At 50.9% G+C, this 105,448-nt stretch carries 90 protein-coding genes, 3 tRNA genes and 2 pseudogenes (1 of these 95 running past the window's edge); 26 read left to right on the forward strand and 69 right to left on the reverse strand.

What is annotated here, in order from left to right; genetic code table 11:
- The 15 genes from J2S20_RS04385 to J2S20_RS04455 form a co-directional block, all read right to left on the reverse strand.
- A protein-coding gene (locus J2S20_RS04385; RefSeq protein WP_307253597.1) for an alpha-amylase crosses the window boundary here: on the reverse strand, positions 1-284 show its 5' portion. The gene continues 1,804 nt to the left of window position 1, outside the view; the window shows 284 of its 2,088 coding nt (coding positions 1-284); its start codon is at positions 282-284; its stop codon lies beyond the left edge, outside the window.
- Between the two features lie 63 nt (positions 285-347).
- Complete coding sequence (locus J2S20_RS04390) at positions 348-1,106, reverse strand: exodeoxyribonuclease III (RefSeq protein WP_334307391.1); 759 nt, start codon at positions 1,104-1,106, stop codon at positions 348-350.
- Between the two features lie 52 nt (positions 1,107-1,158).
- The gene (locus J2S20_RS04395; RefSeq protein WP_106611179.1) at positions 1,159-2,796 is read right to left on the reverse strand and encodes an ABC-F family ATP-binding cassette domain-containing protein; all 1,638 of its coding nucleotides are present in this window, start codon (positions 2,794-2,796) and stop codon (positions 1,159-1,161) included.
- Positions 2,797-2,908: 112 nt separating this feature from the next.
- A complete protein-coding gene (locus J2S20_RS04400; protein WP_307253605.1) occupies positions 2,909-4,255 on the reverse strand; it encodes a dihydroorotase in 1,347 nt (448 codons plus the stop codon).
- Entirely contained in the window at positions 4,252-5,052 is an 801-nt protein-coding gene (locus tag J2S20_RS04405; protein WP_307253608.1) for an MBL fold metallo-hydrolase, read from the reverse strand. The genes J2S20_RS04400 and J2S20_RS04405 overlap by 4 nt, the downstream gene beginning before the upstream one ends.
- Before the next feature lie 52 nt (positions 5,053-5,104).
- A complete protein-coding gene (locus J2S20_RS04410; RefSeq protein ID WP_307253611.1) occupies positions 5,105-7,984 on the reverse strand; it encodes an AAA family ATPase in 2,880 nt (959 codons plus the stop codon).
- The gene (locus J2S20_RS04415) at positions 7,981-9,228 is read right to left on the reverse strand and encodes an exonuclease SbcCD subunit D (RefSeq protein WP_307253613.1); all 1,248 of its coding nucleotides are present in this window, start codon (positions 9,226-9,228) and stop codon (positions 7,981-7,983) included. Before J2S20_RS04415 ends, J2S20_RS04410 begins: the two co-directional genes overlap by 4 nt.
- An 80-nt stretch (positions 9,229-9,308) precedes the next feature.
- On the reverse strand, positions 9,309-9,770 hold the full coding sequence (gene rpiB / locus J2S20_RS04420; protein ID WP_106611174.1) for a ribose 5-phosphate isomerase B: 462 nt from the start codon (positions 9,768-9,770) through the stop codon (positions 9,309-9,311).
- A gap of 12 nt (positions 9,771-9,782) precedes the next feature.
- On the reverse strand, positions 9,783-11,126 hold the full coding sequence (locus J2S20_RS04425) for a glucose-6-phosphate isomerase (protein WP_307253617.1): 1,344 nt from the start codon (positions 11,124-11,126) through the stop codon (positions 9,783-9,785).
- Between the two features lie 145 nt (positions 11,127-11,271).
- Positions 11,272-12,420, reverse strand: coding sequence for an amidohydrolase family protein (locus tag J2S20_RS04430; RefSeq protein WP_307253620.1), 1,149 nt, complete (start codon positions 12,418-12,420; stop codon positions 11,272-11,274).
- Between the two features lie 76 nt (positions 12,421-12,496).
- Positions 12,497-14,023 carry a tripartite tricarboxylate transporter permease gene (locus tag J2S20_RS04435; RefSeq protein ID WP_307253622.1) on the reverse strand — a complete coding sequence of 509 codons (1,527 nt, stop codon included), beginning with the start codon at positions 14,021-14,023 and terminating at the stop codon, positions 12,497-12,499.
- Positions 14,024-14,042: 19 nt separating this feature from the next.
- Positions 14,043-14,513 (reverse strand): tripartite tricarboxylate transporter TctB family protein, encoded by a 471-nt coding sequence (locus J2S20_RS04440; RefSeq protein ID WP_307253625.1) that lies wholly within the window; start codon positions 14,511-14,513, stop codon positions 14,043-14,045.
- Between the two features lie 73 nt (positions 14,514-14,586).
- Positions 14,587-15,630 carry a tripartite tricarboxylate transporter substrate binding protein gene (locus J2S20_RS04445; protein ID WP_307253629.1) on the reverse strand — a complete coding sequence of 348 codons (1,044 nt, stop codon included), beginning with the start codon at positions 15,628-15,630 and terminating at the stop codon, positions 14,587-14,589.
- 173 nt (positions 15,631-15,803) lie between these two features.
- Positions 15,804-16,775 carry a 2-hydroxyacid dehydrogenase gene (locus J2S20_RS04450; protein WP_307253632.1) on the reverse strand — a complete coding sequence of 324 codons (972 nt, stop codon included), beginning with the start codon at positions 16,773-16,775 and terminating at the stop codon, positions 15,804-15,806.
- Between the two features lie 45 nt (positions 16,776-16,820).
- Positions 16,821-17,864 carry a beta/alpha barrel domain-containing protein gene (locus J2S20_RS04455; RefSeq protein WP_330692754.1) on the reverse strand — a complete coding sequence of 348 codons (1,044 nt, stop codon included), beginning with the start codon at positions 17,862-17,864 and terminating at the stop codon, positions 16,821-16,823.
- Between the two features lie 100 nt (positions 17,865-17,964).
- On the opposite strand from J2S20_RS04455, the gene J2S20_RS04460 reads away from it, so the two are divergent.
- Positions 17,965-18,945, forward strand: a complete 981-nt coding sequence (locus J2S20_RS04460) for a LysR family transcriptional regulator (protein WP_307253636.1) — start codon at positions 17,965-17,967, stop codon at positions 18,943-18,945.
- Between the two features lie 97 nt (positions 18,946-19,042).
- Here J2S20_RS04460 and J2S20_RS04465 read toward each other — a convergent pair whose 3' ends face one another.
- The 13 genes and pseudogenes from J2S20_RS04465 to dpaL all read right to left on the reverse strand — a co-directional run bounded on the left by J2S20_RS04465 (position 19,043) and on the right by dpaL (position 39,684).
- Positions 19,043-20,071 carry a hydroxyacid dehydrogenase gene (locus tag J2S20_RS04465; protein ID WP_307253638.1) on the reverse strand — a complete coding sequence of 343 codons (1,029 nt, stop codon included), beginning with the start codon at positions 20,069-20,071 and terminating at the stop codon, positions 19,043-19,045.
- A gap of 82 nt (positions 20,072-20,153) precedes the next feature.
- A complete protein-coding gene (locus J2S20_RS04470) occupies positions 20,154-20,855 on the reverse strand; it encodes an RraA family protein (RefSeq protein ID WP_307253640.1) in 702 nt (233 codons plus the stop codon).
- A 233-nt stretch (positions 20,856-21,088) separates the two neighbouring features.
- Entirely contained in the window at positions 21,089-22,834 is a 1,746-nt protein-coding gene (gene ilvD / locus J2S20_RS04475; RefSeq protein ID WP_307253643.1) for a dihydroxy-acid dehydratase, read from the reverse strand.
- A 2-nt stretch (positions 22,835-22,836) separates the two neighbouring features.
- Positions 22,837-23,610, reverse strand: coding sequence for a FadR/GntR family transcriptional regulator (locus tag J2S20_RS04480; RefSeq protein WP_106611171.1), 774 nt, complete (start codon positions 23,608-23,610; stop codon positions 22,837-22,839).
- 63 nt (positions 23,611-23,673) lie between these two features.
- Positions 23,674-24,954: a TRAP transporter large permease gene (locus J2S20_RS04485; RefSeq protein ID WP_106611170.1), complete on the reverse strand. Its 1,281-nt coding sequence runs from the start codon at positions 24,952-24,954 to the stop codon at positions 23,674-23,676.
- Positions 24,954-25,469, reverse strand: coding sequence for a TRAP transporter small permease (locus J2S20_RS04490; RefSeq protein WP_106611169.1), 516 nt, complete (start codon positions 25,467-25,469; stop codon positions 24,954-24,956). Before J2S20_RS04490 ends, J2S20_RS04485 begins: the two co-directional genes overlap by 1 nt.
- A gap of 86 nt (positions 25,470-25,555) precedes the next feature.
- Positions 25,556-26,650: a TRAP transporter substrate-binding protein gene (locus J2S20_RS04495; protein ID WP_106611168.1), complete on the reverse strand. Its 1,095-nt coding sequence runs from the start codon at positions 26,648-26,650 to the stop codon at positions 25,556-25,558.
- A gap of 329 nt (positions 26,651-26,979) precedes the next feature.
- The gene (locus J2S20_RS04500) at positions 26,980-33,024 is read right to left on the reverse strand and encodes a S8 family serine peptidase (RefSeq protein WP_106611167.1); all 6,045 of its coding nucleotides are present in this window, start codon (positions 33,022-33,024) and stop codon (positions 26,980-26,982) included.
- A 259-nt stretch (positions 33,025-33,283) separates the two neighbouring features.
- Positions 33,284-34,287, reverse strand: a pseudogene (locus J2S20_RS12315) (DUF6282 family protein).
- 59 nt (positions 34,288-34,346) lie between these two features.
- A complete protein-coding gene (locus tag J2S20_RS04515; protein WP_106611166.1) occupies positions 34,347-35,681 on the reverse strand; it encodes a YgeY family selenium metabolism-linked hydrolase in 1,335 nt (444 codons plus the stop codon).
- Positions 35,682-35,763: 82 nt separating this feature from the next.
- The gene (locus tag J2S20_RS04520; protein ID WP_106611165.1) at positions 35,764-36,960 is read right to left on the reverse strand and encodes a YgeY family selenium metabolism-linked hydrolase; all 1,197 of its coding nucleotides are present in this window, start codon (positions 36,958-36,960) and stop codon (positions 35,764-35,766) included.
- 43 nt (positions 36,961-37,003) lie between these two features.
- Entirely contained in the window at positions 37,004-38,419 is a 1,416-nt protein-coding gene (locus tag J2S20_RS04525; RefSeq protein ID WP_106611164.1) for a YfcC family protein, read from the reverse strand.
- Positions 38,420-38,478: 59 nt separating this feature from the next.
- Positions 38,479-39,684, reverse strand: coding sequence for a diaminopropionate ammonia-lyase (dpaL, locus tag J2S20_RS04530; RefSeq protein WP_106611163.1), 1,206 nt, complete (start codon positions 39,682-39,684; stop codon positions 38,479-38,481).
- 317 nt (positions 39,685-40,001) lie between these two features.
- On the opposite strand from dpaL, the gene J2S20_RS04535 reads away from it, so the two are divergent.
- Positions 40,002-40,721: a GntR family transcriptional regulator gene (locus tag J2S20_RS04535; protein ID WP_170065334.1), complete on the forward strand. Its 720-nt coding sequence runs from the start codon at positions 40,002-40,004 to the stop codon at positions 40,719-40,721.
- Here J2S20_RS04535 and J2S20_RS04540 read toward each other — a convergent pair.
- The 6 genes and pseudogenes from J2S20_RS04540 to J2S20_RS04570 all read right to left on the reverse strand — a co-directional run bounded on the left by J2S20_RS04540 (position 40,713) and on the right by J2S20_RS04570 (position 45,782).
- On the reverse strand, positions 40,713-40,925 hold the full coding sequence (locus J2S20_RS04540) for a transposase domain-containing protein (protein WP_307253781.1): 213 nt from the start codon (positions 40,923-40,925) through the stop codon (positions 40,713-40,715). The two genes, J2S20_RS04535 and J2S20_RS04540, sit on opposite strands and share 9 nt — an antisense overlap.
- Positions 40,914-42,391: pseudogene (gene tnpC, locus J2S20_RS12320) on the reverse strand (IS66 family transposase); the annotation flags it as partial. The gene J2S20_RS04540 and the pseudogene tnpC, both read right to left, overlap by 12 nt.
- Positions 42,392-42,514: 123 nt before the next feature.
- A complete protein-coding gene (tnpB, locus tag J2S20_RS04555; RefSeq protein WP_106611159.1) occupies positions 42,515-42,844 on the reverse strand; it encodes an IS66 family insertion sequence element accessory protein TnpB in 330 nt (109 codons plus the stop codon).
- Between the two features lie 34 nt (positions 42,845-42,878).
- Complete coding sequence (tnpA, locus tag J2S20_RS04560; RefSeq protein ID WP_146137110.1) at positions 42,879-43,286, reverse strand: IS66 family insertion sequence element accessory protein TnpA; 408 nt, start codon at positions 43,284-43,286, stop codon at positions 42,879-42,881.
- A gap of 377 nt (positions 43,287-43,663) precedes the next feature.
- Positions 43,664-44,593 carry a MurR/RpiR family transcriptional regulator gene (locus J2S20_RS04565; RefSeq protein ID WP_170065332.1) on the reverse strand — a complete coding sequence of 310 codons (930 nt, stop codon included), beginning with the start codon at positions 44,591-44,593 and terminating at the stop codon, positions 43,664-43,666.
- Between the two features lie 205 nt (positions 44,594-44,798).
- Positions 44,799-45,782 carry an SGNH/GDSL hydrolase family protein gene (locus J2S20_RS04570; RefSeq protein ID WP_307253670.1) on the reverse strand — a complete coding sequence of 328 codons (984 nt, stop codon included), beginning with the start codon at positions 45,780-45,782 and terminating at the stop codon, positions 44,799-44,801.
- A 216-nt stretch (positions 45,783-45,998) separates the two neighbouring features.
- On the opposite strand from J2S20_RS04570, the gene J2S20_RS04575 reads away from it, so the two are divergent.
- Positions 45,999-46,607 (forward strand): shikimate kinase, encoded by a 609-nt coding sequence (locus J2S20_RS04575; protein WP_106611155.1) that lies wholly within the window; start codon positions 45,999-46,001, stop codon positions 46,605-46,607.
- On the opposite strand, the gene J2S20_RS04580 is transcribed toward J2S20_RS04575, so the two are convergent.
- The 8 genes from J2S20_RS04580 to J2S20_RS04615 all read right to left on the reverse strand — a co-directional run bounded on the left by J2S20_RS04580 (position 46,597) and on the right by J2S20_RS04615 (position 53,934).
- On the reverse strand, positions 46,597-47,244 hold the full coding sequence (locus tag J2S20_RS04580) for a potassium channel family protein (RefSeq protein WP_307253675.1): 648 nt from the start codon (positions 47,242-47,244) through the stop codon (positions 46,597-46,599). The genes J2S20_RS04575 and J2S20_RS04580 overlap by 11 nt on opposite strands.
- A 113-nt stretch (positions 47,245-47,357) precedes the next feature.
- Positions 47,358-48,698, reverse strand: a complete 1,341-nt coding sequence (locus J2S20_RS04585) for a TrkH family potassium uptake protein (RefSeq protein ID WP_211292105.1) — start codon at positions 48,696-48,698, stop codon at positions 47,358-47,360.
- A gap of 27 nt (positions 48,699-48,725) precedes the next feature.
- A complete protein-coding gene (gene hflC, locus J2S20_RS04590) occupies positions 48,726-49,586 on the reverse strand; it encodes a protease modulator HflC (protein ID WP_416388993.1) in 861 nt (286 codons plus the stop codon).
- 22 nt (positions 49,587-49,608) lie between these two features.
- On the reverse strand, positions 49,609-50,679 hold the full coding sequence (gene hflK, locus J2S20_RS04595; protein ID WP_242934020.1) for an FtsH protease activity modulator HflK: 1,071 nt from the start codon (positions 50,677-50,679) through the stop codon (positions 49,609-49,611).
- A 59-nt stretch (positions 50,680-50,738) separates the two neighbouring features.
- Positions 50,739-51,866, reverse strand: a complete 1,128-nt coding sequence (locus J2S20_RS04600) for a DUF4317 domain-containing protein (RefSeq protein ID WP_106611153.1) — start codon at positions 51,864-51,866, stop codon at positions 50,739-50,741.
- Positions 51,867-51,943: 77 nt separating this feature from the next.
- Positions 51,944-52,666, reverse strand: coding sequence for a hypothetical protein (locus J2S20_RS04605; RefSeq protein ID WP_106611152.1), 723 nt, complete (start codon positions 52,664-52,666; stop codon positions 51,944-51,946).
- Positions 52,663-53,226 (reverse strand): RNA polymerase sigma factor, encoded by a 564-nt coding sequence (locus J2S20_RS04610; RefSeq protein ID WP_106611151.1) that lies wholly within the window; start codon positions 53,224-53,226, stop codon positions 52,663-52,665. The genes J2S20_RS04605 and J2S20_RS04610 overlap by 4 nt, the downstream gene beginning before the upstream one ends.
- A 42-nt stretch (positions 53,227-53,268) precedes the next feature.
- Complete coding sequence (locus J2S20_RS04615) at positions 53,269-53,934, reverse strand: endonuclease III domain-containing protein (RefSeq protein ID WP_307253687.1); 666 nt, start codon at positions 53,932-53,934, stop codon at positions 53,269-53,271.
- Between the two features lie 361 nt (positions 53,935-54,295).
- On the opposite strand from J2S20_RS04615, the gene J2S20_RS04620 reads away from it, so the two are divergent.
- Positions 54,296-54,688 (forward strand): hypothetical protein, encoded by a 393-nt coding sequence (locus J2S20_RS04620; protein ID WP_146137108.1) that lies wholly within the window; start codon positions 54,296-54,298, stop codon positions 54,686-54,688.
- 107 nt (positions 54,689-54,795) lie between these two features.
- Here J2S20_RS04620 and J2S20_RS04625 read toward each other — a convergent pair whose 3' ends face one another.
- The 5 genes from J2S20_RS04625 to trmB form a co-directional block, all read right to left on the reverse strand.
- Positions 54,796-56,043, reverse strand: coding sequence for an enolase C-terminal domain-like protein (locus J2S20_RS04625; protein ID WP_307253691.1), 1,248 nt, complete (start codon positions 56,041-56,043; stop codon positions 54,796-54,798).
- 124 nt (positions 56,044-56,167) lie between these two features.
- Positions 56,168-56,240 (reverse strand) — tRNA-Lys (locus J2S20_RS04630).
- Between the two features lie 88 nt (positions 56,241-56,328).
- Positions 56,329-56,401, reverse strand: a tRNA-Lys gene (locus J2S20_RS04635).
- Positions 56,402-56,495: 94 nt separating this feature from the next.
- A complete protein-coding gene (gene trxA, locus J2S20_RS04640) occupies positions 56,496-56,810 on the reverse strand; it encodes a thioredoxin (protein WP_330692756.1) in 315 nt (104 codons plus the stop codon).
- A complete protein-coding gene (gene trmB, locus J2S20_RS04645) occupies positions 56,791-57,501 on the reverse strand; it encodes a tRNA (guanosine(46)-N7)-methyltransferase TrmB (protein WP_307253696.1) in 711 nt (236 codons plus the stop codon). The genes trxA and trmB overlap by 20 nt, the downstream gene beginning before the upstream one ends.
- Positions 57,502-57,724: 223 nt before the next feature.
- On the opposite strand from trmB, the gene J2S20_RS04650 reads away from it, so the two are divergent.
- The 11 genes from J2S20_RS04650 (at position 57,725) to J2S20_RS04700 (ending at position 68,818) form a co-directional block, all read left to right on the forward strand.
- Positions 57,725-58,555 carry an SH3 domain-containing protein gene (locus J2S20_RS04650; RefSeq protein ID WP_307253699.1) on the forward strand — a complete coding sequence of 277 codons (831 nt, stop codon included), beginning with the start codon at positions 57,725-57,727 and terminating at the stop codon, positions 58,553-58,555.
- Positions 58,556-58,668: 113 nt separating this feature from the next.
- The gene (locus J2S20_RS04655; RefSeq protein WP_307253701.1) at positions 58,669-58,980 is read left to right on the forward strand and encodes a hypothetical protein; all 312 of its coding nucleotides are present in this window, start codon (positions 58,669-58,671) and stop codon (positions 58,978-58,980) included.
- A gap of 4 nt (positions 58,981-58,984) precedes the next feature.
- Entirely contained in the window at positions 58,985-60,049 is a 1,065-nt protein-coding gene (locus J2S20_RS04660) for a V-type ATPase subunit (protein ID WP_106611144.1), read from the forward strand.
- Positions 60,046-61,977 carry a V-type ATP synthase subunit I gene (locus tag J2S20_RS04665; protein ID WP_307253705.1) on the forward strand — a complete coding sequence of 644 codons (1,932 nt, stop codon included), beginning with the start codon at positions 60,046-60,048 and terminating at the stop codon, positions 61,975-61,977. The genes J2S20_RS04660 and J2S20_RS04665 overlap by 4 nt, the downstream gene beginning before the upstream one ends.
- Before the next feature lie 75 nt (positions 61,978-62,052).
- Positions 62,053-62,490, forward strand: a complete 438-nt coding sequence (locus tag J2S20_RS04670; protein WP_307253707.1) for an ATP synthase subunit C — start codon at positions 62,053-62,055, stop codon at positions 62,488-62,490.
- A 16-nt stretch (positions 62,491-62,506) separates the two neighbouring features.
- The gene (locus J2S20_RS04675) at positions 62,507-62,815 is read left to right on the forward strand and encodes a V-type ATP synthase subunit F (RefSeq protein ID WP_307253709.1); all 309 of its coding nucleotides are present in this window, start codon (positions 62,507-62,509) and stop codon (positions 62,813-62,815) included.
- 19 nt (positions 62,816-62,834) lie between these two features.
- The gene (locus tag J2S20_RS04680) at positions 62,835-63,440 is read left to right on the forward strand and encodes a V-type ATP synthase subunit E (RefSeq protein WP_106611140.1); all 606 of its coding nucleotides are present in this window, start codon (positions 62,835-62,837) and stop codon (positions 63,438-63,440) included.
- Positions 63,433-65,199: a V-type ATP synthase subunit A gene (locus J2S20_RS04685; protein WP_307253716.1), complete on the forward strand. Its 1,767-nt coding sequence runs from the start codon at positions 63,433-63,435 to the stop codon at positions 65,197-65,199. Before J2S20_RS04680 ends, J2S20_RS04685 begins: the two co-directional genes overlap by 8 nt.
- A 14-nt stretch (positions 65,200-65,213) precedes the next feature.
- Positions 65,214-66,644: a V-type ATP synthase subunit B gene (locus J2S20_RS04690; RefSeq protein WP_106611138.1), complete on the forward strand. Its 1,431-nt coding sequence runs from the start codon at positions 65,214-65,216 to the stop codon at positions 66,642-66,644.
- Positions 66,645-66,648: 4 nt separating this feature from the next.
- Positions 66,649-67,266 (forward strand): V-type ATP synthase subunit D, encoded by a 618-nt coding sequence (locus J2S20_RS04695; protein ID WP_106611137.1) that lies wholly within the window; start codon positions 66,649-66,651, stop codon positions 67,264-67,266.
- Between the two features lie 88 nt (positions 67,267-67,354).
- Positions 67,355-68,818, forward strand: coding sequence for a D-alanyl-D-alanine carboxypeptidase family protein (locus tag J2S20_RS04700; RefSeq protein WP_307253720.1), 1,464 nt, complete (start codon positions 67,355-67,357; stop codon positions 68,816-68,818).
- A 104-nt stretch (positions 68,819-68,922) separates the two neighbouring features.
- Here J2S20_RS04700 and J2S20_RS04705 read toward each other — a convergent pair whose 3' ends face one another.
- From J2S20_RS04705 to J2S20_RS04720, 4 genes are read right to left on the reverse strand one after another with little or no spacing between them, the layout of a single operon-like run.
- On the reverse strand, positions 68,923-69,972 hold the full coding sequence (locus tag J2S20_RS04705; protein ID WP_307253721.1) for a 3'-5' exonuclease: 1,050 nt from the start codon (positions 69,970-69,972) through the stop codon (positions 68,923-68,925).
- The gene (gene spoVG, locus J2S20_RS04710) at positions 69,969-70,244 is read right to left on the reverse strand and encodes a septation regulator SpoVG (protein ID WP_106611134.1); all 276 of its coding nucleotides are present in this window, start codon (positions 70,242-70,244) and stop codon (positions 69,969-69,971) included. Before spoVG ends, J2S20_RS04705 begins: the two co-directional genes overlap by 4 nt.
- Before the next feature lie 42 nt (positions 70,245-70,286).
- A complete protein-coding gene (gene glgD, locus J2S20_RS04715) occupies positions 70,287-71,408 on the reverse strand; it encodes a glucose-1-phosphate adenylyltransferase subunit GlgD (RefSeq protein WP_307253724.1) in 1,122 nt (373 codons plus the stop codon).
- Positions 71,405-72,679 (reverse strand): glucose-1-phosphate adenylyltransferase, encoded by a 1,275-nt coding sequence (locus tag J2S20_RS04720; protein WP_307253727.1) that lies wholly within the window; start codon positions 72,677-72,679, stop codon positions 71,405-71,407. Before J2S20_RS04720 ends, glgD begins: the two co-directional genes overlap by 4 nt.
- 272 nt (positions 72,680-72,951) lie before the next feature.
- On the opposite strand from J2S20_RS04720, the gene asnS reads away from it, so the two are divergent.
- Genes asnS through J2S20_RS04735 form a run of 3 tightly spaced genes read left to right on the forward strand, consistent with a single transcriptional unit; the run spans position 72,952 to position 77,329 of the window.
- Positions 72,952-74,343: an asparagine--tRNA ligase gene (gene asnS, locus J2S20_RS04725; protein WP_106611131.1), complete on the forward strand. Its 1,392-nt coding sequence runs from the start codon at positions 72,952-72,954 to the stop codon at positions 74,341-74,343.
- Positions 74,344-74,363: 20 nt separating this feature from the next.
- Entirely contained in the window at positions 74,364-75,443 is a 1,080-nt protein-coding gene (locus tag J2S20_RS04730) for a metallophosphoesterase family protein (RefSeq protein ID WP_307253730.1), read from the forward strand.
- Positions 75,440-77,329 carry an ATP-binding protein gene (locus J2S20_RS04735; RefSeq protein WP_307253733.1) on the forward strand — a complete coding sequence of 630 codons (1,890 nt, stop codon included), beginning with the start codon at positions 75,440-75,442 and terminating at the stop codon, positions 77,327-77,329. Before J2S20_RS04730 ends, J2S20_RS04735 begins: the two co-directional genes overlap by 4 nt.
- 38 nt (positions 77,330-77,367) lie before the next feature.
- On the opposite strand, the gene J2S20_RS04740 is transcribed toward J2S20_RS04735, so the two are convergent.
- From J2S20_RS04740 to rpmH, 18 genes are all read right to left on the reverse strand, one after another.
- Positions 77,368-78,384, reverse strand: coding sequence for a hypothetical protein (locus J2S20_RS04740; RefSeq protein WP_307253734.1), 1,017 nt, complete (start codon positions 78,382-78,384; stop codon positions 77,368-77,370).
- Positions 78,371-79,654: an RNA polymerase sigma factor gene (locus J2S20_RS04745; protein ID WP_307253736.1), complete on the reverse strand. Its 1,284-nt coding sequence runs from the start codon at positions 79,652-79,654 to the stop codon at positions 78,371-78,373. The genes J2S20_RS04740 and J2S20_RS04745 overlap by 14 nt, the downstream gene beginning before the upstream one ends.
- Positions 79,639-81,801, reverse strand: a complete 2,163-nt coding sequence (locus J2S20_RS04750) for an MSCRAMM family protein (RefSeq protein ID WP_307253738.1) — start codon at positions 81,799-81,801, stop codon at positions 79,639-79,641. The genes J2S20_RS04745 and J2S20_RS04750 overlap by 16 nt, the downstream gene beginning before the upstream one ends.
- A gap of 439 nt (positions 81,802-82,240) precedes the next feature.
- The gene (locus tag J2S20_RS04755; protein ID WP_106611125.1) at positions 82,241-82,681 is read right to left on the reverse strand and encodes a hypothetical protein; all 441 of its coding nucleotides are present in this window, start codon (positions 82,679-82,681) and stop codon (positions 82,241-82,243) included.
- Between the two features lie 243 nt (positions 82,682-82,924).
- On the reverse strand, positions 82,925-83,527 hold the full coding sequence (locus tag J2S20_RS04760) for a response regulator (RefSeq protein ID WP_307253742.1): 603 nt from the start codon (positions 83,525-83,527) through the stop codon (positions 82,925-82,927).
- A complete protein-coding gene (locus J2S20_RS04765; RefSeq protein WP_307253745.1) occupies positions 83,520-84,890 on the reverse strand; it encodes a sensor histidine kinase in 1,371 nt (456 codons plus the stop codon). Before J2S20_RS04765 ends, J2S20_RS04760 begins: the two co-directional genes overlap by 8 nt.
- Before the next feature lie 79 nt (positions 84,891-84,969).
- On the reverse strand, positions 84,970-85,446 hold the full coding sequence (locus tag J2S20_RS04770) for a DUF4446 family protein (protein ID WP_106611122.1): 477 nt from the start codon (positions 85,444-85,446) through the stop codon (positions 84,970-84,972).
- 17 nt (positions 85,447-85,463) lie between these two features.
- Entirely contained in the window at positions 85,464-86,432 is a 969-nt protein-coding gene (locus J2S20_RS04775; protein WP_307253749.1) for a ParB/RepB/Spo0J family partition protein, read from the reverse strand.
- The gene (locus J2S20_RS04780) at positions 86,429-87,199 is read right to left on the reverse strand and encodes a ParA family protein (RefSeq protein ID WP_307253751.1); all 771 of its coding nucleotides are present in this window, start codon (positions 87,197-87,199) and stop codon (positions 86,429-86,431) included. Before J2S20_RS04780 ends, J2S20_RS04775 begins: the two co-directional genes overlap by 4 nt.
- A gap of 588 nt (positions 87,200-87,787) precedes the next feature.
- Positions 87,788-88,495: a 16S rRNA (guanine(527)-N(7))-methyltransferase RsmG gene (rsmG, locus tag J2S20_RS04785; protein WP_307253783.1), complete on the reverse strand. Its 708-nt coding sequence runs from the start codon at positions 88,493-88,495 to the stop codon at positions 87,788-87,790.
- 40 nt (positions 88,496-88,535) lie between these two features.
- On the reverse strand, positions 88,536-90,464 hold the full coding sequence (mnmG, locus tag J2S20_RS04790; RefSeq protein WP_307253753.1) for a tRNA uridine-5-carboxymethylaminomethyl(34) synthesis enzyme MnmG: 1,929 nt from the start codon (positions 90,462-90,464) through the stop codon (positions 88,536-88,538).
- Between the two features lie 9 nt (positions 90,465-90,473).
- The gene (gene mnmE / locus J2S20_RS04795; RefSeq protein WP_307253755.1) at positions 90,474-91,847 is read right to left on the reverse strand and encodes a tRNA uridine-5-carboxymethylaminomethyl(34) synthesis GTPase MnmE; all 1,374 of its coding nucleotides are present in this window, start codon (positions 91,845-91,847) and stop codon (positions 90,474-90,476) included.
- The gene (locus J2S20_RS04800) at positions 91,844-92,020 is read right to left on the reverse strand and encodes a hypothetical protein (protein ID WP_170065331.1); all 177 of its coding nucleotides are present in this window, start codon (positions 92,018-92,020) and stop codon (positions 91,844-91,846) included. Before J2S20_RS04800 ends, mnmE begins: the two co-directional genes overlap by 4 nt.
- A 60-nt stretch (positions 92,021-92,080) precedes the next feature.
- Complete coding sequence (jag, locus tag J2S20_RS04805; RefSeq protein ID WP_307253757.1) at positions 92,081-93,106, reverse strand: RNA-binding cell elongation regulator Jag/EloR; 1,026 nt, start codon at positions 93,104-93,106, stop codon at positions 92,081-92,083.
- Complete coding sequence (locus J2S20_RS04810; protein ID WP_307253759.1) at positions 93,099-94,403, reverse strand: YidC/Oxa1 family membrane protein insertase; 1,305 nt, start codon at positions 94,401-94,403, stop codon at positions 93,099-93,101. Before J2S20_RS04810 ends, jag begins: the two co-directional genes overlap by 8 nt.
- A 57-nt stretch (positions 94,404-94,460) precedes the next feature.
- Positions 94,461-94,688 carry a membrane protein insertion efficiency factor YidD gene (gene yidD, locus J2S20_RS04815; RefSeq protein ID WP_106611115.1) on the reverse strand — a complete coding sequence of 76 codons (228 nt, stop codon included), beginning with the start codon at positions 94,686-94,688 and terminating at the stop codon, positions 94,461-94,463.
- Positions 94,689-94,694: 6 nt separating this feature from the next.
- The gene (gene rnpA, locus J2S20_RS04820) at positions 94,695-95,069 is read right to left on the reverse strand and encodes a ribonuclease P protein component (RefSeq protein ID WP_307253761.1); all 375 of its coding nucleotides are present in this window, start codon (positions 95,067-95,069) and stop codon (positions 94,695-94,697) included.
- A gap of 240 nt (positions 95,070-95,309) precedes the next feature.
- Positions 95,310-95,453 carry a 50S ribosomal protein L34 gene (rpmH, locus tag J2S20_RS04825; protein ID WP_102904772.1) on the reverse strand — a complete coding sequence of 48 codons (144 nt, stop codon included), beginning with the start codon at positions 95,451-95,453 and terminating at the stop codon, positions 95,310-95,312.
- A gap of 644 nt (positions 95,454-96,097) precedes the next feature.
- Here rpmH and dnaA point away from each other — a divergent pair.
- The 8 genes from dnaA (at position 96,098) to J2S20_RS04865 (ending at position 105,268) form a co-directional block, all read left to right on the forward strand.
- The gene (gene dnaA, locus J2S20_RS04830) at positions 96,098-97,516 is read left to right on the forward strand and encodes a chromosomal replication initiator protein DnaA (protein ID WP_106611113.1); all 1,419 of its coding nucleotides are present in this window, start codon (positions 96,098-96,100) and stop codon (positions 97,514-97,516) included.
- A 151-nt stretch (positions 97,517-97,667) separates the two neighbouring features.
- Positions 97,668-98,777 carry a DNA polymerase III subunit beta gene (gene dnaN, locus J2S20_RS04835; RefSeq protein WP_106611112.1) on the forward strand — a complete coding sequence of 370 codons (1,110 nt, stop codon included), beginning with the start codon at positions 97,668-97,670 and terminating at the stop codon, positions 98,775-98,777.
- 407 nt (positions 98,778-99,184) lie between these two features.
- Positions 99,185-99,397 (forward strand): RNA-binding S4 domain-containing protein, encoded by a 213-nt coding sequence (locus tag J2S20_RS04840; protein WP_106611111.1) that lies wholly within the window; start codon positions 99,185-99,187, stop codon positions 99,395-99,397.
- Positions 99,372-100,490, forward strand: coding sequence for a DNA replication/repair protein RecF (gene recF, locus J2S20_RS04845; protein ID WP_106611110.1), 1,119 nt, complete (start codon positions 99,372-99,374; stop codon positions 100,488-100,490). Before J2S20_RS04840 ends, recF begins: the two co-directional genes overlap by 26 nt.
- A 23-nt stretch (positions 100,491-100,513) precedes the next feature.
- Positions 100,514-102,427: a DNA topoisomerase (ATP-hydrolyzing) subunit B gene (gyrB, locus tag J2S20_RS04850; RefSeq protein ID WP_106611109.1), complete on the forward strand. Its 1,914-nt coding sequence runs from the start codon at positions 100,514-100,516 to the stop codon at positions 102,425-102,427.
- Between the two features lie 16 nt (positions 102,428-102,443).
- Positions 102,444-104,912: a DNA gyrase subunit A gene (gyrA, locus tag J2S20_RS04855; RefSeq protein ID WP_307253770.1), complete on the forward strand. Its 2,469-nt coding sequence runs from the start codon at positions 102,444-102,446 to the stop codon at positions 104,910-104,912.
- Positions 104,893-105,111, forward strand: coding sequence for a hypothetical protein (locus tag J2S20_RS04860; protein WP_307253771.1), 219 nt, complete (start codon positions 104,893-104,895; stop codon positions 105,109-105,111). The genes gyrA and J2S20_RS04860 overlap by 20 nt, the downstream gene beginning before the upstream one ends.
- Before the next feature lie 67 nt (positions 105,112-105,178).
- Positions 105,179-105,268: transfer RNA gene (locus J2S20_RS04865), tRNA-Ser, on the forward strand.
- The last annotated feature ends 180 nt before the right edge of the window (positions 105,269-105,448 follow it).

Here is a 105,448-nt window from a genome sequence, read left to right on the forward strand (position 1 = left end):
GTCTCCTCCGTAAAACCGATTGCAAAAAGCTCTGAAAAGGAGAGGAACATACTCCAGACCAAACCCTGACGCTCTGCCCCGGAAAACGGGATTTTTATAAGCGGCGCCGCCTCATTTCTCCTGTAGAGAAGCAGCGCCGGATGATCTCCGGCAGATACAAGACTCAGATGAATGCCCCGGTCTGTAACAGTAAGTCCCATGGGAAAGATACTTCTTCCGTCAGCAGCTGAATCTGTCTGACTGTCTGGCTGTACCGTGCTGTCGCTCATTGTTCTGTCCTCCAAACTGCCATCCCTCTTCTCCCTGCCGCATGGGCGCAGTATCTGTTGTCCGGCTCCGCGCTCTGCTCAGAGCTCAATCTGAAGCTCCACCGGGCAGTGGTCACTTCCCGGAATCTCCGCATGAATCACGGAATCCCGTATTCTGTCCCGCAGCACATCCGACACGATGAAGTAGTCGATGCGCCAGCCTACGTTCCGCTCCCTCGCCTTCATCCGATAGGACCACCAGGAGTAGGCCTCTGTCCTGTCCGGATAGAGATAGCGGAAGCTGTCTGTAAAACCAGAGGAGAGCACTTTGCTCATTTTCTCTCTCTCCTCGTCTGTAAATCCCGCATTTTTATGATTGGTGGCAGGATTTTTCAAATCGATCTCCTGATGCGCGACATTCAGATCTCCGCAGTAGATGAGGGGCTTCCGCTCCGCGAGCTTATGGATATAACGCAGAAAATCCTCCTCCCAGCGCATTCTGTAGTCAAGACGCTTCAGCTCATTCTGGGAGTTCGGCGTATAGCAGGTCAGAACATAGTAGTCTTCAAATTCTGCCGTGATCACACGCCCTTCGTGATCGTGCTCCTCCACCCCGATCCCGTAGCTCACGGAGAGAGGCTTTTCCTTCGTCCACATGGCGACTCCGGAGTAGCCCTTTTTCTCCGCGTAGTTCCAGTAGTCATAGTAACCCGGGAAATCCAGCTCGATCTGCCCCTCCTGGAGCTTTGACTCCTGAATGCAGAAGATGTCTGCATCCAGCTCATGAAACACATCGAGAAAATTCTTGCCTGCGCATGCACGCAGTCCGTTCACATTCCATGAAACAAATTTTTTTATCATATCCTTCCTTTCGGGGCGGCCGGATGCGTCGCAATCCCTCGACCATGGCTCAGTCGTCCGACTCGTCAGAATCGCTCACTGTGTAGGTGAAGCGCTTACGGGCCATCTCATCGCTCTCCAGATAGGCGTCGTAGGTTGTAATCTTATCGATGAGCTTTCCGTTCACGATTTCCATGATGCGGTTGGCCGTCGTCTCAACAATCTGGTGGTCACGCGAGGAGAAGATGAGTACGCCCGGGAACTTCATAAGACCGGTGTTCAGCGCTGTGATGGACTCCATGTCCAGGTGGTCCGTCGGCTCATCCAGCATAAGGACATTGGCCGCGCTGATCATAAGCTTTGAGAGCATCACGCGCACCTTCTCTCCTCCCGACAGGACATTCACCTTCTTCACGCCATCATCACCCGCGAAAAGCATGCGGCCCAGAAAGCCGCGCACATAGGTTGCGTCTTTGATCTCAGAGAACTGGGTCAGCCACTCGACGATGGTCTCATCTCCCGCAAAGATCTTTGTATTATCCTTCGGAAAATAGGACTGGGTAGTGGTAATGCCCCACTTGTAGCTTCCCTCATCCGGCTCCAGCTCTCCCGCAAGGATCCTGAACAGCACATTTTTTGCGCGCTCATTCGGTCCGACCAGTGCCACCTTGTCCGTGCGGTTCAGCGTGAAGCTAATGTGATCCAGAACCTTCACCCCCTCAACGGTCTTGGTGAGATTCTCCACCGTGAGAACCTCGTTCCCGATCTCCCGCGCCGGGCGGAAGTCAATGAAGGGATACTTTCTGCTGGAGGGACGCATCTCGTCGAGCTCTATCTTCTCCAGCGCACGCTTACGGCTGGTCGCCTGCTTTGACTTGGAGGCATTTGCCGCGAAGCGCTGGATAAATTCCTTCAGCTCCTTGATCTTCTCCTCCTTCTTCCGGTTTGCCTCCTTCATCTGTCTCACAATGAGCTGGCTGGACTCATACCAGAAGTCGTAGTTTCCGGTGTACAGCTGTATCTTGCCATAATCGATATCGGCAATCATGGTACATACCTTGTTCAGGAAGTAGCGGTCGTGGGAGACCACGATCACAGTGTTCTCAAAATTGATGAGAAATTCTTCAAGCCATCCGATGGCATCCAGATCCAAGTGGTTCGTCGGCTCATCCAGAAGCAGAATATCCGGATTTCCGAAGAGCGCGCGTGCAAGCAGCACCTTGACCTTCAGCGCACCGTTCAGATCCTGCATGAGGGAGTAGTGGTGATCCGCCTCGACGCCGAGACCATTTAAGAGATTTGCGGCATCACTCTCCGCGTCCCAGCCGTTCATGTTGCCGAACTCCGTCTCGAGCTCCGCCGCCTTGATGCCATCCTCGTCCGTGAAGTCCTCCTTCGCGTAGAGGGCCTCCTTCTCCTTCATGATATCGTAGAGGCGCTGATTGCCCATGATGACCGTGTCGATGACGGTAAAAGCATCGTACTTGAAGTGATCCTGCTCCAGAAAGGAGAGGCGCTGTCCGGGCGTTATGACGATGCTGCCGTTCGTCGATTCCAGCTGCCCGGAAAGAATCTTCAAAAAGGTGGATTTTCCGGTTCCGTTCGCTCCGATAAGTCCGTAGCAGTTGCCCTCTGTAAACTGAATGTTGACGTCCTCAAAAAGAGCCTTCTTTCCGACCCGGAACGTTATGCCGTTTGCGCTGATCATAGCTGAATATCCTTTCTTTTTTTCGGCGGAGACTCCGCCTGTGTGCTGCGTCCTCTGAGGCCGCTTATTCTGCCGGGAAATCCCGTCTGTATGCTGAAGCTGCTCTTCCGCCTCAGATATGCTTCATCTTCGCCCCGGCGGGGAGCTTTCTCGCCCGAAAGGCCTGTGTATCTTCATATGCAACGCTGCCGCCGCAGAGGGTCAGCACAATCTTTCCCTTCAGGGACTTGCCGAGCCACGGTGAATTTGTGGACTTGCTCTGAGGCGCCAGATACGCCCAGCTTCGCTCCGGATCAAAGAGCATGAGATCCGCAGGGCCGTCTTCCTTCAGCCCCCCGCCATCCAGCGCATAGAGCTTTGCAGGCTCCGTGCTCATTCTGGCAATCAGCTGAAGCAGGGTCAGATGCCCCGGCTCCACAAGGTTCATGAGCCCCAGTGAAAACGCTGTCTCCAGCCCGATGATGCCGCTCGGCGTCTCCGCAAAGGGTCTGTCCTTCTCGTCCTTTGCGTGCGGTGCATGGTCTGTCGCAATCACCTCTATGGTTCCGTCCTTCAGCCCCTCGATGATCGCCAGACGATCCGCCTCTGTGCGGAGCGGAGGGTTCATCTTCGCATTGCTTCCATAGAGACTCACCGCGTCCTCTGTAAGTGTGAAATGATGCGGTGTCGCCTCTGCAAAGACCCGGGCGCCTCCCCGCTTTGCCTTTCGCACCAGCTCCACGCTCTCCGCGGCGCTGATATGCTGAATCACAACTGTGGCTCCTGTCTCACGCGCCAGACGGCAGTCGCGGCTCACCATGCTGATCTCAGCCTGACGATCTGCCCCCGTGAGCCCCAGCCGCTCCGCAGCAGGGCCGCGGTTCACTCCCGGATCAGTGACAAATGTCGGATCCTCTTCATGAAAGGAGAGCGGAAGCTTTAAGCGCCGCGCGGTGAGCATCGCCTCCTTCACCAGAGCTTCATCCATGATGGGACGTCCATCGTCCGTGAAGCCGACTGCTCCGCACTCCTTCATGAGCTTCATATTGACGAGCTCCGCGCCTTCCATCCCCTTTGTTACGGTGGAGCAGGCGTAGACATGGATCGCTGTCTTTCTACCCTTCCGGATGACAGAGACTATCGTCTCCTCACTGTCAATTGCAGGCTTCGTGTTGGCCATGCATATGACAGAGGTATATCCTCCGGCGGCAGCCGCCCGTGCGCCGGTCTCAATATCCTCCTTCCAGGTCTGCCCGGGATCCCGGAAGTGCACATGGCTGTCCACAAGTCCCGGCGCGGCACAGAGTCCGCGGCAGTCAATGACCTGCAAGAGCTCTCCCTTGGCCTCCGCGATCATGCGGGCATCCAGCTCCAGTGCCTCTCCGATCTTTATGATTTTCCCCTCCGCGATCAGAATATCGCAGACTGTATCTGTGCGTGAGGCAGGATCCAGAAGCCTCACCTCTCTCAGCATCATCATATGATAAATTCCTCTCCTTCCGTCCCCGTGCCGAGGATGCGTTCCGCATAATCCACCGCGCAGGGAAGTTCCCGCATTTTCTGAATCACGGCGGGATCCCCAAACAGATGCATCGGGAAAATATGCTGTGCCCCCACCTGTTTCATATATTCATCCAGTCCCATCCAGAAAAAGCGCCCGTCTCCAAGCCGCGCATCCAGCGGGACAAAGGCCGCATCCGGAATGTGTCCGTCCCGTCCGATGAGCTCCGCCATCGCGCAGAGCTCTGTCTCATAGCCCCGGCGCTGCGCCTCATTCCACGGAGTGTCCTCCTCATCCCAGTGCCAGTCGTTCAGATCTCCGGCATGGTAGATGCGCCTTCCTCCTGCATCGACCATATACGCGACACCCTCATCTGTGGACCGGAAGCTGCGAATACAGATCTCATTGCTTTTCCCGCCTGGAACCGGCATTTCCCGCGTCACCGGAAGCTGCATAATCTCCCCTGCCTCCTCATGGCGCGGCAGTCTGAAACAAAGCTGCTCCCGCGGTCCCATAAAAGAAACTCTGCTTCGCAGCTCCTCCGGAACATCACGCTGCGGCACATCGTCCGAGATCACATAGCGAATCCGCTGCACCCGCTGACTGAGCGCAAAAATCCGCGGAGAAAAGTGATCCGCGTGTGCATGGCTCACAAACACAAGCAGCGGCTTTTCGGGTTCCGGCTCCGGAAGCGGTCCCCGGTAGTAATCAAACAGGAGATTCAGCTCCGGAAGCTCCAGGTAAAAGCCGCTGTGTGCGACAAATCTGATTTTCATCTCTCTCCTCAGAAAAATATAATTTATCTTTATTATGATAGCATAGGAAGCGCTATGCCTCAATGCGCACAGTGCTCCCGCCGCTGCGATTTTTTGTGACGATGAGCTTCTTCTCGATCCTGTCCTTCAGCTCACTGACGTGGGAGATGATGCCGACGAGCCGCTGTCCCTCCGCGAGATCTGCGAGCGCACGTATGGAAAGCTCCAGTGCATCCTCATCCAGCGAGCCGAAGCCCTCGTCTATAAACATGGAATCCAGCTGAATGCCACCCGCCTCCGACTGCACCTCATCCGAGAGCCCGAGCGCCAGCGCCAGCGAGGCCTGAAAGGATTCCCCGCCGGAGAGCGTCTTCACGCTGCGCGTGCTTCCGTTGTAATGGTCGATCACCTCGAGCTCCAGCCCGCTCTGGGAGCGGTTATTCTCCGCCGCTGCACTCCGCCTGAGCTCGTACTGCCCTCCGGACATCCGCATGAAGCGCACATTTGCCCTGCGTATCATGCGGTCAAAATAGCTCATCTGAACGTAGGTCTCCAGCATGATCTTCTCCTTGCCGCTCAGCATGCCATTGGCTGTGTCCGAGAGCAGCTTCCATCTCCGATATTCCCGCTCCGCCTCTGCAAGTGCGCTCTCTGCCCTACGGATTCCGGCGAGCGCCTCCGTGTTGCTGCTGAGACGTATGCTGTATGCAGTCTCCTGCTCACGCAGCGCGGCGATGTGTCCGCGCTGCTCTGTAAGCACCCGCTGCAATGCTGTGATCCTTTGATCTGCCCGGCCTGCAGGTGGATTTTTGTCGTCGGGCTTTTCCCCCGATTCCAATGCTTCTGCGTCTGCCGCTGCCTCCGGCAAAGTCTGTGCCGCCTCCTCCTCTGTACTTTCTGCTTCCAGCTCCTGCTCCGCTCTGCATGCCGCCGCACGCAGCTCTGCTACCGAGCCCTCCCGCTGATCCTGCACAGTCTTCTTTTCCTGATAATGATGCTGCGCTTCTGTGTACTCCCGCTCTGTCTTCGCAATGCACTGCCTCAGCTCCCGCTCCCGGTGATCCGCCTCCGCCGCTGTCGCGTAGGGGAGATTTTTCAGAAACAGGGCTGCCGTGCGCTCTGCTTCCGCAAGCGCCTCCGCGCCACCCTTCTCCTTTTCCGCAAGTGCCGCACATACGGCGTCAAGGCGGTTCTTCTCCTCCTCCGCCTTCGGAAGCAGCGCCGTAAGCTCCTGGCGCCGCTTTTCCCTCAGCTCCTCCAGATGCTGCTCCTGCATGGCTTCCCGGCACTGAAGCTCCGTCTCCGCCTGCTCCTGCTCCGTGTGCTTTTTCAGATCCCGGAACGGGATCCCCTCAAAATAGCGCGCTGCGCTCTCGAGAAGCGCTTTCTGCTCGGCACCAAGACGCCCGCCCAGCGCACTCGCGGCACGCGCTCTCTGCTCTGCACGATCCGCCGCTGCCTTCCATATCTGCTCCTGCCTCCGCAGCTCTGCCTCTGCGGGCGCCTCCGCCGAGAGTTCTGCCGGCCGTGGATGATGCAGCGCCCCGCAGACCGGACAGGGCATATTTTCTTTCAACCCCTGCGCAAGTATCCCCGCCTGCTCGCTCAGAAAGGCGAGCTTCATTCTCTCGTACTGTTCCTTTTCTGCCTGTGCCGCGGATTCCGCTGAGAGTCGCTCCGTCTCGGCACTGCGAAAGCTGAGAAAGAGCTCCACATAGGCCTCGATTCCCTCCTTCAGCGTCCGCAGCTCCTGCCGCCTCTTTACCAGTTCCTCTGTGCGGTGCTTCAAAATCTCAAGCCGCACGCCCGCGTCACGAAGCTGCTCTGCCTCCTCCCTCAGCGCAGTGAGCCTGTGCTGCAGTTCTCCAAGCTCAGCTTTTCTCCGCTCCTGTTCCTTCAAAAGCTGCTCCTGCTCTGCGCGCCTCTCTGATATACGCTTCTGCTTTTCCTTAAGCTCAGCATAGCGCGGACGCAGCGCCACCAGCGCACCGAGCTCCGTCTTTAGGGGCTCCGCTTCCTTTGCCCCTCTCTCCGCTGCTCTCAGCTTCTCCTGCGCTTTGAGAACTTCTGTCTGAATCGCCTGCAGCGCTGACTCGGTCTCCCACAGCGCCTCCTGCTTAAGCTTCAGCTCCTCTGCGCGGCCGAGCTTCCGCTGCAACAGAGACACAGCTTCCTCTGCCTGACTGTACTCCTGCCGCAGCAAAACAACGGCACTCCGATCCGCCTCGATCTGCTGCTCTGCCAGAGCTATAATCTCCGGAACCGGCATCTTCCGCTCCCGCGCCGCCCGAAAGCGCTCCTCCGTATCGCCCTTCAGCAGTCCGATGTCGTGCAGCTCGCTCTGCTCCAGCTCACGGCAGCTCCCATAACTCGCAGCAGTGCTTTCCTTGAGCCTCCGCTGCAGCAGTTCAAAGCGCTCTGTCCGGAAGATACGCTGAAAGATACGTTTTCTCTCCTCTGTCGTCGCGAGCAGAAGCTTCAGAAAATCCCCCTGCGCGATCATCGCAATCTGAAGAAACTGCTCCCTGTCTATCCCAAGTATTTCCCGAATTCCGGCAGTCACATCCTTTGTCTTTGTCACCACAGAGCAATCCGGAAGAAAGAGCGACGCATCTGCCCGCTGCAGCGTCTCCCCCCCTCCGCGCTTTGCCGGACGCAGATACTCCGGATTCCTGACCACCCTGTACTCCGCTCCACGGCAGGAAAAGAGAAGCTCTGCCTCGGTCGCAGTCTCCGGCGACGCATATTTCGAGCGCAGCATATCCGACGCCCGGAAACCACCGCTTGCCTCCCCATAGAGCGCAAAGACAATCGCATCAAAAATTGTTGTCTTTCCTGCCCCGGTATCTCCCGTAATGAGATAGAGCCCATGATCTCCCAGCTCTGTAAAATCAATTTCTGTCACTCCGGCATAGGGCCCGAAGGCAGAAAGCCTAAGCTTCAATGGTTTCACAGCTCTGCCTCCTCTTCCCAGACCGATGCGATCAGTGACTCCATTAATCGGCGCTCTTCTGCATCCAGTTTCGCATTGTTCTGCTTCTCATAAAACTCCGCAAAGAGCGTGAGCGGCGACTTCCGCTCTGCCTCCGCATCGGCACTGATCTCCTGATTGCTGCGGGTGCGGCAGTTATCATAATCCAGCTTCATAAGATTGTGATAGATCGTCCTGAGTTTATCCACCGCATTCGGAATATCCTCTTCATCTGTCAGAGTCACGTGGATATAGTCCTCCCGGTTTATCCCGCTGTAGTAATCCCGCGCCGTGAGCTCCATATAGCTTCCGCGAAGCTCCCGCATATCGTGAAGCGGTCCCAGCGGAAGTGTGCGTATCTTAAGCTCCGCGCGCCTGTTTCCCCGTGGATCTGAGGCTTCACCGGGGCCTACAACGCCCGCTGTCTTTCCTGCCGCACTCCGTACTACAGTCTCTTCTCCGGGCAGGGCACCGAGCTCCACCACTGTGATACTCTTCTCCTGTCCCGCCTCGGAAAAAGAATATTTCAGCGGCGTCCCGCAGTAGCGTATCCGCGGCGAGCCGATATTCTGCGGGCTGTGAATATGCCCCAGCGCCACATAATCAAAGGCAGAAAATACCGCTGCGTCTACATTGTCCATGCCGCCGACCGATATCTCCTCCGACTCCGAGCGCGCTGCGCCGGTCACAAACTGGTGTGCCAGCAGCACGCGGCGTCTCTGCTGCCCGGAGCTCTCTTCCCTCAATGCGCGCTCTACCACCAGCCGCAGCGCCTCCGTGTAGCTCTCTATTTTCTCCTCCGGGAAAAAGGGACGAACTGCTGCCGGCTTCAAAAAGGGCAGCAGATAAAAATCCACCTCTCCGAAGGCATCCGTAAGAGTCACCCGACGCAGCCTGCCACTGTAGACAGGCGACACAAAGACCCGGCTCTCCGCCATCAGTCTGGCACCAAAGGCAATGCGCTCCGCGGAATCATGGTTTCCGCTGATCGCGAGCACGGTACCGCCAAGTGCCTGCAGCTCAGACAGAAACCAGTCCATGCAGCGCACGGCTTCCGCGGATGGCACAGGCTTATCATAGAGATCTCCTGAGAGCAGCACGGCATCCGGCCGCTCTGCCTCCGCAAAGCGCAGTATCTCCTTCAGAATATGGCGCTGATCCTCCAGCATGGGATACTCATTGACACGCTTTCCGATATGCAGATCCGATAGATGAAAAAGCTTCAAGCTTGCCTCCTGTCAATACAGCAAAGAGACGCCCTGAAAGAACGTCTCTCTGCACTCTGTCTCTGAATTGCCGCGAAGATTCACTCTGCTTCCTTCAGCGCACCGGTCTCCTCAATCTCCGTGATCAGCGCGACTCTCTCCGCGTGACGACCGCCGAGAAATTCCGCATCGAGCCAGGTATCCACAATCATCTTCGCGAGATCTATCCCTACGACACGCGCGCCGAAAGCAATAATATTCGCGTTGTTGTGCTCCTTCGCCATCTTTGCGCTGTAGGGCTCGCTGCACACCGCGGCGCGGATGCCCTTCACCTTATTCGCCGCAAGGGAGATCCCGATGCCGGTTCCGCAGATCAGCACGCCGCCATCCACCTCTCCGGCTGCGACGAGCTTCGCTACCTTGTAGCCGGCAACCGGGTAATTATAGCGCTCTGCTGTGTCCGTGCCGACATTAACTACTTCAACGCCCCGCTCCTCCAGATGCTTTTTGATCTCCTGCTTCAGCTCCACCGCTGCATGATCATTTCCGATTGCTATCTTCATCTGCGCCTCCGATCACTCGCCAAGCAGCTGCTTTCTTGCCTCTTCGTAGCCCGGCTTTCCAAGCAGTGCAAACATATTGGACTTATAGCTCTCAACACCCGGCTGATTAAAGGGATTCACGCCCAGCATATAGCCGCTGATGCCGACTGCGAATTCAAAGAAATAGAACAGCGCGCCGAGAGAGCGCTCATCCTGCGCGGGGATATTCAGCTTCAGCACCGGAACGCCTCCGGAGACATGCGCGAGTATGGTTCCCTCCATGGCGCTTCTGCACACAAAGCTCATATCTCTGCCCGCGAGGTAGTTGAGGCCGTCCAGATCCTCTGCCTCTGCCTCGATCACAAGCTGGTTCTTCGGCTTCTCCACATTCAGCACCGTTTCCAGCATGATGCGGGAGCCATCCTGTATGAACTGTCCCATGGAGTGCAGGTCTGTGGTGAGATTTACGGAGTGCGGGAGCAGTCCCTTTCCGTCCTTGCCCTCACTCTCGCCATAGAGCTGCTTCCACCACTCGGAGATCATCGCGAGACTCGGCTCATAGTTCGCAAGAATCTCAACAGACTTTCCCCTGCGATGAAGTATATTTCTGACCGCCGCATAGAGCATGGAGGCATTCTGCTCATACTCCAGATTCAGCGCCTTCTCTCTCTGCTCCGCTGCGCCTGCCATCAGCGCATCAATATCTGCGCCGCTGACCGCAATCGGAAGAAGGCCCACCGCCGTAAGCACAGAGAAGCGGCCGCCAATATCGTCCGGAATCACAAAGCACTCGTAGCCCTCCTGATCCGCAAGCTTCTTCAGCGCACCTCTCGCCTTGTCTGTCGTCGCAAATATCCTCTTTGCGGCCTCTGCTTTGCCATACTTCTGCTCCAAAAGCTTCTTAAAGACGCGGAAGCTGATTGCAGTCTCTGTCGTGGTTCCGGACTTGGAGATCACGTTTACAGAAAAATCTCTGTCTCCGATCACATCAATCAGCGCATTCATATACTGACCGCTCATATTGTTGCCGACAAAGTAGATCTCCGGTGTCTTTCTGAGCCCTCCGGCAATATTGTTATAAAAGCCGTGGCGGAGGAAATCGATCGCGGCGCGCGCACCCAGATAGGAGCCGCCGATGCCCGCAACTACCAGCACCTCCGAATTTTTCTGAATTCGCTCCGCTGCTGCCTTGATGCGCTGGAACTCATCTTTATCGTAATTCACCGGGAGATCCAGCCAGCCGTGAAAATCATTTCCCGCGCCGACGTGATTCACCAGCTGATCGTATGCTGTCTCAGCTGCTGCCTTCATCAGCTCAATCTCACCCTCGTTCATAAACCCAAGTGCCTTGGAATAATCAAATGTAATACCGCTCATCGATACACGCTCCTTTTTCCGGACAATTCTGCCCAATAAGCCCGACGGACATCTTCCGTCGGGCTTATTGTAGCATATTATTTCCGCTATGGCTAAAGCAATATGAACTGTTACCGAAGCAATGATTCAAAAAATTCTATACAAATCAAAACCCCATATCCCGATACACCATTTCTCCATTCTTTACCGTGAGCATAGGCCGATACAGCTTATGTCCTGTGAATACCTGCTGATCCTTATCTCCATAGGGCCTGTCTCCGTGAACTGTGTCGCAATCTACAGGTCTAAACACCGTAATATCCGCAGGATGTCCAACAGTCAAGGAACCAGCCCTGTCTAAAAGGCCCAGCTCTCTTGCCGGATTCACGGTAACGCATTCCACCACTTTATCAAAGGGTATTCCCAGCGCCGCATATTTTGATATCTGCATGGCAAGATTAAAAGCGGTTGGCCGCAGATACATACTGAGCCTTGTCAGATCTGTGGCGATAAAATCCGGATAGAAGCCCTGCGCAATCGCCGCCCGCGCGACCGGAAGTCCAAAGTGCGCGCGCGCATCTGCCGCCTCAAAATATACTCCCCTTGCTCGCGCAAGGTATGCAGCCTCCAAAATCTTCTCCTTCTCATCTATAAGAGATGATCCAATGTTCATGTACATATGGGTGATTGTATCTCCGGGTCTAAGGATATTCAGAAGCTCACTCAGCGGTCCCGGAGGATTCGTGCAGTGCACCATGACAGGAACTCCAAGCTCTTCTGCCAACTCCACTGTGGCTTCCAGCGGCTCATAGCCCAGCTTTCCCACGATGGGCGCACTGGTACGGAGCTTCAATCCTGCCAGAATGTCTCCAAAGCTGCGGAAGCACTCCCGTATTCCCTCTCTGTCCCAGTGGGCAGGATCCACATCCTCCAGACAGCCGGGAAGAGTATCCAGTCCGGTGGTTGTCACATTCAAATAGGCTCTCACGGAAAGGCGCATCTGCTCAACCGCTCCGTGGTGCGCAATAAAATTTGCACAGCCCGTGCTGCCTGCATCAACCGCCGTGGTGACACCTGAAGCAAAACAGACCGCCTCTGACGGAATACCGATTCGTGCGAGCGGCGCGAGGTGCGCATGATGATCGATCAGACCCGGCAAAACATAGCAGCCCTCTGCATCAATCACACGATCCTTTTCCCCCGGCTGCATTGCTTTCTCAACGCTTACGATCTGTTTTCCCTCTATTGCAAGATCACAAACAGCATCCACATGATTCAGAGGATCTATTACACGTCCATTCCTGATAATCAGCATATTTCTACTCTTCTTTCCGTATATACCAGCGACCAGCCCCAGAAAGGGCCGGTCGCCAATGAAAGATCCGATAAAATCAGCCTTCCTCTTCTTCCGTATCAAAGATCTGGCCTGCAGCTTCTGCTTTTTTCTTATCCTGTATATTCTTTCGCACTGTCATAGTGCAAGATATAACAGTAATGATTAAAAATGCCATGGCGATCGGACGCCCAAGGAACACAGACCAGCTTCCATGCCCTGCCTGAAGCGCCTGGCGCAGATTCTCTTCGAACATGCTCCCCACGATAAAGCCGATAATCAGCGGCGTGCTCGGTATCTTCAGCAGTTTAAACAGAAGCCCCAGCAGACCAAAGAAAAGAATGCACTGTACATCAAACACACGACTATTCGCAGAATATCCGCCAACACAGCACATGACAAAAATACAGGGCAGTAAAATGTGCTTTGGGATATCGAGCAGCTTTACAAAAACAGGAAGACCGAGCCGCTCAAAAATCAGCATGAATACGGACGCAATCAGCAACGCGAGATAGATACCATACACGTACTGGCCGGATTTATTGAAGATAAGCGGCCCAGGACTGATCGCATGTACCTGAAGACCACCAAGAAAAATGGCAGACACAGTATTGCCCGGGATCCCCATGCATAACAGCGGAATCATGGAACCTCCGATGACTGCATTGTTGGAGCACTCTGAGGCAATAATTCCATCAATGATTCCAGTTCCAAACTTCTCCGGATACTTAGAACGGTTTTTAACCGCTGTATATGAGATCAGACCTGCAGTGGATCCTCCGATACCCGGCAGAATACCAATGCCTATTCCGATTAAAGCGGAAATAATCGTGTTCGGAATCTGCTGAAAGAACTCCTTGACAGAAAGTCCGTATCCTCTCAGCTGATACTTCTTTGTCTGTCGCTTATCGGCAAGATGCTGTCTCTCAAAGCCAGAGAGGATGATATCTGTCACTGCGAAGACGCCGATTAACAGAACTGTGATATCAAAACCGGACATCAACTGATAATTTCCAAAGGTGAATCGCACCGCCGCATCAATCGGGGCCATTCCAATCATGGACAGCGCAATGCCAATCAATCCTGCAATCATTCCATTCAGCATATCCTTGCCGGAGAGAGAAGCAATAATAGAAAGTGCAAATACTGCAACCGCAAAGTAATCGGCAGCGCTGAAGAGAAGACAGACGCGCGCCAGCAGCGGGGAGATAAACATCAGAGCCAGAATTCCGATCACTGAACCAAGAAAAGAATAAAGTATGCCAACGCCAAGCGCTCTTCCGGCCTCACCTTTTTCCGCCATAGGTCCGCCATCAAAAACTGTCGAAATGGAGGAGGGCGTCCCCGGGATCTTAAGCAGGATCGCAGAAATCAATCCTCCGGAAATACCTCCCATATAAAGCCCCACCAGCAGCGCAAGTCCCTGTGTGGCTTCCATGCCAAAAGTCAGAGGCAGGAACAGAACCACTGCCATAGTGGCCGAGAGGCCTGGTATGGAGCCAAAGATAATGCCTATCATCGTACCAAACCAGATGAGGAACAGGCACATCGGGTTAAACGTATTAATCATTGCTTGAGCAAACATAATTGATGTACCTCCTCTTTCAGAATCCGAAGACGCCCTTGGGCAGCGGCATCTTGATCGCATAAACAAACAGCGCATCTATTGCGATCGGCAGCATAATCGAAATAATTGCAAACAAAATAGGTTTTCTGTTCTCGCTGTTACTGAACCAGGTGATCTGTGCAAACAGGTAAACCGCACTGGAAAGCACAAAACCTATCGGCTCGAAACAGAACATATAGAGCGCCATCATAGCTATGGTTACGACACCACCGAGCCAATCAGAATCCTTCTTTTCTTTTACCTCATCTGCCGGACTTTTCCCCGTTACAGTAAGGATCAACTTCGCTACAGATACGATGATGAGGCATATTGCAATAAATGCCGGAACATAGCCGGATCCCACATCACTCTCAATCTTATGCTTGACGCCCAGTGCCTGAACCAGCATGAACGCGCCAAAGAGCAAAAATATTATTGAGGTCGTAAGATTACGCCGCCTGTTAGTCATACTCTCTTCTCCTTAACCCAAAGTACAGAAATGCCGCCCCGACCCAAAGTCTGGGCGGCAACTCCTCATTTAATTACTCGAGTCCCTTTTTCAGCTCCTCGACTTCAGCCGGATCCTCTGTATTCATCGTTGCCGCATCACGGAACAGCGGCTCAGCATAGTAGGTTTTCAACACCTCTGCAAACTCCGGATCCTCTGTAACTTCTTTACAGGCTGCCGCCAGCTTATCGACAATTGCCTGATCCACGCCCTTCGGGAACTTCACCTCGTACTTCTTCGCGTTGACGACATCAAATCCCTGCTCCTTGAAGGTCGGGAAATCGATTCCGCCCACTTTCTCCTCCGCCATAATGCCAAGGCAGATCAGATCTCCGGCCTGAATATAGTCAGCCACATTCATGTAATTATTCGCACAGAGCTCAACCTGTCCGCCAAGCAGCGCCGCGAGGCGATCTCCGGTAGAGGTTCCCACGTCGATATTATCAAACTGAATTCCTGCCTGCTTCTCCAACTGCTTTCCTACATACTCTGTGGTGGAACCAAATACTGTGGAGTAACGGATCACACCCGGATTTGCCTTCGCATCCTCGATCATGCCGTTCAGATCCGTCCAGCCGCGGCTGTACTGCTTGTACTTACCGGTAGGAGAAACCGCACAGAGTGCATAGGTCTGATCCAGCGCAACTGTGGCTACATTCGTGAAATCATCCGTATAAGAAAATTCTGCAGTTCCGGTAGCCTCCTGTACAAGTGCTGCACCGGTGTGGCAGAACAAAATGGTATTTCCATCCGGCTTCTTCCCCATAACATCCATGGCCGCAACCATGCCGGAGCCTCCGGTCAAATTGGTGACAACAAAGGTCTGCCCCAGCTTCTTGCCGACGCGATCAAACAGTGCGCGGCAATAGGTATCGGTATCTCCGCCTGCATTGTACGGCACCGTGACATTGACTGTCCCGGTCGGCCAGTCGGTCTCTGCACTGCCAGCAGCTGCTGCGCTTGTATCCGCAGAGGTATTCTCGGATGCTGCTGTGGTCGCCGTTGATCCGCTGCCTCCACAGGCCGCAAGAGATGCCGTCATAACAGTCGCAAGAACCACTGAAATAAGCTTTTTCATAAAAAACTCCTTTCCATACACTTAAATATTTACTCCCTTTTGTAATTTGTTTCTTATTTATCTTTTGACACTTACCACTATTTACATATTAAGCCTTATTGTAATTTGTTTCAAGTATTTTCATTATCTTTGTATCATTGCACATTTTTTTGTGAGGATTTTTGTGCAGTTTTTTATTTTGACGCAAGCTGCTTCCGATTTACAATATGGATCACATCGCGGCCCTCACAAAAATCTTTAATATCCTGCACCAGCATAGGGACAATCACATCTCCGATATCCGCCGTTCCACCGCCCACATGCGGTGTAACAATGATATTCGGATTCTGCAGGAGTTCATCCTCCGGCATAAGTGGCTCGCGCTCCACACCGTCCAGACCTGCCCCCGCAAGCTTTCCGCTCTCTACCGCCCGATACAGTGCACTGTCATCAATCAGTCCGCCCCGCGCAGTATTAATCACAATTGTCCCCTGCTTCATCATTGCAAGCTGCTTCTCTCCTATCATGTGCTGCGTCGTCTCAAGCAGGGGCACATGGAGGGTAATAATATCGGACGCGCAGAGCAATTCCTCCAACGGAACATATTTCATCCGAAAGCGCTGTTCCATCTCCTCTGAGAGACGAAATGGATCGTAATAAACAGTCTCTGCACCAAAAGCGTGAACCTTCTCCGCTACCTGCCGTCCGATATTTCCCCCGCCGATGATGCCCACAGTCTTTCCAAACAGACTGAACGAGCTGTTCAGATAAGTATTTTTACTCCACACGCCCTCACGCAGACTCTTTGCATGGCAGAAAAGCTTTCGTCCTACTGCAAGCATCAGAAGCACTGCGAGCTCTGAGACTGCATTGGCATTGGCTCCCGGCGTGTTCGTGACAAGGATGCCTCTCTCCCCCGCGGCCTCAATATCCACAGAATCGAATCCTGCGCCCCAGCGCATGATCATCTTGAGCCTCGGATTTCTTTCTATGATCTCACGCGGCGCCTTAAAAATGCGCAGTATCATAATCTCTGCGTCCGTCATCTCCGCGTATTTCTCAGCTGTATCCACGGCAATCAGCTGAAACTCCTGCTCAGGGAGGGCTGCCCGAAGTTTTTCAAAGGTGTATGCGGGATATGTACCCGCAAGAATGATTCTGTGCATTGGCAATTTCCTCTTTTCATCCTGTAAAATGCAACTTTTTTGGTATTACCCTCTCATCTCCTCCGCGACCTCCCGCATCAGCTTCTCCGAGGGGCTCTTCTGGTCCCGCTTCGAGACCTCTGCAATCAGACGGAACAGATTCACATTTTCTTCTGACGCAATTTCTCTGAACTTCTTCACAAAGCTCGAGTGGCAACCGGAAAAGCCCAGAGTCAGATCAAGCGGCGTGACAGGGTTGTGATAGCTGTGCTTTGCCATCGCAGGCTGTAATCTGCTGTCAACGAAGTCCAGAAGTCCAAAAAGGTCCAGCTCCTGCATCTCCCCGCAGCGCTGCATCATGGCTATACAGAGCTCCGTTGCCAGATTTCCGGCGCTTCGCGCCATCCCCATCAGACCACAATCCAGAATATCCGCTCCGTTCTGGTATGCCGCCAGTGCATTTGCCGCAGAAAGACCAAGGTTATTGTGCCCGTGAAAGGCCACCGGTATCTTCACGGCTTGTTTCAGCTTTCGCGTGTATTCCGCCGTCTGTTCCGGCATCATAGTTCCGGCAGAATCCATAATTGTGATCTCATCGAGCCCCGCCTCCTCAAGCCGTCTTGCCTCTTCAGCAAGCTCATCAGGGCTTAAGATATAAGCCTTCATCAACGAATAGAAACACTTAAGACCCGCCGCCTTGATATCCTTCACAGTCTGGATTGCAATGCCTGCATCTCCCGCATCTGCTCCTACGCGAAGAAATGCGAGTCCGCTCTCTTTTGCAAGAGCAACATTCTTCTCGCGATAGCGCTTTGCATTGAGGAACATCCCGAGCATGGATCCTCGGTCCAGGTACTTCCGGGCAAGCTCAAGATATCTCACATCCGTCTCCGCTGCAGTAAAACCCGCCACCTCGTAAGCACCGATTCCTCCGGCATTTCCAAACTCAATGATCGGAACTCCTGCTGCTGTCAGGCCATCCAGTACCATATCTGTAATCTCTGCGTCAAAACCCTTTCCGACTACATTTGCTCCGTCCCGAAGCGTACAGTCCATCAGGCGTATCCCCATTGCCTGCTCCTCCTTCCAAAGGCCTTTCCCACTCTGCATTTCTTTTTTATACGCCTTATGCTATCATCGCCTTATAACAAAATCTAACAGTATATTTTTCTATTTCTGACAATATAAATATTGTGGATTGGAGCGCAGAATGAATCTGAAAAGCATAGAATATTTTCTGGTCGTCGCGGAAGAGCTGAAGGTAACCAGGGCTGCTGAACGTCTTCACATCAGCCAGCAGGCATTGAGCAGTCATATCCGGCGGCTCGAGGACGAATACGGCGTGGCACTTTTTGAACGAAAACCTGTGTTCCGTCTCACCGTCGCGGGAGATCAGCTTGTATTCTACGGAAGACAGTTTCTGAACACGGAGGGTAATATGCGCGCCGCTTTCTCTGATATCAGCGAAAACGCCCGCGCTACACTCCGCGTCGGCATCTCCCGCCTGCGTGCTGAGGTCTTTTTCCCGCTGATATGGCGCTTTTACCACCCGCATCATGAGAACATTTCTATTGAGCTGATCGACGGTAACAGTGCAAGCATGATCGAGCAGCTGGCTCTCGGAGAGCTTGATCTGTACATCGGGGTGGATATCCCACGGAATGTCAATCAGAAGGCGATTGCGCTCTCCACAGAGCGTATGCAGTGTGGTTTCACAGAAACACTGCTGAAGACTTGCTATCCCCTCAGCTGGATGGAACTCCTGGAAGATTTTTCAAAAAATGGGGTCGATCTGCGAAAGATATCCCGTCTTCCCTTCATTGCCCTGCGGCAGAGCAATCGCCTGCGAACTACTGTGGACAGTGCGCTTCCCGGCGATCTGAAGCTTCGATATATTTTTGAATGCAATCAGCAGGAGCTGATCTACCAGCTCGCCCGCGCCGGGGACGGAGCCGGACTCATCTCCCCCGTCATGCTATATCAGCATCACCGGGATGAGGATGCCGCGGGCCATGACTTCCGGGTATTTCCGCTCTCCGAAACCATTCCTGCAAACATATGCTCTCTCGTATATCGCAGCGACCATATGCTTCCCGCCTATGCCAGAGACTTCATTCAGGACAGCTGCATGGTCTTTCGCAGCTATACCCGCACGGTTGAAAAGCGCTTCCAGCTGAAGAAACAAGTATAAATTAATATGCCAAAATACCGCCGGCTGATCTCTCAGCCGGCGGCACCGTTTCCTTACTTTCTGATGGCCTTCCAGCCGAAAGTGCTGTCTTTGTTCTTTAAAAATCAAACATCCCGGCCGGCTGCTTGTCCGGTTTTTTGGTGTCCATGTAGGTCTTCGCGGTCTCATAATCTACATCATTGATGGGCCAGGTCGGCCGCTTGCCCTCATAGACCTCCTGAACTCCCATCGCGGAGAAATAAGACGCTCTGTGTGCAGCTTCGACAGTATTGCCGCCAATGTGCGGATACATGATGACATTATCCAAGGTGAGAAGCGGGTTCTTCGGATCTACCGGCTCCTGACGAATTGCGTCCAGCCCGGCTCCTGCAATGACGCCGTTCTTGCAGGCCTCGTAGAGATCCTCCTCCACAACCAGCCCGCCTCTCGCAGTATTGATGAGAAACGCAGTCGGCTTCATTGTGGCAAGGCGCTCCTTATTCACCATGTTTTTGGTGACAGGCGTGCTCGGTGCATGCAGAGAAACATAGTCGCACTCCTTGAAGATGCGATCCAGATCACGCACAACCTCGACACCGTCCGGGAAGTCTGCTGCGGGCTTATAGGGATCATAAGCCAGGACATTCATCTCCAGCGCCAGAGCCCGCGTCGCGACGCGACTGCCGATATTTCCGCAGCCAACAAGTCCGAGTGTCTTTCCGTTCAGCGTGTTCTTTCTTACCTTCAGCTTTGCTGTATAAAAATCGTTCACCCAGGTCTTATGAAGTACGGTCACATTTCTGCTGCACTCGAACATCAACAGCAGCGCTGTCTCCGCGACGGAGGTGCTGTTTGCAACCGGCGCGTACAGGGTCTGCACATTGTTATCGCGGCAGGCCTTCAGATCCACTGTATCAAAGCCAGCGCCGTGACGGACGATCACCTTCAGGTTCGGATTTGCCTCGATGACCTCTCTCGTGATCGGTGTAATGCGAACGATCATAGCATCCGGCTGATGCTTCTTCATGTCCTCCAGCACATCCTCGGTCTCAAAGCCGTGCCCCATGATCAGCTCATGCCCCGCATCCTCAAGAAGCTTTCTTCCCTCAGACATAATCTCCTGCGGCAGTAAAATTTTCCAGGCCATACACTCTCCCTCTCCGGCACATCTGCCGGTCTCTCTGTAATGGGTTTCAGTTTCTCGTCATTTCCTCTGCTGCTTCTACAGCTCAGACGCGATACAGATCATCGATGATCTCAAATTCCTTGCTCTCCAGATTCTTCATAACCCAGTCGCGGTTAATGGTTCCGAGCCGCGTCTTCTCCAGCTTGCCCTCGTCTGCCGCCTTAAATTTCTTTGCATCCTCGAGGATCACAGCCGCATCATTTCTCGGAATTACAATCACACCGTCCGGATCCGCCAGGATGATATCGCCCGGCTCCACACTCACGCCTCCGCATGAGATCGGAACATTGACCTCTCCCGGTCCCTCCTTGTAAGGGCCGCCCGGTGTGGTTCCGGTCGCATAGACCGGAAAATCCCACTTGCCGATCTCGTCGATATCTCTGATCGGGCCGTCCAGAACAATGCCGGCCACTTTTTTCTGAAGGTAGAGGTATGCCATCATAATCTCTCCCATGAGTGCGCGGGTATTGTCTTCCTCATTTGATACAACAAGCACATCTCCTTCACTGCAATAATTCAGTGCTGCGTGAAGCGCAAGGTTATCGCCCGCACGGCACTTTACAGTAAACGCCGGTCCGACCATCATCTGTGCCTTGGGACTGCTCACCAGGTGAATTCTCGGATTCATGGCACAGTTTCTTCCCATGACATCCGCCGTATTGGATGCAGGAATCTCCTTAAACTGCTTTATGATCTCCGGATCAGGTAAATTTCTCTTCAGATAGATTCTCTTTCCTACTGCCATACTGCCACCTCCGACTCTCTGAATTTTCTGTGTCTCCGGCTTCCGCCACCTTATTTTTTCTATCTGATGGCATCATACACCCTTATGTAACTTGTTTCAAGTATAATTATAATATTTTGCAACATTGTACAAATCTTCATTTTGTTTTTGTGCAGGATTACAGACAGAACAAATAACAGCTGCCATGCAGATTCGCATGACAGCTGTCCATAAACTTCTCTGTTCTGTTTTATTTAATCAAACTTCAGGTACGCGCCCTCCATGGGACTGGCCGCGTGCTCACTGAACATCCGCAGCACACCGCTCTTATACTTCAGCGGACGCGGCTTCCAGTTCTTTCTTCTCTCTTCCAGCACTGCAGCGATCTCCTCTGCACTGCGCCGCTCCCCGGCGATGCCCACAATATTCAGGCGCCGCTCCATGATATTGATCTCAATCAGATCGTCCTGCTCCACCAGCGCGATGGGGCCGCCAGCTGCCGCCTCCGGGCTGCAGTGCCCGATCACCGGTCCTGTCGATGCGCCCGAGAAGCGTCCATCCGTGATGAGGGCAATGCTTCTGCCGAGCTCAGGATCCGAGCTGATCGCCTCGGAGGTGTAGAACATCTCCGGCATTCCGCTGCCCTTGGGCCCCTCATAGCGGATAAAGACTGCATCTCCCTTCTGTACCCTGTGATGCAGCACCGCATCGAGACACTCCTCCTCACTGTCGAAGGGGCGCGCTTTCAAAAGTGCTGTAAACATCTCCTGCGGGCAGGCCGTATGCTTGATCACCGCCCCCTCCGGCGCAAGGTTTCCGTAGAGAACCGCAATGCTTCCGTCTGTTCCGAGCGCCCGCTCTGCCGGACGGATGATGTCCCCTCTGACCAGCTTCAGTCCATACTTCTCATTCGCCTTGTCCAGCCAGCGCTGACACTTCTCGTAAAAGCCCTCGCGTTTCAGCGCATCAAGATTCTCTCCCAGTGTCTTGCCCGTCACAGTCATAACATCCAGATGCAGCACATCCCGTATCTCTTCCATAATTGCAGGAACCCCGCCCGCATAGTAGAAGAACTCTGCCGGCCACTTTCCGGAGGGGCGCACATCCAGCAGATACCTTGCTCCGCGGTGCAGACGGTCAAAGGTCTCTCCATTAATCTCTATGCCGTACTCGTGTGCGATCGCCGGGATATGCAGCAGCGCATTGGTGCTGCCGGAGATTGCCGCATGCACCAGAATGGCATTCTCAAAGCTCTTCATGGTCACGATATCTCTGGGCTTTAGTCCCATCTTAGCAAGTGCTACAGCCTGCACGCCCGCGCGGTGGGCATACTCCTTCAGATCCGGGCTGGTTGCCGGAAGCAGGGCGCTCCCCGGAAGGCTCAGCCCCAGCGCCTCCGCCATGATCTGCATGGTGCTCGCAGTACCGATAAAGCTGCAGGCACCACAGCTCGGACAGGCATTACACTTCGCCCAGTTCAGCTTCTTCTCATCGATCTCACCGCGCTCGAACTTTGCGCTGTACATGCCGAGCTGCTCCAGCGTGAGCAGCTCCGGTCCGGCACTCATGGTTCCGCCCGTCACCATGAGGGAGGGGATATTGACACGCGCCATTCCGATCAGATTGCCTGGCATGCCCTTGTCACAGCTCGATATAAAGATCCCGCCGTCAAAGGGCGTCGCATTTTCATGAATCTCTATCATGTTTGCGATCATCTCCCGACTGGCAAGACTGTAATTGATGCCATCGGTACCCTGACTCTCACCGTCGCAGATATCGGTACAGAAGTACTTCGCGCCCTTGCCGCCTGCCTCCTGCACGCCGCGCTTCGCCTCCTCCACAAGGGAGATCAGATGGCCGCTTCCCGGGTGACTGTCGCCGTAGGTGCTCTCTATCATAATCTGGGGGAGGGCAAGCTCCTCCTCCTTCCAGCCGGTTCCGATCCGCAGCGGATCCAGCTCCGGCGCCAACGTTCTCATTTTCTGACTGACCAAATCCATACTTACTGCCTCTTTTCTTTCTCTGTGACACGGAGCAGGGCATTGGCCGGGAGAGAAGCATCCAGGGTCTCTCTCTCTGCCATTCCGTCAAAAATACGGCTGGACTGCTCCTCATCTCTGCCGTGCTCCAGCATCAGAGTTCTGGCGCGATCCGCATTGTGCCGGCTGATCGCGTCGGTAATCATCGCGTGAAAATAAATTCCACCCATATATCCAAACTTGTCATTTACAAAGAGCTGCATCTCCCGCATATTGAGAAGCGACTCCAGGCACTGCATAATGAGCTTATTCCCCAGAAATTCAGCCAGCGCCATATGGTACTCCTTATCCTTCTGAATAAAGAGCTCCTGCTGCCCGATGAGCTGCTCCTGCTCCCGGTTGATGCGCTTCAGCTTCCGCACAAGCTCCGGTGTCGCAGCCTCCGCCACATAATAGGCGATCTCCGGCTCGATCACGTTTCTCGCCTGACGCCACTCCCGGAAGGTTTCCTTTGTCATTTCGTCTGTCTGACTCAGCGCATTCAGGCGCAGCTCCTTCGGTCCGGGAATATAGACCTTGTCCGAGCGGACAAAGGTCCCTCTGCCGTGCTGACTCTCAAGTATGCCCAGTACATTAAAGCGCTGCAGTGCCGCCCGGACACTCGTTCTGCTCACACCGAGCAGCCTGCAGAGCTCATTCTCCGAGGGGATTCTGCTGTCCAGCGGCCACTCTCCGCCGGCAATCTGCTCCTTAATGTATTGCATCACCTGTTCCGTTACCTGAGAAGCCTTGTGCATCCTGAAGCCGCCTTTCCATCATCAAACTGGTGTTACAACTTTATTTAAACAGAATTTTCCAGCTTATGCAACCAGCGCAGGAAGGGTCGTGCTGAGCGGCGGGAAGTAAGCGACCAGCATCATCACGATGAAGAAGAGCAGAATCAGCGGCCACATATCCTTAACCAGCTTTGAGAGCGGAATATCTCCCACCGAGCTTGCGATAAAGAGCGTCGCGCCGACAGGGGGGGTAATACCTCCGAAGATAAAGGTTAACACCATGACCATGCCGAAATGGATGGAATCAAAGCCCAGTGCCGCCGCCAGCGGCTGAAAGATCGGCACCATGATGATTGCAGCCGGAGTTGTGTCCATAAAGCAGCCGATGATCATCATTGCAAGTATCATCAGGAAGAGGATCAGGTAAACATTGGTCGTGAGTCCTGTAATCCAGGCGCTCAGCTTGTTCGGAAGCTTCAGAATCGCAACACAGTAGCTGAAGATCGAGGTCGCCGCAAAGATGAGAGAGCTCTGTCCCACGGTGAATGCTGTCGATTTCAGAGTTTCATACATATCCACAACACGGAATTCTCTGTAATAAAAGACACCGACCAGAATACCATAGAGTCCTGCAACCGCACCGGCCTCTGTCGCCGTGAAAACGCCGCTTAGCGTTCCTCCGATAATGATACCGGGCATAATCATCGCCGGAATTGCATCCTTTGCCGCAAAGAGAAGACGCTTTCCATTGAACTTCGGACGATAGTTTCCGTCGCAGTTCACCGGATCACGCTTCGCCTTATAGAAGCAGAAGGCCATCTGGGAGAGGCAAACCATGAGTCCCGGAACCATACCTGCGACAAAAAGCTTTCCGCAGGAAATTCCTGTGATGGAGGAATAAAGCACCATCAGGATGGAGGGCGGAATGATAGAGCCTATCGTCGCAGAAGCACAGGTGATCGCCGTCGAATAGGACCTGGAATATCCGGCCTCCTCCATTCCTGCAATCTCCATGACGCCCAAAGAGGCGACATCTGCAGAGGTCGATCCGGAGATGCCGGCAAACATCGTGGATGCGAGGACATTCACCAGTGCCAGACCGCCGGGCAAAAAGCCCACGATTTCCGATGCAAAATTAAAGATACGCCTTGTGATTCCGCAGCGGTTCATGATCTCTCCCGCAAAAATATAGAGCGGAATCGCCATCAGTGTGAAATTGTCCGCTCCGGCAAACATACGCTGCGGTATTGTGAGCAGATCAGCTCCGCGGCTCAGAAGATAGAGCGTGGAGGAAATTCCCATCACTGCCGCTACCGGAATGCCAAACATTAAAAGTGCAAAAAAAGCCACCAGTAAAATCGCCATTACAACAGTTCCTCCGCTTCCTCTTCGCCGCGTTTCTTTGTCTTGATGCCCAGCTGATACTCAACAACATTGAGCAGTGATTCCAGGCATATTCCAACGCTGCCCACAAACATGATTCCGTACGGAACCGCCATCGGGATCTGCATCGCAGAGGATCTTACCGCTACGTTTGCAATTGTCATGCGGAAGGTCTCATAGCTCAGGAGACCGAAGAACAGAGTCATCAGGACACGCCCCGACTGCTCCGCGATAAAGCGAAGCTTCGGAGACATCATCCCAAGAAGAAAGTCGACCTGAATATGCCTGTCCTCTCTCGTCGTAATAATGGCGCCGAGAAAGATAATCGATACGAAGCAGTAGCGCCCCATCTCAACAGAAAAACTGATCGGCTTATTTAAAAAGTAACGCATCAAAACATTTAGATTGGTGATGCCAAACATCAGGAGAAAGAGCACCACAATGAGATAGGTGACTGCCTTCTGCGTGAAATTCTGAAAACCTTTAAAGCCCTTCATCTCTGCCTCCAAAGTCGGTGAGTGTAATCATGGTCGAACAGAAAGGCCGGGTGAGCGAGCACCCACCCGGCCAAAGTACAGCTCTCTTACTTATTTGCCTGAACCAGCTCGAACAGCTTCTTTGCTTCCTCAGACTGCATGAAATCGTAGTTGGTGTAATCGATCTTTGCTCTCATGGACTCGATATCGGTCTCGACAAAGGTCATGCCCTTCTCCTTCAGCGTCTCACGGTTTGCCTCGTCGGAAGCCTTGGTGCTCTCAAGACCGAAGTGGGAGGTATCAAGACCTGCCTCGATCAGGATCTGCTGCTCATCCTCATTCAGCGCGGAGAAGACCTTGTCCGACATGGAGATGGTGGTCGGGGCATTCAGGTGGTTGGTCATGTTGAAGTACGGAGCCACCTCGAAGAAGGAGTTGTGCAGGCAGGTATCCGGTGTATTCTCCATGCCGTCTACGACGCCTGTATCAATTGCGGTATAAACCTCACCCATCGCAAGCGGAGTCGGTGCAGCGCCGAGCATCTTGAAGGTATTCACATACAGAGTGGACTCCGGAACGCGGATCTTGAGTCCGGCAAGATCATCTGCGGTCTCGATCGGCTTTGTCATGTACATATTGCGGAACGCCATCACATAGTAGCCGAGGTTCTTTACCTTCGCCACATCGAGAAGCTGCTGGTTTGCATACTGCCCTGCCTCGCTCTCAAGAACCTTCTCGACCTGATCATAGTCCTCATATACATAGGGAAGAATGAGCGCGCCAAGCTGCGGGATAGAGTTCGTATAGAACTCAACTGCAATAATAGCCATATCCAGAGTCCCCGCGGTCAATGCCTCAAGGTTCTGCGCCTCGGAACCCAGAGAAGACCCCTCGAATACATCGACGGTCATCTTTCCGCCGGACAGCTCGGAAACCTTGTCTGCAAAATGATGTGCGACATCTGCCAGTGCGCTTCCAGCAGTCGCAGTGGTCGAAAGGGAGAAGGTATGCTCCCCGATATTGTCCAGGTTTACGCTGCTCGCCGCCTCCGTTGCTGCGCCCTCCGCCGCTGCGCTAGTCTCTGCTGCGGTGCTCTCCGCCGGTGCCGCCGTGGTCGGTGCGGACACAGAGCTGCCCAAACATCCGGTCAGAGTGGTAACGGTCATTGCTGCTGTCAGAAATGCTGCCAATGCTTTTTTCATTTGTTTCTCCCTCTCTTGGAAAAATTTGTACTACAGGTTTCGTCAAAACATTAACTTGTATTACATCTATGGAGATTATAATTTTTGCTCAGCGCTCTGTCAATACAAACCGTTCCCGAATCATAATTTTCTATATTTTATCTATTTTTACGCCCGATGTTTGTGCGTTTTTACAGAAGCACTTTTTTACAGAAGGGTTGATCCTTCCTTGGGATAGTTTTTAATCTGAAAGCTGCACTGCGCTCCAATTTTCACAAAAACAGCGGCCTTCCGTTTTTTCGAAAAGCCGCTGTCTATCACTCATTACTTCTTGGGCAGGTCAACAGCCCTTAATTCATCCACGCTCCAAAAGCTCCGACTCTATAGCCGTCCGGCGTCCAGGTATCCTGTAACATATCTCCACTTTCAGAAAGATAATACCACTGATCTCCGTCCTTGATCCACCCAGTTGCCATCGTACCATCCGGATTAAAATAATACCATTTTCCGTTAATAAAGCTCCAGTTTGTTTTCATCCGTCCATTCTGCTCCAGATAGTACCAGCGCTCCCCGCTGTACTGCCAGCCGGTGCACATATGTCCTGCTTTATCAAAGCAATACCAGTATCCCTGCACTTTTCTCCATTCTGCGCAGACATTGCTTTCATCATTTTTCCTCAATTTCCAGCCCTGTCTGTCCTTCGTCCAGCGTGAAACCGTCCACATCAGCGCTGCCCGGCGAAATGCGGAATGTATTCCGCTGCCTCCCGAAGATCTTCTGGTCTCTATATCTTCTTTATTCCCGGACTGAATGTCCTGCTTGTCCTTCGGCACAGCATCTGGTTGTTTGCCTGTGTTTGTCTTTCCCCCTGTATTCGGAAGCTCTTCCTGTTTTGCATCGGAGGGGGTTGCATTAGACGAAGACGCCTTAGATCCATCGTCCTCCCCATCCAGTTTATCTCCGGAGACTTCCTTATCCTTCAGCACCGCCCGCAGCACTACAGCGTGCGCCGGCATAATGAAGCGCATACCCTCCAGCTTGCTTCCATCCAGCAGAAGCTCCTGCAGTTCCTTCCTGCTGTCTGTGATCTCCGCAAACACCTGAATTTCTGTGCCCTCTGCCGCCTCGTCTGCCGGAATGGTGCTAAGCATAACGCCGTCTGTCTCCTCAAGCCTGATCTCATAGCTCTTCGGCTTTTCCCTTTCCGTCAGCAATGCATAATAACTGAAGTGATCCACGGTCGTGCAGAAGCAGCGCTTCGTCTGATCCATTTCTCCGGCGAGCCTTCCTGCGCGATTCGCCTGCCCGGAGAGATAGAAGAATGCCAGTCTTTCTGCCTGCTCCTGCTGCTCCTGATTCAACTGCAGACTGAGCTCCAGACGCTCTCCACGGGGAATCGGAACCTGCTCATGCTTCTCATTTTCGAGATGGATTTCATACAGAACCGCTTCGCCCTCCGGCAGAGAAGCCATTGCCTTTCTGAGCTTCTCCGGCACTTCCTCCACCTTTTCCGCGATGAGCTTCACCTCCTGCCCGGCAAGGCGAGAGCTTGCCGGAATTCTGATACTCACATCTCCGTCTTCATTCTGCAGTTCCCTTTCCACTGCCTGCGGGAATGCAGTCTTTCCATAGCGAAGCTCTATTGTCTGGGTCTTACGGTCAATCTGAATGATCTGTACAGGACGATCTACAAAATAACCTTCCTTTCCGCTGAGATCTGCCGTCAGCCGATAGCGCCCATAGGGAATTCCCGAAAGAACAAGCGGGTCAAAATACGGATCCGGCAGTTCAAAAAGAAGTTCCTCCGATTCATGATCCAGCGCTTTCAGGCGGAATACATAAGGCTTTTGACCATAGGGCCCAAACGCAAATTTTGCTCCGTAATCATCTCCCCAATTCAGTCGGATACGGATACTCCCACTCTTTTCGCTGCTCTCCAGCTTCTTCCAGCCAAAGCGAATATCCGCCGTTCTGTTATCAGGTCCAAGATGCACGACAATCTCCGGTCTTTCCGGTATGTACTCCGCACTGTCATATTTCGGGCGCACTCTCCACTTTCCATAGCTCAGCTTTTCGCCGCTTTCATACGTCTCGCCCTGAAGATTGACAAAGATATAGTCTGTGACAAAGTTCTCTGCTCCCTCCGCCATCGTGGTCACATGAATACTGCCAAAATCCTCCGCACCTTTTTTATAAATATGGAAATCCGGTGTCACAGTCTCACCAGAGGCATCGCGCAGATCGACTCGCTTGCTTTCCGGTACACTATAGTATCCTTCCGGAAGCACCGGGCGCAGCTGGTAAACCGCTGCCGGAAGTATGCTGAAATCAGTGAACTTCATTCCATCCCAGGAATGCTTTTTCTCTGCCCCCTCTTCTGCCTCCGCGTCAAAGACAGCCTCATAGCTGATCTGATCCAGCGTAAGCTCTTCCGTATGCAGTACAGACTTCGGATACATGGCACCGGTCTCCGGACCAGCGAGCAAAATCGGATGCTCCTTGCTTCCCAGATCCCTGACCACACCTACCTCGCGACCATACTGCGTCTGCGCTTCAATCTCAATGACAGGTTTTTCCGGAATCAACTTCCAGGCTCCCGCAGCATTTCTAAGGCGCAGGGTCCATCTCCCCCTGCTGAGCTTGACAGATCCATACGGAAGTCCACTGAGGCTTGCCAGCTGCTTTGTCCCCCCGAAGCTCATGCTTGCCTTTGCAGGCACCTCCGTCCCGTTTTCATCTGTCAGGACCACCTCCGGTCTGAAGCCTGACGGCAGCCTTCCATCCGCCGTAGACACCTGAAGCATAATGTCACGAACCTCCAGCGGCTTCTGCGAAACCAAAAGGAAGGTGAGCTCTGCCTCCGGATGCTCTGCACTGATCTCAAAGCTCTGCTCGAGCTCTTCTCCCTTGAAGAGCAGCGTCCGCAGCTTCAGCTTTGCCGTATAACTTCCGTAGCACAGCTGCTCAGGATTCAAAACAATATGTCCATCCCTCGCATCCGTGACCGTCACACTGTAATCATCCGCTGAAAGCTTCTCAGGATCAATTTCAAGAGTGTTTCCTGTCTCTTCATTCTTTTCCATAATCTTTATCTTCAGCGAGCCAGTCTGCCCCTCCGCCATCAGCGTAGCAAGCTCCTGAAGATATTCATTTCCCGCATAGTCGCGAATACAAAGGTTGACACCTGCGCTCTCCTCTGTGGACAGCACCAGCCTTCCGTCTGCCGGCGGTACGATCCTCTTTATCTCCGTCACATTTCCGCTTCCATCGACCTTCTTCAGCGAAATTTCCGCAACTCCACTCCCGTTCTCTGTTACCTTAAGCGCGAGCTGCTTTTTCCCGGCATCTATCTGTACGTCCGAAACAGCAGGCCTTGTGTTGTCCACAATCACATCGTACGCATAGATCTGCAGCGCGGCATTCTCCGCAACAGGCATCACTTCAAAGATATAGCGGTATATGCCTTCCTCCGCCGTCTCTTCTCCTTTGGTTCCATTCCACCTGTATTTCTCAGATTCAGAGTACAGCATACCAGCAGAGGCATTCTGCGCCGCTGCATAGTTCTTCCTTCCGACCGCTATATTTCCGTTGCTGTCTGCCTTTCCGCTGTAGTTTTCCTCACCGGAATATACTGTTTCGCCCTGTGCGTCCTTCACAGTGATTCTGTCGTGATAGTAGGGAGCAATAAACACGCCGCGGAATTGCACATAGTCGTTTCGTCCATCTCCGTTCGGGGAGATGGCGATCCGCTTTCCATCAAAGCTTCGCTTTGCGCCGGCATCCTCAGAGAGCTTTTCTCCCAGCACAATCTCTTCGTGATCTGCCTCAGAGGTCAGGCAGGTAAAGGCATTCCTTGCATCGCTGTTCTGCGCGTGGAAATATTTCGGAGCCTCTCCCGCAGCTCCGACCGGCTGCGCATAATTGTAAATTGCACTTTCCAATACCGGTGTGTCTGTGAAGGCCTTATTCTCCGGATGGCGGAATGCAATGTAGGGCACGCCGATATCATTTTGCCCCTCCGTCAGGCTCCGGAGGCGCACGAAGCCCTCTACAAAATAGCCGTTGCGGAAGCACTTTTTCAGGCGTTCATCCTCCGATGCAAAGCTGACCGGAACAGAGACCTCCACGCTTCCCATAGCCGGAACTATGTAAACTTCGTTCCCGCTCTTCGGAGAAAGAATCTCCTGCACCCCCGCCGGTTTGATGAGCTTTGGATTTTTCCCGTCCAGCTGATCTGTCTGTACGGTCAGCTCCGACAGCTGAAACCGGAGTTCCCTGCTTTTACTTGCATTATGCAGTGTAAACTTCAGGCTGAAGTCCGTATTGATCGCGCCGAGGTTTATTTTCGCCGTCGGCTCCGCATTCAGTCTGTCCGGCTGCTTCGCTGTAATATAGGCATAGGAACGCAGGGTATTCCGTTTATTCATGACGCCTGCTCCCTGCTTCCGCGGAGAGGTATAGTGCCCCTCTCCATCCCTGTGCGGCACGGCATTGCTCATCAGCATATTTTTCATAAACATGTACTGCGTATTTTTGTCCGTTCCGCCGGCCTCCGGCAGCTTTAAGTCTCCGTCCTTCCGTATCCTCTCGGCAAGAAGCGCCGCGAGAGAGGATACCTGCGGTGCCGCCATGGAGGTTCCACTCTTATCCGCAAAGCCTCCTCCGGGCTGCGCCGCCCAGACATGTCCCCCTACTGCGGCGATTTCCGGCTTGAGATCAAATTCCGGGGTGGGGCCCCAGCTTGAAAAATAGGAGAGATCCCCGGCACTGTCAATTTTGAAGCCTGCGATCTCGCGGTGAAGAACTATCTTTTTCCCATCCATGCCCTTCAGAAGAAGACCATCCCTTTTTCGGATGAATACCGCCGGAATCGCCGGATCATGGATGCCCATGTTGATCCAGTCCCCGGATTCCTGATCGTCGTAAATAATGGCAAGACGCGCGCCGAGATTGGCGACGCTCGCAACCTTTTCATCAAAGCGGCGTTCTCCTCGCTCGATCAGCACCGCCTTTCCCCGCAGCGCTCCCTCCGGAAGAGCTGCCAGTTCCTCAATTTTGGCCTTCCCTGCCTCCGTATACAGCGGAAGCTCCAGCCCGTATGCGCTGCTGGCCGCCTCATCTGTCGTGGGATAGTACGCAATCCTTTCTCCTTCCACCTCCAGATATGGCAGAGATACTGTTTCGCTGTCGATCGAAGCGACGGCTATGACATCCCCTGCAAGTGCAGGGGCCGAAATCGTGCCATAGTTCGGCTGATCCGCAGTCGGAGGCATGAAATCTGCATCCGTCAGACTTTCATTTCCGGCTGAGGCATTGATTGTGACTCCCATTTTTTTTGCGGCAGCTATGGCACGCAGCAATTCACTCCCCACGCTCTTCAGTGTTGCAGCCGGCACACCGAAGCTCAGATTGATGACATCCGCTCCCAGAAGCAGGCTGTCCTCGATCGCACGCGCATATTTCGCGGGCTCGGAATAATCGCTCTCTCCCGCAAGCACACGCATCGCAATCAGCTGTGCCTGCTTTGCATCGCTCCGCACGACAGAGGCAGCAATTCCTGCGACGTGTGTTCCGTGAGAATTGCCGTCTTCATTGATCTCTCTGCTGTTATTGGCATAATTATAGCCATATGCATACTTGTTGCTGAACCACTTTCCCTTCAGAAGTTCTGTTCCCGCAGTTGAATTGATCTGTGCAATTCGCTCTTCCATGCTCTTTGCATCAGGATATTTTGCGCCTTCCGTATCCTTCATGTCGAAATCCGGATGTGAAACGCTGAAGCCAGTATCAATCACCGCAATCACAGTTCCACGACCACTCAGTTCATCGGGTTGAAAGGCTGCACGCTCATGCACATCCAGCGCACGCCTGCGACGGATACGTCTCCCGGGTCTGCTCTGCCAGGCTTCTTCTCCCTCCAGGCTCCCTACGTCAATCGCAGCAAAGTTCGGAGAGATGCGCAGAATTTCACTCATGGGCGCCAGCGCTTCCAGCTCTGCTGCTGTGAGCTCTGTCGCAAGGGTATTTCCAAGGACATAGGTGACTCCCTCATAACAGAACTCATGTCCCAGCCGTGCCTCTGCGCGCATCGCAAAGTGCTTCTGTTTTTCCACTGCCCCTCCAAGCTGACGGAGTATATCCTTTGAGAAATCACCTTCGTCGCTGCCATCTCCCAGCGCTATGATGACCGGAATTTTTCCCTCATAGCTGTCAAGCGACTCTCCTTGTTTCAGAGCGCCCTGCTCCTTCATCCGCTGCTCCAACGCTTCCAGCTTCGGCTCAGATGCAGCAGCCTGCGTCTCCGCATGCACCGTAAACGACTGCGGCCACTGCATTGCTGAAGTCATCGAAACAATCATCAGCGCTGCAAACAGCCGTTTGACCATCCTTTTCATACCCCTGCCCCCTGCTTTGAATGTATTTTTTCTGCTCGCGCATCAACAAAATACATATTAGTTTGCCTTGACTAATTTGTCAATTCAAACTCTTATCACACAGGGCGTTCTGTAACAAATGAGAACGGCTATCTCCAGCTTGTACTATTTCCTGACACAGAACCCCGCCTGAAATACCTGACAGTCCGTATTACCGACAATGGTATTGGCAATTATAATTCCAAAATCTGACAGAACAGAATCTGCTGAAAATTCTCCTTCAAAGGCCCAGAAGCAGCTCCGGAATCCGCCGAAACATCATCTGCAACTCCTCTTCCGTGAAACCCTGCGCGAGCAGCAGCTTTGCATATTCCAAAAGTCCCTCATCAAAATAAGGGGACTTCGGCTGTCCAAAATCAGTTGAGAGATATACATGCTCACACCCCACGGCGCGTATCTGTGCGGCGATTTCCTCAATCGAGGTTCGCCCATAATAGCTTGTGAAATAGCAGTGCTCCACATAAGCTCCCAGCGCGACAGCCTCCTTCTGCTGCTCCAGGCTGTAGCAGTCTGCCGGATTGTCCGCGTGTGTCAGCACTGCTTCACAGCCCTGTGCACGTGCCGCACGCACCAGTGCCATTCCTTCCTCTGCGCTCATGTGTCCCGTCGCGACCACCATGGAATACCGCCGCGCCGCTTCCAGAACCTCTGCCACCTCCGGAATCAGCTCTTCCTGCACATCCAGAATATAGATGCACTTTTGCAGATCTGCCTTCTTTCCGTTTTTTTCTGAAATTCCTGATACTTCAGCGCATCCATGGTCGGAAACCAGACAAAGCGTCCGCCGAGTTTTCCACAGGCTTCCACCGCTGAGGCGTTGATTCCGCCGACTGCCCGGTTTAAGGTAATCCCTCCCGCAAGCTTCAGCTCCGGGCAGAGCTCCCTGAGCAACGCCGCTCTCCCTGCCGTCTCCCCGTAGTGATACTTGATCAGGGCGCCGCCCAGCCCTGCTGTCCGAAGGCGCTCCATAAGCTCTATATCCGTACACTTTCTGGAAGATACGTCCGGCGCCGTATGTACATGCATTTCTATTGCATCCCTCATAAAATCATACTTCATTGTTTTCTCTCCTCTCTGAAACACAGCAAAACTCCGCACCCCCTTATCAATGCTATTGTAATTTGACTCATGAATGTGTCCCCCTTCGGCATACTTACGTTGTAAGCACTCAGTGTGAAGGCTTACCTTGCACCGGTTAGAAACGTGCGCCATCAGGCGCACCATAAAAGTATCGCCCGCAAGGAATGCGGGCGGCACACAAACTGACGATCAAATCTAATTTTTTATAGATTATTGCAATAATAGCTTCCATATGCAGCATAAAACGAAGCGCACACCACTAAATCTTGCTTCCATGTGATTTCATTCGGAGCATGCGCCTGTGCCTCCGCACCTGGCCCAAATCCGATCACCGGTATATTATTTCGTCCCATGATGGAAACGCCATTCGTTGAGAACGTCCATTTATCGACTAAAGGACGTTTTTCTCTCTCTTGAATTGTGCTTGCTGTTCCAAGACGTTTATCTCCATAAAGTGCCTCATATGCCTTAACAGCCGCCTGACAAACTGGATGCTGCTCTGGTAATACCCATGTAGGGAAATAGCAGTCTGTCGGATATGATAAGCCTGTATAAGAAGGCGCATCATATGTATACATGCTTACCTTGACATCCTCACCATATCTCTGAACTGCTGGCAAATTCTTAATTTCTTCGATGCAAGATTGCCATGTTTCGCCAGCTGTCATGCGCCGGTCAAGAGAAATAGCGCAAGCATCTGCCACTGCGCATCGTGAAGGAGAGGAGAAGAATATCTGCGAAACAGTAACGCTTCCCCTGCCAAGGAATCTGGCCTCTTCCCACTCCTTATTATATTTCGGATCCAGCATTCTAGAAAGCCCACGTATGTCCGTAGATTCATCGTATCCATTATTATTTAATGCTCGAATATCCTGGATAATATCGGCCATCTTATAAATCGCGTTATCTCCTCTTTCAGGAGCCGATCCATGGCAGGAAACGCCTTTGACATCCACGCGAATTTCCATTCGGCCTCTCTGTCCACGACAAATACCACCATCTGTAGGTTCAGTAGAAATCACCAGATCTGGAACAACCTTGTCTTCCTTGCAAATATACTCCCAGTTATTTCCTTCACAGTCTTCTTCCTGTACCGAACCAACCACCATCACTTTATACTTTTCATTGAGAAGGTTAAGATCTTTCATTATCTTCGCAGCATATACTGAAGATACGATACCTCCAAGCTGGTCAGATACTCCTCTACCTCCGATTTCCTCGTCATTCTCATAACCTTCATAAGGATCAAATATCCAGTTATCTCTATTTCCGACACCAACAGTATCAATATGACTGTCGAATGCAATCAGTTTCTCACCACTACCCATGTAGCCAATAACATTGCCCTGTGGATCTAATTCCGCTTGATCAAATCCAAGTTTTTTCATCTCTGCAAGGATCGTTTCAGCGTGTTCTTTCTCTGTTCTGGATTCGCCAGGATTTTTAACAATTGCACGCAAAAAGCTTGTCATATCCGGAAGATATTCTTTAGCTGCCTTCTTAATACTTTCGAGGTCTTTCTGCTCCAATATACTCATATTCTCACCTTTCTAATAGAAATGCCGCGGTATATATTCTGTACCGTGGCAAATGCCAGACTTATACGGTATTGCCTTTAATTTAGCTGAAATTGTGACAGATATCTGCATACATTAATGCTGCATCTACCATCATCTGAATATCACAGTACTCGTCCGTAGCATGTGCTTGCTCCATATTACCTGGTCCAAAAATAATCGTAGGAATATGCAGCAATCCTGCCGTAACAACAGCATTTGTACTTGCTCCCATCTGATATAACACTGGATCCTGCTCTTTAATTTCTTTAAACGCACTTATTGCACCCTTAACGAGAGAATGATCCGATGAAATATTCCAAGCTGGTAAAAATGAATGGAACATAAAGTCTGTTTCAGTCCAGCTCTTTCCTGGTATATCCATAAATTTCCAGGATCCCTCTGTTCCTTCCAGTAATCTATTCATTTCCAGGCTGATACTTTCTTCCGATTCTCCATTAGCCAGTCTACGGTCAAGAACGATTGTCGCGTCATTAGGTACAGAATTGTTGGAAGCAGTATTGCAATAAATATTTGTAAGTGCCACCGATCCATTATCTTGACCATCCTGATAATCCAGATCATCCGAAAGTTTCATAATATTACGAATAATATCCGTCATCAAATAAACAGGATTGACTCCATTATTTGGATTACTTGCATGACATGGTGTGCCCTTAACATTGATTTCAATCGAGGTCCTTCCTCTATGGCCAGTTGCTATTTTCAGGCTCGTCGGTTCACAGATGATAACTGCATCTGGTCGAAGATTGTGTTCCTTCAGCATTAACCGAACAGCCTCTCCATCATAATCTTCTTCCATGCAAGATGCAGACACAAGCACTGTAACATCATCTGGAATGCCGATCTCTTTCGCAATATATCCGCCATAAACAGATGCTGCCAGTGCGCACTTCATATCGCATGCGCCTCTACCATAAATCCTGCCATTTTCGATAGCCGCACCAAACGGATCGTGTTCCCACTCGTTTAAATTGTTGACTGTCACCGTATCCATATGCGAATCGAACATCAGAATCTTCGCACCGTTTCCTATACGTCCAAGAACGTTTCCAACACTGTCCACCGTCACTTCATCGTAGCCTAGATCCTTCATCTTCTCTTCAACGAGAAAAGCAACTTCTCTTTCTTGACAAGTAAGGCTCTTTGTCTGAACCAGCTTCTGCGCGAACTTAATGAAATCATCATGAACAGAAGTTTCAATGTTCTTTAAACTCTTTGATATATCTTCATTACTCATTATCATCCTTCCTTTCGGAAACTAAAACATTCCAAACTTCGGATTAGAATGGACCCCACTGAATTACCTGCGCAATAATCATGAATGCTGCAGCAACACATGTCCAGATACCGAATAACGGCAGCATCTTTTTAATCCACTTTTCATATGGCACATGTCCAAGTGCAAGAGTTGCCATAAAATATCCAGAAACCGGATAGAAAATATTAGAGAAGCCATCACCGTACTGCAATGCTAAAACTGCAGTCTGTCTAGTAACACCAACAAGATCTGCTAAAGGAGCCATGATCGGCATCGTAACAACGGTCTGGCCAGATCCTGAAGGGATTAGGAAGTTCATCAGTGTCTGAACGATCAGCATACCAACTGCCGTTACTGCAGAAGGAAGATTCTGCAGAACCATTGCAAGAGAATGAATAATAGTATCTGTTATCTTCGCATCATTCATAATGACAGATACACCTCTTGAAAGACCAACAATAAGTGCGCCTAATAATACCTGCTGACAGCCTTCCATAAACGCGTCACAAATTTCATTACCAGTCATTCCGGCAACAAGGCCGCAGAAAATAGCCATCATGATAAATGTTGCGCCAATTTCCGGCATGTCCCATCCCCAAAGGAATACACCTACAATCATAAGTGCAAACAGAACAAGGAAAATGACTCCGGATAATTTCTGACGAGGAGTCAGATGAACCTCCTTATTAATGGTTTCAGCCATATCTTCACGTAGTTTCAGATCGCTTTCATACACAATAGAAGACTTTGGGTCCTTCTGGACTTTTTTCGCATAAAGCATCACGTATGAAATTCCGCAAATACCCACAACAAGCATCGAGCATAGACGGAATTGCCATCCAGATAAAAGTGGCAGGCCTGCAATCTTCTGTCCGATAATAGTTGTAAACGGGTTTGCAAGGGCAGATGTGAAACCGATACAGGAGCCACAAAGTGCAGTTGCACAGGCCGTCATAGAGTCGAATCCTAATGCAAGCATTAAAGGCAAAATAATCGGCACATATACCATGCAAAGCTCGCACATTCCAATAAAGCAGTCGATTAATGCGAATGTGATCATCAGAATAGGAATGATAATAATTCCTCTCCCTTTCATTTTCTTCGCAATGGCCTGAATAACGCCAGCTACAATTCCACTCTTATTAACAACATAAAATCCACCGCAGACACAAAAAGTTAATACAACAACATATCCAGCTTCTACAAAGCCTTTCGGGAAGGCTTCAAAAAATTCCATAATGGATGTAGGGGTAGAAGCGATTACCTGATAGGAATTAGGATCAATAATCTCTCGCCCTGTAACTGCATCAGCGATACGGGTATATTCTCCTGCAGGAATAATATAACTGAGAACAGCCATAACCAGAATAATTGCGTACAGGATAATAAATATGTGCGGCATTTGAAATTTCTGTTTACTAAGTTTCTTCTCTCCCATCTTTCTATCCTCCAATCAAACTAAAAAGTAACACTTAAATATCGGTGCTATAACAACACTTAAAAGCCTGGATAAAGTCCATCCCAGACAATACGCTTGTAATTAGCTTTATCTGTATCTCCTTCTGTAGAGAAACAAAGAATTTTTGACGTTTCGTCAATTCCTAATTTCTTCTTGAGCTCCCAGAGACTCGGATTACGAAGGAGTTCTGCGACAAATCCTAAAGTAGATGCGCCACTTTCTCCTGAAATCACCCTAGGGTCTCCTGTCAACGGCGCGCCAAGAATTCGCATTCCCTCTGCTGCAACATAATCTGGCATGGAAACGAAATAATCTGCATGATCGCGAAGGACTTCCCATCCTAATGTACATGGCTCACCGCAGCAAAGGCCTGCCATGATAGAATCCATATCGCCTTTTACAAAATGAAGATTGCCATCATCAGCTTCGGCTGTCCGGAAAATGCAATCCGCTTTATTTGGCTCTACAATTGTAATCACTGGACGTTCTTCATCACCATAGAGGTCAGCGAAAAATCCAGTTATACCACCACTCATTGCCCCCACACCCGCCTGAAGGAAAATATGTGTAGGTTTATTATCGCCAAGCTGCTGGATAGCCTCATAAGCCATGGTAGTATAGCCTTGCATAATCCATCTCGGGATTTTTTCATATCCCTCCCATGCAGTATCCTGGACCATCACCCAGCCATACTCATCTGCATTTTTCTTTGCTAAACGAACAGCATCATCGTAATTAAACTCTGTAATTGAGGCATCAGCACCAAGCAACTGAATATTATGAAGTCGCTCTTCAGCACTTCCCTTCGGCATATAAACAACACTCTTCTGATTCAGGCGATTAGCCGTCCAGGCAATACCTCTACCATGATTTCCATCCGTAGCTGTGACAAAAGTGATATTCCCTACTTTTTCTTTTACTTCTGGAGATGTAATTCTCTCAAACGGCATCTCACTTATATCCACTCCGAGCTGATCCGCAATATAACTGCCTATACAATAACTACCGCCCAGAACCTTAAAAGCATTCAGCCCGAAACGATAGCTCTCATCCTTAACATAAATGCTGTTAACACCTAAATCTGCTGCAAGTCCCTTTAAATCCACAAGTGGCGTTGGCTCATACTCAGGAAAGCTTTGATGATACTTAATAACCTTCCTTGCATTCTCCACTCCAAAATCCTTAACAGAAGAAAGGTTATTTAAGCGTCTTTCCTTATGAAAATACTTAATAGACTCCTGCATTATAAATTCCTCCTACATATTTCCACACATTTAGGATACTAGTTGACCGATAAACAGGTCCCTCGGTAACCGGCGGTGGTTTTTCAGTTCTTATTATTCCCTTTTTCATAAGAAAACCTCCAACGAATTAAAATCATTCACGCTTCACGATATCCAGTAGGCAATATATTGCATACTTATTAATACAAGTATATAGGTTTGACTATTTTTTTGCAATATAGAATTAATCAATTATTTATTTTGCACAACGCCAATAATATGATACCATATATGCGATATATCGGATGAAAGGACCATTAATTACTTGGAGGGAAAATATGCCAATTCCAAAAAAAGTATATTCTGCGCCAAAAAGCGCAAAACAAATGATTTATGAATCTCTGAGAGATTGGATTATAGATGGAACACTTGCGCCAGGAGAAAAAATCCTCGATAGTGAAGTAGCAGAACATTTTTCTGTCAGTCGTACTCCTGTACGAGAAGCAATGCAGGTTCTAGCTGATCAGAAACTAATTTCGATTAGCCCAGGACGGGAAAGCCGAGTTACTAATATCGGCGATGTGGATATCATACAAGTTTACAGACTTCTGGCAAATCTACATTCTCTTGCTGTAGATTTCTCATATTCAAAGATAGATAAAGACACGATTCTGCATCTAAAAGAGATTAATAGACAGCTTAGTAATGCAATTCAAGCGAAAGACAATGCCATGAGCCGTGCATCTGACACTGCATTTCACAATATTTTTCTAAATCTTGCTGATAATGATTTCTTATCACGTTTTACAAGCACATTAAGTGCACATGTTGCTCGTGTTGAAAATGTTTATTTCGGCAACATAAGCGACACGAAAGATTCAGTCAAAGAGCATATGAAAATCATCGAAATGTTAGAGCAGCATGATCTCGCAGGGACCAGAGCTGCAATGGAGTATAACTGGTTACACACTGTTGAAATTTATAAGCAAGTTCAAAAGGAATCTACTGAAAATCGTAAGCGCTCAGTGTTAGCTGAGTGCACTAACTTACTATCGTGAGATCTTTGGATTTCCATCCTTGTCTTCGATAGTTGCCTTCGTGTCTATTGCACAGAGTTTCTTCATCTTATCTGACCATGGCATCAGTTCCTCGATGCCCTCGGGCTCATGAACGTAGTCCGGCATGTAAAGGAGCACCGCCTGCAGATATTTGAAGACGCTCAGATTGTTAAGTTTCGCTGTCTGCGCCAGACTGTAGATGATGGCACTGGCTTCGGCACCAGCAGGTGTATCGTGAAAGTAGAAGTTTTTCCGTCCCACTGCATACGGTCTTGCGCCACAGCTCTCGGTGAAGTTGTTTGAAATCGGAATACTGCCGTCCAGGAAATAGTTCTCCATGTACGGTTTCTGATTCTGGGCATACGTCACCGCTTTCCCCAGCAGGCTGGTTTTGCTTGCTGAGATTCGATCTAAGGCATCCCAGATCTGTTTCCAGATCTCGTGCTCCTTAGATGCTTCTCGTCTGATTTTGCGTTCATCCGCGCTTAGATTGATAAACTCACGCTCGATCTCAAACAGCTTCGAGCAGAGATTTACGACCTTTGCGGCAGGTGACCTGGACTTACCACTCTTGCGGTCCTCTGACGGTATTGCGTCATAGAACTTACGCCGGAAATGTGCCAGGCAGCCACATCGGAGGACGCCCTTCGGCAGATGATTGTATCCCTGATACCCATCTGCCCGGAAGTACTTGCCGCTGAACGACTTGTAGAAGTTCTGCGGTACCGCTCCTGCCCGTGAAGAATTGTACTCATAGAGCATGATCGGCGGCAGACCATCGAGATTCGCTGAGCAGTGGATCCACATGTAGGATTTCTGCTGAGCTTTACGGCCATCTTCCTTGAGTACCTGGCACGGAGTTTCATCTGCGCAGGTGACCTCTCGTTCGAGGAGGTGCTCGCCAGTGCGTCATAGAGTGGCTTCATATAATTCTTGCCACAGTAGATGCACCAGTTCGCCAGCGTTGCGTGCTGGATCGACACGCCCATCTGTTTCCATTCCTTTTCCTGCCGGTACAGAGGCATGGAGTTGATGTACTTCTGGTACATCACATACGCAACGGTCGTCGGCGATGCCGGGCTGTGAGGAATCAGTGGAGATGGAACCACGGCACGGGCAAATCCCGCGTATCCAGTCTCTTCGTAGCATTTCTGGCAGCGAACCGTCTCCTGATAGATATTCACGAGACGGATCTGCGCCGGAATGACCTCCAGTTCGGTACGGACTTTCTCCCAGCCAACGCGCTCCATGGTGCTGCCGCATTGTGGGCAGATCTTCGCATCCGGAGCAAGGTGGCACAGAAGGTCTCTCGATGGAAGCTTGTCATAAAGCTCCTTATAAGACGCCTTCTTCTTTTTCTCGCCTTCCTGCTTGCGGATGCAGCCCTTGACGATAGTCTCCTCTGTAGGTTCTTCAGCGTTCGGATCCGCTGCCAGCTCCGCTTCGTTGAAAAGGTCCATCAGCGTCAGCTGCTCAGGGTTATCATAACCAACGTGCTTCTTTTCGGATCGTGAGGCAAAGATCATCCGTTTAAACTCTTCGATGGTCTCCTTGGCCTCAGCAAGTTCCTGACGGAGCTGAGCTGTCTCACGTTCCGTGGCGTTGTGCTCGTCTATGAGGTATTCGATTATTTCGTCTTTGCTTTTATCGCCGAAATCCATAATGCTCATGGTATACGTCCTTTCAAAACTGCTCTGATTATACCGCCGAAAGCACGTATTTTCTAGGGTGCGTGGGCCTTCCCGGAGGATAGCTTTATGCAATTTTTGAAAGTTTGTGCAACATTACCAAGCTCAGAAGTCGTGCTTCTCCCGACTCGGCTGAATGGCATTCGGCTGATCGATGGAAAGGCCATCGAGTAACCAGCGGAACTCCCGTTTCGTAAGGTTGCGAACTTCGGATGCGTGGCGCGGCCACTGAAACCGGAAGTTGTCATTCGCGCCTTTCTCAAGCCGCTTATACAAAAGGCAGAACCCATCCTTTTCGTAATGGAGCGCCTTGATGCGATCGGCACGTCTTCCGCAGAAGAGGGATACAGCATTACTGTACGGATCCAGCTCATAGGTGTCGCGTACGATCGCCATCAGACCATCAATGCTCTTTCTCATATCTATAAGCCACAAACCAGGTAGATGCGGTTTGCGCTGGAGATATCGCCTAGCATCGGCTGTTCAGCATGCTCAGGATACTGGCAACCAGTGCAGTATCTGCCTGGTTGGTCAACTCCAGCGTGCCGCCTTCAAGTGTGATGCGCATCGTCGCTTCAAACGAAGCTGGCAATGGTTCATCGACCATGTGCAAATCCGGATGCATCCGATCCTCTTTGCTGATCGGGAGCTCCGATATATTTATCGGAACAACCTCCTGCTTGTACTTGGGCCTTTCAGCTCTCGCCTGGATCTCACAGGCATGCAGACGTAATCGAGCCAGTGCCCTGTAAAAGGTGCTGCGCGGGATGCCGTTAGATCTGCAGTATTCAAAATCGTTCAAGCCGGATGATCTGGCTGCAAGTATGATTTGATGCCACTCTTCATCAGAGCGGGGATGTGCACGTTTACTCTTCATCAGAGCGGGGATGTGCACGTTTACTCATCATGGGACTTCCTCTCTTCTTAAGTAGAGTAAAATAGTCCCATCGTGGGAAGTGGCAGTGTAGTGAAATGATCCACTACTGTGAATGCCAGCAGGAAGACTGAGACTAAAATACTCTCGTTTTCCACGATTATGGCACATTCAAAAGTGTTAAACTAGCCGCACTGACACTGAGCGCTTACCTTACGTTTTGAGATACATTCATATTACATTTATTTGTATTATATTTTAAGCTTATTTGTATTTTTTGTTCTTTGTTACAATATATATCAATCCTTTTTATGCACCGTGCACAGATCCCTCCTCCACGTGGATTGAAGCAGCTGTGCTCTGCTTTTGTCAATCTGCCTTCAGCTTTCCTCCACCTGTCGTATCTTTGCGATGCGAAGCTCCTTCTGTCTCAGCTCATAGCGGTCCAGATCGCTCAGGGCGAGCTGCTGCTTGCTGCGCTTCACGAAGCGATCATAATACTTTGTCACTGTACAGAGCATCAGTACCTGCAGCACGCCCAGCTGGCACAGCGCAGTCGCAGTAATATTCATTGCATTTCCGCCCGTGCGCGCAGGCGTATATAAAATACAGTCCGCATAGCGCCCCATCAGGGACTCCCGCATAGACGTAATCAGAATGACAGCCGCGCCGCCCTGTCTGGCCAGCATCACGGAATCTGCGCTGCTTTTTGCCTGTCCGTCATAGCTGATCACGATCAGCACATCCTTTTTCCCCAGCGTCGCCGCTGTCCGAAGCTGCAGCAGTCCATCCGAGACAACAAAAGCGTTAAAGCCCATGGACATGAGCAGTCCCACCCCTGCCTGCACAATGCCCCCCGCACTTCCGTTTCCGCACAGCATGATGCGATCCGCATTTCCCATGAGCTCCACTGCGCGTTCCAATGCCTCATTGTCCATGTCCATGAGGCAGCGGTGCAGAGAGTTTTCACTGAACTGCAGGGCCTTCTGCTTGATCACATTGATGCTGTCATTGCGGGTGATGCCGATGTCCTGGCTCAGCGAGACCGCCTGCTGCTGCATATGAAACTTCATATCAGCAAGTCCCTCATAGCCGATCAGCTGGCAAAAGCGCGTCACTGTAGCGACACTCGTCCCGATCTTCTCCGCCATCTCATAGATACTCATCTCCGTCACTGCGCGCTCATCATTCAGAAGAAATTCCGCGATCCGCGACTGCGACGCGTTGAATTTCATCCGGTACATCGCGATGCGGGAGGCGAGCTCGCTCTGTCCCTCAATAATAGCCCTGTCTTCCTGCCGCTCTCTCATGCTTTCTCCGCCCCTTTCTGCTCTTTCAGAATCAGGAATGTACATCCGGTTTTCCCATAAAACCAGACAGAGATCCGGGAAAGCTCCCGAATCTCTCAGCTCAATCCTATTTTATTATTATACAGAAACACCTGCCTCTGTGAAACCGTGTTTTCTTACATTGTTTCACTATTTTTTTGTGTTATATTTCCAACGCAAGTTCTGCTCACCGCTCCGGCAGCTCCTGAAGTCTTTGGTAAACCAGCTTTCCCAGCAGCTCATATCCTCTGCTGTTGAAGTGCAGACCGTCATACAGAAGACTCTCCGGCATCCTGCCCTTCTGCATATCCGCGCAATCCGCCTCCGTCGGTTCCATCTCAGCATCTGCAAGTCCCTGCGTGCTCATATAGGCACGCAGATTCACAAAATGCGCTCCAAAGCGCTCCTGAAACTGCTCCTCTGCCTCCCGCATCTCCGCTGCCGACCCGAGATGCAGCCCCAGAATGAGGTAGCGCCCCGCCGGATCCCTGTAGAAGCGCCTCAGCGTCTCGTGCTGAAGCAGCAGCTCCTCCAGCGTCTCGTACTGCCCGTTCGCCCCCATCAGAATCACCGGAATATAGTCCCTGTAAGCCCAGGCTGCCCGCGGAATGAGCTGCGTCCCTGCCGGAAAATACAGCGGAGCCTCCGCGTCGCTGCCCTCAGAGGACGCGGGTAATGCTGCCGTCCCACCGCTCTCTACCCGTCCGTCGGCCTTTTCCCGTCTCTCCATCGCCGCTCTCACCCGCTCCAGCCGAAAGCAGAGCCGCTCCCCGAAGAAGTATCCTCCCTCACGGCTGAGACTTCCCTCTGCGACGCGTCCGTCTTCCGCCGTAAGCCGCACGCGCTCCAGTCCGGCATTCCCATAGACCAGAGGGCAGATCTCAGGCGTTATCGGAGAGTGAAGCTTAAGCTCCGCCGGATAGCCGTCCTGCCGCAGGATAAGCGACTCTGACAGACAAAAGGGCAGAGCTCCCGTGCGCCCCAGTATCGTGATGCTGTCCTCTCCGTTGACTCCGAGATTCACAACCTCTGTCAGTGAATCTCCCCCAGTCCGCAGACAGGATTCCAGTACCTTCGGATAGCTGCTGCCGCCCCCGCCAAAGCCCGCGGTGAGACTGTCTCCGATGCAGACGATCCCCCTACAGTTTTCAATCTGAGACCGTTCTCCCATCTGTGCCTCCATCTCTGCCGAGCCCTGTTCTCTGACCCGGATCAGCCAAACACCAAAAAGCAGCTCTTCTGTATTCTCGCTGCCCCTCCCTGACCCACGGTTTCTTCGGGAGTAGTGCCTCTGCACGCACTTGCCGCGCCTTCCCGGCTGTGCTAAAATTCACGAAACGGAAATCGCTCCGCCGCAACCCGGCACCTTTTCAGAATCGAGGCAGCAATGCAGAACAGGCTTCAAAACACAAGGGGCTCTGCCCCGGATACAGCGCTCTCAAAACAGCACATCTTCCTCATCGGCTTCATGGCTGTCGGCAAGACCACCCTCGCAGCAGAGCTTTCCTCCCGGCTGAACCGTCCCCGCGTCGACACTGACGAGCTGGTGGTTCAGAATGCCGGCATGGATATCCCCAATATTTTCAGACATTTTGGCGAGGCACACTTTCGCAGACTGGAGCACAGTGCGCTCGCCGCGCTGGCAAAAGCCACCCCCTCTGTGGTCTCCTGCGGCGGCGGCATAGTCCTGCTGCCTGAAAATGTGGCGCTGATGCGCAGTCTTGGCATCGTGGTGAGACTCACAGCGACAGCAGAAACCATCTGGAAACGCAGCTGCGAAAGCTCTGACCGTCCCCTGCTGCCCGCTTCCACCGGAGTTGAGCGTCTCGCCTCCATCAAAACCATGCTTGCGGAGCGGGAAGAGCAATATCGTGCCGCCGCAGAGCTTGCGATCACCACCGATGACCGCAGCGCCGGGGACATCTGTGCAGAGATCCTCTCACGCTGCACAGAGCTGACCGTGCAAAAGGCAAGCTCTTCTCAGCTCAAAGCTTGAAGTATTCCCGTATTCCCTCTCTCCGGCCGAGCACCAGAACAGTCTCTCCCTCAGAAAAGACTGTATCCGGGCTGATCTCCATGCTGAGCGCCCCGTCCTGCTTCCGCGCCAGTATATTCAGCTTCAGGTTCTTTCGTATATTCAGCTCTCCAATGCTTCTTCCGATCCAGCTCTCCGGAACCTCCACTTCAAAAATCGCGTAGTCCTGATCTACCGGAATATAATCAAAAATATGATCCGCGCTGTAGCGGACGGCGGTCCAGTTCGCGAGCTGCTCCTCCGGGAAGACCACCTCATCCGCGCCGTTCCTCTTCAGAAACTTCGCGTGCACTGCACTGGCCGCCCGGGACACAACCTGCTTCGCTCCGAGCTCCTTTAAGAGCGAGGTCGCCTCCAGTGAATTCTGAAAGTCGTCCCCGATGCTGACAATACAGAGATCAAAGTTCGGAATCCCCAGTGATTCCAGAAAATTGCGGTTGGTACAGTCCCCAATCTGTCCGTTTGTCGCGCAGTGCATTGCTGCATCCACGCGCTCCTCAACCTTATCCACCACCATGATCTGGTGACCCATCTCCCGAAGCTTCTCTGCGACCCGCGCTCCAAAGCGCCCCAGGCCGATTACAAGCACAGATTTCATCCCGTTTTCCTTCCCCGGCCTGAGGCCGTTTGTTTTCTCTGCTGATTTTTATCTGTGGCAGATATTCCCGCCCCATGCAGCGCAGGCTCTGCTCCATGGCGGGGCTCTTTCCCTTACCCGACCGGAATCGCCTCCTCTGGCATACGGCCGCTTCCGTTCCTCTGCCTGGCAACCGTCGCGAAGATCAGCGTGAGCCCTCCTACCCGCCCCATGTACATCAGCACGATGAGTATCACCCGTGAGGTCGCAGAGAGCGTCGGCGTGAGCCCCATGCTGAGCCCGACTGTGCCGATGGCGGAGGCCGTCTCAAACATACATAGCTTTAAGGGGACCGCCTCAATTCCACACAGCAGAAAAGAGCCGCAGAGAAAGAGAAAGAGATACATCAGCAGCAGCGCAGCCGCATCGCGTACACCTGCGTCTGAAACGCGCCGCCCGTAGAGCACCGTATCCTTCCTCTGCCGGAATACAGAGAGCGCTGAAGAGATGAGTACGATCAGCGTCGTCACCTTCATACCGCCCGCTGTGGAGCCCGGCGCGCCGCCGATCAGCATGAGACATATCGTCAGCGCCACTCCTGTGTCGCTCATCGCGCTGTAGTCTGCGGTATTAAAGCCTGCCGTGCGCGGCGTCACCGCCTGAAAGGCGGAGAGCAGCAGACGGGCGCGAAGCGGAAGCCCCCGAAATTCCACAAGGAAGAAGTAGCAAAAGGGCAAAAGAAGCAGCAGCGCAGTGGTACTGAGTATCGCCTTGCTCTGAAGGCGATACTCCCGGAAGCGCAGCCTGTGCTCTGCGATATCCTTCCATGTGAGGAAACCCAGTCCGCCTATGACGATCATCAGCATCACAGCCGCATTCAGCATGAGATCCTCAGAAAAATAAGTGAGGGAGGAGAACTGCTCTCTCACTCCCATGAGATCGAAGCCCGCATTGCAGAAACCGGAGACTGCGTGAAAGAACGCATACCAGCTGCCGCGCGCCGCTCCGAACACGGCCGCAAAGGAGGGCAGCATGAGCAGCGCTCCGATGAGCTCCAGAAGCAGCGTGCTGCACAAAATGAAGCGTGTCAGACGGATAATCCCCTGCACATGGGGCGCCGCAATGGAATCCTGCATGACGCTTCGCTGCATAAGACCGATCTTTTTTCCTGAGATCAGCGCAAGAAGCACCGCAATTGTGACAACACCGAGACCGCCGATCTGGATCAGCAAAAGAATGACCCCCTGCCCGAAGGCTGTCCAGCAGGACGCTGTGTCGTAGACAACCAGCCCCGTCACGCAGGTGGCGGAGGTCGCTGTGAAGAGTGCATCCAGAAAGCTCACCGAATACGGCTCCCGGGATGCAACCGGCAGCATAAGGAGCAGCGCCCCCGTCAGTATCATCGCAGCAAAACCGAGCAGTATGAGCTGTGCCGACTGAAGGCGCTGCAATTTCTGTAGTAAAAACCTGTGCATGAATCCTGCCTCCCTAGCTGTGTATTCTTATTCTCCGTAAAACACCTTCACGAGAGGCGAATCCTTGTCCAGAATCAAAGTTTTGTTGCCGTTCTTCATCGAAGTCTTAGCCGCATCCAGCGCGCGCACAAAGCTGTAGAATTCCGCGCGCCCGGCATCATTGTAAGCGCCGGAAAGGATCTGCATATACTGCGCCTCTCCCTCCGCATGAAGGATTTCTGCCTTCTTCTGTGCCTCAGACCTCATGACAGAGACCTCACGATCCGTATTGTTCCGGATCTTCTGCGCCTCAGAATTGCCCTGTGCCGTGTAGGAGGCTGCAATATTATTCCGCTCGGATATCATGCGGTCGTAGACAGCCTGTTTATTGTCGTCCGGCATATCAAGGGACTTCGTCTCCACCGCCAGCACCTCAATGCCATATCCCTCCAGAGAGTTTCCGAGATTCTGCGTGATATCCTGCGCGAGCTTCCCGTTGCGGTTCTCGATGATCGCCGCCTGATCCATATTGGAGATCACGCCCTTCAGGGAGGAGAAGACAGAGGCTGCGATTCTGGACTGTGCCTGCGCAAGCTGGCCATTCAGATAGCGGGTGAATTTCACCGGATCACTGATATGCCATATGACAAAGGCATCTGCAATCATCGTCTTCTTATCCTTGGTGATGACATCCGACTTCGGGATATCGTAGAGCTGAATCGCCTTCGGCAGCGCATCCGCCGTCTGAATAAAAGGAAGCTTGAAGGAGACACCGGGAGTCTCGTCCACACGGACAATCTCCCCGAACTGCCGGATCATCTTATACTCGTTCGGATAGGTCACAACAACAGAGCCCGCCGCTGCAAAGAGCAGAAGAAAAGAAAACAGCAGAACTGTCGTTTTTTTCATATTTTTCATCTTTCCGCTCCTCTCACTGTCCTGACTCTGCACTGCCCGCGTTACTTCCTTTTGCCGCTTCTCCCGACGCCTCTGCCGCCACTCCCATGGGTGCGGAGAAGCTGTCCAGCGGAAGCATGGTCGTCGCACCGCCATCCGTCACATAGACTCTGAGCTCCGGAAGGATATCCTCCATCGCCTCATAAAACATGCGTTGTCTCGTGATCAGCGGATATTTCTGATACTCCGCATACATCTGTTCAAAACGAGCCGCCTGTCCCTCCGCCTCATTGATGCGGGCGAGCTTCTCCGCCTCTGCCTTTTTGATGATCTGGTCACAGCTGGCCTCTGCCTGCGGAATCTTCTCGTTTCTGTCCTTATTCGCGTTATTGACCGCGGTCTCCTTGCCCTGCTTTGCGTTCTCCACGTTCTTAAAAGCGCTCAGCACCTCCTCTGTCGGGGGGAAGGCATCCTGAATTGTGATATTGACCACTGCGAGGCCGATATCCTCCCCAATCATGCGGTTTGTGAGCTTCTCCTTGATCTCCGACTGGATCGCAGCCTTGCCGGTGGTGATGACATCATCCACATTGTAGATTCCCACGGTATCACGGATATAGGACTGCGCAAGCATCTTTAGAGTAGACTCCGGATCCTCCGCAGCGTAGAGATACTTCACCGGATCGCTGACCATGTATTCCAGATAAAAGTCCGTATTGACAAAATTGAAATCCTTGGTGATCATGATCGCTTCCTCGGAGATGGCCTGACTGGTCTCCGGAACATAGCCGATCGGCATTCCCTTGATCACCTTGGACACCTTCCTGAGCTGCTGTACCAGCGGAAGCTTGAAGTGCAGTCCCGCCTGGGTCACTGCCGTCGGGCTTCCGAGTGTCGTGATAACCGCGTAGTTGTCCTCCTCCAGGAGATACCAGCAGCTGTTTGCAAGCGAGAGCGCCAGAGCGATCAGCGCCACGGGCAGAAGGCGCTTAATCCCCGGAAGCTTTAGCTTCTGCCGCTCCTTCATGGGTTCCGGGTTGATGTTCCCGGTATCCATCCCCTGATGCCGCCCTCTCTGCTGGGCCTCTCTGATTGTCTGCTCCATCCTGTCCAAAAACGGGTTTCTCAAAGGCTCTCCCTTCCGCCGCTGTTTCCGGCCTCCTGTTATTTTGCTCTCAGCCTGATGCCGTTCACCGTCACATTGTCCGTGACCGGAATCAGAAAATATTCTCTTCCCTCGATCACACGGGTCTCAATGAGCTCCGCAGATTCCGGCTTCACATCCAGCTTCAGATGATCCGACTGGATCGTGAGCTTCTTCGACTCAGCGATATTGTCTGCGAGCAGCGGCTGTGTGTCCTCTCCGATCAGCTCCTCATATGCCTCGTCAAAGCGCTCTATCGTCTCCTCATCCGCTCCGTTGTCGTAAAGAATGCGGCGTATGTCGTGCTTCTCAATAAGCGCCGGCTCCCCGGCCTCCTTCCCCGCCTCCGCAAGCTGATTCACCGCCTCGTTGACACGCTTCACATTCTCGAAATCACAGTTTTCACCGAGCGATATCTCTATAACCTCGCGGAACACATCCTTCTCCGCGCTCTCCGGCCGGGGGAGCTCCATCCCCAGAAGCTCCTCCGCCAGCTCATCGTGACGGCTCTTTTCATTCTTCGCATACCAGAGTGCCGCGTGAAGATCCGTACTTCTGTCATTGAAGGCCGGATACAGAAGTCCGACCTCCGGCTTCTGGACTCCCCAGTCCTCCGTCCGGCTGAAAAAGGCCTGCTCCGCCGCGTCATAGCAGAGCCCGTCGCGCAGCAGCTCCACCGGACACACAGACAGCTCCAGAAAACTGTATACATCCTCCGAGCCGTCGTCCAAGCCCATATTGTCCGAGGTTCTCCCCGGAATATCGTAGACACCGTGCACCAGAAGAATGAGGTACTTCTCCGCGCTCCGGTAACTGTCGATGATGCGCTGGAAGAGCTCTTCCACCAGCGCCTCGTCCTTCAGCCCGCTTCGAAGCAGAGCAAGCAGCGCAGTCTGATGCCCCCCCTCCCGCTCCTCCGCGAGCGGAAATTCCATATTGAACAGCGTTCTGCCGATACGCCCGGAAATAGCTTTCTTAAAAAGCTCACAGTACTTAAAGAGCTCCTCGTCCTGCAAGCTGTGAAAGCTGTCCTTCAGCTCAGCGATCCGCTGCTTCTTCTCATCCACATAGCAGCCGTACATCCGATCTACGCGGCAGTCGTTCTTATCGAACAGTCGCCGGATCTCATTGACACCCTTTTTATCCATAATGATTTCTCCTCAGAACCTATCATAGCAACTGCGCGAAATCCGCACAAGGGAAGAAATCTTTAAGAACGGAGGGCTCACCGGATCTGCGTAATGAGTGAGAGCAGCTCCTGTTCACTGAGTTCTGCCATCTCTGTCGTCAGAGCAAAGCTGTGTGCCCCGTCCGTCCAGCCTGCCACATAAGAACGGCCTTCTTCGCCCCGCAGTGTGAGCTGCCTGCCGTCTTGAGAGAGCTCCCTCACCGTTCCATATTCGTTATAGTCTCCGCTGACATCCTCCGACCCTCTGCCCTTCCGGATACGATAGCCCTCTTTTCCTTCTGCGTCGCTGTAGATCACCTCGATCAGTTCATCTGGTATCGCGCGATAGGAAATAGCCGCATACGCGGGTAATGCTGGGGGCAGCAAAAGAGAGAAGCCTGCCAGCTGCTCCGCCTCCGCAAGCGTCCCGCAGTCCGTAAAGGGATCCGGAAGCTGTACACACTCCTCCGATGCCGCAGCCCGCATCTCCGGCGCCTCTGCCGCAGCGTCAGCAGCGCGCTCCTTGGCTGCTCCCGCCGCATTTGGAGCAGCAGCCGCTCCGGCTGCTGCCTCTGTTCCGGGCCGCTGCTCCGAATACACAGCAACCGGGGCTTTGGCTCCCATTTGAAGCCGCGGCAGAAGGGCAAGCGCCAGTACTGCTGCCGCAGCAAACGTCCCCGCCGCCATCATCGGAAAACGTTTCCTCCTCCCCGGTGCGGCCTCCTCAATATACTGTTCGTCAACATCACCCAGCTCTTTTAGAAGCTCCTGCTCTGTCACAGTACGATTCCCTCCTCTTCCAGCATTTCCCTGAGCCGCCCGCGCATCCTTAAAAGACTCATCTTTACCCGGCTCTGCCCGCAGCCAAGCTCTGCGGCGATCTCCTTCACCGGGCAGAAATACCAGTAGCGCTGAAGAAACATCACCCGCTCCTCCTTCCTTAGCTCTGAGAGGAAACGCTGCAGTGTATCGTGAAATACCATGCGTTCCTCCGCATCCGCAGGGCTGCCGTCCGCGATCAGCTCCGAGAGCTCCGAGAGGGCAAGCGTCATCTGTGCCCTTGCTCCGCCGCGCTTTTCTGCATGGATATGCTCAAAGACATTCAGCGCGAGGTTTCGCGTGATCCTCCCGAAAAAAGCCCGGAGTATCGTGGGGCGCTGCGGCGGCATGGCCCCCCACGCGTGGAGCCAGGTGTCGCTGACACATTCCTCCGTATCCTCCCGGTTTCGCAGTATGCGCTCCGCAATCGTCCGGCAGTAAGCGCCGTATTTTAACTGGCTCTCCTGTATCGCTTCCTCTCTGCGCGCCCAGTAGAGCCGGATGATCTCACTGTCCTGCATATTGCTCCTCCTATAATAAGAGACAGGAAATAAGCGCTGCGGTCACTGTGTCTTTCCGTAGCGGCAGATATCCTTCAGGCAGCACCGGCTGCACTGCGGTCTACGGGCGATGCAGACCTTCCGCCCATGATCCACCAGCCTGTGACAGAGCTGATTGCCCTCCTCCGGAGGGATGATCTTCCAGAGCAGCTTCTCTACCTTGCCCGGCTCCTTCACATCGTCCACAAAACCGATGAGATTGCTGAGCCGTATGCAGTGAGTGTCCGTCACAATCGCAGGCTTTCCAAAGACATCTCCCATCACCAGATTGGCGCTCTTTCTCCCGACGCCGGGAAGCTTTAAGAGCTCCTCAAAGCTCTCCGGTACCCGGTCGTCGTACTGCTCATGCAGCATCTTCATGCATTTTGAAATATCCCTCGCCTTGCTCGGACCAAGGCCGCAGGGCCGGACTATCTCCTCTATCTCCTCCACCGGTGCCTCCGCGAGTGCCTGTACTGTCGGGAACTTTGCATATAGCTTCGGTGTCACCTGATCCACACGGAGATCTGTGCACTGTGCGGCGAGCCTCACACTCACCAGAAGCTGCCAGGCATCCTCGTAGTTCAGTGTGCAGTGCGTATCCGGATACTCCCGCTTAAGCCGTGCGATCACCTCCAGTGCCAGAGCGGCACGCGCCGCAGTATCCTGATCCTGACTGTTTGTCTTCATCTGTTCTCTTCCTCCGAATACTCTGTTCTGCTGTGGATATTTTTTCATTATCTCATAAAGTACCGATTTTTGCTGATTTTTCCATCATGCGTCTCACACGAGAGTTCCAAAAATTAAAACATCACTTTTGTAAAACGTATTGCTGCCTGCTGTGCGTCGAATTCTTGACAAAAACAATATACAATTCACTTCTCCGTAAAAATGCGCTATACTACTGCTGACAGACGCAAAGTGCAGCTGTAGCTGTGACCGCGCCCGAAAATATATAGAGAAAGAAGGAAAGATTATGGCACGCTGGGGATACCGGGCAATGGAATCTGACACCGGACTGGATATTTTACAATATATAGGGAGCAACTGTATGAAAGAAGGGAAGGAGCTCTCTCTCCGGGACACACTGAAGGCGCTGCAGGACGCCGGGATGCTGGACTCTCCCGACTGTAAGAATACCGAGCCCTTTGACGAGGCCTGCGTGGCCCTCACAGAGCTCTGTGTTCACTGGGCAGAGACCGCTGAGCTCTGCTCCTATCACAACAGCCGCCACGCTCTCACAGAGCTCGCCGGACTGAAGCGCTTCCACATGGAAGCCGATGCGCTGGGCTTTCTCCGCCGCCGCATGGAAGAGATTCAGGACGATATCGACTGCTGCGAGCGCGAATACGCAGCCTTCTGGTTTGAGGCGGCGGATTACTACGACTGGACCTGCTACATCGACCGCATCACCTCAAAGCTTGCCGCACTTCCGGAAGCGTAAACACTGCAGAGGAGGCGAAGCAGCATAAACGCTGTTTCCGTCTCCTCTGTTCTAATTCTCATATTTTAATTATTTCACTAAGTAACCACCATCTACCGGATATGTTGTTACGGAGTCTGAAGCGCACCATCCCGTCTTCTGGTCTGCGTCCAGGTCGTCACTGTCACTTCGCAGGGGTACTTCGCAGCTTCCCGCTCATCAATATCTACACCAAGGCCAGGCTTATCGTTCGCATATACATAGCCCTGCTTAAATTCCAAACAACCCGGAAACACCTCGAGCAAGGCTCCATGAGGTCCCTTCAGCTCCTGAATGACAAAATTCGGTGGCTCTATGCCTGACCACTCCTGTACGCCGAAATTTCTCGCGGCAAGATCAATATGAATATTGGCCGCGTGAGCCAGCGGACTCATATCTCCCGGCCCGTGCCATGCAGTGCGCACCCCGTACTGTTCTGCAAAAATCTGAAGCTTTCGCGCCGGGGTGATGCCTCCAATCTGCGTAATATGTACCCGGATATAATCGATCAGCTGTTCAGAAATGATCCGGCGCCACTCATAGACATTATTGAAGAGCTCTCCCTGTGCAATCGGTGTCACTGTCTTCTCCCGGAGCTTCCTGAGCCATGAGAGCTCCTCCAGAGGAACCGGATCCTCAAGAAAGAAGAGATGATAGGGCTCCAGCTCCCGCGCGAGGCGTATGGCCTCAATCGGCGCGATGCGCTCATGCACATCGTGTATCAGCTCTATCTCATCCCCGAGCCTCTCCCTTATTCCTGCAAACAGAGCTACGGTATCGCGAATATATTTTCCAGAATCCAGATAGATGCCATCCCGCGCGCAAAGCGGCGCGCTCGCCGGAGCTGTACCGTACCCCCCTCCTCCGTAACCTCCGCATTGACAGCGGATATGTGTGAGCCCCATCTCCCGGAAGCGCTCTATATTTTCACAGAGCTCCTCCAGATTCTTTCCGTCCGCATGGCGATAGACCGGAATTCCCTCTCTGCATTTTCCGCCGAAGAGCTGATACAGCGGCATACCAGCCATCTTTCCTTTAATATCCCAGAGCGCCATATCAATGCCGGATATCGCATTGTTTTCGATCGGTCCGTTACGCCAGTATGCATTCTGGTGCATCAGCTGCCAGAGCTCCTCGATATCCTCAACGTCTCTTCCCCTGAGAAGCGGTGTCAGATATTCCTCGATGAGATGCTTCACAGCGAGATGCCGGTAGGCAAAGGTCGCGCAACCCAGACCATAGAGCCCCGGCTGGTTTGTAATGAGCTTTACAACCACCAGGTTGATGCCTTCCGGCGCGGTACGGATGACCCTGATATCTTCTATTTTTACAGACATAGATCCTCCTTTTGATATGTCATAATAAACACTCGTTTCCTCTTCATCTGATATCCACAATTATATTCCAATCACATATCATGAAAAAGACCGCTTCAGACAATAATCCGAAGCGGCCTCAGTGTGCGCCTTCAGGGACTCGAACCCTGGACAAATAGATTAAGAGTCTACTGCTCTACCAGCTGAGCTAAAGGCGCAATGTGAAATTATAAAGCACAGAAACATATCTCAGAAAACGAAAGCTCCGTCCCAGCAGCTCGCAGTCTGCCAAGTCAGAGCTTCAACTGCGCCTTCAGGGACTCGAACCCTGGACAAATAGATTAAGAGTCTACTGCTCTACCAACTGAGCTAAAGGCGCTTTTTAAGGGCATTTCTGTGACACGAACAGTATTTTAACCGCACAGCCCGCTTTTGTCAACCGGGCTATGCGATTTTTTCAAGAAAATCTTTTCTCACAGGGCCTTTTCAATCAGGGCCTTCAGCGCATCGAGATTCTGTGCTCCAATGGCGCGCGTCACAACCTCTCCATTCTTAAATACTACAAGATTCGGGATCGTCATGACCTGATACTTCGCCGCAAGATTCTGATTTTCATCCACATTGATCTTCACAAAGCTGACATTATCCACCATCTCCGCAAGCTTATCCAGCACCGGAGCTGTCATCTTGCAGGGACCGCACCAATCCGCATAGAAATCCACGAGCACCGGCTTCTCGCTCTTCAGTACCTCTGTCTCAAAATTCGCTTCAGAAAGCTGCTTTACCATCATGATCCTCCTTATTATATGCCTTCCGGCTCTTCCGTACCGCGATCAGCTTACAGATCTTCTGACCCTTCGCGGAAAATTTCTCCTCATATTCTGTCATGACATTGTCCGCTGCCTCCGGCTCCGCATGGAGATCATGCGTCACATAGCGCAGCTCCCAACCGGCCTCCGGAATGGCTTCAAGCGACCACGCAAAGAGCGCCTGATTGTCGGTCTTGAACTCCACCTGTCCCGCTGCCGCCAGCACGATATCATACAGCTTCATGAATGCAGGCGAAGTAAGCCGTCGCGGCGCATGAGAGGCCTTCGGCCAGGGATCCGAGAAATTCAGATAAAGCTTTGATATCTCTCCCTCAGAAAAAAGCTCCGGCAGACGCCTTGCATCCTCACAGAGAAAGTAGAGATTCCTCCGGCGCAGATACTCCGGAAGCTCTGCCTCTTCCCGTTCCTTTCGCTGAATCGCCTTCATCAGCACTGTCTCATAGCGCTCCAACCCCAGAAAGTTTACCTCCGGCCGACGCCGGGAGAGCTCTCTGATGAACTGTCCCTTTCCCATGCCGATCTCAAGCTCAATGGGATGTGTATTACCAAAGAACTGACTCCATCTTCCCTGATACTGCTCCGGACTGTGAACCACGCTCGTACTGCCCGCAACAAAATCCTCGCAGCCCGGGATATGCCTTAAACGCATACAGTGCTCCTTATCTCCTGCTTTCCGGGGCGGAGGCAAAGAGCACAGAGCTCTCTTAGCGCCGGTATATCTCATCTGTACACCAGCTGCACCAGCCCTCCGGATGGTCACATCATAGCAGTTTTCCTCCCGAAACACAAGGATGAAGCCGGAGACATAAAACGGCTGGAAATTCACGTCATATCTAGTATAATATACACAGTAGCTATGGAAGGAGGCAGCGATGGCAGAAGAAAGAAAGACAGTGAGAGAGCTCATCGAGGAGGGTCTCCGCGACACTGAGCGCCTCATTTCCCAGAAGCAATACAACCTGTCCATGATTCGCTCCCGGCAGACACTGGAGTATATCGTAAAAAGTCAGTGCAGGCGCAGCAATATTCCCGATGGTGATCTGATGGTCATGATCGACGAGCTCTACCGCAAGGGAATCATTTCCCGTGATTCCTGTACAAGCTACCACAAAATCCGTATTTTAGGAAACAAAGCAGCACATGAGGGGGATAATAACGCCTATAACGCAAATAACTCCTACCAGCTGCTCAGCAAGGAGGTCTACTCCTACCACAGTGCGAGACCAGCACGAAGCAGCTCCACCTCCGGGCGCAGACCGAAGAGGCGGCGTCCCCGCTTTGAGCTCGCTGACCTGCTGAAGCTCCTCATCCCTGTTCTCGTGATCATTCTGGTGATTTCGATCATCCGCCTGTTCCATCCGGCGGACAGCGCAAAAAAAATGAGCAGCAGCGCAGCAGAGACCACACTCGCAGAGGAGAGCTCCGCGCCGGAAACCAGTGAGGCTGCTCCGGAATCAGTGATGATCTACACCACCACCAGTGCCCTGAATGTGCGCTCTGCTCCGACAACGGACGGTGAGCTTCTCACGACTCTGCCGGCCGGCACGGTACTTGACTATGTCGGCGCACACAGCGACCAGTGGGCCATCATCAATTATAACGGCGGTCAGGCCTATGTCGCCTCGCAGTATATCAGCGCTGCTGAGGTACCGGCAGACACGACTCCCACGGACAACAGTGCGGAGGCGGAGCCCGCGGTATAAGCCGACAGCTGTGATTTCAGTATCAGTCTGACGAGAAGCGTTTCTGTCGCTCATCTGTACCGACACCTTCACTTCGCCGAGTGAGTGTCGGTTTTTCTATGGAGGACATAAATATGGACAATATTATCGAACAGCTGAATGATATTGAACACCGCGCCGCTGCAATTATGGAGGCTGCGATCCGGGGAAAAAAAGCTCTGACAGAGCGCTATGCCGCGGAGAGTGCCGACTGGGATGCGAAGCTTGCTGCCGACAGCGAGGCACAGATCGCCGCATTGCGAAAAAAAGCCGCAGAGAACACCGAGGCACTGCTCTCTGCGGAGCGAGAGTCCATCGACAGAGAGCGCAGGAAAATACTCGCTTCTTATGAGCAGAATCACGCGCTCTATACTGATCGTCTGTTTGAGAGCATGACACAGGAGTGACAGCATGGGGAACCTATATCGCTACAGCGCAATATCCACCAAGCTTCGTGCCATGCGCCGGCAGCTCATTCCGGACAGCGCATTCCGCGAGCTGGCTCACTGCGGAACAGTTCCGGATATTATCCGCAGTCTGGAGGAATATCCGCAGTATCAGGAAATCTTCTTAAGTGTTGATCCCGAGACTCTGCACCGCGATGAGCTGGAGCGACTGCTCCTGACCGATCAGTACGCAGATTTTCTTCGTCTCTACCGCTTTGCAGACGGCGCACAGCGAAAATGCCTCGATCTGGAGCTGATGCGCTTTGAGACGGTGCTCTTAAAGCGCTGCCTCCGCTGCCTCTTTGGACAGCTCCCGGCACTGGATCTCTCCCACTTTCACGACTTCTTTCTGCGGCACGGAAACATCGATTTTTCCCGGGTGACTGCCGCAAAGAGCTTTGATGAATTTACGGAAGCTCTGCATGGGAGTCGCTACGCCACTGCTTTTCAGGCACTTTCCGGAAACACTAAGGTGCAGCTTCTGGACTGCGAGACTGCCCTGGACATCTGGCATTTTCGCACTGTCTGGCATATCGCACAGCAGGGATTGTCCAAAGAGGATGCCGCATTCTTCTGTCAGATGAAGGGCGCGCAGATTGATCTTCTGAACCTGCAGTGGATACGTCGCGCAAAGCTCTACTACCACATGACAGCAGAACAAATACGTCCGCTGCTCATCCCGCTCCGCGGAAGATTAAGACGGGGGGAGCTGGAACACTTCCTCAGCACAGATACGGAGGCCGCCTTCCTGTCCGCACTCCACGACAGCGCCTACAGGCGCGAGGCAGCCGCCCTCTCCTCCGATATCCCGGATATGGAGGTTCTCTGCAATACCGTACTGGATCACCTCTGCCGTCTCGCCATAAAAAAAGAGCCCTACTCCTGTGCAGTCATCTTTGAATATCTGCGCGCAAGAGAGGAAGAAATAAAGCGCATCATAAGTGTGACTGAGGCCGTTCGCTACGGACTCTCTCCGGAAGAAACCGTTTCTGATATACTGAAGCTGGATCACAGGAGGTCATTTGCATGATTGAAGCTATGTATTTTGTCACTGTCACCGGCCCCAAGGAGGATCTGGAGCGCGTGACAGATCAGTATCTCAGCCAGTATTCCATCCAGCTGGAGAATGCACTGACTGTTCTTCGAAATAACGCAAAACTCGTCCCTCTGACGGACAAGGATCCGTACCGGGAGATCTATGCGCAGTCGGAGAATATGCGCCCCGCCTTTGGCGACCTGCGGACTGCGAAACTTCACACTCTCTCCGCCGATCGCGCGGTAGAGATCGTTCATGAGCTCTCTGACGCGATGGACGGCCCAAACCGGGAGCTGACAGCGCTCCGGGAAGAGAAGCAGGCCCTGGAGGAGCGTCTCTCTCTGATGGAGCAGTTCATCGGCCTGAACTACGACCTTGACACCATCCTCCATTTCAAGTATCTCCGCTACCGCTTCGGCCGTATCTCCAAGGAATATTACGCGGAGATGATGGAATATGTCATCTCCCGCGGCGATTCTATCTTCACCACCTGCCGTAGCTATGATGACTATGTCTGGGGCGTCTATTTCGTTCCCGAAGCGATCAGTGCCCGTGTCGATTCCGTCTACGCCTCCCTGCACTTCGAGCGCTTCTTCCTCCCGGACGAATATACCGGCACCCCGCAAGAGGCAAGCCGGGCTCTGCAGGAAAAAATCGCAGACACTGACCAGAAAATTGCAGCCGTGAGCCAGAAGCTCTCCGCAATGCTGGAGGAGTGGAAGTCCGACTTTCTCTCTGCCAATCGCCTTCTGGAACAGAAATCCCGCTTCTTCGGAGTCCGCCGGCTCGCAGCCTTCTCAAAGCACGACGGCGGAACCTACTACATTCTCTGCGGCTGGATGCGGAAGAAAGAGGCGCTCTCCCTGAAACGGGAGCTGGATCCGGATCCGCTGACTTACTGCGTCGTAGAGAAGGACAGACCGGATGTGGTAAAGCCCCCTCCCACTCTGCTGAAAAACGGACCGCTGACGCGCCCCTTTGAGCTTTTCGTGGAGATGTACGGACTGCCGAACTACCGCGAGCTGGATCCGACCTCTCTGATTGCGTTCTCCTACTCCTTCTTTTTCGGCTTTATGTTCGGAGATCTGGGACAGGGACTCTGCCTCGCGCTGATCGGCGCCATCATCGCCAGAAGAAAGAACTCCCGGCTCGGCGCCATCATTGCCCGCTGCGGTATCTTCTCCGCGGTCTTCGGCGTACTCTTCGGCTCCGTCTTCGGCCTTGAGGATATGATCCCGGCGCTCTGGCTCCGCCCCGCCGAGGCACTGATGCAGCTTCCGGGCATAGGAAAGCTGAACGCCGTCTTCATCATAGCGATCTTGATCGGCATGTGTATGATCCTTCTGATGATGGGCTTCAGTGTGGTCAATCATCTGAGACTCCGCGAGCCCGGAGAGGCATATTTCGACACAAATGGGCTCGCCGGAATGGTCTTCTACTTGAGCCTCCTGTCTGTGGTGCTGCTCGCCCTCACTGGCCGCAGCATTCCGGGACATCAGCTCATGGCGCTGCTCTTTGCGCTGCCGCTTCTTCTGATTTTCTTAAAGGAGCCGCTCTCCGCAAGGCTGCTTGGCCAAAAGCACGAGGAGAAGGAGGATCCGGTTATGTTCATCGTACAGGGCTTCTTTGAGCTCTTCGAGGTGCTGCTCAGCTACTTCTCGAACACGCTCTCCTTTGTCCGTGTGGGTGCCTTCGCAGTGAGCCACGCCTCCATGATGGGAGTGGTGCTGATGCTCTCCGGAGCCGGAAGCGGCCAGATCGGGTGGCCCGGCATCGTCCTCGGAAATATCTTTGTCTGCTGTATGGAGGGACTGATCGTCGGGATTCAGGTGCTCCGGCTGGAATATTACGAGCTGTTCAGCCGCTTCTATCGCGGCGACGGACGCCCCTTCAAGCCCTATAATCTGAAGCAGTCTGTGTAGACTGTACGCACGGAACGGAGTGACCTGCACCTTGGCAGATTTTCTGAATTATCTTAAAAAGACAGGAGAAAAATCATGACTACACTTGTAAAGCTTACGCTCGCCGCTGCACTGATCTTAAGCATCGTTGTTCCTTTTGCCGCATTTTCCGCAGGTGCCAGAACAAAGGGACGCTATAAAACTGCTCTCGCAATGAACCTCTTCGCCTTCTTCGGCATTCTCTGCCTCACGACTGTGCTGCTCTTAAATGGCAATGCCTATGCCGCAGAGACAGCAAAAGAAACGGGCAGTGCTCTGAGCAGCGCGGGTCTTGGCTACATCGCCGCGGCGCTCTCTGTGGGCCTCGCCTGCATCGGCGGCGGCATCGCCGTCTCCTCTGCCGCAAGCGCCGCTCTCGGCGCCATCAGTGAGGACTCCTCCGTCCTCGGTAAGTCCCTGATCTTCGTGGGACTTGCAGAGGGCGTATGCCTCTACGGCCTCATCATCGCTTTTATGATCCTCGGCCAGCTGTAAGTATGCGAGGCAGGCCATGAAACTATATCTCATCAGTGACAGTCTGGACTCCCTCACCGGAATGCGACTCGCAGGCGTTGAGGGCTGTCTGGTACACACCGAGGCGGAACTCTTAGAGGCGCTGACCAGAGCGGTGAATGATCCCTCTGTGGGTATCGTCCTCCTCACCGAGCACTTCAGCCGGGAATACCCTGCGCTTGTCGCAGAGTTCAAGCTGAACCGCCACCTTCCGCTGTTTGTGGACATTCCCAACCGCAGCGGTACGGGAAGAAGCGCCGATTTTATCACGGCATATGTCAGCGACGCCATCGGACTGAAGCTGTAGGGCGCACAGGGAGACAGCAATGAATACAGAAGAAAAACTGAAGCACTTTAAGGAAATCTGTGAGTCGGACGTCCGCATTCGGGCGGAAAAGCTCCTGTCCGAGCAGCGGGAGACACTGGAAAGCCGTTTTGCCGCACACAGGGAGGCGGCGCTCCATCACCAGAGCATGCAGCTCCAGCTCGAGGAGGAGCGCATTGCCCGGGAGCAGAACAAGGAATATTCTCTGAAGCTCACAGAGCTGCGGCGCGAGATCGGCGAGCTGCGACGTGAGCTGAAGGATCAGCTTTTTGTAGAGCTTCGGGACCGCCTCGCCAACTTTATGGAGACGCCGGCCTACCTGACTCTTCTGAAAAAGCAGATTAGTGCCGCAAAGGAATTCGCAGGAGAGGATGAGATCCGCATCTATCTTGATCCCGCCGATGAACCTCTCCTGAAAAAGCTCTCACTTGCACTCAGCACGGAGCTCACCCTGAGCCGCTACTCCTTCCTGGGCGGTACCAGAGCGGTGATTCCCGCCAAAAATATTCTGATTGACAATTCCTTTGAGACAAAGCTCGAGGATGCCCGTGCATCCTTCCGCTTTACGCTGGAGAGCGAACACGGAGGTGAGGCACAGGATGAATAAGACCGGAGTTATTTTTTCAATCAACGGGCCCATCGTAAAGACCCGCGGCGACAGCGGCTTCACGCTGCACGAGATGGTCTATGTCGGACCGGAGCGTCTGGTCGGTGAGATCATCGGTCTCGACACAGAGAGCACCACTGTCGAGGTATATGAGGAGACAAGCGGACTGAAGCCCGGACAGACAGTCTCGGGAACCGGGGCGCCGGTCTCCGTCACGCTCGCCCCCGGCATCCTGCACAACATTTTCGACGGCATCGAACGCCCGCTTACAGAGATCGGCAGACGCAGCGGCTGTTTTATTGCAAGAGGCGTCTCCGTATCCAGCCTTGATGAGGAGAAGCTGTGGCACGCACATCTCACCGTATCCGAAGGCGATACCGTGCGCGGCGGCGAGGTGATCGCGGAGGTACAGGAGACCGCCGCAATTCTCCACAAAGTTATGCTGTCCCCGCTGCTCTCCGGGCGTGTGAGCTCCGTCGTTCCGGACGGCAACTACCGCATCTGCGATACGCTCTTCACGCTCACAGAGGATGATGGCACGGAGCACCCCGTCACCATGACGCAGCACTGGCCCATACGCCTCGCCCGCCCGGTCTCACGGCGCTACTCCGCCACAGAACCGCTGGTCACGGGACAGCGTATCCTCGATACCGTATTTCCCATCGCGAAGGGTGGCACGGCAGCGATTCCGGGCGGCTTCGGAACGGGAAAGACCATGACGCAGCATCAGATCGCCAAGTGGGCCAATGCCGACATCATCATCTACATTGGCTGCGGCGAGCGGGGAAATGAGATGACACAGGTACTGGAGGAGTTCTCAGAGCTCATGGATCCCCGCAGCGGGAATCCGCTTCTGGATCGCACCGTACTCATCGCGAATACCAGCAATATGCCGGTCGCAGCCCGTGAGGCGAGCCTTTACTCCGGTCTGACTCTGGCAGAATACTACAGAGATATGGGCTACGACGTCGCCATCATGGCGGACTCCACCTCGCGCTGGGCAGAGGCGCTGCGCGAGCTCTCCGGCCGTCTGGAGGAGATGCCCGCGGAGGAGGGCTTTCCCTCCTATCTCGCGAGTCGCCTCTCCGGCTTCTATGAGCGCGCCGGAGCCATGCGTAATCTGAATGGAAGCGAGGGCTCTGTCTCTATCATCGGCGCAGTTTCACCGCAGGGCGGTGATTTCTCCGAACCGGTGACACAGAATACCCGCCGCTTCGTGCGCTGCTTCTGGGGGCTCGACAAAAACCTCGCCTACGCCAGACATTTTCCCGCGATTCAGTGGATGGGCAGCTACTCTGAGTATCTGAGTGACCTTGCGCCCTGGTACAGCGCCCATGTGGACAAGCGCTTCATGGATTACCGCAATCAGCTGGTGCGCATACTCACAAAGGAAGCCTCTCTGATGGAAATCGTAAAGCTGATCGGCTCTGATGTGCTGCCGGATGACCAGCGCCTCACGCTGGAGATCGCCCGGGTGATACGCCTCGGCTTTTTGCAGCAGAACGCCTTTCATGCGGAGGATACCTGTGTTCCCCTGAAAAAGCAGTTCCTCATGATGGATACGATTCTGTATCTCTATCGCCGCTCTGCGGAGCTGATTCGCATGGGTATGCCGATGTCCGTTTTGAAGGCACAGGGCATCTATGATAAAGTGATCGCTATCAAATATGACGTGCCGAACGCGCACCCGGAGCTCTTTGATGACTATAAAAAAGACATTGACCGCTTCTATGATGCTGTCGTCGAAAAGAATGCATAAAGGAGGCTGATGCTATGGCAATCGAATATCTCGGCTTGAGCTCGGTCAACGGGCCCCTCGCAGTACTGAAGGGTGTCCGCAATGCAGCCTACGACGAAATCGTGGAGATGAAGATGAATGACAGCGAGCGGAAGCTGGGCCGCATCATAGAAATCCATGATGATACGGCTGTCATTCAGGTCTACGAGGGCACGGAGGGCATGGCGCTGAAGAACACGCACACGCGCCTCACCGGCCATCCCATGATGCTTGGAGTCTCCGAGGATATGCTGGGCCGCAGCTTCAACGGAATTGGGGAGCCCATTGATGATCTGGGCCCCATCCGCACTGAGAAGCTTCTGGATGTGAACGGTCAGCCCCTGAATCCTGTGATGCGTGAGTACCCGCGGAACTATATCCGTACCGGGATCTCTGCAATCGACGGACTGATGACGCTGATCCGCGGGCAAAAGCTCCCCATCTTCTCCGGCAACGGGTTGCCGCACGATCAGCTCGCGGCGCAGCTGGTGCGTCAGTCCTCTCTCGGCGACAGCGCCGGGGAGAGCGACAAATTTGCAGTGATCTTTGCCGCCATGGGAGTGAAGCACGACGAGGCAGCGTATTTCCGCCGCACCTTCGAGGAGAGCGGCGTCTCCTCTCACGTCGCTTCCTTTATCAATCTGGCAAATGATCCCGTCGTCGAGCGTCTCATCACGCCGAAGGTCGCCCTGACGCTCGCGGAATATCTCGCCTTTGAGCGGCATATGCATATTCTCGTTATTATGACAGATATGACAAGCTACGCCGAGGCCCTGCGTGAGGTCTCCTCCTCCAAGGGAGAGATCCCCTCGAGAAAGGGCTTTCCGGGCTATCTCTACTCGGATCTCGCGACCATCTACGAGCGCGCCGGTATTGTGAGCGGGGTGGAGGGCTCTGTCACCCAGATTCCGATACTCACCATGCCAAACGACGACATTACCCATCCTGTCCCGGACCTCACGGGTTATATCACAGAGGGGCAGATCGTGCTGGATCGCGAGCTGCATGGGCAGAGCATATATCCGCCGATCGCAGTACTGCCAAGCCTCTCCCGTCTCATGAAGGATGGTATCGGAGAGGGCTATACCCGCGCAGATCATCAGGATGTCGCAAATCAGCTATTCTCCTGCTACGCAAAAGTGGGGGATGCGCGCGCACTGGCCAGTGTCATCGGCGAGGATGAGCTGTCCCCCGGCGACCGGCAGTACTTAAGCTTCGGCGAACAGTTTGAGCAGCGCTTCCTTCAGCAGCGCCCCGATGAAAACCGAACCATACTTACAACCCTTGAGATCGGCTGGAAGCTGCTGGGACTGCTGCCGCGCACGGAGCTGGACCGCATTGACACCAAGGTGCTGGATCAGCACTACAGGCCCACCGCTCTGGACGAATTCGGCGAGCTGAACTATACTCAGGGAGACGGAGATTGATGTTATGAATCTGAACGCAATCCCTACCAAGGGCAATCTGATTAACGCCAAAAATACGCTCTCTCTGGCCCGCATGGGCTACTCCCTCATGGACCAGAAGCGCAATATTCTGATTCGAGAGCTCATGGCGCTTATTGAAGAAGCCAAGGACATACAGTCAAGAATAGACCGCAGCTTTACAGAGGCCTACCATGCGCTGCAGCGCGCCAATATTGAGCACGGCGTGGACTTTATCCAGAGTGCTGCAAGCTCCGTGCCACCGGACAACGGCGTCCGGATCAAGGTTCGCAGCGTCATGGGCACAGAAATACCCCTTGTGGAGCACGAGAGCCTGCCGCCGCAACTCAGCTATTCCTTTATGTCCACCCGCGAAAGCGTCGATCTTGCCCGGCAGAAGTTCGAGCAGGTGAAGGAGCTCACGGTACAGCTCTCCATGATTGAGAACTCAGCCTATCGTCTGGCTTCCAATATCAAGAAGACACAGAAGCGGGAGAATGCCCTGAAAAACATCACAATTCCGCGGCTCACAGCCCTCACAGCCAGTATGTCCAATGCGCTTGAGGAGAAGGAGCGCGAGGAGTTCACCCGCCTGAAGGTCATAAAGCGGCGGAAAACAGACTGAGACCCGTATGATATCTACCCGATCGGAGGTATTTATTTTGCTGATATCCCATACCCGACGCAGAGCGGCGGCATTCTGTCTCGTCCTGATGCTACTGTTCACAGCTCTCTCTTCGGGCAGAGCACTGGCAGCCCCTGCCTGGCCCTCCAATCTCCTGATTCAGGCAGATGGCGGCATTCTGATGGATGCGGACTCCTCCTGCGTCATCTATGGAAAAAATATTCACCAGCGCTACTACCCGGCCAGTATCACAAAGATCCTCACCGCTCTAATTGTAATAGAGCGCTGCGATCTGGATGAAACCCTGACCTTTTCCTATGGCGCTGTCCACAACGTGGAGAGCGGCTCCAGCAGCGCGGGCTACGATACCGGTGATCAGATCACCGTCCGTCAGGCACTCTACGCCATGCTCCTGAAGTCTGCAAATGAGGTAGCCAATGCGCTCGCCGAGCACTGCGCCGGCAGTATCGAGGCCTTCGCCGGGCTGATGAACGAAAAGGCTGCTGCCCTAGGCTGTACAGATTCTCATTTTGTGAATCCCTCCGGCCTGAACGATGAAAATCACTACACCACACCCTACGACTTTGCCCTGATTGCACAGGCAGCCTTTGAAAATCCGACTTTTGTCGAATTTGATTCCACCACCTACTATGAGCTGCCTCCAAACGCGACCAATCCGGAATCCTTTATGGTCTACTGCGGGCACAAGATGCTGAAAAAAAGCTCCGGCCAGTACTACAGCGGTATCATCGGCGGAAAGACAGGCTACACCCTGCTCGCCGGAAATACGCTTGTCACCTGTGCCGAGCGCGATGGTCTGAAGCTGATCACTGTCGTTCTGAACGGACACCAGACGCACTACAGTGACACCAAGACCCTGCTGGACTTTGGCTTTGAGAACTTTAAAAACGTAAATATCCAGGCGAACGACAGCCGCTACAGCGCAGCGGAGACAGATATCAATCTGACCGGGGAGCACACGCCCCTGCTCACTTTGGACGACATGCGCTCCGTGACGCTGCCGAAAACTGCGCAGTTCTCCGATACGCGCAGCGAGCTGAAATACAAACCCTCTGACTCAGCTCCCCCGGGGGCAGTTGCCGAGCTGAGTTATTACTATGAGGACCGCTTTATCGGAAACAGCTGGCTCTGCTCTGCTGAGACAGCCGGCGCCGAAATTAAGAGTGATGACAACAGCGCACACGCCGACTCCGCAAGTCTGCTTCACAGGCTCTCCACATCTGTCTCTGCACTTCAGGCAAAGACGCCGCTGCGCAGAGCTTCCTTCGCAGCGCTGATCGCTCTCATGGCGGCTCTTCTGGTTCTCCTGATCCTCATTATCTTCCTGGTTCAGAACTTTCTCCGCAGTGCACGCAGGAGTAAGACTGTGGAGCTCTCCAGAGCTGTACCCAGATCCCGGAACACAGATCCCCTGCTTCAGCAGGAGAAGGGAACTTCCGACACCCCTCTCTCCATAAACCGATACCCACAGAGCTTACGTCCGCGTTCCCGCAGGCGCCGGCCGCGGCGCAATTGGTTCAGAAAGGGATGAGTTAATTCTTATACTGGGACTGCCGCACTAATTCCTTAGTGCGGCAGTCTTTTATACGAAATATCATGGCTATTATCAAATCAAACTTCCTCTTTCCATGGAAATCATAATTCCGGCTGATGACCCGGTCTGTTTTTTCTCCTCTTCTGCCGCGCCTTTTTTCTGCGCTTCCCCAGTACCGCCTCCTTCTTTCCGAGCAAGGCCTTTACACCATCATCATCCGTGAGCTTGATCGTCTTCAGGCAGTAGATCTCTCCCTCTGCCGTACGCCGCATACGAATCTTTCCTCTGGCAAATCCATGCTCCGGACACCACGCAAGGCAGTAATAATTTCTCTGGTTTGCAGTGAACCAGCGCACCCGCTTTTTTAAGAGACGCTTACATCTGTAGCAGAGCATATCCGTAACTGTCTTATCTGCTATCGCTTCCTCCCTGCTCTGAAATCTTCGGGATACATATTTTGAGTAATCCGGAAAGACCAGATAGATCTCCTCCTCGCTGCTCTCAGGAAGCTTGTAATAGTCCAGCGAGAGATACGCCCGCACCGCCTCAAATTCCATATTTTGCAGGATCTCAGCAGTATAGCGCGCATCGTCCAGCGCCCTGTGAAACTGCCCGGCGGCTGGAAGCCCCATCTCCTGTACGGCCCGATCCAGCGGAAGCTTGTCCTTGCTGTTCTGCTTGTACAACAGATTATAGAGCTTCTGCACATCATAATAGAGCAGCGGATAGGGGAAGGGATTTTCCATCCCATAATATGCCATATTTCTCTGGAGCTCCGTGAGATCCATATTTCCCCAAGTACAGAATACCGGCTGCCGCGCCTCTCCCTCCCGACACCAGGACAAAAAAGCCTCCATTACCTCCGGAAAAGGCTCACCTCTATTTCTGAGCTCCTCCATCCCGACCCGCATGATCTCAAGCACCTTAAAGTGCAGTTTTTTATAGACGGTCGGACAGATAAAGCGGGAGAACTCCCCGATCTTATGAAATGTTTCATCCAGCTTCACTGCGCCCAGCTCTATAATTTCAAACGGAAGGCCGGGCATCTCCCCGGCCTTTCCCTCTGTACTCTGGTTCCACTCAAGATCAAAAACAATGTAGCGCGTGCTGTCAATGCAGTCCGCTGCAACTTCCGAAAGCTGAATGCTCATATCTTCTTATCCTCTGCCTGCAGCAGAGCTTCATACTCCTTAAGAATCGCACGCTGCATCATCTCTCTGACTGCGGAATTGATGGGATGCGCGATATCTCTGTACCCTCCGTCCCCTGCCTGACGGCTTGGCATCGCAATAAAAAGTCCCCTCTCTCCCTGTATTACCTTCAAATCATGAATCACAAACTCATTATCCAGGGTGATGGAGGCAACTGCCTTCATTGACCCCGGCTTCTCAATGCGTCTGATGCGGACATCTGTAATCTGCATGGCGCCTCCTTCGGCACAACGCGGACTCCATAGGGCTGTGCCTTAAATCGTGTACCTCTCATTTTTCTCAATTACGATTTTCAGATCATCGGGCTTGCCAATATAGGTCGTATTTGCCCGGATCGTGTCCCGGCTCTCCACAATGCAATTTTCTATTACCGTATTATCTCCGATATAGACATCATTCAGAATGATAGAATTTTTGATCACACAGTTGTTTCCCACATAGACCTTACGGAACAGTACGGAATTCTCCACTGTCCCATTCAGTATGCAGCCACTGGATACCAGTGAATTTCTCACCTCTGAGCCCGGATTATATTTTGCGGGCGGAAGGTCATCCACCTTGGTATATACCTCCGGATAGCTGCGGAAGAAGTAATCCCGTATATCCTTTTTCAGGAAATCCATGTTGGTCTTAAAATAACTGTCCACGCTGGCAATATTACTCCAGTAGGAATTTAATTTATATGCATAGATCCGCTTCAGGTTTTTATAGCGCACCAAAATGTCCCGCACAAAATCATAGCGATCCTCTGCCGCACAGCGCTCAATCAGCTCAATCAGCTGACGTCTCCGCACGACGTAGATGCCGCAGGAAATCACATTCGACTCCGCCACCATGGGCTTCTCATCAAACTGCGTGATCCGCCCGTCTTCATTCAGCTCCAGAACCCCGAAGCGTGTGATATCCTCCTCCTCGGAGGCCTCCTTGCAGACCACGGTGATATCGGCCTTCTTCTCGATATGATATTCCAACACCTTATTATAATCGAGCTTATAGATGCCATCCCCGGCTGCAATCACGACATAGGGCTCATGACTGTTCTTCAAAAAGCTCAGATTCTGATACAGTGCATCTGCTGTTCCCCGATACCAGTCACTCGACTTCGCTGTGATGGTGGGCGTGAACACGTACATTCCACCATGCTTTCTTCCGAAATCCCACCACTTTGAGGAGCTCAGATGCTCATTCAGAGAGCGGGAATTGTACTGCGTAAACACCGCCACCTTCTGGATGTGTGAATTTGACATATTGCTCAGCACAAAATCAATACTCCGATAGCTTCCCGCAATCGGCATGGCTGCGATTGCTCTCTTATTAGAGAGTTCCCTCATCCTCTTGGAGTTTCCCCCTGCTAAAACGATTCCGACAGCTCTCATCTCAGACCACCTGCCTTTACTATCGCTCCGCCGCTGTTCAGCACTCCGTCGGGATAATCCTCCGCGTTCGTGTTGCCCCAGATCGCAGTATTCTTGCCGATCTGAACCCCATCCGGAATCACGGATTTCTCCCCGACAGTTACAAGGTCCGAATTGTAGACCCGGGTATCATAGCAGCTGTCATGATACTCACCCACGCCCAGCACGCAGTTCGCGCCGATCTCGACGCTCTGCGCAAGTATGGCCTTATTGATCTTCGCGCCCGCCTTGATAACAGATTCTCTCATGATGATAGAATCTCTCACCTCTGCCCCCTCCTCGATGATGACGCCTGCGCCGATCACCGAATTGTAGACAGAGCCATAGATCTCGCAACCCTCACCGAGGATGCTTCTCTCTATGTGCGCATGCTCCGCAATATACTGCGGCGGTATAATATCGCTCTTCGTGAAAATTCTCCAGTACTCCTCATAGAGATTAAATTCGGGGATGATGTCGATCAGCTCCATATTGGCCTCCCAGTAGGAGGAAAGTGTTCCGACATCTTTCCAGTACCCCGTAAACTCGTAAGCAAAGAGACGCTGCCCTTTGTCGCGACAATAAGGGATGACATGCTTGCCGAAATCGCACTCCGGTACCTCGCGGAGCTTTAACAGCGCATCCTTCAGAACCGGCCAGGAGAAGATGTATATCCCCATGGATGCCAGATTGCTTCGCGGAACTGCCGGCTTTTCCTCAAAGTCCGTGATGCGGTTCATCTCATCTGTAATCATGATACCGAAGCGGCTCGCCTCCTCAATCGGAACCGGCATAACCGCAATGGTAACATCCGCCCTATTTGCCTTGTGGTAATCCAGCATCACCTCATAATCCATCTTGTAAATATGATCCCCGGAGAGGATCAGGACATAATCCGGATTATAGGAATCAATATACTCTATATTCTGATAGATCGCATTGGCCGTTCCGCTGTACCAGTCACTCCCCTTTGCACTCTCATAGGGTGCGAGCAGCGTGACACCTCCCACATTGCGATCCAGATCCCACGGAATTCCAATTCCGATATGTGCATTGAGGCGGAGCGGCTGATACTGGGTGAGCACACCGACAGTATCCACACCTGAATTAATGCAATTACTCAAAGGAAAGTCGATGATACGGTACTTTCCTCCGAAAGATACGGCCGGCTTTGCAACCTTCTGTGTGAGAACGCCAAGCCGACTGCCCTGACCTCCGGCAAGAAGCATGGCAATCATTTCTTTTTTAATCACGGTATCACCTCGCAACTGAATTTCAGCCTTTCACTGCCTGTTTCCTTAATCTCAGTTTCTATATTTAGTATAGCACATTTTGTACTAAAGTATACAAAAAATACCCCTGCTTTTCCAAAAATCATGTCCACATTTTACATTCGCCTTCAAATATAATTCTTCCTCGCGCACATTGCGATTCCGCCTGTTATTTTTATTGAAAATGGGGTAGAATAGAACTAATCAGGCGCTTTTGCGCCTTCTCATATTTCAAAAAGAAGGGACGTATCCAAATGAAATTTACTACAGTCCGGGATATTCAGAAAGACAAGGAGCGCTACCTCGGCAGAGAGATCACCATCGGCGGATGGGTGCGCTCCAACAGAGACTCAAAGACCTTTGGCTTTCTGATGATCAGTGACGGAACCTGGTTCGATCAGCTTCAGGTCGTATACCATGACAGCATGGAAAATTTTGCTGAAATCCGCAAGGTAAATGTCGGCGCTGCGCTCATCATCCGCGGCACGCTGGTTGCGACGCCGGAGGCAAAGCAGCCCTTTGAAATCCAGGCAGAGGAGATCTCCATCGAGGGAAGCTCTGCCGCCGACTACCCCCTGCAGAAGAAGCGCCACTCCGCAGAATTTCTCCGCACGATTCCGCATCTCAGGCCGCGCACCAATCTCTTTCAGGCGACCTTCCGTGTCCGCTCCCTGATCGCCTATGCGATTCACAGCTTCTTTCAGGAGCAGGGCTTCGTCTACGTGCACACACCGCTCATCACCTCCAGTGACGCTGAGGGGGCCGGGGAGATGTTCCACGTCACAACGCTGGATCTGAATCATGTTCCGAAGAACGAGGACGGCTCTGTAAACTTCAGTGAGGATTTCTTCGGCAAGGAGACCAATCTCACCGTCAGCGGACAGCTAAATGCTGAGACCTTTGCCCAGGCCTTCCGGAACATCTATACCTTCGGACCGACCTTCCGCGCCGAAAATTCCAACACAACCCGCCATGCGGCGGAATTCTGGATGATTGAGCCGGAGATCGCCTTCGCAGAGCTCTCCGACAACATGGAGCTCGCCGAGGCGATGCTGAAATATGTCATCCGCTATGTTCTTCAGAACGCTCCGGAAGAGATGAATTTTTTCAATACCTTTGTGGACAAGGGCCTTCTGGAGCGCCTGAATCACGTCGTAAATTCCGATTTTGGCCGCGTGAGCTATACAGAGGCGGTCGAAATTCTGGAAAAGCACAACGATGAGTTTGACTACAAGGTCAGCTGGGGCTGCGACCTGCAGACCGAGCACGAGCGCTATCTCACGGAGCAGATCTACAAACGCCCTATCTTTGTCACCGACTATCCGAAGGAGATCAAGGCCTTCTACATGAAGCTGAATCCGGATGGAAAGACCGTCGCAGCGATGGACTGTCTGGTTCCCGGTATCGGAGAGATCATCGGGGGCAGTCAGAGAGAGGACGACTATGAGAAGCTCCTCTCCCGCATCGAGGAACTCGGCATGAATAAGGAGACCTATGACTTCTATCTGGATCTCCGCAAGTACGGAACCACCCGCCACGCAGGCTTCGGACTCGGCTTCGAGCGCTGCGTCATGTACCTGACCGGCGTCGGAAATATCCGCGACGTACTGCCCTTCCCGCGCACGGTCGGCAACTGCGAGCTGTAAATACAGGCAAGGAGTGCGGTATGAAATTTGTTCACACCGGCGATATTCACTACGGAATGTGCCCGGACTCGGATAAGCCCTGGGCCAGAGAACGCGAGCAGGCTGTAAAAGCCTCGCTCGCTTCGATTGTTGCGACTGTAAAAACAGAGCAGGCAGAACTGCTTCTGATCGCGGGGGATCTCTTTCACCGCCAGCCGACACTCCGAGAGCTGAAAGAGGTCAATTATCTCTTTTCTGTGATCCCTGCGGTGCAGATTGTCATCATTGCCGGAAATCACGACTATATTCGGGAGAGCTCTGCTCTCCTCTCCTTTACCTGGGCGGAAAATGTCCACTATATCACAACTGCAGAGCTTGACAGTATAGCTCTTCCCAAGCTGCACACGGAGGTCTATGGTTTCTCCTACCATCAGAAGGAAATCACAGAGGATCTGCTCGCTTCGCTTCATATTCCCGAAAACGAGAGCATCCGCATCCTTCTCTGCCATGGCGGCGACGCTAGACATCTCCCTCTGAACCCCAGTACACTTGCCGCTGCCGGCTTTAGCTACTGTGCCCTGGGTCATATTCATAAGCCTCAGGCTCTTTGTTCAGACAGAGTCGTTTGGTGCGGCTCCCCGGAACCTCTGGATCTCACGGAAACCGGTGCGCATGGATGCTATGTCGGCGAAATAGACGACAGCACGCGACAGCTCTCTTCGCTCCGCTTCATTCCCCTCTCAAAGCTTCAGTACATCTCACTGAAAATCCAGGTCACGCCCGAATCTACCAATGAGGAGCTGCTCATGAATGTAGAGGAGGAGATCCGCCGCCGGGGTGCTCACAACATCTACAGACTGAAAATTCAAGGGATGCGCGACCCGGATATTCTGTTTGAGGCCGATCGCCTGAAGGATCGCTATCGCATCGCAGAGCTGATCGACGAATCCGAACCAAGGTATGATTTTCCGCGTCTCTTCGCGGAACATCCCTCCGACATGATCGGCTTTTTCATCCAGGAGCTCGATCGTCCGGATATGAGTGAGCTCGATCGCAAGGCGCTCTACTACGGCGTCAACGCCCTGCTTCGCACAACCGATGAAAGGAGCTCAGGCACATGATTCTGAAGGAGCTTACGATTCGGGGTTTTGGAAAAATACATCATTATCACATCGCTTTCGGCGATCATCTCAATATCATTTACGGGGGAAATGAAGCCGGAAAGTCCACACTGCACGCTTTTCTCCGCGCGATGCTCTACGGCCTGGAGCGGGCGCGCGGAAGGGCCGCCCGGAACGATCTCTTCTCCCGTTATGAGCCCTGGTTTGGGGATGGCGCTTACGGGGGCAGTCTCAGGCTTGAGGCTCAGGGACAGCTGTACCGCATTGAACGGGATTTCAGAAAAAATCCGCTGGATCTCTCTGTCACAAACGAAAGCAGCGGAACCCCGGTTGAGAATCCACAGCTTTTCATGCAGCAGCTGCTCGGAAATCTCAGTGAGACCGCCTACGCCAATACAGTGAGCATACAGCAACTGAAGAGCGCCACAGACGACGGCATGGTCAGCGAGCTGAAAAATTATATTGCCAATATGAATACGAGCGGAAACCGTGCGCTCAACATCTCAAAGGCCAGCGCCTTCTTAAAAGAACAGAGGAAAGGCTTTGAAAAACAACTCCTGCCGGATGTCACCAAAAAATATACGGCCACGCTCTCTGAAATACGAAAAATAGAAGACTTCATCTCTGCACCTGAGAATAAAAATCAGATCAGAGCCCTCACCAGCTCCCGGGATGAGACAAAAAAGCTGCAGAGCGAGCTTCAGGGAAAAAAGGAAGCGCTGCTTCAGCGACTCTCCGCGGAGCAGCAGACACTTCTTGACAAGCACTTTTCCGGTCGCGAAGATATCCTCGCCTTTCGTGAGCGGCTGGATGCGGCCTTTCAGCAATATCAAAGTGCTGCGCAGCGCTCCGCCGCAGCCGGATTCCGGATCGGAGCCATTTCCTTTGCGCTCACTGCTCTGCTTCTAGTGATCGCAGCTCTCCTTGCCTCAAAAAACAATACTATCCTGTATACGCCGCTCGCTCTGCCGCTCAGTGCACTGCTCGATGCTGCAGCGGCAATCTCCGCCCTGATCGCCCTGCTCCTCTACTGCACAGACAAGCAGAGAAAGAAATATTGCAGCGCTGCTCACGGCGCATTGCAGACGCTCATACAGGAGCACTTCCATCTTGCTTCAGAAACTGCCACGGACACAAGCCCTGCATCAGAGCCGGAGAAAGCAGAGACAATACGCGATACCCTGAACGCGCAGATTGACAGCCTGCTGCAGAGCTGTGCGCAGACAGAACAGCATGAAAAGACAGTCACACAGATAAGCGAGCGCCTTGCACAGCTGAGTAAACTGCAAAACCAGACCGACGCCGCGATCAGTGGACAGCAGAAAAACCAATGGCTCCTGGAGCAACAGCTGGAGCTCCTGTCTCAGCGAAGGGCAGAAGCTGCGGGGCTCAAAAATCTCGTCGCAGAGAATGAGCGCCTGCGCGGAGAAATTGAAGCGATCACGCTGGCTCAGGACACGATGACCCGCCTCTCTACCACCATACGGGATTCCTTCGGACTGTATCTGAACCAGCGAAGCTCTGAGCTGATCCGCGGTGTAACCGGGGGCATCTACAGCTCTCTAAGCATAGACCAGAATCTGAATGTCTATCTCAACACCAGCGAGAAGCTGATTCCTCTGGAGCAGGTCAGTGCCGGAACTATGGATCAGGTCTACCTCGCGCTGCGCCTCGCTGCTGCCGAACTCATGCAGAAGGGGAGCTTCCATCTCCCGCTGCTCTTTGATGACAGCTTTGTAAACTACGATGAGGAACGACTGCGCACGGTTTTAAACTGGCTGCCTGATGCTTTTCCTGATATGCAGGTGCTAATCTTCACCTGTCACCGCAGAGAAGCGCAGCTCCTCAGTTCCTCCATGACAGAGTATCAGCTGATTGAACTCTGAACCATTCCGGAAAACCAGAATTCTGGTTTTCCGGTCTTTTAATTTTTGTCACCTGCACTCTGTTTCGAAATCGCAGAAAAGCTGCGCTGCCGCTCCGCACGCCGGAGTGCTCTGCGTGTACAGATTCTCTCTGATATTGCAAAGCTGAAGAGCGCGATCAGCAGTGATACGAAGATCATACGCACTCTTGCAGCGCCTCCACTCTGATTCTTTTCATACAGTGAGAGAAAGTGCAGCTTCCTGTGCCCTTCCTCTCCGCTCTGCGCTGTAAACAGCGCAGGTCTTCTCCGGCTGCTCTTCCCATAGGCACTTTTTTCAAGCCCCGCCAGAGACCCTATGAGCATCAGCTCCTGCATTGGAACTTTTCCTGACTGCATCAGATTAATCACCAGTATTCCGCTGCGCCTCAGCTGTACAGCCCGCTCTCTCAATGGAATATCAAATAACTCCCGGTTTGAATGCTCCAAACCATAGCCGCGCAGAATCAGTGAGATCTCCATCTCCTCCGCAGCGCTGAGCTCCCCGTCCTGCACTTCGACTCCCTCTGCTCCGACAGTATTTTCTATTTGCTTCTCTGCACGGACAGCACCTCCTCTCTTTGCCCTGCCCGCCGCCGTCACTCTACAGATTGCCTGAATCGGAAAATCTGAGACGAACAGCTTCATGCAGCTTTGATCCTGCTCCAGATTCAGCCTGACATCTGTTTCCCCTGCCTCTGTGAGCTCGCAGCTATCAAAACGCAGCACTCCGGTTTCCGGGAAGCAGACGCAAAGCTCCGTCTCCGGAATCACCATATCACTCTGATTCGTGACTGTATAACTCAGGCGGAAGCTCTCCTGTTTCTCATCCAGCCAGGAGAATTCCGGCTCCACACAGACCTCGCCCTCTGCCTCTGTCAGTTCTGTGACTGAAAGCTGTTCCGGTATAATCTCCGTCAAATCCTCTGTCTGATCAGCTGCTACCGTTTTCATATCTGCAAGGGCCTCTGTACCAATTACGGCAGAAAATGTACAAAGGCAGAGAAGGAACAGGAACTGTCTCTTATATCTCTTCATCCGCTGCCTCCTCATCCTCAAAATATTCTATCGTGTTGCGCTGCAATGCATAAACACTGTAGTTCCCGGCCATATCCTCGACCTGAATCTCCAGCGGAAAACAGTCCGCCGGAAACAAAACTTCGCCCTTTTGTCTGTCAATCGCTGTCGCCTGAATCTGCTCTCCATCCACATTTCTGAATTCTGTCCGCTCCCAATTGATGCCGGACAGCGCGTCCTGAAAGCGCAGCCGCATATGGCTGCCGTGCTCTTCTCTGTACGTGCAGTAAATCGGTGCCTCAGAGTCAATATTTGTGATCTCCAGCGGCTGCTCTGCCCTCTGCCCTGCCACATCTGTCACAGTAAGCATATAGCTGCCATTTTCCGGGATATTCACCCTGTACAGTCCATTTTCTTCTTCAATCCTCCAGCTCCTCCCCTCAATGCAAACTTCCTTAATCGGCAATACACTGCTCACAGTCCACTCCACGGTCTGTTCGTTGACATAGTGCGTATCGCCATAGTAGTAAAGCTCCTGTATGGACGGTCCCTGCATCACTACAGCTGCCGCAATTCCCGCCGTCACCCCGGTCGCAAGCGCTCCTCTCTTCCACAGTGCTGCCGGTACTGCGGCCTCTGCGCAGCCCAATGCCCTGCGGCACTGCTTTGCTGCAGAATGACGAAGAAAGAAATACGGAAATACAGAATACATACCGGTGAGCTTTCCGGACAGCTGTTTTTTGGCAATCATCAGGCGCCGTTTTACTGTACCAAGCGGCACATCCATGATCTCGGCGATCTCTCTCTCCTTCAGATCATTAAAAAAACGAAGCAGCACAGTGGTGCGCAGCATTGGATTCAGCTGATCCACTGCACTCATAACCACATTATGCCGTTCTGTCGCAAGAATCTGTTCTCCGGCATCAGAGATCTGCTCCTCCAGCTCATCTGTCTCCAGCAGCGCATCCAGATCGCAACCGGCTGTGCTGTTCATGCGCCTTGATTTCAAATAATCTATGGTGCTGTGCCAGGCGATGCGATTGATCCATTTTTTGAAGCTCTGCGGTTCTTTCAACTTCTTCAGGTTCTGATATACTGCTACGAAGACCTCCTGTGTGATGTCCTGTGCCTCGTACTGATCTCGCACCATTTTTAAAACAAAATAATATATTCCTGGATAGCTCAGAGAATAAATTTTATTATAGGCTTCCAGATCTCCAGACTGATAGCTCTGAACCAGCCCCACGACATACTGCTCCTGTGCACTGAGTCCTCTCAGCTCCTTCTGCATTTCTTCTCTCCTCTCCCCTTTCCCAGCCTGTCCCGCAACGCTGTAGTCAGCAGGTACAGAAACACTGCAACAGCCCAGATCAGCGCCAGCCTCAGCATGGGATTTCCTGCCTCTTCTCCCATCTCAGGGACACGGGCACGCACTCTGCGGACTGCATCCTGCCCTTCTACTTCCCCTATTCTTCCATAGGGCAGTCCCACAAGCCGCTTTATAATACGATGCTCCTGCGGCTCCGGCCTTGGGGCTCCCGGATGTTCCGGCAGCTCTGAGACAGGCGGCTGCTCCGGAGGCACCGGGCCATGTGGCTCTGTTGATCCTCCCGGACGTTCCGGCTTTTTCGGCCTGCCCGGTTCTGTCGGCTTCTCCGGCTCAGTCGGTTCATCTGGTTTATACGGCTTCTCCGGCTCTGTGGGCTCATCCGGCCTTTCCGGTTTTCTCCTGTTCAGGACCAGAAACATGGCATTTCCCTGGCTGTCCAGACGTCCTTCGCTGTACTCGGCTGACCAGCCTTCCGGAGTATCTACCTCCTCAACCCGTATACCGAGAATCAGATCGTCCAGAACCATTCCATCCAGAAGTACACCATCCTCATCGTAAAGTCTGGCATTGGATGGGGAGGCATTGCTGTCACTGCCCTTGCCTGCCCCCGGCTTCAGGGCGTCGGAGCTCGTTCCGACGAGTTCGCGCCTGATCTCCCTGAAACTCCACTCCGCCGTCCAGCCATTCTGCATCTCTGCTTCTTTTGTCTTCCCGACGACACGCGTGCTTCTGTCTCCGAGAATCAGCAGCAAACGAAATAGAGCTCTCGCCGGGTGATGCTCCTGACTCCATATCTTCTTTACACGCACCTGCTTCAGACGCTCAATCGAAAGTGGCTTCGGCTCATCCTTTCCCGGTGGCGTATTCTGCTTTGGCTCATTGACCTGCCGAACAACCGTAAACCGGGACGGATCTGTCTGCTCATAGACAAAATGCGCCTCGATACGGAGATTCCCAAAATCCTCATCCATCCCTTTTTCCGTCAGAATTTGATTCAGCGCTGCTCTGAGCTCCCCGGCGCTGTGGTATACTCCGAGCTCTGCGCTGCCTGCATAGAGTCTAAGCTCTGTCCCACTTCCTTCACTGTAACCCGTTCCGGGATTCAGCTCGCCCTTCAAGTTCTGTATGCCCTCTCCGCCGTTTCGGATAAAGCAATCGACACCGAGCGCTTCCGCGCGAAGAAGCCTCGTACTGCCGCTCTTCATTCGCATGATATGCTTCGTATGTGTATGTCCCGCTGCGTCCTTCTCTTTTATGCTGTCCCACTGCGGCTGAAACTCGGCGCCGTCCTCCGTGATCGTGATTTCTGAATAGCCGCCAACGATACGCTCCGCTGCTGTCGCTGGCCCCGGCTTAACTTCCACACTGATCGGCCTTTTGTCCAGCAGATAGCCCTCTGGCGCATCCGTTTCCACAAGCTCATAAGTTCCCTCCGGAAGTGCGGAGATCACAAGGCCTCCTCCGGCATCTGTCGTAAAGAGCGTGTCCGCATCCGGATAGCGGCTCCTCACAGCCCCCTGCACCCGATACAGCTCGTAGCGCGCATCTTCCAGCCCCTCTCCCTCCGGATTTGTCTTAGTCAGAACGATGCCGCCGCGCAGCTCTACCTCGGTATTCTGCCTCAGGCTTCTGTAAAACAGGGTCTCAAAGGGATAATTCCAAACCAGGTTCAGCTTTCTCTCGACAAGATTATCGGACCAGTAGTGCACTGTCGCAGGCATATAGGGAGACAGATTTTCATTTGCATTTGCAGCGATCCTCAGGCTTCCATCCAGGCCAGGAAAACGAATTCTGGTTCCTGTGTAGCGCTTGGTATAATCTGCATATGTGGTCCAGCTCGCCTTTACCTTGTTTTCTGTCTCAGCTTCCGAATATGCCTGATTGAAGACACCTCCTGCAGCGCCATGCAGCTGCAGCCCAAAATCCAAGCCGACCTCTTTCGCCTGTCCGTCATAGAGATAATTCAGCTGCACCGGCTCAAAGGACATTGTGCTGTCCACAGTGATATTTCCATTGAAGGTTCCAATGAGTTCGGAAGGAATGATGTTTTGGAAGTTACCGCCATCTATCAAAATATTCGTTGTATTGAAATATAATTTTTTATTCAAATCATAGCCATTCCAATATAAAGGAGTTAAATCGTGTATTTGATTCTTAGATAAACGTATTTCACTGCAATTTTTTAATAATATTATTCCCTTTATACTTCTAATATCCTTATTTGAAGCCTTGATAATTGAAGAGCCTTTACTTAAATTATCATTACTATAATTTTCTAAAATATCTTTAACACTCCACGATGTATTTAATTGAAAATGATCTTTTTCTATCTTTTCTGCAATGCTCTCATAGATCGCCTCTGCAAAATTCTCATCTTCAACGCCTGCCGCCATGATGGCTTCCTTCGTAAAATGTGTGGGTATCTCTGCCGCACAGCAAGACACATTTTCTGCTACAGCTATCAAAAGCGACAGCAGTAAAATTGCTACCCCCTTCCAGCGCCAATATCCTTCTCTGTTCCCCATTTCTCTTTCAACCTCCCTCCCTTTATTCCACATCGGAATGATCACAAAACTTTATCTTTAGCAGTTCTCTCAGCTCATGACGCCCGGTAAAATAAGATTCCTCCCCTTCACTGCTGCAATAAATACGGCCCTTCCATGTCCCATCTGGAAGTACGGAAAAACAAAGCGCGGCGCTTATATTTTCCGGCAGTCCCCTCTTAATCCAGCGATTGCAGCACTTCACCAACTCACCTCGCCTATCCTGCTCCTGCAAACAAATAATCAGTCTTTCTATCTTCTGTTCCAGCTCCTTACAGCTCTGGAACATTGTCAATCTGTTTTCCTCATAGGGATCTATATAAAATCCTTTCTCTACAGTCCCCTCAAAAAATAATAGAAACAGATAATTTCTTCCATAAGAGAGATCCATAGTCTCGCGCACCATGGAGTATAGAGGCATTCTGCTATAGGCTATATCTTTCATCTGTACTGCTCCTTTTCCGCTCTTTTATAAAATGACGACATTCTCAGATGAAAGGTTCATTAAAATCTTTATTTTTTTCTTATATCATGCCGAGGATACTATTTTTTATGATTATTTTCTATTTTTTCTCATTTTTCTCTGCATTATTTCTTTCATTTTTCCTGAAATATATTTTTTGACAAATAAAAGAGACCAAAGTGATTTTTCTCTATCACTAAGGTCTCTCCATTACAACTCTGACATTCATCCAGCTACATTTTGATTCCATAAGTATAAAATTTTCGGCCTTCCCAGCTCCCCGTAAGAATACTGTTCCTGTACCTTTCCCATCCGAACCAGATACAAGAGATAGCGATGCAGCGTCTTTTTCTTGATACCAATCTGTTTCTCCAGCTCCTCGAGCTCAAGAAATTTCTCCTGCTTCTGCAAAACTTTCTCTACCTGCTCCAAGGTGACAGCACTGATTCCCTTCTCGTGTTCTCTCAATGTAAATACCTGTGCTGTGTAATTCAAATGGGCCTTGATTCTGGCAATCAGATCTATCACTTTTATTGGCTTCAATGCATAATCACTGGCTCCCGCCTGCATTGCCCGCCTGAAAATATTTTCCTGTTCTGCCACTGTGAGCACTATGATTGGAATTTTGGGCATTTTTCTTCGAATTTTTCTGATTACCTGCACTCCATTCATCCCCGGCATATAATAATCAACCAAAACCAGATCTATCTGTTCGTTTTGTAAAATCTCAACGGCCTCATCAAAGCAGCTTGCTAAAAATGGCTGCCAGTTCTGAAACAAGCACAGCTGCTCCAATGTATACAGTATATCTCTGCTATCATCAAGCACAAGTATTCTCTTCCTCCGCATCCTTGCTGTCCTGTCCCTTTAAATATATTTTAAATTCTGTATACTCCCCCAGGGTACTTTTAACTGCAATCCATCCCCCGTGCTGATCGATAATTTGTCGCATAACAGGCAGTCCCATGCCACTGGAATGATGTCCGGAATAACCGGGCTTAAAAATAAAATGTTGTTCCCTCTCAGAAATACCTGTTCCATTGTCCCGCACAGAAATTTGAATGTATCGATCCTTCGCTTTTACACAGATATATATCTTTCCACTTTGCTTGTCCACAGCCTGAATCGCATTCTCCACAATATTGTGAACTGCATGGGCAAGCTGCAGCTTATTTCCCCGTATTTCCTCCTTCGGGCTGATATTTTGATACTCAATCAGTTCTTTTGTATGTCCTGCCATCTGCAGTCCCAGAACAGTTTCCATCAATTCCGCTGTTGTAAAGATTCCAACTTGATTCTCATGCAGACAGAGCGAAATAGTCTGGTTCATACTTTTCATTACAGAGGCGGCTCTTCTGATATACTCATGAGACCTCACATCATCTGCCGGCAGAAGGGCCGTCAAATCGAGCAGTCCCTGTGCTGCACTGAGTGGCGTCTTGAGATGATGTATCATTAGCTGCAGCTCCGAGCGGTGTTTCTGTTTCATCTCCTTCAGCCGGGTTTGATATTGCCTTTGCTCTGTCTCCCTCTTACTTGCATATAGGAAACTCTGTCGATTTGCCCATCGCAGCGCCTGAAATTGTATCGCCGCAGAGAAAAAACAGGATCCTGACATCCATAACGCGAAATAATGCAGGGCCTTCTGTACTCCGAGTATGCCCGCTACCATCTTGATTTCTGCTTCGATTCCCTCCAGTCCGAAACCATAATGCGTCAGTGCAGGTGCCACTTCCAGCCACTGAATGCTCATTAAAAGGCAGAACAGCATCATAAGTCTATGAAAAACTCTGGTATACGACAGCTTTAAATACAGAATTGTGAGAAGCAGAACCCAGATGACAAAAGATGAAATGCCCCACTCACAGGACCGTCTGTATAGCTGAAAGATGAGCCAGCGAAACAGAAGCATCAGAAGTAATGTAAAAACAAATGTGCAGCCAAAACTTCTCCTGTTCCTTTTTTCAATGCGAATGCCTTCATGTAAGAAAAATGCACCTATATAGAGTGGAAACTTTTGTACTCCCCTTACAGCGACAGCTTTTATACTCACAATAAAAAGAGAAGCGGCATGTCCAAACAGGAGTACCTCTTGTAAACCTCGATAAATCCCAAGAAATTTTTCTGTTAAGACTGCCGTTCCCAATAATCCCAATACTATCAGTGCACATCCCCACAAAAGCAGGTTCAAATTGCATTGTATTTCGTATCCATAGTAGCGTCTTCTGATGCCTCTCCCCATAACAGCATCTCTCTCCGTGCTCTATATCTTATCGATTCAAGTATCCCAACGCCTGTTCCAGGGCTTCCTTTTCTTCCGCACTGAGCAATATTTCTGTCTGCCCGCAATCTACTGTTTTAATATACAGATAGCATCCCTCTCTCGAATGAACTGTATTGATAATAAAACCTGAATTTGTATAATCCAGCTCTGCAATTGCAAAGCTCATATTACCGCCCATATCCTTAAATGCATTGTAACGGACGATTCCAAACTTCTGAAAGGATGCCCTCTGATTTTTATTTAGAACACGTATTGCATCCTTATTTGCCCTGTCTTCAGCTCTGAGATCTCTGATCTCCTCTCCCAGTGCTATAACCGTGTCCTCAAGACTCTCCGCATCCTTTCCCCGCATAAACAGATCGTATGCGTGGTACAGTTTACGATATTTCAGGTACAGCAACAGACCAAGTATAAGCAGTATCCCTTCCCCGGCCATACCCAGTATCAGAAGCCAATTCTGCATATGTTTGCCTCCGAATATTAATGACGAATGCTCCTCAGCAGATCCATGATGCGCTCCAGCTCCGCTGCAGAATAATAATCAATTTCAATTCTTCCCTTATTTTTATCTCTCCGGCTGATATGAACCTTTGTTCCAAGAATACTACGCATGCGGTCCTCATACTCCTGATAGAAAATATCATAGGAAGCCTGTCTATTTTCTTTTGTACCTTCTGTCTTCTTCGATTTTCCCGCCTGCTTTACCAGTCGCTCTGTCTCTCTCACGCTGAGGCTTTTTTCTACTACTATGGCGGCGATATCCCGCTGCAGCTTTGCATCCTCAAGACTCACCAGTGTACGTGCGTGACCGGCGGATAACGCCCCCTCTGCAACCATTTCCTGCACTTCTTGGCAGAGCTTCAGAAGGCGAAGTGCATTTGTTATCGTGGTTCGGTTCTTGCTGACGCGCTCTGCAATCTCTTCCTGCTTCAGACCATAGTCCTTCATCAGCATCTGATAAGCCATTGCTTCTTCTAGAGGATTCAGGTCTGCACGCTGAACATTTTCTATGATAGAGATTTCTGCCGCCTGCTGACTGCTGTAATTTCGGATAATGACAGGAATTTCTTTCAATCCTGCTGCCTTTGCCGCCCGATATCTTCTCTCTCCTGCGATAATTCGATATCCTGTCCCCTCCTTTTGAACAAGAAGGGGCTGTAAAATTCCATACTGACGTACAGAAGATGTCAGTTCCGCCAGGTCGGATACATCAAAGTTCTTTCGAGGTTGATTTTCATTTGCATAGATCTCTGAGAGCTTTACCAGTCTCTCCCCTGTCTCTGTTGCAACACTCTTATGTGCCCCTGTATTTCCAGAGACTGTTTCTTCCTCTGCTTGCTTCTCTTCTGTATCAGTCTTCAGATTTTCTTCCTCGATGTCTCCCATAAGCAGCTTCAGACCTTTTCCAAGCCCTCGCCTGCTTTTTGCTGCTGTTTTCTTTACACTCATAGCCCATCCTCCCTGGACAGAAGTTCCGCGGCAAGTTTCCTGTAGTTTTCAGCGCCGTTGGATTTGGGGTCATACTCTGTCACCGGCATCCCATAGCTCGGTGCCTCTGCGACACGAACATTTCTTGAAACTACTGTCTCGTAGATATACTCATGCAACGCCTCTCTGACACTATCTATCACCTGCTGAGAAAGGTTATTTCTTGCATCATACATTGTAAACACAATACCGTTGATGCGAAGCTCCGGATTCAGTTTTTTCCGGATCAGCTGTATGCTCTTCAACATCTGATTCAGTCCCTCCATCGCATAGTACTCACACTGAATGGGAATAAGCACATCCGTCGCAGCTGTCAGGGCATTAATGGTCAATAAACTCAGAGAAGGCGGACAATCAATCAGAATAAAATCATAACGATCTGCCACCAGATTCAGACAGTCCTTCAACCTTGCCTCTCGTTTTTCCATATCCAGAAGTTCTATCTCTGCCCCGGAAAGATTGATATTGGAGGGGATAATATCGAGATAAGGCGAATAACTTCTCTGAATTGCATCTGCAATCTCGCAATGCCCCATGATAAGTTCATACACTGAGCTGACAGTTTCATCTTTCTCTATGCCCAATCCACTGGACAGATTCCCCTGAGGATCAAAATCGACAGCGAGCACCCTCAGCTCTGCTTCTGCCAGAGCTGCAGCAAGATTGACAGCAGTTGTGGTTTTTCCAACTCCGCCCTTTTGATTTGCCATCGCAATAATCTTTTTCATTTTTCCTCTTTACTGTAAATGCTGACTCCATCACTGAATCATATATGGGTCAGCATTTGTGCAGATATCTCTTCTTTCCTTATGGCAACTATTTTGCTTTGCTTTTACAAATTATTTCTATATAACCATCTCTCGCCGCTCGATAATTTTGTTGTCATCACTCAGTTTGTGCAGGTCTTTTATGGAACTCTTTGCTATTATGATATCCCTGCGGCTAAACTCCTGCTTCGCTCTGCTCGCACTCGTTAAGTCTCCGGGTATGACTCGCTCTAGGCTCAACCTTCGCCTGCGGCTCGCTTTCGCCAAGTGCTCCTATTATATCACAGAATAGGTTTCACGTGAAACGTTTATGCTTTAAGAGACATTTCTTCTTCCATTAACACTCCGAATGCTTCATACTTGATTGTTTCATCTTGTACCTGCATCCAAATTTCAGGATGCATAATGTTTCACGTGGAACCTTTATAACTGAGTCTTGCTTTTAATGCTGCAATCCCTATTTGGAAAACTCTGATTTTTCCAAAATAATTGTTCTTTCTTTGTCCTTTCGCTTCATGCAGCAGCGATGTTTCACGTGAAACCTTTTATTCAACGCAGAGGTTCCTTTGCCGGAAGGCCCGCCTTCCTTGGGTATTTTTGTGGTGTCGCTCTGATTTTTTTGATTCGAAGTAAGCAGCGCTCACCCTCCTCCTCCGGTAATGAAAAGCGAATGATTGCATCCTCCACTCCCCCCAGAATGCTGAGTGCTTTCTTTGCTTCTCGTCTTTCTTCTTCGACTTGTCCAGATTTAAATGGGATAAAGGTTCCGTCTTTGTGGATAAATGGCAGACAATATTCCGAAAGTGTGGATAAGTTTGCCACTGCGCGTGACACGCAGAGGTCATATTGCTCTCTGTAGGAACTGTCTTTAGCAAGATCCTCCGCTCTGCTATGTACCGCTTCAATGTTTTTCAGTTCCAGACGAGCTGCTTCCTCCTGAATAAAGGCAATTCTCTTATTCAGACTGTCCATCAGGGTAAAATGAAGTTTTGGCCACATAATTGCCATGGGAATACCTGGAAAACCCGCCCCCGTCCCGATGTCAATGACTCTCCATTCTTTTTCTCCAAGGTCTGAAATTGCCTTAACAATAGAGAGGCTGTCCACGAAATGCTTCACAATCACCGCATGCATCTCCGTGATTCCTGTGAGGTTCATCACCTTATTCTTTTCGATCAAATCCTCATAAAAGCGGTAAAATTGCGCCTCCTGCCTCTCTGTGAGCCGGAGCGAAAGGCTCTGAAGCGCCTCCCTCATCCACAATGAAAAGTATTCCCGCTCTGTCTTGGCGCACTCCTTATTTATCTCCTGCCTCTGCATCTGCACTCCTTCCTCTTGCCTCCAGCCAGACAAGCAGTACACTGATATCTGCAGGTGACACGCCGGATATTCTGGAGGCCTGTCCCACAGACTGCGGCTTCACCAGATTCAGCTTTTGCGCCGCTTCAATGCGCAGACTGCTGATTTTACTGTAATCAATCTCCACCGGCAGCGCCCTGTTCTCCAGCCGTTTAAACTGCTTCACCTGCTGTTCCTGACGCCGAATATAACCTTCATACTTGATCTCGATATTCACCTGTTCCCGCACAGCCCTGGAAAGCATCGGACGCTCCGGATCCAGCTCGGTGAGTGCATCATAGCTCAGCTCCGGTCTGCAGACCAATGACGCCAGTGTCACTCCTGTTTTCAGCGGAGAGGAGCCCTTTTGCTCCAATATCTCATTAACCCGTGCATTGGCTCCCAGATAACAGCTCTTCAGCCGCGTAATTTCTGCTTCAATCTGACTCTTTTTCTCCCGCAATCTCTGAATACGCGTCTCGGAGACCAGACCTATGCGGTAGCCAAGCTCCTCCAGACGCAGATCTGCATTGTCCTGCCGCAGCAGCAGACGATACTCTGAGCGGGAGGTCATCATACGATAGGGCTCATGACTTTCCTTTGTCACGAGATCATCAATCAGTACGCCGATATAACCCTGAGAGCGGTCTATCACAACCGGCTCTCGCCCCTGTATGCACATGGCAGCATTCACCCCTGCCATAAAGCCCTGTACTGCCGCCTCCTCATACCCCGAGCTTCCGTTGAACTGTCCGCCCGCAAAGAGTCTCTCTATCTGTCTGAACTCAAGAGACGATTTCAATTGTCGCGCGTCAATACAGTCATATTCAATGGCGTATGCGTTCCGGACGACCCTTGCGTGCTCCAGTCCAGGCGTTGAATGTATGATCTCATATTGCACATCCTCCGGCAGTGAGGACGACATTCCACCCAGATACATCTCATGTGTATAGAGCCCTTCCGGTTCGACAAAGATCTGATGTGCATCCTTATCTGGGAATTTCATTACCTTATCTTCAATGGAGGGGCAATAGCGCGGTCCGGTGCTCTTTATACTTCCATTATAGAGCGGAGAGCGGTCGATATTTGCGCGAATAATCTCGTGCGCTTTTTCTCCGGTATGTGTGAGCCAGCAGCTGACCTGCGCCTTCTGTATTTTCTCCGGATCTGTGTCAAAGGAGAAGGGGATAATGGGCGTATCTCCCCTTTGCTCCTCCATCTTGGAGTAATCGATGCTTCTTCCGTCCACACGCGCCGGCGTACCGGTCTTAAAGCGATACATGAGAATTCCGTTTGCCTTCAGAGAAGAGGTCAGATGATTTGCTGCCTTCAGACCGTTTGGTCCCGTATACTCACTGATCTCTCCATAGATACAGCGCGCATTCAGATAGACTCCTGTGGCCAGAACAACTGCCTGTGCGTAATAGCGCGCGCCGGATACTGTAGTGACCCCTGTACAGCGCTTCCTGCCGAATCCATCCGCTATTTCTTCAGTGATGAGCTCTGCGACCTCCGCCTGACGTATGGTGAGATGTTCCGTCTGTTCCAGTGTCCTTCGCATTTCTCTCGTGTAATCCTGCTTATCTGCCTGTGCGCGGAGAGAATGTACAGCCGGTCCCTTCGACTCATTCAGCATTCTGGACTGTATAAAGCTCTTATCTATATTATGTCCCATCTCCCCGCCGAGTGCATCCAGTTCCCGCACCAGATGTCCCTTTGAGGTTCCGCCGATATTTGGATTGCAGGGCATCAGTGCAATGGCATCGACACTGACAGTAAATATGATGGTCTCCAGCCCCAGTCTTGCGCAGGCAAGTGCAGCCTCACAGCCGGCATGTCCCGCGCCGACAACTACAACATCATAGCTTTCTTCTACTACTCGCTTCATAAAACTCCCTTATTTTCCGGTACAGAACTTCTCAAATATGCGGTTTACAACATCATCCTCCACTGTCTCTCCGGTGATGATGCCGAGACTTTCATAGGCATCCTGCAAATCAATAGAAAAAAAGTCCTCCGGCAGACCATTTTTGATACTCTGCTTCACTAATCTGACAGAGGCAAGCGCCTGCTCCAGTGCCTCTCTATGTCTGCTGTTTGTAATATAAATCTGATCGTTAAAATTGATATTCCCATGATAGAACATTTCCCTCATCGTCGTTTCCATCTCGGAAAGGCCGGTTCCATCTTTTGCGGAGAAGAGTATGACCGGATGAGAGCTGAGTTTTTGAAGCTCTTCCAGCGATATCTGCGTATCCAGATCGGATTTATTGAGAAGCACAATGGCATTCTTTTCTTCGATCTCATGCAAAAGCAGTCTGTCTGCCTCCTGAAGCTCGCTGCTTCCATCAATCACAAGCAGGAGAAGATCCGCCTCCTCCGCAGCTTTTCTGGCGCGCTCCACTCCGATTCTTTCAACAATATCCTCACTCTCCCGTATTCCCGCCGTATCGGTGAGATTTAAGGACAATCCCGCAAGGCGGATGTGCTCGGTCAGAATATCTCGCGTCGTTCCTGCGATATCTGTCACGATCGCCCTGTCTGCGCCGGATAAGAGATTCATAAGAGAAGATTTCCCTGCATTTGGTCTTCCAAGTATAACGGTAGAAATACCTTCCTTCATGACTCTTCCATTTTCTGCATTTCGGATCAGAGTTTCCAGATCTGCAATCATTGCATCTGTTTTTTTCCCCAGTTCCTCCGGATATCCGGACAGATCATAATGTTCCGGATCATCCAGAGCAGCCTCGATCCATGCTGTCTCGTCAAGGAGCTGATTTCTGAGCTCCTTAAGCTTTTTTGAGAGTGTGCCACTGAGCTGACTCACTGCTGCCTTCAGGGCAAAGCGATTTTTAGCCTGTATAACGTCCATCACTGCCTCGGCCTGACTCAAATCAATGCGCCCGTTTAAAAAGGCTCTCTTGGAAAATTCTCCGGGCTCGGCCAGAGAAGCGCCTGCCTTCAGTACCTCCTCCAGCACACGCTCTACCGCCAGGACGCCTCCATGGCAATTGATCTCAACGGTATTCTCTCCTGTATAGCTTCGCGGTGCAAGCATAACAGAAACCAGCACCTCATCAATGATTTCATTTTTGCAGACTGCATGCCGGTAATGAATCGTATGTGTCTCTGCCTTCCGTACTCCTCTGTCCAGAACACGACTCGCAATATCCACTGCGTCTGTACCACTGATTCTGATGATTCCTATTCCGCTCTCCCCCAGTGCTGTGGAAATCGCGGCAATGGTATCATTTTCTCTCTGATGCCTCATTTTTTCTGCCCTCCATCTCCCGAAGCTTTTCCTGTCAGGCTTACAAGCTGAATATTATCTGTATCATTAAATAAAGTCCAGTACCTTATTTTCAGAGAATCTGTAAAGAAAGAGAAGGCAGGCGAAAACAAATGTTCCTGTTTTCGACAGCCTTCTTTCACAAAGCCATCCATATCTATGCTCTTTTATAGCAGCAGAGGCAGAATTCTGCGATTCCGGCTTCCGCCAAAGCCTTACTCCTCGCTGCTCTTCTCCTCACGCCGCTTAGATCTCTGATCCTTTTTTAAGACAACCACAACGTGGCGATAGGGATCTTCCCCCTCGGAACAGGTTGTGACATAGGGATCTCTCTGCAGCGCAGAGTGGATAATTCTGCGCTCATAGGGATTCATCGGCTCCAGAGTGACAGAACGTCTCGTCTGTTTCACCTTTCTTGCAATATTTCTTGCAAGAGATCGCAGCTTCTGCTCGCGGCGCTCACGATAATTTTCTGTATCCAGCTTGACACGAATATAGACATCTCGATGCTTATTCACCACAAGGCTCACTAAATACTGAAGGGAATCCAGAGTCTGACCTCTCTTACCAATCAGAGCTCCCATATCATCGCCGCTCAGGGTGACAGCGAGCTCATTTTCCTGATAATTAAAGTCTGTATCAATCTGAATCGTTTCTTCCATAGCGCGGAATATTTCTGAGAGAAACGCAGCTGCGGTGCTTTGAATTTCCTCTGCTTCTTCCTTCAGTACTTCTCTGCCGACATTTTCCTCCCGGCGCTTCTCAACGCGGTTTCTTCTTCCATCTCTTGATCTGGATTTTCTCTCGGAGCTCTCTTTTCTGCCTGACTCCTTTTTTTCCTGCAGCTCTTTCGCTGTCTCCGGCTGTACCCTTACAGCTTCTTCAGCAGACTTTGCAGCTTCTCTCTGCTCCTCTTCCCTCCTGCGGGCAGCCTCCTGTTCAGCCGCTTCCTTCGCCTTTCTCTCCTCGGCTTCCCTTGCAGCAGCTCTCTCGGCCTCTTCTTTTTCTTTTTTTTGCTCCATTTCGGCCTGACGCTTTGCTTCCAGCTCTCTGGCCTCTTCTTCCTCACTCTTCACATGAGCCCGTATGGTCCAGGGTCTGCCCCCGATCATACCAAAAAGGCCATTGCTTCCCTTTTCTAAAACCTCAACAATCAGATGCTCACTTGTTGTCTCAAGCTGAATCAGTGCCTTTGTAATTGCTTCATCATAGGTCTTGGCAGATACCGTAATATTATTCATCCTGGCTCTCCTGCTTTCCCTTATTTTTCTTTTTTTCCATCTGGCGCTCATCAAACAATGCAACCATATTTGCCTTGGATGCAAGTGAACCAGGCCTTGCATTCTTATTATAGTACGCTGAAGAATCTGCCGCCTGCTTTGCCGCCCGATCTATCTTCTTCTGCAGCGCTTCTTCTTCATTTTCTGCTTCCTGCTCCTGCTTCTTTACATTGCGAAGAACTTTGTCCGTATTACTCTTAATCTGCGAGGGGCTCTTTCCCTCCTTCAGCGCCTTGGCATTTGCCTTTTCAAGATTCTTTTTTACAATTTCATCAATATCCATCTTATTCAGCTGGCTGTTGATAATCAACTGCTGAATCATGCGGCACAGTCCGCTGGCAACCCAGTAAATACCAATACCAGCGGGCAGAGTGAAGCAGAAGAAAAGAGACATCAGAGGCATCATAGTGTTCATGCTCTGCATCTGCTGCGCCATAACATTTTCTTCATCTGCCCTGGAACTTTTCCTGTTTCTGGTCGCATCCGTCATGAGTTTTGCAGAGTACCACTGCACAGCCGCAGAAACAAAGGGAATGATCCATGCCGGGTTCGGCATAAAGCCTTGGAAAGGTGCTGTTGAGAGGTTTACGCCGAGGAAATAGTTCATCTTTCCAATTTCCGCAGCTCCTGTCGCAATGGTAGCTGCAAGTGCCGGGAATTTCCCCTCAAGCATGGTCCACTGCTCCGGTGTGAACTTATACAGGAAATCGATAACCATATTTAAGCTGGCTTCATCACCCAGTGCCGGCTTAATTTTCGTCCCTATCTCATTCAGAACAGAAATATAACCGTTCTGCCGCATAAGCGGATCGGCTATTGTCTGAAATACATTGTACACACTGGGCACATATGCTGGAATCTTATAAATAACCTGATAGAGAGCAAACAGAATGGGCATCTGAATCAACAGGAAAAGACAGCTGCCGCTCATACTCGTTCCGTACTTTGCATACACCGCCTTTGTCTCACTCTGCATGCGCATCACAGATGCCTGGTCTGTCTTGTTTTTATATTTTTTCTGAATTGCCTGAATCTCCGGCTGCATCACACTCATCAGCTTGGAGGATCTCTGCTGTGAGACCGTCAGAGGCCACATTAAGAGGTTAATGATGATGGTGAAAAGAATGATACTCAGTCCTATATTTGTAATGCCAAACTGACTGGTAAATTTAAAAAGAGCATCCATAATCATACCGAGTATATAAGCAACCTGTCCTATTACCGGTACCGAAGATTTTGTCAAAAGAATAAGTTCCAAGGCCTGGCCCCCCGATGTTCTTTATGTTTATTTTTACACTCTGAGTTTCTTTTCCTGTTAAGGAACCGGATCATATCCACCCTTTGAAAAGGGATTGCAGCGCAATATCCGCCAAAGCGCAAGCCTGCCGCCCTTCCATGCACCGTACTTCTCAATTGCTTCTATTGCATACTGAGAGCAGGTTGGAATAAATCTGCAGTGTGTACGCCATTTCAGCGGTGACAGAAATATCTGATAAAAACGAATCAATCCTATCATTCCTGCCTTTACAATTCTTCCTATCATAAAGCATCAACCATTGATACTGACAGATTCATGTTTCTCTGTCAGTCCATGCAGCTGCAATAAATGAAGATATGATCTCTCAATTTCGTGAAAGCTCTGTCCGACCGCAGCGGCCCGGACTACGACTACTATATCACAGCAGCGCTGTACCTCTGCTCTGTGAAGCCTGAATGTCTCCCGCAAAAGTCTTGCCATATGATGTCTTACTACACTGTTGCCTATCTTTTTGGAAGTACTGATTCCTATTCTGCAACAGGGCTTTTTCTTGTTCTCTTCTTTATATAATATATACATAACCAGAGAACGATTTGCCTTTGATTTTCCCTTCTCATAAACGGTACGAAAATCTATATTCTTCTTTATAGAAGGAAAACGTTTCATTGATCAACCTCCGGATAAAAACAAAGTCCGCAAGCGGACATCAACTCTCATTGTCCCTCACGTATGAGGGGAGCTTGCCGGATTTTACCCGCTCACAGCTGTGTATGCAGTCTGTCTCTGTGGGCACTATGTATTTCCTGGAGAGTTTTAATAGTACAAGTAATTCTTTTGAATATCCTATACTATAAAATAATGAGGTCGTCGTCAGACAACCTCATCGTTCTTCGACGTTTATGCCGATTAAACTGTTAATTTTGCTCTGCCCTTAGCTCTTCTGGCAGCCAGAACTTTTCTGCCTCCCTTAGTAGCCATTCTGGCACGGAAGCCATGAACTCTGAACTTCTGTGCGTTGTGCGGCTGAAAGGTCATAGTACCTTTTCTCATAGTCGGAACACCTCCTCACTCATTTCAATTTTCCCGACCGGTCCTGACTGCGAACGATCTTTTCTTCACACGGATTCTCTTCCGGATATACTTTTTCTGGGAACATTCCCGATTATTATACGGAAATCAAAGGCTTTAGTCAAGGTATTTCAAGCTCCTTTCCACCTGGTTTTCCAATCTTTTTTTGTTGCTTTTAATATCTCCAAGATATAGAAATTTCTTTTCTATATTTTGTATCTCCATAAGTTTTATTTTTCCTCATCTACATAGGTTTTCCACATTTTTTTGTGGATAATTCTTTATTTTTCTTTCATCTGCTCTAAATTTTACTTTACATAATTTTATCCACAACTTGTGGATAGTCAGTGGATAACCTTTCTCTTTTTTCGGCTTTCTATCCTTAACACTCCCATTTACAGGCTTTTTTCACTGTGTATTTCCGGATAACTCCTTTTCTGAGCTTTCCACAGAGATTATGCAAACAATATTATTTCAGCTGTTTTTCCTATTCTCCACTTAAAATCACATAAAATAAACTACTTATCTACAAAGTTATCCACAATCCCTTTTCTTATAATGTTGATAAAAGTGACGTTTTTTGCTATATTAGGAATGTCTTTTACCAATCTTTTCAGGAGCAAAACATGGCACAATCGTCCTTCCAAACAATCAAAGATCACTGGGATGAAATTCTTAGTTTTCTCAGAGAGAATTATAATATTATTGAAGTTACCTATAATTTATGGCTGGCACCACTGGTTCCACACCACATAAGCGGAAGCCCCGAAAAGGGGCTTACTTTGCATATATTGATTCCAGAGATTTCTTCCAACAGTAAGGAAAAGTTACCGCTCCATTTTCATATCAGCTTTCTCACAAGAAATTATCTGGCTGGTCTCATGGTAGCAATTCAGGAATGTACCGGTGTAAACTGCTCCATTCATTTTATCTCTGAAGATGACAATAAAGCGCAGGACAAATCCATCATCAATAAGGTACCGGAGCATGTCGATCCTGCAACACTTTCAAATGCAAATTTAAATCCACGTTATACCTTTGACACCTTTGTCGTCGGAAAAAATAACAATCTGGCACATGCTGCATCACTCGCAGTAGCTGAAAAACCCGGAGAGGCATATAATCCCCTCTTTATTTACGGAGGCGTCGGTCTTGGAAAGACGCATCTCATGCAGTCAATTGCCCATTTCATACTTCAAAATAATCCGAAGGCCAAGGTTCAGTATGTGACCAGTGAAGCTTTTACAAACGAACTGATTGATGCCATTCGAAATAAAAATAACTTCACCACCACAGAATTTCGTGAAAAATACAGGACCAATGACGTACTTCTGATTGATGATATTCAGTTTATTATAGGAAAGGACAGAACGCAGGAAGAGTTTTTTCACACCTTCAATGCCCTGCACGGCGCCAAAAAACAGATCATCATATCCTCTGATAAACCTCCAAAAGATCTGGAGACACTGGAAGACAGACTTCGCTCCCGCTTTGAGTGGGGTCTGACAGTCGATATTCAGCCTCCGGACTACGAGACCCGCATGGCTATCCTAAGAAAGCGTGAGGAGCTGGATCACATCAATATAGACAATGAAGTAATCCAGTATATTGCTGCCAATGTAAAAAGTAATATACGTGAACTTGAAGGTTCCCTCACAAAAATTGTCGCGATGAGCAAGCTCGACCACAGAGAGATCAATCTTGAGATGGCACAGGATGTATTGAAGGACCTCATTGATCCGAATGCCAAACCTGAGATTACACCGCAATTTATCGTTCAGGTTGTAGCAGAACACTTCAATATCTCTGAGCTGGATATTATGGGACAGAAACGAAACAAGGATATCGTATTCCCCCGACAGATTGCCATGTATCTCTGCAGAGAAATGACAACTGCTCCGCTTCAGCAAATTGGAAGCTGCCTCGGTGGAAAGGACCACACAACAATTATCCACGGTATCGATAAAATATCCACAGAACTAAAGTCAAAACCTGAACTTGAGAGCACCATCACTGTGCTGAAGAAAAAAATATCCGCACAATAATCCACTCTCATTCACATTGTTTCAGGACGGTATCCACTGGTTTATCCAAGCGTAAAAAGCCTTATTTTATCAGCTTCTTAAGCCTGTATCTACAAATTCACAGTCCCTATTATGATTAATACGGAATGATTTTAAAGAAAGGACCTATACCATGCGGCTTGAATTCAATAAAGAAAAACTGATCAGTGCAATGGGGATTGTTTTTAAAGCGATCCCTTCCAGAACCACCAATCCCATACTTGAGTGCATTTTATTTGATGCCAGCGGAGACAAAATCAAACTGACAGCCAATGATACGGAATTGGGGATCGAAACAGTAGCAGAAGGGATCATTGTTGAAAAGGGAAAAGTAGCGCTTGATGCACGGCTGAGCTTTGATATCATCCGGAAACTTGAGGGGGGAGATGCTCCGGTTGTGATAGAGAGCGACAGCTCTTTTACGACAACAATTTCCTGTGAAGATGCAGTATTTCACATCCAGGGACGAGATGGAGAAGAATTTTCATATCTTCCTGTGATAGAAAAAGATAATTATATCTGCCTGTCTCAGTTTACCCTGAAGGAGGCAGTAAGAAAAACTATCTTTTCTGCTGCTCTGAATGATACGAATAAAATGATGGGCGGCGAGTACATAGAAGTTAAGGATCATATCGTCAAGTTCGTAGCACTTGATGGTCATCGAATTGCAATACGAAGCATCGAAATGAAGGAAAATTATGGCAGCGCAAAGGTCATAGTCCCGGGAAAGACGATGAATGAAATCAGCAAGATTATGACGGATGACAATGAAAAGGAGGTATTGATTTACTTCTCTAAAAATCATATTCTCTTTGAGTTTGATGAGACCACTGTTATTTCCCGTCTGATTGAGGGAGAGTATTTCCGTATTGATCATATGCTGTCAAAGGATTATGAGCTGAAGCTCAGAGTAAATCGTACGAAACTCCTAAACAGCATTGATCAGTCTACGATACTGATCAAGGAGAGTGATCATAAACCGATCGTGCTGGATATTTCAGAAAACAATATCAATTTAAAGGTGAAATCTTCTTATGGCACGATGGACGGAAAGGTTTCCTGTGAAAAGACAGGTAAGGATCTTCTTATTGCCTTTAATCCAAAGTTTTTGCTGGATGCATTGAGAGCAATTGAAGATGAGGAGGTCGATCTGTATATGACAAATGCAAAGACCCCCTGTTACATACGCGATGAGAAAGAAAGCTATATCTATCTCATATTGCCTGTAAATTTTATTGCATAAGTCCCTGTGCGGCAGCAAAGCCTGCGCAAGAAAGCTTGCAGGCAGGCTTTGATATCGCACAGGACAACAAAAATGAGCAAAAAAGCAGCGCAAATGAAATGAGCGCTGCGATTTGCGAATTTTTGTGAGCACTGTGAGAGCGGCGGAGCCGCAAAACAGTGCGAGACTTATGCAGTGCAGTAATGAGCTGCAAATTTGAAGCACTGTGAGAGCGGCGGAGCCGCAAAACAGTGCGAGACTTATGCAGTGCAGTAATGAGCTGCAAATTTGAAGCACTGTGAGAGCGGCGAAGCCGCGAAACAGTGCGAGACTTATGCAGTATAGTAATGCGCTTTAAATGCAAAACAGTAATGAGCTGCAAATATCGAAGCAGTGCAAATGAAATGAGCGCTGCGATTGGAGAGTCCATGACCGATATAAAAATAAAGGATGAATATATCAAGCTGGAGCAGGCCCTGAAGCTCTCAGGTGAATTTTCAATGGGTTCAGATGCAAAATATGCGGTGAAAGAAGGAAAGGTTCTGGTAAATGGTGCCGTTGAGACACAGCGGGGAAAAAAGCTGAGAGACGGAGACATATTTTCCACAGGCGGACATGATTATCGAATCATTGGAGCTTAAAAATTTCAGAAATTATAAGGCATTGAGTCTCTCTCTGGATCAGGGAACCAATTTGCTCTATGGGAACAATGCGCAGGGAAAAACAAATGTGCTGGAGGCTCTGTATGTCTGTGCTGTGACGAAGTCACATCGGAGCAGCAAGGACAGAGAAATGATACGCTTCGGTGAAAACGAGGCACATATCAAGCTGAAGCTTTTAAAGCAGGAAATTCCCTATCGCATTGATATTCATCTCAAAAAAAATGCTGCAAAGGGAATTGCAGTTAATTCTATTCCAATCAGACGTGCAAGTGAGCTCTTTGGAATATTAAATATTGTGCTTTTTTCTCCGGAGGATCTGAACATCATCAAAAATGGTCCTGCTGAGCGGCGCAAATTTATGGATATGGAGCTGTGTCAGTTGAATCGTTCCTATGTCCATGAGATGTTGAGCTACAACAGAGCACTGCTTCAGAGAAATAAGCTGCTGAAAGAAATCAGCTTTCATCCGGAGCTCATGGAAACGCTTGATATCTGGGATGAACAGCTGGTGCGCTATGGTTCGGAGCTTATTCGCTGTCGAAGAAAATTTATTGATGACCTGAATCCGATTATTTCTGCATTATATACAGGAATTACCGGAAATGAAGAGTGCATAGAGCTCTGTTATGATGAAAATATTTCGGAGGAGAGATATCGTGCAGCACTGCTGGAAAGCAGAGAATCTGATCTGAGGCAGAAAATAAGTTCAGTTGGTCCACACAGGGATGATATTGGTTTTTTTGTGAAAAAAAGTTCTGAGATCCAGAATACAGAGTCTCAGGCAATGGATCTGAGAAAGTTTGGTTCACAGGGACAGCAGCGGACGGCAGCATTATCCTTGAAATTGTCTGAATTGGAATTGATGAAAAAAGTAACGGGTGAAGATCCGGTTTTGCTTCTGGATGATGTGCTCTCAGAGTTGGACACGCAGAGACAGAAGCAGCTTTTGAAGGTAATCAGTCAGACACAGACAGTGATTACCAGTACGGGCATGGAAAATCTGTTAAAAAATGATTTTCAAATTGATAAAAGATTTAAGGTCACAGATGGTGCGATCTGCACAGTCGAATGACAGGGATCTAAGGAGGACAGTAAATGAGTACGGAATATAATGCAGATCAAATTCAAATTCTGGAGGGACTGGAGGGAGTCAGAAGAAGACCCGGAATGTATATCGGTTCCACTGCTGCAAAGGGACTGCACCATCTGGTTTATGAAATTGTAGATAATTCCGTTGATGAAGCTCTTGCAGGATATTGCAGTGAGATTATTGTCACAATTAATCCCGATAATTCCGTGACAGTGGAGGATAATGGGCGCGGAATTCCAGTTGATATACAGAAAAAAGCAGGAATTTCAGCGCTGGAGGTCGTATTTACGATACTTCATGCAGGTGGAAAATTTGGTGGTGGAGGCTACAAGGTGTCCGGCGGTCTTCATGGAGTGGGAGCATCTGTTGTGAATGCGCTCTCTGAGAATCTGGAGGTTCAGGTATTTCGGGATCAGAAAATATACGAAGTAAGGTTTTCGAGAGGAAAGATCACGCAGCCTATCGGGATAACAGGCAGCTGTGGCAGTGAGCAGCACGGAACAAGAGTTCATTTTCTTCCGGACAAGGAGATCTTTGAGGAGACAGTGTATGACTATGACACACTGCGTCTTCGCCTGAGAGAGACAGCTTTTCTGACCAAAAATCTGAAAATAATTTTACGGGATGAACGTGAGGAGAATAGAGAAGATATCTTCCATTTTGAGGGAGGAATTCGCGAATTTGTCAGCTACCTGAATCGGGGAAAGACTGCGCTCTATGAGCAGGTTATTTATTGTGAGGATGTGAAGGATAAGGTTGTTGTGGAGGTAGCACTGCAGCACAATGACTCCTATAACGAGAATATTTATACCTTCGTCAATAATATCAATACGCCGGAGGGCGGTACACATCTCACAGGTTTTAAAAATGCGATCACAAAGACCTTTAATGACTATGCGAGAGCCAATAAGCTCCTAAAGGACAGTGAGGATAATTTAAGCGGAGAGGATATCCGTGAGGGTATGACCGCAATTGTCAGTGTCAAGGTGGAAGATCCGCAGTTTGAGGGTCAGACAAAGCAGAAGCTTGGAAATTCAGAGGTTGTGGGTGCAGTGAGTTCTGTGGTCAGTGAGCAACTGACATATTTTCTTGAGCAAAATCCGACTGTGGCAAAGCTGATTTGCGAGAAAGCCATACTTGCGCAGAGAGCAAGAGCAGCGGCAAGAAAAGCCCGTGATCTTACAAGAAGAAAATCTGCGCTGGATGGTATGGCACTTCCCGGAAAGCTGGCAGACTGCTCCAGTAAAAATCCGGAGGAATGCGAGATATTTATCGTCGAGGGAGATTCTGCAGGAGGCTCTGCTAAGACTGCAAGGAGCAGAGCGACACAGGCCATACTGCCCCTGCGCGGAAAAATTCTGAATGTCGAGAAGGCAAGAATGGATCGTGTCTTTGGTAATGCAGAGATTCGCGCCATGATCACGGCCTTCGGTACGGGAATTCATGAGGACTTTGATATTTCGAAGCTTCGCTACAATAAGATCATTATCATGACAGATGCCGATGTCGACGGTGCGCATATTGCAACCCTGATGCTTACCTTCATTTACCGCTTTATGCCTGAGCTCATAAAAGAAGGGCATGTATACCTTGCACAGCCGCCGCTCTATAAGCTTGAAAAGGGACAGAAGCTTTGGTATGCGTACAGCGATGAGGAATTAAATTCTATTATCACTGAGGTCGGAAGAGATCAGAATAACAAGATTCAGAGATACAAGGGACTTGGAGAGATGGATGCAGAACAGCTCTGGGAGACAACGATGGATCCGGAGAGAAGAGTGCTGCTGCGTGTCAATATGGATGAAGAGTCTATCTCGGAGCTGGATCTTACCTTTACAACTTTGATGGGAGATCAGGTAGAGCCAAGAAGAGAATTCATCGAGGCAAATGCAAAGTATGTGACGAATCTTGATATTTGATGAACGGGGGCAGTAAATGGAACCGAATGTATTTGATAAAGTTCAGGAAGTTGATCTGAAAAAAACCATGGAGAAATCCTACATCGACTATGCGATGAGTGTAATTGCCGCACGCGCACTGCCGGATGTGAGGGACGGTCTGAAGCCGGTTCAGAGAAGAATACTCTACTCCATGATAGAGCTGAATAACGGTCCGGATAAGCCACACAGAAAATGTGCCCGTATCGTCGGCGATACCATGGGTAAATATCATCCGCACGGTGACTCCTCTATTTACGGTGCTCTTGTTAATATGGCGCAGGAGTGGGCGATGCGCTACACTCTGGTCGACGGGCATGGAAATTTTGGCTCTGTAGATGGAGACGGAGCAGCGGCAATGCGTTACACCGAGGCAAGACTCTCCAAAATTGCGATGGAGATGCTCTCCGACATCAATAAGGACACAGTCGATTTTGCTCCGAACTTTGATGAGACAGAGAAGGAACCTGTCGTTTTGCCGAGCCGCTTCCCGAATCTGCTGGTCAATGGAACCCAGGGAATTGCGGTCGGTATGGCAACAAATATTCCACCGCATAATCTGCGAGAAGTGATCTCTGCTGTGGATAAGATCATTGAGGATCGCATGGAAGAGAGGATAACTTCGCTCGACGATGTTATTTCCCTCGTAAAAGGACCTGATTTCCCAACCGGTGCGATGATACTCGGAAAATCCGGAATTCAGGATGCCTATCGCACCGGGCGTGGCAAGATCAAGGTGCGGGCAATTACAGATATTGAGCCCATGCAGAACGGAAAGCACAGAATTATTGTGACTGAGCTTCCCTATATGGTAAATAAGGCGCGTCTCATCGAAAAAATTGCAGATCTTGTAAAGGACAGAAGAATTGACGGAATCACAGACCTGCGCGATGAGTCAAACCGTGAGGGAATGCGCATTGTAATTGAACTCAGAAAAGACGTTAATCCACAGATTGTTCTGAACAGACTTTTAAAGCACACACAGCTGGAGGATACCTTCGGCGTGATTATGCTGGCACTCGTGAACAATGAGCCTCATGTGCTGAATCTGCTTCAGATGCTGGAGTATTACCTGAAGCATCAGGAAGAAGTCGTCACAAGAAGAACCAGATATGATCTCAACAAAGCAGAAGAAAGGGCTCATATTTTACAGGGCCTGCTGATTGCTCTGGATCATATTGATGAAGTGATCAGAATTATTCGTGGAAGCGATACAGTTGCAATTGCAAAGCAGGAGCTGATGCAGCGCTTTGGTCTCTCAGAGGTGCAGGCACAGGCTATTGTGGATATGCGGTTGCGTACATTGACAGGTCTTGAGAGAGGAAGGCTTGAGGCAGAATTCAAGGAGCTTGAGGAAAAAATCGCATATTATAAGAGTATACTTTCGGATGAGAAGATGCTGCTTGGCGTAATTCGAGATGAGATCAATCTGGTAGCAGAAAAGTATGGAGACGAGCGCAGGACTATATTCGGAATTGATGATGAAATGGATGCAGAGGATCTGATTCCGGATGAGGATATCGTTGTTGCGATGACAAATCTCGGCTATATCAAGAGAATGAGTCCGGACAATTTCCACAGCCAGAACAGAGGCGGCAAGGGAATTAAGGGAATGCAGACCATAGAAGATGATTTTATGACAGATCTGCTGATGACGACCTCACATCATTCCATTGACTTCTTTACCAGTAAGGGTAAGGTTTACAGGCTTAAGGCATACCAGATTCCAGATGCCGGAAGGACCGCAAGAGGTACGGCAATTGTAAATCTTCTGCAGCTGCAGCCGGATGAAAAGATTACAGCAATGATTCCTTTTAATAATGAGGGAAATGATAAATATCTCTTTATGGCAACCAGATCCGGTATGGTAAAGAAGACCAAGCTTTCGCAGTATGCAAATGTGCGAAAGAACGGTCTCACTGCAATCGTACTCCGTGAGGGAGATGAGCTGATAGAGGTGAAGGCCTCCAGTGGCGATGAAGATATTATCCTTGTCAGCAAAAAGGGAATGAGCATCATCTTCTCTGAGAGAGATGTCCGAAAAACAGGCAGAAGCTCTATGGGAGTCAAGGGGATGAAACTCGCTTCTGATGATGAGGTTGTCGGCATGCAGCTGACCAGACAGGGAGAGGCTCTTCTCACTGTATCAGAATTTGGTATGGGGAAGCGAACTCTGCTCAGTGAATTCCGGAGACAAAATCGCGGTGGGCGCGGACTGATCTGCCATAAGCTGACAGACAAGACAGGGGATCTTATCGGAGCAAAGCTCGTAAATAATGAGAGGGAGATACTTCTGATTACAAATGAGGGGATACTGATTAGAATTGCAGTATCGGATATCTCTGTTATAGGAAGAAATACTTCAGGCGTAAAGCTGATGAGCATAGACAGAGAGTCAAATATCCGTGTTGCGAGTATCGCTAAGGTGAGGGAGTCAGCAGAAAAGGATGAAGAAACAGAGAATTAAGATTTTTCTGAAGCTATTACTGGGGCTTTTCTTCTGTACTCTGTCACAGCTCATGACAAATCGAATGAACAGCCTGAGCAGCACTGCCGGACTGACAGACTATATATATGTAGGAGTACCAGGCGTAGCTGCAATATATTGTTTCATAAATATGTATTTTTCATATAAAAAATACATAAAGGAAACAGGAACAAAATGAACTAAAATAAGCGGCAAATCAGGTTGACAAAGCAAAGGAACATCCTGTATAATTTGATTTGCACTTTGGAGAAATACTCAAGAGGCCGAAGAGGCCCCCCTGCTAAGGGGGTAGGTCGGGTAATACCGGCGCGAGGGTTCAAATCCCTCTTTCTCCGCTGAAAAGCAGACAGAAAAAAACTGTTGACAAATTGCTTTTCACTTGATAGACTGTCTAAGTTGCCTCTCACGGAAGGGGCGACGCAGAACCTTGAAAATCAAAGATCAGACAGTACACACAACCCTGAAAATTCTAAAAAGAATTTCAAAAGAAGAACCAAACCAAGTAAAACGGGTAA

It is taken from the genome of Moryella indoligenes, assembly GCF_030812885.1.
Taxonomy (GTDB): domain Bacteria; phylum Bacillota; class Clostridia; order Lachnospirales; family Lachnospiraceae; genus Moryella; species Moryella indoligenes.

Bases quoted from the DNA above. Each gene is read 5' to 3' on its own strand.
- J2S20_RS04395 (WP_106611179.1), bottom strand. From the start codon at position 2,796: ATGATCAGCGCAAACGGCATAACGTTCCGGGTCGGAAAGAAGGCTCTT.
- J2S20_RS04400 (WP_307253605.1), bottom strand. From the start codon at position 4,255: ATGATGATGCTGAGAGAGGTGAGGCTTCTGGATCCTGCCTCACGCACA.
- J2S20_RS04405 (WP_307253608.1), bottom strand. From the start codon at position 5,052: ATGAAAATCAGATTTGTCGCACACAGCGGCTTTTACCTGGAGCTTCCG.
- rpiB (WP_106611174.1), bottom strand. From the start codon at position 9,770: ATGAAGATAGCAATCGGAAATGATCATGCAGCGGTGGAGCTGAAGCAG.
- J2S20_RS04425 (WP_307253617.1), bottom strand. From the start codon at position 11,126: ATGAGCGGTATTACATTTGATTATTCCAAGGCACTTGGGTTTATGAAC.
- J2S20_RS04430 (WP_307253620.1), bottom strand. From the start codon at position 12,420: ATGCTGATTATCAGGAATGGACGTGTAATAGATCCTCTGAATCATGTG.
- J2S20_RS04435 (WP_307253622.1), bottom strand. From the start codon at position 14,023: ATGTTTGCTCAAGCAATGATTAATACGTTTAACCCGATGTGCCTGTTC.
- J2S20_RS04440 (WP_307253625.1), bottom strand. From the start codon at position 14,513: ATGACTAACAGGCGGCGTAATCTTACGACCTCAATAATATTTTTGCTC.
- J2S20_RS04445 (WP_307253629.1), bottom strand. From the start codon at position 15,630: ATGAAAAAGCTTATTTCAGTGGTTCTTGCGACTGTTATGACGGCATCT.
- J2S20_RS04450 (WP_307253632.1), bottom strand. From the start codon at position 16,775: ATGCACAGAATCATTCTTGCGGGTACATATCCCGCATACACCTTTGAA.
- J2S20_RS04455 (WP_330692754.1), bottom strand. From the start codon at position 17,864: ATGCAGAGTGGGAAAGGCCTTTGGAAGGAGGAGCAGGCAATGGGGATA.
- J2S20_RS04460 (WP_307253636.1), top strand. From the start codon at position 17,965: ATGAATCTGAAAAGCATAGAATATTTTCTGGTCGTCGCGGAAGAGCTG.
- J2S20_RS04465 (WP_307253638.1), bottom strand. From the start codon at position 20,071: ATGGCCTGGAAAATTTTACTGCCGCAGGAGATTATGTCTGAGGGAAGA.
- J2S20_RS04470 (WP_307253640.1), bottom strand. From the start codon at position 20,855: ATGGCAGTAGGAAAGAGAATCTATCTGAAGAGAAATTTACCTGATCCG.
- ilvD (WP_307253643.1), bottom strand. From the start codon at position 22,834: ATGGATTTGGTCAGTCAGAAAATGAGAACGTTGGCGCCGGAGCTGGAT.
- J2S20_RS04480 (WP_106611171.1), bottom strand. From the start codon at position 23,610: ATGCACAAGGCTTCTCAGGTAACGGAACAGGTGATGCAATACATTAAG.
- J2S20_RS04485 (WP_106611170.1), bottom strand. From the start codon at position 24,954: ATGGCGATTTTACTGGTGGCTTTTTTTGCACTTTTAATGTTTGGCATT.
- J2S20_RS04490 (WP_106611169.1), bottom strand. From the start codon at position 25,469: ATGAAGGGCTTTAAAGGTTTTCAGAATTTCACGCAGAAGGCAGTCACC.
- J2S20_RS04495 (WP_106611168.1), bottom strand. From the start codon at position 26,650: ATGAAAAAAGCATTGGCAGCATTTCTGACAGCAGCAATGACCGTTACC.
- J2S20_RS04500 (WP_106611167.1), bottom strand. From the start codon at position 33,024: ATGAAAAGGATGGTCAAACGGCTGTTTGCAGCGCTGATGATTGTTTCG.
- J2S20_RS04515 (WP_106611166.1), bottom strand. From the start codon at position 35,681: ATGAGTATATTGGAGCAGAAAGACCTCGAAAGTATTAAGAAGGCAGCT.
- J2S20_RS04520 (WP_106611165.1), bottom strand. From the start codon at position 36,960: ATGAGTAATGAAGATATATCAAAGAGTTTAAAGAACATTGAAACTTCT.
- J2S20_RS04525 (WP_106611164.1), bottom strand. From the start codon at position 38,419: ATGGGAGAGAAGAAACTTAGTAAACAGAAATTTCAAATGCCGCACATA.
- dpaL (WP_106611163.1), bottom strand. From the start codon at position 39,684: ATGCAGGAGTCTATTAAGTATTTTCATAAGGAAAGACGCTTAAATAAC.
- J2S20_RS04535 (WP_170065334.1), top strand. From the start codon at position 40,002: ATGCCAATTCCAAAAAAAGTATATTCTGCGCCAAAAAGCGCAAAACAA.
- tnpA (WP_146137110.1), bottom strand. From the start codon at position 43,286: ATGAAGAGTAAACGTGCACATCCCCGCTCTGATGAAGAGTGGCATCAA.
- J2S20_RS04565 (WP_170065332.1), bottom strand. From the start codon at position 44,593: ATGAGAGAGCGGCAGGAAGACAGGGCTATTATTGAGGGACAGAGCGAG.
- J2S20_RS04570 (WP_307253670.1), bottom strand. From the start codon at position 45,782: ATGGGAGAACGGTCTCAGATTGAAAACTGTAGGGGGATCGTCTGCATC.
- J2S20_RS04575 (WP_106611155.1), top strand. From the start codon at position 45,999: ATGCAGAACAGGCTTCAAAACACAAGGGGCTCTGCCCCGGATACAGCG.
- J2S20_RS04580 (WP_307253675.1), bottom strand. From the start codon at position 47,244: ATGAAATCTGTGCTTGTAATCGGCCTGGGGCGCTTTGGAGCGCGGGTC.
- J2S20_RS04585 (WP_211292105.1), bottom strand. From the start codon at position 48,698: ATGCACAGGTTTTTACTACAGAAATTGCAGCGCCTTCAGTCGGCACAG.
- hflC (WP_416388993.1), bottom strand. From the start codon at position 49,586: ATGAAAAAAACGACAGTTCTGCTGTTTTCTTTTCTTCTGCTCTTTGCA.
- hflK (WP_242934020.1), bottom strand. From the start codon at position 50,679: ATGGAGCAGACAATCAGAGAGGCCCAGCAGAGAGGGCGGCATCAGGGG.
- J2S20_RS04600 (WP_106611153.1), bottom strand. From the start codon at position 51,866: ATGGATAAAAAGGGTGTCAATGAGATCCGGCGACTGTTCGATAAGAAC.
- J2S20_RS04610 (WP_106611151.1), bottom strand. From the start codon at position 53,226: ATGCAGGACAGTGAGATCATCCGGCTCTACTGGGCGCGCAGAGAGGAA.
- J2S20_RS04615 (WP_307253687.1), bottom strand. From the start codon at position 53,934: ATGAAGACAAACAGTCAGGATCAGGATACTGCGGCGCGTGCCGCTCTG.
- J2S20_RS04620 (WP_146137108.1), top strand. From the start codon at position 54,296: ATGAAAGAAGGGAAGGAGCTCTCTCTCCGGGACACACTGAAGGCGCTG.
- J2S20_RS04625 (WP_307253691.1), bottom strand. From the start codon at position 56,043: ATGTCTGTAAAAATAGAAGATATCAGGGTCATCCGTACCGCGCCGGAA.
- trxA (WP_330692756.1), bottom strand. From the start codon at position 56,810: ATGGTAAAGCAGCTTTCTGAAGCGAATTTTGAGACAGAGGTACTGAAG.
- trmB (WP_307253696.1), bottom strand. From the start codon at position 57,501: ATGCGTTTAAGGCATATCCCGGGCTGCGAGGATTTTGTTGCGGGCAGT.
- J2S20_RS04650 (WP_307253699.1), top strand. From the start codon at position 57,725: ATGGCAGAAGAAAGAAAGACAGTGAGAGAGCTCATCGAGGAGGGTCTC.
- J2S20_RS04655 (WP_307253701.1), top strand. From the start codon at position 58,669: ATGGACAATATTATCGAACAGCTGAATGATATTGAACACCGCGCCGCT.
- J2S20_RS04660 (WP_106611144.1), top strand. From the start codon at position 58,985: ATGGGGAACCTATATCGCTACAGCGCAATATCCACCAAGCTTCGTGCC.
- J2S20_RS04665 (WP_307253705.1), top strand. From the start codon at position 60,046: ATGATTGAAGCTATGTATTTTGTCACTGTCACCGGCCCCAAGGAGGAT.
- J2S20_RS04670 (WP_307253707.1), top strand. From the start codon at position 62,053: ATGACTACACTTGTAAAGCTTACGCTCGCCGCTGCACTGATCTTAAGC.
- J2S20_RS04675 (WP_307253709.1), top strand. From the start codon at position 62,507: ATGAAACTATATCTCATCAGTGACAGTCTGGACTCCCTCACCGGAATG.
- J2S20_RS04680 (WP_106611140.1), top strand. From the start codon at position 62,835: ATGAATACAGAAGAAAAACTGAAGCACTTTAAGGAAATCTGTGAGTCG.
- J2S20_RS04685 (WP_307253716.1), top strand. From the start codon at position 63,433: ATGAATAAGACCGGAGTTATTTTTTCAATCAACGGGCCCATCGTAAAG.
- J2S20_RS04690 (WP_106611138.1), top strand. From the start codon at position 65,214: ATGGCAATCGAATATCTCGGCTTGAGCTCGGTCAACGGGCCCCTCGCA.
- J2S20_RS04695 (WP_106611137.1), top strand. From the start codon at position 66,649: ATGAATCTGAACGCAATCCCTACCAAGGGCAATCTGATTAACGCCAAA.
- J2S20_RS04700 (WP_307253720.1), top strand. From the start codon at position 67,355: ATGCTACTGTTCACAGCTCTCTCTTCGGGCAGAGCACTGGCAGCCCCT.
- J2S20_RS04705 (WP_307253721.1), bottom strand. From the start codon at position 69,972: ATGAGCATTCAGCTTTCGGAAGTTGCAGCGGACTGCATTGACAGCACG.
- spoVG (WP_106611134.1), bottom strand. From the start codon at position 70,244: ATGCAGATTACAGATGTCCGCATCAGACGCATTGAGAAGCCGGGGTCA.
- glgD (WP_307253724.1), bottom strand. From the start codon at position 71,408: ATGAGAGCTGTCGGAATCGTTTTAGCAGGGGGAAACTCCAAGAGGATG.
- asnS (WP_106611131.1), top strand. From the start codon at position 72,952: ATGAAATTTACTACAGTCCGGGATATTCAGAAAGACAAGGAGCGCTAC.
- J2S20_RS04730 (WP_307253730.1), top strand. From the start codon at position 74,364: ATGAAATTTGTTCACACCGGCGATATTCACTACGGAATGTGCCCGGAC.
- J2S20_RS04735 (WP_307253733.1), top strand. From the start codon at position 75,440: ATGATTCTGAAGGAGCTTACGATTCGGGGTTTTGGAAAAATACATCAT.
- J2S20_RS04740 (WP_307253734.1), bottom strand. From the start codon at position 78,384: ATGAAGAGATATAAGAGACAGTTCCTGTTCCTTCTCTGCCTTTGTACA.
- J2S20_RS04745 (WP_307253736.1), bottom strand. From the start codon at position 79,654: ATGCAGAAGGAGCTGAGAGGACTCAGTGCACAGGAGCAGTATGTCGTG.
- J2S20_RS04755 (WP_106611125.1), bottom strand. From the start codon at position 82,681: ATGAAAGATATAGCCTATAGCAGAATGCCTCTATACTCCATGGTGCGC.
- J2S20_RS04770 (WP_106611122.1), bottom strand. From the start codon at position 85,446: ATGCAGAATTGGCTTCTGATACTGGGTATGGCCGGGGAAGGGATACTG.
- J2S20_RS04775 (WP_307253749.1), bottom strand. From the start codon at position 86,432: ATGAGTGTAAAGAAAACAGCAGCAAAAAGCAGGCGAGGGCTTGGAAAA.
- J2S20_RS04780 (WP_307253751.1), bottom strand. From the start codon at position 87,199: ATGAAAAAGATTATTGCGATGGCAAATCAAAAGGGCGGAGTTGGAAAA.
- rsmG (WP_307253783.1), bottom strand. From the start codon at position 88,495: ATGAGGGAGGCGCTTCAGAGCCTTTCGCTCCGGCTCACAGAGAGGCAG.
- mnmG (WP_307253753.1), bottom strand. From the start codon at position 90,464: ATGAAGCGAGTAGTAGAAGAAAGCTATGATGTTGTAGTTGTCGGCGCG.
- mnmE (WP_307253755.1), bottom strand. From the start codon at position 91,847: ATGAGGCATCAGAGAGAAAATGATACCATTGCCGCGATTTCCACAGCA.
- J2S20_RS04800 (WP_170065331.1), bottom strand. From the start codon at position 92,020: ATGGATGGCTTTGTGAAAGAAGGCTGTCGAAAACAGGAACATTTGTTT.
- jag (WP_307253757.1), bottom strand. From the start codon at position 93,106: ATGAATAATATTACGGTATCTGCCAAGACCTATGATGAAGCAATTACA.
- yidD (WP_106611115.1), bottom strand. From the start codon at position 94,688: ATGATAGGAAGAATTGTAAAGGCAGGAATGATAGGATTGATTCGTTTT.
- rnpA (WP_307253761.1), bottom strand. From the start codon at position 95,069: ATGAAACGTTTTCCTTCTATAAAGAAGAATATAGATTTTCGTACCGTT.
- rpmH (WP_102904772.1), bottom strand. From the start codon at position 95,453: ATGAGAAAAGGTACTATGACCTTTCAGCCGCACAACGCACAGAAGTTC.
- dnaA (WP_106611113.1), top strand. From the start codon at position 96,098: ATGGCACAATCGTCCTTCCAAACAATCAAAGATCACTGGGATGAAATT.
- dnaN (WP_106611112.1), top strand. From the start codon at position 97,668: ATGCGGCTTGAATTCAATAAAGAAAAACTGATCAGTGCAATGGGGATT.
- J2S20_RS04840 (WP_106611111.1), top strand. From the start codon at position 99,185: ATGACCGATATAAAAATAAAGGATGAATATATCAAGCTGGAGCAGGCC.
- recF (WP_106611110.1), top strand. From the start codon at position 99,372: ATGATTATCGAATCATTGGAGCTTAAAAATTTCAGAAATTATAAGGCA.
- gyrB (WP_106611109.1), top strand. From the start codon at position 100,514: ATGAGTACGGAATATAATGCAGATCAAATTCAAATTCTGGAGGGACTG.
- gyrA (WP_307253770.1), top strand. From the start codon at position 102,444: ATGGAACCGAATGTATTTGATAAAGTTCAGGAAGTTGATCTGAAAAAA.
- J2S20_RS04860 (WP_307253771.1), top strand. From the start codon at position 104,893: ATGAAGAAACAGAGAATTAAGATTTTTCTGAAGCTATTACTGGGGCTT.